This window comes from Acidobacterium sp. S8 (assembly GCF_009765985.1).
Classification (GTDB): Bacteria; Acidobacteriota; Terriglobia; order Terriglobales; family Acidobacteriaceae; genus Alloacidobacterium.
The window spans coordinates 56,388-163,664 of sequence record NZ_LMUM01000021.1 but is presented as its reverse complement, the minus strand read 5'-3'; the positions used below and the strand labels follow the sequence as shown (position 1 = coordinate 163,664).

Annotated in this window: 94 protein-coding genes and 1 tRNA gene (1 of these 95 cut by a window edge); 55 read left to right on the top strand and 40 right to left on the bottom strand. The window is 56.3% G+C overall.

The features are described 5' to 3' along the window. Nucleotides 1–786: LOG family protein (locus GSQ86_RS07800; RefSeq protein ID WP_158749395.1), on the bottom strand; the 786-nt coding region annotated here is incomplete at its 3' end. Nucleotides 787–788: 2 nt separating this feature from the next. After that, a complete protein-coding gene (locus tag GSQ86_RS07795) occupies nt 789–1,148 on the bottom strand; it encodes a hypothetical protein (protein WP_158749394.1) in 360 nt (119 codons plus the stop codon). A gap of 268 nt (nt 1,149–1,416) precedes the next feature. On the opposite strand from GSQ86_RS07795, the gene GSQ86_RS07790 reads away from it, so the two are divergent. After that, nucleotides 1,417–2,238 carry an alpha/beta fold hydrolase gene (locus GSQ86_RS07790; protein ID WP_158749393.1) on the top strand — a complete coding sequence of 274 codons (822 nt, stop codon included), beginning with the start codon at nt 1,417–1,419 and terminating at the stop codon, nt 2,236–2,238. Further along, entirely contained in the window at nt 2,184–2,438 is a 255-nt protein-coding gene (locus tag GSQ86_RS22950) for an alpha/beta fold hydrolase (RefSeq protein ID WP_216841048.1), read from the top strand. Before GSQ86_RS07790 ends, GSQ86_RS22950 begins: the two co-directional genes overlap by 55 nt. Nucleotides 2,439–2,528: 90 nt before the next feature. On the opposite strand, the gene typA is transcribed toward GSQ86_RS22950, so the two are convergent. The 4 genes from typA to GSQ86_RS07765 all read right to left on the bottom strand — a co-directional run bounded on the left by typA (nt 2,529) and on the right by GSQ86_RS07765 (nt 6,491). Then, nucleotides 2,529–4,346 (bottom strand): translational GTPase TypA, encoded by a 1,818-nt coding sequence (typA, locus tag GSQ86_RS07780; RefSeq protein ID WP_158749391.1) that lies wholly within the window; start codon nt 4,344–4,346, stop codon nt 2,529–2,531. 126 nt (nt 4,347–4,472) lie between these two features. Continuing rightward, nucleotides 4,473–5,747, bottom strand: coding sequence for an ABC transporter permease (locus tag GSQ86_RS07775; protein WP_158749390.1), 1,275 nt, complete (start codon nt 5,745–5,747; stop codon nt 4,473–4,475). Between the two features lie 79 nt (nt 5,748–5,826). Beyond that, nucleotides 5,827–6,168 carry a DUF2127 domain-containing protein gene (locus GSQ86_RS07770; protein WP_158749389.1) on the bottom strand — a complete coding sequence of 114 codons (342 nt, stop codon included), beginning with the start codon at nt 6,166–6,168 and terminating at the stop codon, nt 5,827–5,829. Then, on the bottom strand, nt 6,165–6,491 hold the full coding sequence (locus GSQ86_RS07765) for a cytochrome c (RefSeq protein ID WP_158749388.1): 327 nt from the start codon (nt 6,489–6,491) through the stop codon (nt 6,165–6,167). Before GSQ86_RS07765 ends, GSQ86_RS07770 begins: the two co-directional genes overlap by 4 nt. 86 nt (nt 6,492–6,577) lie before the next feature. Between GSQ86_RS07765 and GSQ86_RS07760 the strand changes: the two genes are divergently transcribed. The 3 genes from GSQ86_RS07760 (at nt 6,578) to GSQ86_RS07750 (ending at nt 7,846) form a co-directional block, all read left to right on the top strand. Next, nucleotides 6,578–6,784 (top strand): hypothetical protein, encoded by a 207-nt coding sequence (locus GSQ86_RS07760; RefSeq protein ID WP_158749387.1) that lies wholly within the window; start codon nt 6,578–6,580, stop codon nt 6,782–6,784. 225 nt (nt 6,785–7,009) lie between these two features. Further along, complete coding sequence (locus GSQ86_RS07755; protein WP_158749386.1) at nt 7,010–7,276, top strand: hypothetical protein; 267 nt, start codon at nt 7,010–7,012, stop codon at nt 7,274–7,276. 57 nt (nt 7,277–7,333) lie between these two features. Then, nucleotides 7,334–7,846 (top strand): Clp protease N-terminal domain-containing protein, encoded by a 513-nt coding sequence (locus GSQ86_RS07750; protein WP_158749385.1) that lies wholly within the window; start codon nt 7,334–7,336, stop codon nt 7,844–7,846. 50 nt (nt 7,847–7,896) lie between these two features. Here GSQ86_RS07750 and GSQ86_RS07745 read toward each other — a convergent pair whose 3' ends face one another. Beyond that, a complete protein-coding gene (locus GSQ86_RS07745; protein ID WP_158749384.1) occupies nt 7,897–9,795 on the bottom strand; it encodes a 30S ribosomal protein S1 in 1,899 nt (632 codons plus the stop codon). A gap of 471 nt (nt 9,796–10,266) precedes the next feature. Here GSQ86_RS07745 and GSQ86_RS07740 point away from each other — a divergent pair, with 471 nt between their 5' ends. After that, on the top strand, nt 10,267–11,616 hold the full coding sequence (locus GSQ86_RS07740) for an esterase family protein (protein WP_158749383.1): 1,350 nt from the start codon (nt 10,267–10,269) through the stop codon (nt 11,614–11,616). Nucleotides 11,617–11,688: 72 nt separating this feature from the next. On the opposite strand, the gene GSQ86_RS07735 is transcribed toward GSQ86_RS07740, so the two are convergent. Then, the gene (locus GSQ86_RS07735) at nt 11,689–13,728 is read right to left on the bottom strand and encodes an ATP-dependent DNA helicase RecQ (RefSeq protein ID WP_158749382.1); all 2,040 of its coding nucleotides are present in this window, start codon (nt 13,726–13,728) and stop codon (nt 11,689–11,691) included. Nucleotides 13,729–13,753: 25 nt separating this feature from the next. Here GSQ86_RS07735 and GSQ86_RS07730 point away from each other — a divergent pair, with 25 nt between their 5' ends. Then, nucleotides 13,754–14,323 (top strand): HIT domain-containing protein, encoded by a 570-nt coding sequence (locus GSQ86_RS07730; RefSeq protein WP_158749381.1) that lies wholly within the window; start codon nt 13,754–13,756, stop codon nt 14,321–14,323. Between the two features lie 83 nt (nt 14,324–14,406). Beyond that, a complete protein-coding gene (locus GSQ86_RS07725) occupies nt 14,407–14,661 on the top strand; it encodes a hypothetical protein (protein WP_158749380.1) in 255 nt (84 codons plus the stop codon). Between the two features lies 1 nt (nt 14,662). Here GSQ86_RS07725 and rmuC read toward each other — a convergent pair whose 3' ends face one another. After that, on the bottom strand, nt 14,663–16,045 hold the full coding sequence (gene rmuC, locus GSQ86_RS07720) for a DNA recombination protein RmuC (RefSeq protein ID WP_158749379.1): 1,383 nt from the start codon (nt 16,043–16,045) through the stop codon (nt 14,663–14,665). A gap of 194 nt (nt 16,046–16,239) precedes the next feature. On the opposite strand from rmuC, the gene GSQ86_RS07715 reads away from it, so the two are divergent. The 3 genes from GSQ86_RS07715 (at nt 16,240) to GSQ86_RS07705 (ending at nt 19,062) form a co-directional block, all read left to right on the top strand. Beyond that, nucleotides 16,240–16,485: an acyl carrier protein gene (locus GSQ86_RS07715; protein WP_158749378.1), complete on the top strand. Its 246-nt coding sequence runs from the start codon at nt 16,240–16,242 to the stop codon at nt 16,483–16,485. 2 nt (nt 16,486–16,487) lie between these two features. Continuing rightward, complete coding sequence (gene fabF / locus GSQ86_RS07710; protein WP_158749377.1) at nt 16,488–17,735, top strand: beta-ketoacyl-ACP synthase II; 1,248 nt, start codon at nt 16,488–16,490, stop codon at nt 17,733–17,735. A 259-nt stretch (nt 17,736–17,994) separates the two neighbouring features. After that, nucleotides 17,995–19,062: a YncE family protein gene (locus GSQ86_RS07705; RefSeq protein ID WP_158749376.1), complete on the top strand. Its 1,068-nt coding sequence runs from the start codon at nt 17,995–17,997 to the stop codon at nt 19,060–19,062. A 19-nt stretch (nt 19,063–19,081) separates the two neighbouring features. Here the strand turns inward: GSQ86_RS07705 and GSQ86_RS07700 are convergent, their stop codons facing one another. The 5 genes from GSQ86_RS07700 to GSQ86_RS07680 all read right to left on the bottom strand — a co-directional run bounded on the left by GSQ86_RS07700 (nt 19,082) and on the right by GSQ86_RS07680 (nt 23,370). Next, nucleotides 19,082–20,467 (bottom strand): Dyp-type peroxidase, encoded by a 1,386-nt coding sequence (locus tag GSQ86_RS07700; protein ID WP_158749375.1) that lies wholly within the window; start codon nt 20,465–20,467, stop codon nt 19,082–19,084. Continuing rightward, complete coding sequence (locus tag GSQ86_RS07695; RefSeq protein WP_158749374.1) at nt 20,460–21,092, bottom strand: hypothetical protein; 633 nt, start codon at nt 21,090–21,092, stop codon at nt 20,460–20,462. The genes GSQ86_RS07700 and GSQ86_RS07695 overlap by 8 nt, the downstream gene beginning before the upstream one ends. Nucleotides 21,093–21,103: 11 nt before the next feature. Next, nucleotides 21,104–21,670 (bottom strand): hypothetical protein, encoded by a 567-nt coding sequence (locus GSQ86_RS07690; protein WP_254062223.1) that lies wholly within the window; start codon nt 21,668–21,670, stop codon nt 21,104–21,106. Nucleotides 21,671–22,214: 544 nt separating this feature from the next. Beyond that, the gene (locus GSQ86_RS07685; RefSeq protein ID WP_158749372.1) at nt 22,215–22,418 is read right to left on the bottom strand and encodes a cold-shock protein; all 204 of its coding nucleotides are present in this window, start codon (nt 22,416–22,418) and stop codon (nt 22,215–22,217) included. A gap of 205 nt (nt 22,419–22,623) precedes the next feature. Then, nucleotides 22,624–23,370: a YIP1 family protein gene (locus GSQ86_RS07680; RefSeq protein WP_158749371.1), complete on the bottom strand. Its 747-nt coding sequence runs from the start codon at nt 23,368–23,370 to the stop codon at nt 22,624–22,626. A gap of 166 nt (nt 23,371–23,536) precedes the next feature. On the opposite strand from GSQ86_RS07680, the gene GSQ86_RS07675 reads away from it, so the two are divergent. Together GSQ86_RS07675 and GSQ86_RS07670 are read left to right on the top strand one after the other, a co-directional pair. After that, entirely contained in the window at nt 23,537–24,361 is an 825-nt protein-coding gene (locus GSQ86_RS07675; RefSeq protein WP_158749370.1) for a DUF5715 family protein, read from the top strand. A 36-nt stretch (nt 24,362–24,397) separates the two neighbouring features. Then, the gene (locus GSQ86_RS07670; RefSeq protein WP_158749407.1) at nt 24,398–25,276 is read left to right on the top strand and encodes a CPBP family intramembrane glutamic endopeptidase; all 879 of its coding nucleotides are present in this window, start codon (nt 24,398–24,400) and stop codon (nt 25,274–25,276) included. Here GSQ86_RS07670 and GSQ86_RS07665 read toward each other — a convergent pair. From GSQ86_RS07665 to GSQ86_RS07645, 5 genes are all read right to left on the bottom strand, one after another. Next, nucleotides 25,183–25,935 (bottom strand): CPBP family intramembrane glutamic endopeptidase, encoded by a 753-nt coding sequence (locus tag GSQ86_RS07665; protein ID WP_158749369.1) that lies wholly within the window; start codon nt 25,933–25,935, stop codon nt 25,183–25,185. The genes GSQ86_RS07670 and GSQ86_RS07665 overlap by 94 nt on opposite strands. Nucleotides 25,936–26,034: 99 nt before the next feature. Beyond that, on the bottom strand, nt 26,035–28,410 hold the full coding sequence (locus GSQ86_RS07660) for an N-acetylmuramoyl-L-alanine amidase (protein ID WP_158749368.1): 2,376 nt from the start codon (nt 28,408–28,410) through the stop codon (nt 26,035–26,037). A gap of 287 nt (nt 28,411–28,697) precedes the next feature. Then, nucleotides 28,698–31,376, bottom strand: a complete 2,679-nt coding sequence (gene alaS, locus GSQ86_RS07655; protein WP_158749367.1) for an alanine--tRNA ligase — start codon at nt 31,374–31,376, stop codon at nt 28,698–28,700. A 153-nt stretch (nt 31,377–31,529) separates the two neighbouring features. Next, nucleotides 31,530–32,090 (bottom strand): regulatory protein RecX, encoded by a 561-nt coding sequence (locus GSQ86_RS07650; protein WP_158749366.1) that lies wholly within the window; start codon nt 32,088–32,090, stop codon nt 31,530–31,532. Beyond that, on the bottom strand, nt 32,090–34,114 hold the full coding sequence (locus tag GSQ86_RS07645) for a HAMP domain-containing sensor histidine kinase (RefSeq protein ID WP_158749365.1): 2,025 nt from the start codon (nt 34,112–34,114) through the stop codon (nt 32,090–32,092). Before GSQ86_RS07645 ends, GSQ86_RS07650 begins: the two co-directional genes overlap by 1 nt. Nucleotides 34,115–34,239: 125 nt before the next feature. On the opposite strand from GSQ86_RS07645, the gene GSQ86_RS07640 reads away from it, so the two are divergent. From GSQ86_RS07640 to GSQ86_RS07630, 3 genes are all read left to right on the top strand, one after another. After that, complete coding sequence (locus GSQ86_RS07640) at nt 34,240–35,145, top strand: hypothetical protein (protein ID WP_254062222.1); 906 nt, start codon at nt 34,240–34,242, stop codon at nt 35,143–35,145. A 156-nt stretch (nt 35,146–35,301) separates the two neighbouring features. Further along, nucleotides 35,302–35,589 (top strand): putative quinol monooxygenase, encoded by a 288-nt coding sequence (locus tag GSQ86_RS07635; protein ID WP_158749364.1) that lies wholly within the window; start codon nt 35,302–35,304, stop codon nt 35,587–35,589. Nucleotides 35,590–35,762: 173 nt separating this feature from the next. Continuing rightward, nucleotides 35,763–36,281: a nuclear transport factor 2 family protein gene (locus tag GSQ86_RS07630; RefSeq protein WP_158749363.1), complete on the top strand. Its 519-nt coding sequence runs from the start codon at nt 35,763–35,765 to the stop codon at nt 36,279–36,281. Nucleotides 36,282–36,290: 9 nt separating this feature from the next. Here the strand turns inward: GSQ86_RS07630 and folP are convergent, their stop codons facing one another. Next, nucleotides 36,291–37,127, bottom strand: coding sequence for a dihydropteroate synthase (gene folP / locus GSQ86_RS07625; RefSeq protein ID WP_371720401.1), 837 nt, complete (start codon nt 37,125–37,127; stop codon nt 36,291–36,293). 92 nt (nt 37,128–37,219) lie between these two features. Between folP and dacB the strand changes: the two genes are divergently transcribed. From dacB to GSQ86_RS07610, 3 genes are read left to right on the top strand one after another with little or no spacing between them, the layout of a single operon-like run. Next, entirely contained in the window at nt 37,220–38,830 is a 1,611-nt protein-coding gene (gene dacB / locus GSQ86_RS07620; RefSeq protein ID WP_158749361.1) for a D-alanyl-D-alanine carboxypeptidase/D-alanyl-D-alanine-endopeptidase, read from the top strand. A gap of 39 nt (nt 38,831–38,869) precedes the next feature. After that, nucleotides 38,870–39,787, top strand: coding sequence for a lipoyl synthase (gene lipA, locus GSQ86_RS07615; protein WP_158749360.1), 918 nt, complete (start codon nt 38,870–38,872; stop codon nt 39,785–39,787). Nucleotides 39,788–39,830: 43 nt separating this feature from the next. Further along, nucleotides 39,831–41,729, top strand: coding sequence for a DUF885 family protein (locus GSQ86_RS07610; RefSeq protein ID WP_254062221.1), 1,899 nt, complete (start codon nt 39,831–39,833; stop codon nt 41,727–41,729). A 67-nt stretch (nt 41,730–41,796) separates the two neighbouring features. Here the strand turns inward: GSQ86_RS07610 and GSQ86_RS07605 are convergent, their stop codons facing one another. The 3 genes from GSQ86_RS07605 to GSQ86_RS07595 are packed head-to-tail and all read right to left on the bottom strand — an operon-like array spanning nt 41,797 to nt 43,812. Continuing rightward, nucleotides 41,797–42,564, bottom strand: a complete 768-nt coding sequence (locus tag GSQ86_RS07605; RefSeq protein ID WP_158749359.1) for a hypothetical protein — start codon at nt 42,562–42,564, stop codon at nt 41,797–41,799. Next, nucleotides 42,539–43,441 carry an ABC transporter ATP-binding protein gene (locus GSQ86_RS07600; RefSeq protein ID WP_158749358.1) on the bottom strand — a complete coding sequence of 301 codons (903 nt, stop codon included), beginning with the start codon at nt 43,439–43,441 and terminating at the stop codon, nt 42,539–42,541. Before GSQ86_RS07600 ends, GSQ86_RS07605 begins: the two co-directional genes overlap by 26 nt. Next, nucleotides 43,438–43,812: a GntR family transcriptional regulator gene (locus GSQ86_RS07595; RefSeq protein WP_254062220.1), complete on the bottom strand. Its 375-nt coding sequence runs from the start codon at nt 43,810–43,812 to the stop codon at nt 43,438–43,440. Before GSQ86_RS07595 ends, GSQ86_RS07600 begins: the two co-directional genes overlap by 4 nt. A 628-nt stretch (nt 43,813–44,440) precedes the next feature. Between GSQ86_RS07595 and GSQ86_RS07590 the strand changes: the two genes are divergently transcribed. The 5 genes from GSQ86_RS07590 (at nt 44,441) to GSQ86_RS07570 (ending at nt 48,785) form a co-directional block, all read left to right on the top strand. Beyond that, complete coding sequence (locus tag GSQ86_RS07590) at nt 44,441–44,662, top strand: DNA-directed RNA polymerase subunit omega (RefSeq protein WP_158749404.1); 222 nt, start codon at nt 44,441–44,443, stop codon at nt 44,660–44,662. Nucleotides 44,663–44,774: 112 nt separating this feature from the next. Beyond that, entirely contained in the window at nt 44,775–46,025 is a 1,251-nt protein-coding gene (gene rho / locus GSQ86_RS07585) for a transcription termination factor Rho (protein WP_158749356.1), read from the top strand. 336 nt (nt 46,026–46,361) lie between these two features. Next, on the top strand, nt 46,362–47,492 hold the full coding sequence (locus GSQ86_RS07580; RefSeq protein WP_254062219.1) for a beta-propeller fold lactonase family protein: 1,131 nt from the start codon (nt 46,362–46,364) through the stop codon (nt 47,490–47,492). A 105-nt stretch (nt 47,493–47,597) separates the two neighbouring features. Next, nucleotides 47,598–47,903: a putative quinol monooxygenase gene (locus GSQ86_RS07575; RefSeq protein ID WP_158749355.1), complete on the top strand. Its 306-nt coding sequence runs from the start codon at nt 47,598–47,600 to the stop codon at nt 47,901–47,903. Between the two features lie 153 nt (nt 47,904–48,056). Then, the gene (locus GSQ86_RS07570; protein WP_158749354.1) at nt 48,057–48,785 is read left to right on the top strand and encodes a M15 family metallopeptidase; all 729 of its coding nucleotides are present in this window, start codon (nt 48,057–48,059) and stop codon (nt 48,783–48,785) included. A 30-nt stretch (nt 48,786–48,815) separates the two neighbouring features. Here the strand turns inward: GSQ86_RS07570 and GSQ86_RS07565 are convergent, their stop codons facing one another. The 3 genes from GSQ86_RS07565 to GSQ86_RS07555 all read right to left on the bottom strand — a co-directional run bounded on the left by GSQ86_RS07565 (nt 48,816) and on the right by GSQ86_RS07555 (nt 50,603). Beyond that, nucleotides 48,816–49,163 (bottom strand): YciI family protein, encoded by a 348-nt coding sequence (locus GSQ86_RS07565; protein ID WP_158749353.1) that lies wholly within the window; start codon nt 49,161–49,163, stop codon nt 48,816–48,818. 45 nt (nt 49,164–49,208) lie between these two features. Continuing rightward, nucleotides 49,209–49,982, bottom strand: coding sequence for a hypothetical protein (locus tag GSQ86_RS07560; protein ID WP_158749352.1), 774 nt, complete (start codon nt 49,980–49,982; stop codon nt 49,209–49,211). 69 nt (nt 49,983–50,051) lie between these two features. Beyond that, the gene (locus tag GSQ86_RS07555) at nt 50,052–50,603 is read right to left on the bottom strand and encodes a hypothetical protein (protein ID WP_158749351.1); all 552 of its coding nucleotides are present in this window, start codon (nt 50,601–50,603) and stop codon (nt 50,052–50,054) included. Nucleotides 50,604–50,979: 376 nt separating this feature from the next. On the opposite strand from GSQ86_RS07555, the gene GSQ86_RS07550 reads away from it, so the two are divergent. Both GSQ86_RS07550 and GSQ86_RS07545 read left to right on the top strand, forming a co-directional pair. Continuing rightward, the gene (locus GSQ86_RS07550) at nt 50,980–52,227 is read left to right on the top strand and encodes a DHHA1 domain-containing protein (RefSeq protein WP_254062218.1); all 1,248 of its coding nucleotides are present in this window, start codon (nt 50,980–50,982) and stop codon (nt 52,225–52,227) included. A gap of 67 nt (nt 52,228–52,294) precedes the next feature. Then, nucleotides 52,295–52,370, top strand: a tRNA-Ala gene (locus tag GSQ86_RS07545). Nucleotides 52,371–52,540: 170 nt separating this feature from the next. Here the strand turns inward: GSQ86_RS07545 and GSQ86_RS07540 are convergent. After that, nucleotides 52,541–53,440, bottom strand: a complete 900-nt coding sequence (locus tag GSQ86_RS07540) for an Fpg/Nei family DNA glycosylase (protein WP_158749349.1) — start codon at nt 53,438–53,440, stop codon at nt 52,541–52,543. Nucleotides 53,441–53,560: 120 nt separating this feature from the next. On the opposite strand from GSQ86_RS07540, the gene GSQ86_RS07535 reads away from it, so the two are divergent. Beyond that, the gene (locus GSQ86_RS07535) at nt 53,561–54,103 is read left to right on the top strand and encodes a superoxide dismutase family protein (RefSeq protein ID WP_158749348.1); all 543 of its coding nucleotides are present in this window, start codon (nt 53,561–53,563) and stop codon (nt 54,101–54,103) included. A 59-nt stretch (nt 54,104–54,162) separates the two neighbouring features. Here GSQ86_RS07535 and GSQ86_RS07530 read toward each other — a convergent pair whose 3' ends face one another. Further along, nucleotides 54,163–54,639, bottom strand: a complete 477-nt coding sequence (locus tag GSQ86_RS07530; protein ID WP_158749347.1) for a GNAT family N-acetyltransferase — start codon at nt 54,637–54,639, stop codon at nt 54,163–54,165. A 44-nt stretch (nt 54,640–54,683) separates the two neighbouring features. Next, nucleotides 54,684–56,225, bottom strand: a complete 1,542-nt coding sequence (locus GSQ86_RS07525; RefSeq protein ID WP_254062217.1) for an acetylxylan esterase — start codon at nt 56,223–56,225, stop codon at nt 54,684–54,686. Between the two features lie 122 nt (nt 56,226–56,347). Between GSQ86_RS07525 and GSQ86_RS07520 the strand changes: the two genes are divergently transcribed. Both GSQ86_RS07520 and GSQ86_RS07515 read left to right on the top strand, forming a co-directional pair. Further along, nucleotides 56,348–57,553, top strand: a complete 1,206-nt coding sequence (locus GSQ86_RS07520; RefSeq protein ID WP_216841047.1) for an SGNH/GDSL hydrolase family protein — start codon at nt 56,348–56,350, stop codon at nt 57,551–57,553. A 157-nt stretch (nt 57,554–57,710) separates the two neighbouring features. Further along, nucleotides 57,711–60,116 carry an ABC transporter permease gene (locus GSQ86_RS07515; protein ID WP_158749345.1) on the top strand — a complete coding sequence of 802 codons (2,406 nt, stop codon included), beginning with the start codon at nt 57,711–57,713 and terminating at the stop codon, nt 60,114–60,116. A 108-nt stretch (nt 60,117–60,224) separates the two neighbouring features. Here GSQ86_RS07515 and GSQ86_RS07510 read toward each other — a convergent pair whose 3' ends face one another. From GSQ86_RS07510 to GSQ86_RS07500, 3 genes are all read right to left on the bottom strand, one after another. Further along, on the bottom strand, nt 60,225–61,484 hold the full coding sequence (locus GSQ86_RS07510) for a tetratricopeptide repeat protein (protein WP_158749344.1): 1,260 nt from the start codon (nt 61,482–61,484) through the stop codon (nt 60,225–60,227). A gap of 507 nt (nt 61,485–61,991) precedes the next feature. Continuing rightward, nucleotides 61,992–65,534 carry a carboxypeptidase-like regulatory domain-containing protein gene (locus tag GSQ86_RS07505; protein ID WP_158749343.1) on the bottom strand — a complete coding sequence of 1,181 codons (3,543 nt, stop codon included), beginning with the start codon at nt 65,532–65,534 and terminating at the stop codon, nt 61,992–61,994. Nucleotides 65,535–66,112: 578 nt separating this feature from the next. Then, nucleotides 66,113–67,906, bottom strand: coding sequence for a CRTAC1 family protein (locus GSQ86_RS07500; RefSeq protein WP_254062216.1), 1,794 nt, complete (start codon nt 67,904–67,906; stop codon nt 66,113–66,115). A gap of 323 nt (nt 67,907–68,229) precedes the next feature. Between GSQ86_RS07500 and GSQ86_RS07495 the strand changes: the two genes are divergently transcribed. The 14 genes from GSQ86_RS07495 to GSQ86_RS07430 all read left to right on the top strand — a co-directional run bounded on the left by GSQ86_RS07495 (nt 68,230) and on the right by GSQ86_RS07430 (nt 87,286). Further along, nucleotides 68,230–72,003 (top strand): carboxypeptidase-like regulatory domain-containing protein, encoded by a 3,774-nt coding sequence (locus GSQ86_RS07495; protein WP_158749342.1) that lies wholly within the window; start codon nt 68,230–68,232, stop codon nt 72,001–72,003. Nucleotides 72,004–72,131: 128 nt separating this feature from the next. Further along, nucleotides 72,132–74,456: a glycoside hydrolase family 2 TIM barrel-domain containing protein gene (locus GSQ86_RS07490; protein ID WP_158749341.1), complete on the top strand. Its 2,325-nt coding sequence runs from the start codon at nt 72,132–72,134 to the stop codon at nt 74,454–74,456. Nucleotides 74,457–74,571: 115 nt separating this feature from the next. Next, nucleotides 74,572–75,642 (top strand): LacI family DNA-binding transcriptional regulator, encoded by a 1,071-nt coding sequence (locus GSQ86_RS07485; protein WP_158749340.1) that lies wholly within the window; start codon nt 74,572–74,574, stop codon nt 75,640–75,642. Nucleotides 75,643–75,806: 164 nt separating this feature from the next. Continuing rightward, complete coding sequence (locus GSQ86_RS07480; RefSeq protein WP_158749339.1) at nt 75,807–76,211, top strand: carboxypeptidase-like regulatory domain-containing protein; 405 nt, start codon at nt 75,807–75,809, stop codon at nt 76,209–76,211. Beyond that, nucleotides 76,138–77,640 (top strand): Plug domain-containing protein, encoded by a 1,503-nt coding sequence (locus GSQ86_RS07475; RefSeq protein WP_158749338.1) that lies wholly within the window; start codon nt 76,138–76,140, stop codon nt 77,638–77,640. Before GSQ86_RS07480 ends, GSQ86_RS07475 begins: the two co-directional genes overlap by 74 nt. Nucleotides 77,641–77,937: 297 nt before the next feature. After that, the gene (locus tag GSQ86_RS07470; protein WP_371720391.1) at nt 77,938–78,240 is read left to right on the top strand and encodes a hypothetical protein; all 303 of its coding nucleotides are present in this window, start codon (nt 77,938–77,940) and stop codon (nt 78,238–78,240) included. Further along, entirely contained in the window at nt 78,227–78,937 is a 711-nt protein-coding gene (locus GSQ86_RS07465; protein WP_158749337.1) for a hypothetical protein, read from the top strand. Before GSQ86_RS07470 ends, GSQ86_RS07465 begins: the two co-directional genes overlap by 14 nt. Then, nucleotides 78,909–79,340 (top strand): hypothetical protein, encoded by a 432-nt coding sequence (locus GSQ86_RS07460; protein WP_158749336.1) that lies wholly within the window; start codon nt 78,909–78,911, stop codon nt 79,338–79,340. The genes GSQ86_RS07465 and GSQ86_RS07460 overlap by 29 nt, the downstream gene beginning before the upstream one ends. Nucleotides 79,341–79,368: 28 nt before the next feature. After that, entirely contained in the window at nt 79,369–82,038 is a 2,670-nt protein-coding gene (locus tag GSQ86_RS07455) for a sugar-binding domain-containing protein (protein ID WP_158749335.1), read from the top strand. Nucleotides 82,039–82,064: 26 nt separating this feature from the next. Then, entirely contained in the window at nt 82,065–83,405 is a 1,341-nt protein-coding gene (locus GSQ86_RS07450) for an APC family permease (protein WP_158749334.1), read from the top strand. Continuing rightward, nucleotides 83,402–83,647 (top strand): hypothetical protein, encoded by a 246-nt coding sequence (locus GSQ86_RS07445; protein WP_158749333.1) that lies wholly within the window; start codon nt 83,402–83,404, stop codon nt 83,645–83,647. The genes GSQ86_RS07450 and GSQ86_RS07445 overlap by 4 nt, the downstream gene beginning before the upstream one ends. A gap of 9 nt (nt 83,648–83,656) precedes the next feature. After that, a complete protein-coding gene (gene thpR, locus GSQ86_RS07440) occupies nt 83,657–84,205 on the top strand; it encodes an RNA 2',3'-cyclic phosphodiesterase (protein WP_158749332.1) in 549 nt (182 codons plus the stop codon). A 98-nt stretch (nt 84,206–84,303) separates the two neighbouring features. Continuing rightward, a complete protein-coding gene (locus GSQ86_RS07435) occupies nt 84,304–85,824 on the top strand; it encodes an NAD(P)/FAD-dependent oxidoreductase (protein WP_254062215.1) in 1,521 nt (506 codons plus the stop codon). 46 nt (nt 85,825–85,870) lie between these two features. Further along, nucleotides 85,871–87,286: an APC family permease gene (locus GSQ86_RS07430; protein ID WP_158749330.1), complete on the top strand. Its 1,416-nt coding sequence runs from the start codon at nt 85,871–85,873 to the stop codon at nt 87,284–87,286. Here the strand turns inward: GSQ86_RS07430 and GSQ86_RS07425 are convergent. Both GSQ86_RS07425 and GSQ86_RS07420 read right to left on the bottom strand, forming a co-directional pair. Continuing rightward, the gene (locus tag GSQ86_RS07425) at nt 87,280–89,148 is read right to left on the bottom strand and encodes an APC family permease (protein WP_158749329.1); all 1,869 of its coding nucleotides are present in this window, start codon (nt 89,146–89,148) and stop codon (nt 87,280–87,282) included. The genes GSQ86_RS07430 and GSQ86_RS07425 overlap by 7 nt on opposite strands. Nucleotides 89,149–89,238: 90 nt before the next feature. After that, nucleotides 89,239–90,276: an LssY C-terminal domain-containing protein gene (locus GSQ86_RS07420; RefSeq protein ID WP_158749328.1), complete on the bottom strand. Its 1,038-nt coding sequence runs from the start codon at nt 90,274–90,276 to the stop codon at nt 89,239–89,241. A 329-nt stretch (nt 90,277–90,605) separates the two neighbouring features. Between GSQ86_RS07420 and GSQ86_RS07415 the strand changes: the two genes are divergently transcribed. After that, the gene (locus GSQ86_RS07415; RefSeq protein ID WP_254062214.1) at nt 90,606–90,860 is read left to right on the top strand and encodes a helix-turn-helix transcriptional regulator; all 255 of its coding nucleotides are present in this window, start codon (nt 90,606–90,608) and stop codon (nt 90,858–90,860) included. A gap of 92 nt (nt 90,861–90,952) precedes the next feature. Next, entirely contained in the window at nt 90,953–91,702 is a 750-nt protein-coding gene (locus GSQ86_RS07410; RefSeq protein WP_158749326.1) for an SDR family NAD(P)-dependent oxidoreductase, read from the top strand. A 51-nt stretch (nt 91,703–91,753) separates the two neighbouring features. Here GSQ86_RS07410 and ada read toward each other — a convergent pair whose 3' ends face one another. The 3 genes from ada to GSQ86_RS07395 all read right to left on the bottom strand — a co-directional run bounded on the left by ada (nt 91,754) and on the right by GSQ86_RS07395 (nt 94,860). Further along, on the bottom strand, nt 91,754–92,809 hold the full coding sequence (ada, locus tag GSQ86_RS07405) for a bifunctional DNA-binding transcriptional regulator/O6-methylguanine-DNA methyltransferase Ada (RefSeq protein ID WP_158749325.1): 1,056 nt from the start codon (nt 92,807–92,809) through the stop codon (nt 91,754–91,756). 187 nt (nt 92,810–92,996) lie between these two features. Then, a complete protein-coding gene (gene metK, locus GSQ86_RS07400; RefSeq protein ID WP_158749324.1) occupies nt 92,997–94,169 on the bottom strand; it encodes a methionine adenosyltransferase in 1,173 nt (390 codons plus the stop codon). A 166-nt stretch (nt 94,170–94,335) separates the two neighbouring features. Then, nucleotides 94,336–94,860 (bottom strand): RodZ family helix-turn-helix domain-containing protein, encoded by a 525-nt coding sequence (locus GSQ86_RS07395; RefSeq protein WP_158749323.1) that lies wholly within the window; start codon nt 94,858–94,860, stop codon nt 94,336–94,338. 333 nt (nt 94,861–95,193) lie between these two features. Here GSQ86_RS07395 and GSQ86_RS07390 point away from each other — a divergent pair, with 333 nt between their 5' ends. After that, entirely contained in the window at nt 95,194–96,294 is a 1,101-nt protein-coding gene (locus GSQ86_RS07390; protein ID WP_158749322.1) for an ABC transporter permease, read from the top strand. 69 nt (nt 96,295–96,363) lie between these two features. On the opposite strand, the gene glgC is transcribed toward GSQ86_RS07390, so the two are convergent. Together glgC and GSQ86_RS07380 are read right to left on the bottom strand one after the other, a co-directional pair. Further along, nucleotides 96,364–97,617, bottom strand: coding sequence for a glucose-1-phosphate adenylyltransferase (gene glgC / locus GSQ86_RS07385; RefSeq protein ID WP_158749321.1), 1,254 nt, complete (start codon nt 97,615–97,617; stop codon nt 96,364–96,366). Between the two features lie 129 nt (nt 97,618–97,746). After that, nucleotides 97,747–98,058: a hypothetical protein gene (locus tag GSQ86_RS07380; protein ID WP_158749320.1), complete on the bottom strand. Its 312-nt coding sequence runs from the start codon at nt 98,056–98,058 to the stop codon at nt 97,747–97,749. Nucleotides 98,059–98,220: 162 nt separating this feature from the next. Here GSQ86_RS07380 and GSQ86_RS07375 point away from each other — a divergent pair, with 162 nt between their 5' ends. From GSQ86_RS07375 to GSQ86_RS07355, 5 genes are all read left to right on the top strand, one after another. Further along, entirely contained in the window at nt 98,221–98,613 is a 393-nt protein-coding gene (locus GSQ86_RS07375) for a hypothetical protein (RefSeq protein ID WP_158749319.1), read from the top strand. A 40-nt stretch (nt 98,614–98,653) separates the two neighbouring features. Next, nucleotides 98,654–99,169: a GNAT family N-acetyltransferase gene (locus tag GSQ86_RS07370; RefSeq protein WP_254062213.1), complete on the top strand. Its 516-nt coding sequence runs from the start codon at nt 98,654–98,656 to the stop codon at nt 99,167–99,169. Nucleotides 99,170–99,225: 56 nt separating this feature from the next. Further along, complete coding sequence (locus GSQ86_RS07365) at nt 99,226–100,800, top strand: methylmalonyl-CoA mutase (protein ID WP_158749318.1); 1,575 nt, start codon at nt 99,226–99,228, stop codon at nt 100,798–100,800. A 200-nt stretch (nt 100,801–101,000) separates the two neighbouring features. Further along, nucleotides 101,001–102,224 carry a TIGR03118 family protein gene (locus tag GSQ86_RS07360; protein ID WP_158749317.1) on the top strand — a complete coding sequence of 408 codons (1,224 nt, stop codon included), beginning with the start codon at nt 101,001–101,003 and terminating at the stop codon, nt 102,222–102,224. 126 nt (nt 102,225–102,350) lie between these two features. Next, entirely contained in the window at nt 102,351–103,145 is a 795-nt protein-coding gene (locus GSQ86_RS07355; RefSeq protein WP_158749316.1) for an NIPSNAP family protein, read from the top strand. 53 nt (nt 103,146–103,198) lie between these two features. On the opposite strand, the gene GSQ86_RS07350 is transcribed toward GSQ86_RS07355, so the two are convergent. After that, nucleotides 103,199–104,152, bottom strand: a complete 954-nt coding sequence (locus GSQ86_RS07350) for an aldo/keto reductase (RefSeq protein ID WP_158749315.1) — start codon at nt 104,150–104,152, stop codon at nt 103,199–103,201. Between the two features lie 161 nt (nt 104,153–104,313). On the opposite strand from GSQ86_RS07350, the gene GSQ86_RS07345 reads away from it, so the two are divergent. The 4 genes from GSQ86_RS07345 to gcvT form a co-directional block, all read left to right on the top strand. Next, nucleotides 104,314–105,459, top strand: coding sequence for a VWA domain-containing protein (locus GSQ86_RS07345; RefSeq protein WP_158749314.1), 1,146 nt, complete (start codon nt 104,314–104,316; stop codon nt 105,457–105,459). Nucleotides 105,460–105,493: 34 nt separating this feature from the next. Then, nucleotides 105,494–105,775 (top strand): type II toxin-antitoxin system VapB family antitoxin, encoded by a 282-nt coding sequence (locus tag GSQ86_RS07340; protein WP_254062212.1) that lies wholly within the window; start codon nt 105,494–105,496, stop codon nt 105,773–105,775. Further along, nucleotides 105,775–106,170 (top strand): type II toxin-antitoxin system VapC family toxin, encoded by a 396-nt coding sequence (locus tag GSQ86_RS07335; protein WP_158749397.1) that lies wholly within the window; start codon nt 105,775–105,777, stop codon nt 106,168–106,170. Before GSQ86_RS07340 ends, GSQ86_RS07335 begins: the two co-directional genes overlap by 1 nt. Nucleotides 106,171–106,232: 62 nt before the next feature. Then, nucleotides 106,233–107,277: the 5' portion of a glycine cleavage system aminomethyltransferase GcvT gene (gcvT, locus tag GSQ86_RS07330; RefSeq protein WP_158749313.1), read on the top strand. Its footprint extends 95 nt past the window's final position; 1,045 of the gene's 1,140 nt are visible here — the first part of the coding sequence; it begins with the start codon at nt 106,233–106,235; its stop codon lies off the right edge, out of view.

Genomic DNA, 107,277 nt, shown 5'->3' with positions numbered 1-107,277 from the left:
TCGCGGTGAGATGGCGCCCTTCTCGACAAGCACATCGAGATTGATCACGTGTTGCCAGTAATCAGAGCCATAGATCACCACCGTGATCTGCTTCGCCAGTTTTTTCGTCTGGGCCAGCGTCAGCAGCTCAAACATTTCGTCGAGCGTGCCGAAGCCTCCGGGAAAGACGACGAGCGCTTTGGCCAGGTATGCGAACCAATACTTGCGCATGAAGAAGTAGTGAAACTCGAAGTTGAGCGCAGGCGTGATGTAGCGGTTCGGCATCTGCTCAAAGGGCAGCTTGATGTTGAGGCCAATGGTTTTGCCGCCTGCTTCGTAAGCGCCTCGATTGGCGGCTTCCATAATGCCAGGGCCACCGCCGGAAGTGACGACGAAACGGTTGCGCTGTGATTCTAATGACATGCTCCACTCGGTAAGCATGTGGGCGAGGCGACGAGCATCTTCGTAATAGCTGGCCATCTCCACTGCCGCTTTGGCGCGGCTCAGTTGCAAAGCGCTGGCATCGCCTTCAGGCTCGCGGGCCGGCTGTTCTTCTTGGGGAGCGGATTGTCGCGAGCCGGTGTTTTCCAGCAGCTCAAGATCGTGAGTGGCTTCGTCGCGCGCGCGAAAGCGCGCCGAACCAAAGAAAACAACCGTGTCCTGGATGCGCTCACGTCGGAAGCGCGCCAGCGGCTCAGAGAATTCAGAAATGATGCGAATGATCCGGCCGTCGTGGCTGTTTAGAAAATCCGAATTTTCGTAAGCAAGCGGGGCACTTTCAAGCGGCAAAGGATCGTTATCAGGCATGGTCACGGTTCACGGTATTCGATTGCATCGCTGACGGCAATCCAGATATTGAGCAGCCCAAGTCCGGAGATGATGCCGCGGACTACGCCATTTGCCGCGAGCCACGCAACCTGAGGGAAGAGCTGAAAGAGATGATTTTCGTCCCAGAGATGCGTCCATGGCAGCGCGACGACCAGCAGGCCGAGATAAAGGCGCACAATGACGCGCACGAACAAATCAATGCGGCGTAACCACACCGGCGTTCGATGCGGATGAGTAACGAGACGAGGCGCAGGTTTAGAAGCGGGTTCGGCCGAGCCGTTTGGTGCGTTGGACGAAAACAGGTTCGGCTGATAAGACATGAAATCGATGCGAGTAAACAATGCGTCCTAAACGCAAAGCCGCTCTTTTCAAAACAGTAACACAGCGGCCGAATGGTTTCAGCGCAGAAGATCGAAAGGAGCGGCTGGATGACTGCCTGGCGCGGGGAATGCCGATCGCTCTTTTCAAGTATCGGAATGGAAACCGGTTCAACGCAAAATGCGAAGCCAAACTTTCTAATGATGGTTACCAATGAATACACAGGGCGTCTACATCCCTACATCCCTGCCGAGTAGACATGTTGTGGAACACAAATCTAAAGGAGAGACTGTGAAAAAGATTGGATTATTGATTCTGGCTGCAGCGCTGGCAACAAATATAAATGCACAGGTATACAAGAGGGCTTCCGATGGCCATGTATCGGCCCAGGATGACAGTTCCCAAAGCCGCGAAAAACTGAAAGCAATCCAGCCCAATCTGACAGCTTTGCATTATGGATGGCAATCTGTTGACGGTATCAATCTCTTTTATCGTGAGGGCGGTCCAGTCGAAGCGCCCACTCTTGTGTTCCTGCATGGCAGTCCGACTTCTTCCATCATGTATCAGTCCGTAATGGAGCAGCTGGCGGCGACGGGTCTATTGCACGTCATTGCAATGGACTATCCATCGTATGGATACTCCGATGCTCCGAACCATGAAGAGTATCCATATACGTTTGATCATGTTGCTGAGACCGTGGCGCATTTCCTCGCAGCCAGAAACATCAAGCGATACGCGCTTTACATGCAGGATTATGGAGCACCCATAGGCTTTCGGCTCATGCAGGCTGCGCCCGATCAGGTTTCCGCAATCATCGTTCAAAACGGCGTGATCCATCTCGATGGATTTCCTTTCGCCCAGGACCCGAATGGCAAGCTCCGAAGCTATTGGCGCAATCGCGACTTAACGAGCGATAAGCAATTCGCGGACGAAGCGGCACATACGCCCTTCCCAGGTGCGTCCAATTGGACCCTGGGACCGGATGTAAACCCGGACAATGAATTGCTGACGACCATCTCGCAACAGCGTCCCGGTGTCGTCGATGCGCATCTCGACTTGTGGTTCGATTCGGTTCAAACCTGCCGCGCTATCCCGAGTGGCAGGCACTGCTGAAATCGCTTCATATACCCGTTGAAGTGATATGGGGGAGCCGCGACAACTTTTTTACCGTGCCGGGCGCTGTCGCCTATCTGCATGAGGCTCCCAGGGCGGAGATACACATTCTCGACGCAGGACACTTTGCAACGCTTGAAGTTCCCGATTCGATTGCAGCCCTGGTTGCAGATTTCGCGCGCCGGAATGATCTGCGCTGAGAAGTGCGATGCGCAACGATGGAATTCTCTCGATGAGAGCAAAAAATATGAGGCCCGGAATACGGGCCTCATATTTATATAAGACAGAATTTACGCCGTAGGCACGGCGTGACGCTTGGGACGGCGGTTCGCCTGCAGTATCTTCTTGCGCAGGCGCAGTGATTTCGGCGTGACTTCGACCAGCTCGTCGTCGGCGATGAATTCGATCGACTGCTCGAGATTCAACAGGCGCGGCGGCGCGAGACGGATAGCATCGTCGGCGCTCGAAGCACGCATGTTGGTCAGTTTCTTTTCACGCACCGCGTTGACGTCGAGGTCGTTGTCGCGCGAGTGCTCGCCCACGATCATGCCTTCATAAGCTTCGACGCCGGGCTGCACGAAGAGCGTGCCGCGGTCCTGCAGACTGTCGAGCGCGTAGGCGGTGATGTTTCCGGAGCGGTCGGAGATGAGTGCTCCGGTGAGTCTTTGCGGAATTTCGCCCTGATATGGGATGTATCCGTCGAAGAGCGCATTCATCACGATAGTGCCGCGCGTCTCGGTCAGCATTTCCGAGCGCAGGCCGATGATGCCGCGGCTGGGTACGCGGAACTCAAGGCGCACGCGGCCTGAACCGTGGTTGTGCATCTTGACCATTTCGCCTTTGCGAGGCCCAAGGCGCTCGATCACGGTGCCGACAAAGTTTTCCGGAATGTCGATCGTGAGGTGCTCGACCGGCTCCATGACTTTACCGTCGATGGTGCGGGTGACGATCTCAGGGCGGCCTACCTGCAGCTCGTAGCCTTCACGGCGCATCATTTCGATCAGGATAGCGAGCTGCAATTCGCCGCGGCCCAGGACCTTGAAGCTGTCCGGGCTGCCCGTGTCTTCGACGCGGATCGAAACGTTGGTGAGCAGCTCTTTTTCCAGGCGCTCACGCAGGTTGCGCGACGTTACGAACTGACCTTCGCGTCCGGCGAAGGGCGAATTGTTCACCGAGAACTGGATGGCGATGGTCGGCTCGTCGATGACGATGGCGGGAAGCGGCGCGGGGTTCTCGATACCGGTGATGGTTTCGCCGATGGTGATGCCTTCCACTCCGGCGACGGCCACGATGTCGCCGATCTCGGTGGCTTCGATGTCAACTCGCTTCAATCCGGCGAAGCTGAAGAGCTTGGTGATGCGCGTCTTGTGCAGTGAGCCGTCGCGTCGGGAGATGTTGACTTCGTCGCCGGTGCGCAGCGTGCCGTTGAAGACACGGGCGATAGCAAGGCGTCCCAGATAATCTGAATAGTCGAGATTGGTGACGAGGATCTGCAGCGCGCCGTCCGCGTCACCGCTGGCTGGCGGTATGGTGCTGACGATGGTTTCAAAGAGCGGCTGCAGGTCGGTTCCGGGCGTGGCGATATCGGTGGTGGCGAGGCCGAGCTTGCCGTTGGTGTAGAGCACGGGGAAGTCAAGCTGGTCTTCGGTCGCGTCGAGATCGATAAAAAGATCGTAGACCTCGTTCAGAACTTCCTGCGGACGCGCGTCAGGACGGTCGATCTTGTTGATGACAAGAATGGGCTGGAGGCGGGCTTCCAGAGCCTTCGAGAGCACGTAGCGGGTCTGCGGCAGCGGACCTTCGGAGGCATCGACCAGCAGAATGACGCCATCGACCATTTTCAGGGCGCGCTCGACTTCGCCGCCAAAGTCGGCGTGGCCGGGGGTATCAACGATATTGATCTTCGAGTCGTGATAGAAGATGGCCGTGTTCTTGGCGAGAATGGTGATGCCGCGCTCGCGTTCGAGGTCGTTTGAGTCCATCACGCGATCGGTAAGGGCTTCATTGGCGCGGAAGGTGCCGGCCTGGCGCAGCATGGCGTCCACGAGCGTGGTTTTGCCATGGTCGACGTGGGCGATGATGGCTACATTGCGAATCGTGGTGCTCATGGGCGCAGATTTCCTCTTCTCTTCTTAATACAGTCTAAAAGTTTCGCGGGGTGCTGCTTGGCTGGACATGCAGGCAGGGCAGCGGGAACTGAATTCCTGTATATAGTTTACCAGCAGTTGCGGGATTTACTCGTATTTGAGCGACTCAACGGGGTCGAGCTGCGCAGCGCGGTTGGCCGGCAGGGTGCCGAAGATGACCCCCACTACGGTCGAAGTCGCCAGCGCGATGATCACGGAGAGGCCCGAGATCGGGATGCGGTAGTCGGTAAAAATCCGCACAGATATAGGAAGCGCGAGACCGATAATCGTGCCGACAAAGCCGCCGCTGAGCGAGATGAAGATGGCTTCGATCAGGAATTGGAGCTTGATCTCGCGCGCGGTCGCGCCCAGCGCTTTGCGTATGCCGATTTCTCGGATGCGTGAGCGAACCGTGGCCAGCATGATGTTCATAATGCCGACTCCGCCTACGGCAAGCGTGACCGTGGTCACAAGCAAAAGGACGATCGTGAGGGCATTAGCAATGGACGCAGCGGTGGTTAGAAGCTCTGTTAGCGTCGTCGTCCTGTAAACGGAATTCTTGAGATGCCGCGCGCTGACGACGTCCCTGATCTGCTGGGCTGCGGCTTCCACATCGTTCTTATCGCGGATGGTGAAGAAAATCTGCTTTACGCTGTCGGTGCCCGTGAAGTAGCGGCCTACGGAATACGGAATGAGAATCGTCTGGTCGGCGATTTCCGACTGCCCGAAGGTATCAACGCTCTCTCTGAAAGTCCCGACGATGGTGAAGGGAATGCCGCTGATCTGGAAACTCTGGTTGATCGCGGCGTCCTGGCTGCCGAACATCTCCTGCGCAAAAACCTGAGTGACGACGGCCACAGGCGTGTGCGTCAACTCATCCTGATCATCGAAAAATCGGCCGGCGAGCACTTTCAGGTTGCGCACCTGTTGATATTGCGGACTTACACCTAATACAAGTAGTTGTTTTTCTGTCCCATTAATGCTGATGCGGTCATGCATCTCCAGCATTGGCGATGAGTACATGACGGATGGCACTTGTTCATCGGCGGCGCGCTCATCTTCGCGCGTCAGATAATCGCTCTGGAAGTTGTTGACCGAGCCGGTGCCGCCGCCGGAGTACTCGATATACACCATATTGGTGCCGATACTCTGCAGCAGGTTAAGAATGTAGTCTTTGCCAGTGAGGCCGATCGTGCTCACCAGAATCAATGATGCCGAACCAATGACCATACCGAGCGCGGTAAGCGCGAAGCGCACCTTGCTCGCACGAAAGCTGTCGATGGCCAGAAGCACGATCTCGCTGAGTAACATCGTGCGCTTGGCGCTGGCCAGCGTCTTCTCAAACGATGCTCTCGGCGATAACCGTGTTGTAACTGGATTCATCGGTCTTAACGTCCCATTCCGCAGCCTCTATGGTACGCGCAGATACGGGGCTAACTCAAAGACCTGGGTGGGGAGCACTTCAGCGCAGGCGCTCGATGACCACAGGGCGCACAAGGTAAAGAAAGAAGATCAGGTTCACCAGGATCATTACAATCAGCGGAGCCTGATGAAAACGCAGCATCATATAAATGCCGTAGCACATGGAAAGAAAAGCCGCAGCCAGTGACAGGGCCCATCCCCAGCGGCGCTGCTGCAGCAGTCCGCTGGCGGCAGCGGCAAAAAAGGCGCAAAGCAGTACGACAGCAATTGGCAGATGATGCGTAATCACGCCATAAAGCCCGACGCCACAGAGCAGCAGCATCCATAGTGCGACGGCAGCCATACCCGGCAGCGGCCCGGAAATTTGTTTCTGATTCGTCATAATGTGTGCAGATAGGCAAGCAGCGCCTGAAGCTGCTCGTCGTCCATCGAGTCTCCCAGTGAGGGCATCATGCCGCGCCCATGCAGAATGATATCGGTTACGCGGTCGTCGTTGGCCGGGGCACCGTTGCGCAGGTATTTTCGGCGGTAGATCCCGAAGAGACCCGGTCCATGCAGGGCGGAGTCGCTATTGGCGTAATGACATCGGGCGCAGCGGCTGACAAATACCTGCCTGCCTTCTGACTCCTGTGGCGTCAATTGGCTTAAAGGCTTTGAAGGCGGCAGGGACGGACCGCAACCGGTCAGGAAAAGGCACGCTGCCATGCCCCAAAAGAATTTCTGCTTGCTCGACAAGTTACTGCCATCATAGCAGCGCGTTCCGATGAAACTTTTTGTGTACGGTGGATAGCATGAACTTCTTCAGCGGCGGCATTATCGGCTTTTTCTTTGGCTTCGGCTTCGGTGTTGGCTGCGCCCTGGCGGTAATGTATTCGATCTACACGGGGGGATACCGCAGGGCCATTGAAGATTCTCTGCGTGAAGAAAAATCAGACCGTTACCGTCATTGGTTACCCAAGATTCAGGCAAAGCTCGAAAAAGAACGCTTTGGTGCTTGATTCACGGCGAAATCCATGGGATTATCCTGCACGCCTTGTTCCCCAGCGGCATAAAAATTCTCAATACTGTAGTGACAAAAGTCCTTATAAGCATATAAATTTCAAGGTTCGCTGCATCAAAAGTAAGCAGAGATGAGCGGCGTGGAAAATACCATCGGAGTTGGTGAATGGCTTCCCCACTCATTCCCGTTTCTCTCACTTCGGTTGAATTGAAGGAGATTATTTATGCAGGTTTTCTGTCTGGCAACACCCGAATCGGCTGATTTGCAATGCAAAGTCTGTGGTCAGCACTACGCGTTGTACTTTGACAAGTCTCACGAGCAACTGGAACATGCAATGCAGCTAGTCCAGGAAGCTTTGGAGCAACACCACAACAGCAGCGCAGAGGCCACGGTCCATCCGGAGAAGGCATTCAACGTGCCCGCATGGCATGGCCCGGCGCACATGTCCGGCGCGGCCATCCTCGGCGGTGCTCCGCCCTGGGTCGCGTAGGCAGGTTCTCGTTGTTTTACACAGCCCGAAGAATATTCTCGTGCTTCGGGAGCGATCATGTTCGAACGTTATTCGAAAACATGCCTGCAGGTGATCATGATTGCCCGGCTGGAAGCCGGGCTACTTGGTTCAAAGTCTATTGATACAGAACATCTGCTCATAGGCATTGTGCGTGCCGAAACGGCGTTGCTCGAACAACTCTCCGTATCTCTTTCCGCAGCGGGCGTGCGAGAAGCAGCTGCCCGCTGGCAACAACCCGAAGACCGAATCCCCAACTCAGTTGATATGCCTCTGACAGAGGATGTCCAAAAAGTCCTGCACGAGACAGAAGTCGTCGCAGATGCTGGCGGTTGTCAGACTTTTCGCACAGAACACGTGTTGCAATCGCTCCTGATCGTCCCTGACACGCACGCCTCTACGCTTCTGCAAGAGGCTGGCTTCTCGGCTGAAAAACTGGCGGCTTACATGTCCACTTTGAATTGCAATGAGCCGCAGGAGCGTGACGCCATAGAGAAAGACGAGCTTTTAGTGCGTCTTGAGAGAAACCATCTTCGAAAAATTGATCGCTAATCAAAAACGCCATCCCAAAGGATGGCGTTTTTGTTACCGAGAGCGATGGATTACTGTTCGCGCTTCCAGTTGACCAGGTCGCCGAGCGTCGTGGTCGAGCTTGAAACCGGCTGCTTGTAAGATTCGACTTCCGCACGGCTGGCTTCTTCGCCAACTGCGCGCAGGCTGAGTCCGACCTTCTTCTCATCAGCGTTCATCTTGATGATCTTGAATTCGTGCTCCTGACCTGCGTCGAGCTTCACCGGCGTGCCGTGATTGTCCGTTGCCTCAGAAACGTGGCACAGACCCTCAACACCCTCGGCGATCTCAACAAACGAGCCGAACTGCGCCGACCGCAGAACCTTGCCGTGGACAACATCGCCCACGCGATGCTGGGCAAAGAATGTCTCCCAGACATCAGGCTGCAGCTGCTTGATACCGAGCGAGAGGCGGCGGTTTTCCGGCTCTACGCCCAGAACGACAGCCTTGACCTTTTCGCCCTTCTTCAGCACTTCGGAAGGATGCTTGACGCGCTTGGTCCAGCTCAGGTTCGATACGTGAACCAGGCCGTCAATGCCGTCTTCAATCTCGATAAACGCGCCGAAGTCGGTCAGGTTGCGAACGCGGCCTTCGACGTTGGTGCCTGCCGGGTAGCGCTCGACCAGGTGCTCCCATGGGTTTTCGAGGAGCTGCTTCATGCCAAGCGAGATGCGGCGGTCGTTCGGGTTGACGGCAAGGATCACCGTCTCGACTTCGTCGCCGGGCTTGACCAACTTCGACGGATGCTTCATCCGCTTCGACCAGGTCATTTCCGAAACGTGTACGAGACCTTCGATGCCCTGCTCCAGCTCAACGAATGCGCCGTAGTCAGTCACGCTGAGGACGCGGCCACGGACATGGGCGCCAATGGGATAGCGCTCAGTCGCGTCGAGCCACGGATCAGGCGTCAGCTGCTTGAAGCCAAGCGAAACACGCTGCTTATCTTTGTCAAACTTTAGGACCTTGACCTGGATCTCGTCGGCAACATTGACCAGATCGCGCGGGTGCGTCAGACGACCCCACGACATATCGGTAATGTGCAGCAGTCCGTCGATGCCGCCGAGGTCGACAAATGCGCCGTAGTCGGTCAGGTTCTTGACGGTCCCGGTGAGAATGCTGCCCTCTTCCAAGTGCTCCAGTGTCTGCGAACGCTTGTGGGTCTGCTCTTCTTCCAGAATTTCCTTGCGGGAGACGACCACGTTGCCACGCTTCTTGTTCAGCTTGATGACGCGGACTTCGATCTGCTGGCCGATATAAGCGTCCAGGTTACGGACAGGGCGAATTTCCAGCTGTGAGCCGGGCAAGAACGCCTTGATGCCGACATCGACGGTCAGACCGCCCTTCACGCGTCCGAGAACCGTGCCGGTGACAAGGGTCTTCTCGTTGGCAGCCTTCTCGATCGTGTCCCATACGCGGTGCCGCAGAGCTTTTTCATAGCTCAGCAGGTAGCCACCTTCGGCCTCTTCGCGCTCGATCACGACCTCGACCGTCTCGCCGGCTTGCAGCTTGGGCTGGCCGGTGTGGTCGAGAACCTGCTCGATCGGAATCAGACCTTCCGACTTCATACCGACATCGACGACCACGTGCTTATCGGTCAGCTTGATCACTGTGCCGGACACAACATGGGTATCGTCGAACGCCTGCGCAGCGGCTTCGGCAGCCTGCTCACGGTCAAATGACTCGAGCACGGCGGCAAAGTCTTCCATGCTGTTCAAATCCGGCTCTTCTTCAGAGAGCTCAGACGCAACAGCTACGGAGTGCGTGGGTTCTAATGATGCGGGGGAAGTGGATTCCGAGGAAACGGCTTCCGGGTTATGGGTGGGTTCGATGGACGGCTCAACGTGATCCGTCGCTGCTTCCAGCGTTGGGGTTTCAAGTTCGGTGTTCAGAGGATTGCTCTCGGTTTGTTCAGAATTTAGGACGTCTGCCATAACAGCCAGCTCAGTAGGATTCAGGGTCGGCGGCCCCGTGGTCGCCCTGCAGGCTCAGCGCTGCAGATTTCCTTCGCTCACACCTTTTGATTCAATCCAGCCGGCGAAGATTCGGGAATCATCACACCCGGATGTTGGGCGCTACGGAAGGTTCTCAGCAGGGAGACAGTGGAGTATGCGAACAACTCAGTCTCCGGTTTGGGAGCATTCCGCCAGGCAGGAACATGCAGGAGCGGTGATTACAGGGCTACGTTAGAATCCCGCGCACATAAGCCCTGTTGAGATTAAGGATAGAACTGCATGCTAACAGTGTCAATTTATTCGGCTTAGATTCACGTATTTGCAAAGAAATTAACCTGTAATTTTCCGCCAAGTCACAATCAATCTATAATTTGCACCAAATTTAGTGCAAATTGTGGCAAGGGTAGAAAAAAGTCCGAAACCGGTCTTCCTCACTTTAGAATGCGCGCCATGAGGAAACTCGCCTATTTGCCGCTTTTTCTGGCTGTCTGCGCCTTTGCCGCCGACAAACTCTCCGCGCCGCAACTGATCGACCTGGCAAAATCCAACAATCCGGCGCTGCGGCAGGCGATTGAGTCCAGTTTTACAGCGAAAGATCTGCAGGAGGGAACGGCCTGGGCAGGTCACGGACCGGATTTCTTCTTTGCCGTGCAATCGACCGCTGAGCCGTCCCTCTCTATCGATACCAGCCCGGACAATACCTCAGGCGGCATGCCCATGAAGCATCTGCCTGGCTCCGACCTCTGGTACGCGACTGAATTTATTGAGCCGCTGGGCAGACTGCATTCCTTCCATTACATCGTCAACGGAAAGTCCTTCGGAGGACGCCTCGATCTGCCCGCCTTCGGACCGCTTTCCTATCTGCAGCCCGATATTCCATCCGGCACGTTATCGCCAAAGCTCATCCACACCAGCAAAATTTATGACGGCATGAAGAGCGAATATTGGACCTACGTGCCCGCGCAGTACGATCCCAAGGTTCCGGCGGCGCTCATGGTCTTTCAGGATGGCGAGGGCTACGGGAAACGAGACGGCGATCATCCGGTGCTGGACGTCATCGACAATCTGATTGCGCTCAAGAAAATTCCGGTTATGATTTGCGTCTTCATCAATCCCGGCGACATCAGCGATTCGCCCGGCACGCCGACCTATAACTTCGTAAAAGGGTATTCCGACAAATGGCACCGCACTCTTAAAGACTCCATGCGGAGCACCCTCTACGACACAGTTAGCGACCGGTATGCACGCTTTTTGCGCGACGAAATCCTCGCCGATGTAGAAGCCAAATACAACATCCGCAAAGATGCTTACAGCCGCGCCATCACGGGGCTTTCCTCAGGCGGAATCTGCTCCTTTAACGCCGCGTGGCAGATGCCTGACCAGTTCAGCCGCGTGCTCACCTGGATTGGCAGCTTCACCAGCATCCAGTGGCAGGAGCGGCCGGACATCCACGATGGCGGACAGGACTATCCGGAAAAAGTTTTGCGTGAGCCGAAACGCAATATCCGCGTCTGGCTGCAGGACGGTGCCAACGACATGGAAAATGACCGCTACGGAAGCTGGCCGCTGGCGAACATCCGCATGGCCAACGCCCTCAAGCTGAAGGACTACGATTTCCATTTCAGCTTCGGCAAAGGCACGCATAACGCCGGCCAGGGCGCCGCAGAGTTTCCCGAAGAGATGATGTGGCTCTGGCGCGACTACGACCCAGCCAAGACTTCACAAACCTACGAGATGGAGCCATCAGAAAAGAGCAGACCACTGTTTCGCGTGTCGATCGCGAATCGCACTGCTGAATAGGAAACTTCGATGAAAAGAAAGGGTGCCCAATGTCTCGCAGAGACATTGGATCTTTCAAAACTCGAATAAGAACTATTCCGCGCAGATTTCACAAACAGCGGAGCCAAATTTCGTCACTTTAGCTGGGCCAATACCATCGACGGCAAGCAGGTCTTCTTCTGTGCGCGGACGCTCGGCTGCAATCGCCCGCAGGGTTTTGTCAGTGAATATCAAAAATGCAGGCTGGCCCAGCTTGCTGGCTTCTTCGCGCCGCCATGCGCGCAGACGTTCTTCTAATGCAGCTGCCTCGGCAGAGAGCGGAACGTCAACCTTTGCCGCTTTCTGCTTGCGATCACGTTTCGCCGGCTTGGCGGTGAGGCTGGTGTTTTCACTGCTGTCGCGCATCAGCACCGTGGCGGCATCGTCGCTATCCATCTCTTCGCCATCGCGCGTCAGGCTGGCTTTGCGATACGAGATACTGCGACCGTCTTTCTCGAAGCTGGCATCTTCGAGCGCAAGAAATCCAGCACCACTCATCGCACCAAGCAGATCCTCAAAATGATCGCGGCTCATATGGTTGCGGGCACACAGCTCCTGGTGCAGCTTGCCTGTCGATTTGCCGCCGCCTGACCTCAGCACCTTTACAACAGCGAACATTACCTCACGCTCGCCCTCATCGAGCGTCCGAAAGCGCTGCCCCACAGCGCGCTCCGGTGAGCAGACATCGCACAGGCCGCACGCGCGCCTGCCGTCTTCGTCATCTCCGAAATGTCGCACCAGCTGCGCCATCCGGCACTGGCTCGACTCGGCATACCGCATCACGCGATCAAGCTGCGCCATGCGCTGGTTCGACTGCGACATGTAGGGCTGCCGCCAGCCTGCATCGCCGCGTACAACATTGCCGTCGTAATCGATATGTGCGCCGCCGTGCGTCATCAGCTTATCGAGCGCGGTCAGGAAGATTTCGCCGTCGAGCTTCGATTTCAGCAGCTCGGCTAATTCCTCTCTGTGGCGCGGCTGCGCCTGCAGCTTGCGGAAGATGAGATCCAGCTCTTCGACCGGAGGGTAATCGCGCTCGTAGAAAAAATCATGCGTGCGGCGGTCGGCGTAGGAGTGCATCAGGATCGTGCGGCTCGGCTTGCCATCGCGACCGGCGCGGCCAATCTCCTGATAGTAGGCTTCCAGGCTCGCCGGAAGCGCGGTGTGGATCACCGTGCGCACATCCGGCTTGTCGATGCCCATGCCGAAGGCAATCGTCGCCACCACTGCTTCCAGCCGTCCCGCGAGAAATTCACGCTGCACTCGCTCGCGGTGATCCGGCTCAAGCCCCGCATGGTACGCAGCTGTCGAAAAGCTCTGCGAAAGCTCTTGTGCTAATGACTCAGCCTCTTTGCGCGTCGGCGCATAGACAATTGCCGGACGCCGTTCAGCGGGCGATAGCAACGTCAGGGCAAGTTGCGTGCGTTTGGGCTTGGATACTTCCACAATCTCTATCGCAAGATTGTTGCGCCGAAAGCCGTGGATGAAGCGCGCAGGCTTATCGAGCCTGAGCTGCGCAATGATGTCATCCTGCACGATGGGCGTGGCTGTGGCCGTCAGAGCCACCACCGGCGCAGGCCGCAGCGCAGGCAGGTAGCTGCCAAGTAAGCGGTAATCGGGCCGAAAATCATGCCCCCACTGCGAGATGCAATGCGCTTCATCAATCGCAATCAACGCGGGCTTTCGTTTGGCCAGCATCTCGGGAAACCCTGGAACCCGCAGCCGTTCCGGCGCGATAAAGAGAAAATCGAGAGCGCCGGAAAGATAGTCGCGGCAGACCTGACGCGAGCGTTCGCGGTCGAGCCCGGAATGAATACGCTCCGCCTTCAATCCCAGCTCGCTCAGCTTCGACGATTGATCGTCCATCAGCGCAATCAGCGGACTGATCACCAGCGCCGTTCCGCCCCTCGCGATAGCAGGCAACTGGTAGCAGAGCGACTTGCCCGCGCCTGTCGGCATCACCAGCAGCACATCGCTCCCATCCACAGCCGCGCGGCACACCGCTTCCTGGTTCGCGCGAAACGATGCGAACCCGAAAGTGCGTTCGAGCAGGCTGGTCAAAGATGCTGGAGGCATAGCTATCAGTATAGGCATCGGAGACTCGCTATACTGGTCGCCTATGGACCATCTTTGGACACCCTGGCGTTACACCTATGTGACAACCGGAGATCATGCCAAACGCCAGGGCGTGCCCGAAGCGCTGTCCGCGTGGCCCGGAGACCGCGGCTGCGTCTTCTGTAATCTCATCGCCTCGGTTGAATACGCTGAGGCCAACGGCATGCCGATCGAGATGGCGGAGAAGGCCGCGCTCATCGTCCATCGCGACAAAAGCACATTTACCATCCTCAATCGCTATCCCTACACTTCCGGACACGTCATGGTGCTGCCCTATGCGCATGAAAGCTCGCTCGCCGCGCTGCCTGCCACCGTCGCGCATGAGCTGATGGATTCCGCCCAGCATCTCGAAACCGTTCTTGGCCACACTTACCATCCGGACGGCATCAATATGGGGCTTAATCTGGGCAAATCTGCCGGAGCGGGAGTTCAAGGCCACCTGCACCTGCATATTCTTCCCCGCTGGACAGGCGACACCAACTTCATGACCGTCGTCGGCGAAACGCGCGTCCTGCCGGAGGACCTGGCAACGACCTGGGAGCGCGTGCGGGAGAATTTCCTGAAAGGAGCTTGAGGGCGAGTGGCGCAGGCAGCTTCTTCGGCATCCAAATGAAGCGGGCTGAAATCCAGCCTAATTTTCTCGCGAGGGGCCGAAAAATGTCGTCAAAAGATCAATCCAGCAGCCAGAAAGCTGAAGAACACGCTTCCGCCAGGCAAGCTGCGCCAACCAGCGTACAGCCGGGTTCCGCTCCAGCAGAAGAAGACGGCAGTTTAACCGGAGCAGGCAAGGACGAGCAGCACCGTCTGCTCAAGGACAATGTGGAAAAAGGGAAGGCCGAGCGACACCCTGACTTACCCGCCGGACAGCACGCGACCGGCTCCTTCACTGGCGAAAACGAAAACAAAAAGTAAGCTACTCAAACTTGGGGAAGAGTGTGTCATCAGGCTCCTCTTCCGCAGGCTCCGGCTTCCAATCCTCTGACTTCAGCTCGCGCGTGACCGATTCGAGCATTCCAATCTCAGGCAATTCATCCTGTCCAATTTGCAGCTCATGCAGCGTGCGCGCATAGGTAAACACGCTGCCACGCCCTTCTACGCAGCCAATCAGGCTGTTGTAGTGCTTCACGGTATTGCTGAGCGCATTTCCCATTTGAGCGAAATACTTCTGGGCCGATGCCAGCTTGTCATACAGCTTTTCTCCAACCTTCTGAATCGCCAGTGCATTCTTCGTCACTTCCATCTGTTGCCATCCATAGGCAACTGCTTTCAGCAGCGCGATCAGCGTCGTCGGCGTGGCGAGAATCACATTGGAGGCACTGCCGAATTCGATCAACCCAGGATCCTGCTCCAGCGCGGCACTGAAAAACACCTCGCTTGAAAGAAAGCAGACCACGAAGTCCGGGCTGTCTTTGAACTGCTTCCAGTAAGACTTGGCCGAGAGAGCCACAAGATGCTCACGCACGCGCGTCGCATGCGCCGCCAGCTTCAAAGTGCGGGTTGCTTCGTCAGGAGCGCTCATCGCATCGAGAAAGGCGTCAAATGGCGTCTTCACGTCGATGACGATGGTGCGGTCATTCGGCAGATGGATGACGCAATCGGGCCGAATGGAATTTTCTTCGCCGCGTACAAAAACTTCCAGATCGAAAGAGGCATGCTGCACCATACCCGCGAATTCGATGCAGCGTTTTAGCTGCAGCTCGCCCCAGTTGCCGCGCGTCTTCGGCGCCCGTAGCGCAGAGATCAACTGCGACGTCTCCCGGCGCAGATCGACATGGGAGGTCTGCATCCCTTCTACGAGCTGCTTCAGCGAGTGGTAAGCGCCCTCGCGTTTGACCTCCAGTTCCTGCGTGCCCTGCTGCAATTTATCTAACGTTTCACGGATGGGCTTCAACAGGGTTTCAATGGCTTTTTCCTTTTGACCGAGCTGATTTTCCGATGTCTGCTGTTGTTTGCTCAGCTCCTGGCGCGCCAATTGGAGGAACGCGTGGCTATTCTCGTTCAAAACCCGCGCTGCCGCGCTGCGAAAAGCGTCCTCCAGAGACACCCGGGCCTGTTTCAGGGCTTCCTGCTCCGCCGCCAGGCGTTCGCTCAGGCGCGCATTTTCTGCATGTAGACCTGTAAATTCACGGCGCGCCTGATCCAGCGACCTCTCACGTTCCGCCAGCTGAGCCGCCAGATTTTCATTGTTCTGCTTCTGTGCAAAAGCCTCACCGCGCACGCTCTGGCTTCGCATCCAATATCCGATGGCCATTCCCAGAAGAACGGCGATTACAGCGATCACTGCTACGAGGGGCATAGCGACTATACTGCCACCGAAACGCAAACAAAGCACGGCATGCACTGAAATCTGGTCACCCGCGCTTTACACCTTCATGGGGCCTCAGTAGACTTGAAATTTCGGAGCTTGGTATTCGTGTGCCCTATGGCAGCGGCTGCCTCCGGAGAGTTTTGATTAAAATTTGTGCCGTTTTCGATGGACAGGAGAAACACATGGCAGCAGTGGAAGAAAAAGTAAAACAGATCATCGTCGAGCAGCTTCAGGTAGACGAAGCCGAAGTGACGCCCAGCGCGTCGTTCCAGGAAGATTTGGGCGCCGACTCGCTCGACGTCGTCGAGCTGGTCATGCAGTTCGAGGAAGCCTTCGACCTTGAGATTCCCGACGAAGACGCCGAGAAGATCAAGACCGTCAAGGACGCGACCGACTACATCGAGAAGAACGCGAAAGGCGGCAAGTAACCTTGCAACGGCGCGTCGTAGTCACGGGTATCGGCCTGCTGTGCGGGGTCGGCAACAACACGCCCGAGGTCTGGAAGAATCTGCTGGCGGGTAAGAGCGGAATGGCTCCCATCACTGGTTTCGATACGACAGGTTTCTCTGTCACCTTCGCAGCCGAAGTGAAGAACTTCGATCCACTCAATTTCGTGGATAAGAAGGAATCACGCAAGATGGGACGCTTCATCCATCTCGCTCTTGCCGCTACGTATGAGGCCATGGAGATGTCCGGCCTCAAAATTACTCCGGAAAATGACACGCGCGTCGGTGTGCATATCGGCTCGGGAATCGGTGGATTCGACGTCATCGAGCGCGAGCACAGCGCCATGTTGCAGGGCGGCCCGCGCAAGATTTCGCCCTTCTTCATTCCCGCAGCCATCATCAATCTCGCGGCGGGGCAGGTCAGCATCCGCTACGGCGCCCGGGGGCCCAACGAGGCGACGGCGACGGCCTGCACCACCAGCGCGCACTCCATTGGCGACGCCTACCGCATCATTCAGCGCGGCGATGCCGACGCCATGATCGCTGGCGGCGCTGAAGCAGCAATCACCCCGATGGGCGTAGGTGGCTTCGCTGCCATGCGCGCTCTATCCACCCGCAATGACGATCCGGCGCACGCCTGCCGTCCCTTCGATAAAGACCGCGATGGTTTTGTCGTTGGCGAAGGCGCAGGCATCCTGATCCTCGAAGATCTTGAGTTTGCCAAAGCCCGCGGCGCAAAGATTCTGGCCGAGATCATCGGCTATGGCATGAGCGCCGACGCTTACCACATCACCAGCATGGCCCCCGAAGGCGAAGGCTGCCATCGCGCCATGCAGAACGCGGTAAAAAGCGCAGGCATTCAGCCTGACCAGATTCAGTATGTGAATGCGCACGCAACCTCGACGCCAGTTGGCGACGTGCTGGAAAGCGCTGCCATGGAAAAGCTCTTTGGCGAAGATGCCACCAGCGGCAAGCTGCTCATCAGCTCGACCAAGTCGATGACCGGGCATCTACTCGGCGGCGCAGGCGGACTCGAAGCAGGCATTACCATCATGGCGCTGCTCGAACAGAAGGTTCCGCCGACCATGAACCTCGAAAACCAGGACCCCGAATGCCGGCTGAACTACGTTCCCAATAAGCCGAGAGATGCGAAGATCGACATCGCACTGTCGAACTCCTTCGGTTTCGGCGGCACGAACGGTTCGCTGATCTTCAAGCGCTGGAGCGAATAACCAGCGGCTGAACACGCCATCGGGTTAGGACCGCTTTCTTTCTTGCCGGAGCATTTTCCCGAGAACGATCGACCATCGTCATTCTGGCGACCGCAGGGAGGAAGAATCTCAAGCCAAGCTGGCCGGAGATTATCCCGTTCATTCCTCAGGTCAGGATGGCGCTTGCTCTCTTGGGTTTCATCGTAAGAGAAATGTTTGGCTTTTTTGAGCCACGAAGATTCTTTTCCGCTGGCTGAGTTTTTGGAGATACTCTCAGCGTATGAAAATTTTCATCCGCGGCGCTGCATTCATCCTTTGTCTTTGCCTTCCCGCCATCCTCTCCGGACAGAGCACGCCGTCGGCATCTCTTCTCGTCCTCTCCAAGCAGGATCACACGCTGAGCATCGTCGATGCTTCCAACTTGCAGGTCGTCGCGAAAGTTCCAGTCGGCAACGATCCTCATGAAGTCATTGCATCGACGGACGGCACGACGGCATACGTATCGAACTATGGTTTCGGAGCCTTTCACACTCTAGCCGTCGTCGATCTCGTCGCGCATCAAGCTCTTCCCGAGATTGACCTCGGCCCACTGCACGGTCCTCACGGACTCACATTTGCCGGAGACAAAATCTGGTTTACCGCCGAAGCCGCGAAAGCCATTGGCCGCTACGATCCCGTAACGCATAAAGTGGACTGGATTCTGGGCACCGGGCAAAATCGCACGCACATGATTTATGTCTCCGCCGACCTGCAACACATCGTTACCACCAACGTCAGCTCCGGGACCGTCAGCATCATCGATCAGGAACCTATCCACATGCCCGGTCCACCACCCGGAATGCATCCGCCTTCAGGCGGAGGAACCCCACCGCCGGGACCGCCTCCCGGCTCCATGCCTCGCACCGATTGGAATGAGACCGTCGTCCGCGTCGGCAATGGTTCGGAGGGCTTCGATGTCTCTCCCGACGGCAATGAGATATGGGTCGCCAATGCGCAGGACGGCACCATCTCCGTTATCGATTTCCACGAGAAAAAAGTGATCCAGACCATCGCCGCCAATGCTCAGGGCGCCAACCGTCTCAAGTTCACCCCGGATGGAAAGCGCGTATTAGTCTCCAGCGGTCCGGAGCTCGTCGTCTTCGACGCAAGCGCACGCAAAGAGGTGAAGCGGATGAACATCGGTCACGGCTCCGGAGGCGTCCTCATCCAGCCCGATGGCCGCCGTGCCTTCGTCGCCTGCGGTCCTGACAATTATGTCGCCGTCATCGATCTGGAATCGCTTGAAATCACCGGCCACATTCAGGCAGGACGCGAACCCGATGGCTTGGCGTGGGCCGTCCGCCACTGATTCTTGTGGGAGCCAGTTTCTAGCGCGGATCGACGAGGTTCATGGCAATCATGCCGAGCGCGGTAATGCTTGGCAGGAAAAAGTAATCTCCGCCGCGCAGCTCCACAAAGTTCGGCAGTTTGCTGCAGATCAGCGGAGGGTTCGCCCGGCTCGCGTCTCCCTGCACGACGAACTTGCCGCGGCCGCCGTGATTGCCCATGAGAATATCTTTGTCGTTACCCTGATGCGCATCGTTTCCGTACTCAATCCATTGCTGCTGCACAAATTCAAACTGGCGCGAAATGCTTGCGTTGAGCGCCATGAATATCACGCCGCGCTCCTCCGAATCCGACGCCGGACCGCCCTCGGCGACAAATGGCCCATAAGGAAGACCGCGCCGCGTAATGCGCCTCCGATTGATCAGCCTGCCACTGAAGCCAAAGGCATCCCGCGGATGCACGCGCCGTATGTGCGCCCCAACCGGACAACGTGTGCCCTCGGCATCTGCGCCATAAGTGAAATTCGTGCTGCGGTTCGGGTCTTGCGCGATCGATGAATCCGGATTGTCGGGAGAAAGATCCAGCGGCGTTCCGTCTCTCCAGCGCCCGATAAACTTGGCTGCCAGTTTTTCCTTGCCGCCGCCGTAAAGTGCCGCGTACTCATCGAGATAAGAGCGGAACGTAGCGACGTTCTGGTGCAGCTTGCGATACACCATGAAAGTCCCATTGCTGGCGAGTATGTGGGGCACTGGTGCAACCGGCAGCTCGCCTGCTTCATCGGCATAACCCAGCAGCAACTCGCCTGTCGCGAGCGGAGCCCAGCTGCCATTCGGCATCCGCTTGCCCTGGCCAGGTTGCGAACTCCGGTCCACGCCCAGGTAATCAGGATTTCCAAAGCCATCGGTAAAACCGAAGTGCTCGCGCGTCGTCGACTTGCCGTCAATCACCACAGCTGCCGCGTCCTGTGACGCGAGCACGGTCGCACCACCCGTCTCTCGCATGAGTTCCAGCATTTCCGCGTAGCGGCTATCGAGAATCGCAGCCGATTGCGCATTGATGCCAAGCCACGCATGCACTAGGTCTCCACGCCAAAGCTCATCCCAGCGTTCCGGAGAATTCAAGCCGGAATCCCCCAGTATCCCGGCTCGCTTCTTCATGCCTTGTTGAAACTCGACTGGAAAGCTGAGCAGCGTAGCGTCCGGCAGATTCAAAGCGGCCAGGCCACGTTGCGTGAACGCGATGTTCACCGTGCTCTGGGGCTTTCCGCCATCCCAACGCTGGCCGGTAGTGACGTGATGAAGCAGCCGACCGATCAAGCTGCGAGCGCGCTCCGCGTCCTCAAAATGTAGAAAAAGATACCGCGCGACCGGCAGGTTATAGCCGCGCAGCACAAACCCCTGGATATCTGTCTCGTTCAGCCTACTCATTTCGGCCGCCAGTCTTGATGTAGCGCGGTTCTCCCATCGAACCTGGCCTGGGAACGGGTGCCAATTTCAGTTCGGCTACGAACTGCATGAATTCTGCCTGTAGTCGTGCGGGCTCCATGCCCTGGTGATCTGCGATGAATTCGGAGACAGCATGTTGCGTTTGAAGTGCGCGCAGCGTTTCGGGTACAGACTTGTCGTTGACCGCGGCAAAGTAGAAGGTCGTCTCCAGCTGGCATGCCTTCATATAGTCGATAAACGCCTGCCGGTTGGCCGCACCCGGATATCCCACACAGTGGCTCCAGATCGCATCCAGCTGCTCGGGAACGCTGGCGGCAAGTCCGGCAAGATAATCGTCCAATTCGCCGTCGCAGTTTGATTCGAATACCAGGTACTTCGATTTGAGGTGCTCTTCACATGCCGGCATGCCTACATAGATCACGTCATCCATCACGACCAGGCGAGCCAAATGCGTTGCCGGTGCGAGCGCGAAAGGGCTCAGCTCCCCGGTCGGCAATGTGGCGAGATATTTGCGAATCTGCAGATCGTGCGACGGCGTAACTTTCTCATCGTCGATGATCGGCGAAAGAATCGTGAGTCCGTAAACACTGCCGTTTTTGTTTGGCATCGCCGCTTTCTCTAAAACACAATCGGAGCTTCCCCGGTTTCGCCGAGGTGGGTCTGTACTTCAAGAACAAAGCGCAGATACGCATCCTCAAACTGTTCTGGAGTGTAGTTCTGCGCGCTCGCAGCAAGCTTATCGAACGATGCCTGCACAACGTGGGCCGATTTCAGATCGTTGGCCGCGGCATGCGGATAGGCGGTGTAGTAGTAGTCGGTGTCGAACTGAACCCGCGCTATATATTCCTTGAACGAAGTCACCGGAACCGACCCCGGAAACTTCTCACTCCACCGCCACACCAGGTTCAGTCCTTTGCTGAGCACCGCTGAAAACGCGTCGATGTATTGATTCCATGTCCCGTTAAAGTTGCTGAAGAACAGGAGATAGTCGTACTGCAACTCTTCTTCCGCCTGGCCATTTCCCAGGAAAGGGAATTGCCTGCGCGGCAGAACGACCCATCGCGCGAATTCGATGAAGGAAAGGTTGATCAGATCCTGTTGCAGCGGCTTGATATGTCCGAGCAGGAAGAAAAATCCACGCAATATCCACGTCTTCCATGGCTTCATGGGCGTGATCGCGTTCATTGCGTAGACTTTTCCGTTGATATTGCTCATGAGAGGTCCGATGACTGCCTGGCCCAACAGCCTGGAATACCATTGAGAGTTCGCTGAAACAGAAGCGCCCTACGGCATGTCAACCGGGGGAGTGAACGTAGGCTCTCGGCGAGAAAGCTCCCCATTATTACCTGAAATTCACAAAACACATACAGGCAATTTATTCGGCCGCGGATGGTGCTCCGTCAAGCTGTGAGCAATATTTACAGTGCGGCCTTCGATTTCAAGTTGAGATTGGAATAAGAAGGTTAATATTTGTTGCAACGATAAATGAGGGGACGGGATATTTGCTGAAGGGCCAAACCTCAGATTCTTTTTCGACGTGAGCGTAAACCATGAATAGTCAATATCTAGCGAAGTCTAACCCTTCGTCCTTTAAGATCAGCGATATAAATTCGTTTAGTAATCTTAACTCTTTCCGTTCTAATAATTTATAAAGAAAAAGGGTTCCGAAAAGCTCATCGAAAATAAAAAGCCCGGCTCGAAAGCCGGGCTTTTATTCGCTTAGCCTAACTTATGCAGGCTGCACGTTCTCGGCCTGGAAGCCCTTGGCGCCACGCACGACGTTGAACTGTACGCGCTGACCTTCCTGAAGGCTGCGGAAGCCGTTCGCGTTGATCGCGGAGAAATGTACGAAAATGTCTTCGTTGTTGCTCTCGCGCGTAATGAATCCGAAGCCCTTGGCATCGTTAAACCACTTGACTGTACCCTGTTCCATTTTGGGGTATTCCTTTGGTATTGATATCGCTGAAAACGGGAAGGTGTAGAGCAGGCAGTGCTTTGGAGGGCATTACGTGCGTAACAAAAACCCACTCGGAATCGAGCGTGACTTCAGTATACCCCGATTTGACAAAATATTGCAGAACGATAGGGTTAACCTGCCCCTTTCTACACCAAAGCCGGCAAGGAGCAGGTAACCTGCCTTAACTCTGTGCAAGCGCCGCGCCTGTCAGAGCCAGAACCGTCAGCAGCCACCACCCTATAACCGCAACAGCAGCGGTGCCGCGCTTCACCTTCGCCACAATGGCGACGCCGATCACGCTTAGAATCAACGACCATATCTCAAAAATGTCGAGGTGGGTGCAAAAGGTCATCAACCACTTGGGCGCATCGCTGCTCAGGTAGAAGCCGATATTCGTCCCCACCGGGTTCGAGATCAGAAAGGAGTCGGCGGCCAGCCCGGCAAAGAGGGCAATCGTAGCCAGAATGAACTTGATGTTCATCACCAGGCTGGCATACATGGATACGGCATAAATCTGGCCATATTTCGCCGTTCCGCCAAAGCCGAAATTCACCGTAGCCCATACCAGCAGCGAGGAAACGGCCGTGAAAATCAGCACAATGACCCAGTATCCGTAGGTAAATCCGGCTGTGACTTTGGCGGAAATTGCCTTGGTGGTTGCCAGCTGATCCGGCGGCATCTGAGCAAACTTTTCTTCCTGCTTCGGGCTCTGATGGATGTTGTTCTCGAAGACCTTCACCCATCCCACCTTCGTCTGCACGGCAAACGAAAAGACAATGCCCATCACGATGAGGATAACCAGCGGTCCCCACCAGGACGATTTCCTCAGAATGTCGGTGAAAGTTTTCGACGGAGCGACAAAGGTATCGACGATACGCTGCCCTTCGCTCAGGGGCACAGCAGTGGATTGCGGCACAGCATCAGTCATGGGGCCTCACTCAATGCTTTGTTGAACTGGCGCGATTTTACCCTGCCGGAAAGATCCTTGCGATCAAAAAGCGATGCGTCGCTTTTTGAACCAAGTTCAATACTTCCCGCACTTGCCGCCCTTCGATAGTCTGAAAAAGCTCTAGAAACTCTCCGCGGTCCTGCTCATGCGCTGTCTTCCCATTCTCCTTGCCGTCCTGCTGGCTGCCGGCACGGACGCTTCTGCCTTTGCCGCCAAACGCAAGACGCATCATCGCGTCTCCGCCCCTGTCTCCACGCATGCGAAAGCATCCTGCAGGCATCGCGCCCGCTCGCGTCGCGCCGCTTTAGAAGCAAAAGACGAGTCACCCGCAACTACGATTCCTGAAGTGCCGTTAAGACACGCAAAGCTGATCATGCTGCCTCCGCTCAAAGGCTCGCGTGAGTCTCTGGTGCGCCAGAACCAGCGCAGCGAAGCCGAAGGGCTTGACCGCATCGAAGACGACGATCAGTTAAACGAGCTTCGCACCCAGCGGGCACTGGTGGCTGTGCCGGTCAGTATGTCACTGCGTGTCAACACCGAATTGCCGGTCAACCGCCGGTACTGCCGTCCGTGGACCGCCCGTTTCCTAAGCGATCTGGCGCGGGTGCATTACGATCGCTTTCATCGTTCGATCCAGGTGAACTCTGCCGTGCGCACCGTTGCCTATCAGCGACGCCTGATAGAAGTGAATGGCAATGCTGCTCCCGCTGAGGGCGACATCGCTTCACCGCATCTCACCGGTGCAACCATCGACATTGGAAAGAAAGGTTTGTCGATGTCCGAGATTGCCTGGATGCGCGCGTACCTGCTGCCCTTACAGACAGCCGGAAAGATCGATGTTGAGGAAGAGTTCTATCAGTCGTGCTTTCATATCACGGTCTATAAGTCCTATGCGCCGTCTCTGACGCCGAAGATAGTTCCGAATAAACAGGGCAGCAGCGCTGCGCTGATAGCGGCTGGGGTGGAGTAAACGCGCATGTCAGGCGCCGCGCCAGAATAAGTCGTGATGCACATTACGATATGGATTGTTCTGGCCGCGGCGACTGCGCTGACTCCATTGGTTTTGTTTGCTTTCATGGGCAACCGCTGTGTCACCATGCAGCGATCACTGCCCGTGAGCCGGCAACTGCTGCTGCCTGCAAGTTTTGCAATTCCTTACCTGCTTGTCTGTGGACCGCTTCATCAGCTTCGCCTGAGCTGGCTCTTGGTGTATGTCGTTTTGCCAATTGCTGTCGCGGCATTACTGGCGCTTGCGGCGAAATGCGATCCGCAGCAGCGAGGGCATCTGCTCGATTTTCTTGTGCTCGTTCCTCTGGGTCTGGCAGTCGATCTGAGGTGGCTCGAGCCGGCATGGCCTCATGGGCTCGTTGCTTTGAATAAGCTGATACTGCTCAATGCCGGCATCTATGGCTTCCACGTAATGCGCCAACTAAGTGGAGTGGGATTCGACCTTCATCTGCGACGTGCTGACTGGCAGGTCGGGCTGCGTGAACTCCTTTTCTATATGCCGATTGCCATCAGCTTAGGCCTGGCGATTGGTTTTCTTCACTGGCATGGACACGTAAGCCATCCGTGGCAACTACCGTTTTTATGGATTTTCACCCTTTTCCTGATTGCACTGCCTGAAGAGATCTTCTTTCGCGGCTGGATGCAGAATCTGCTGGAGAGGCGCCTTGGACGCATTCCTGCGCTGGCGGTGACGGCAATTCTCTTCGGACTCTCCCACTTCAACAAGCGAGCGGTGCACTTTAACTGGCGCTATGTGCTTCTGGCATCCATTGCAGGTATTTTCTACGGGCGAGCCTGGCGATCTGAAAGAAGAATTGCAGCATCGTCAATCACGCATGCCTGTGTGGACACCATTTGGGGAGCTCTGCTGCGATGATCGAGGTGGCGTCGCGGATGATAATGCAGGTAGCCGAGTCCGACTCTCATGTGATGATGCAGCGCATCGGGTACAGTGATGGCGACGCAGATGCCGAGAATTCCGTGCGCCAGCCCCAGCGCATACAGGTTGCGATATCGGAGAAACCATGTGCACGCAATGAACGCCCATACCAGCGTAAGCCCGACTAACACTGGGTTTGGGAGATGTGCCACAGCGAATAACAGGGCAGCCAGGACAATCGCCATCCAGCGTCGGGGCAGTAATCGCAGCATGCGCGTAAGCATGTAGACCTGCAGCACGAATTCCTGAAGGAACGACCAGACAATATAGCCGCCAACGCGGTTTTTCAGCGAGAGATGACGGAAGACGGGAAGATGATGCAGCGTGCCGATGCGCCAGCCGATGAAAACGGCGATGGCGGCAAGCGCGATGGCGACGGCAACAATCCAGAAGGAATAAAGGGTCTGGTCTGGTGCCAATCCAAGTGCGCGCGGTTTTTCCCAGCGCAGCAGTGTAAGGCCAACGACGCAGAGGACGGCAAGACAGTAGAGATATCGCTGCCAGGGCATGGGCGTCCAGATGACGGAGAGAATCAATCCATACGCAACAATCAGTTCCAGCAGATCTCGTAACCGGGGACGCGCGCGCAGATACATATGCCGTATGTCCTTTTCTTGTCCGGGGACGGGGCAAGAGTGCAGCACACAGTGTAGAACGAAGATCGTGAGCGGAACAGTGAGGGATGGAGGGCGAAGTTAATTGCCGGTCGCGTGTCCGCTGCTCTGCGCGATACGCACGCCGCTCAGGCTGCTGACATAGCGGGAAACGCCGCGGTAAAGCGACTCAGCAATGCGCTCGCGATATTCAGGGTCACGAAGCTCATGCGCATCGTCCTGATTGGTGAGGAAGGATATTTCCGCCAGAATGGACGGCATGTTAGCCCCGATTAGCACAACGAAAGGCGCTTTTTTCACACCGCGATCTTTGAGTCCCGGATTGCCGTCTTCGAGGCCGGAGTAGAGGCTCTGCTGAACATCGGAAGCGAACTCGCGTGATTCGCTGATCTTGTCCTGCAGCGTGATTTTTTTCACCAGATCAGAGAGCTGATGAATCGACTGGTCGGAGACCGCGTTTTCGCGAGCCGCCACCTCAAGAGCATCGGCGGAGGTCGTAAAGTTCAGGTAATAAGTTTCTACACCGCGCGCCGAAGCATCCGAGCTTGAATTGGCGTGTACGGAGATGAAGAGATCGGCCTGCGCTTTGTTCGCGATGGCCGTCCGCGTCTCTAATGGGATGAAGGTGTCGTCATCGCGCGTATAGATCACGTCGGCGCCCAGCCGCTGCTTCAACAGCTTGCCGAGTCGCAGCGCCACGTCGAGCACGATGTCCTTCTCTTCGATGCCTCCCGGACCTAATGTGCCGGAGTCGTGTCCGCCATGTCCGGCATCGACAACGATGCGGCCAATCTTCAACCCAAGGGCGCGCACCATGGAGCGTTCCCCGGTAGCGGTTGGCGTGGCCTCGTGAATGGTTGGCTCTGGCGAATCTGCAGGCGCAGTGTTTTTGCGGCTGCTCTTTTTCGCTGGCGGCACGGTGGATGGAGCCTCAGGCTGCGGCGCATTGACTGCTTCCAATTCATTTGGCTGCTGCTCGGGCGATGTTCCGCGAACCGATTGCACCACGGGTGCCGTTGTTGGATGCTTTGTCGCCTTCACCCGGTTTGGCTGACGATCGAGAGAGGCAATGTCCTTGAGGGAGGAGTTGGTGTTGGGCGCATCAGATTGCGGTACAGATGCAGTTGCTGGAATTGGGTGATTCGCTGCCATCTGCACAGGCTGCGATTTTGACGAAGTAGTTTTCGCTTGGGCCGCCGGCAACGCAGAGGTGTTTGTCTCGTGCGTGGGTGCAGCAGGCGATTGGGGCTGCTGCGCGATCAGTGACGGCGCAGGCATTGTCCCCGGTTTTTTACCGTGTACATCGACAATGAGCCGCCACGGGTTCGGTAATAGAAATGCCGAGTATTCGCTCACGTCGCTTACATCGAGCACGACGCGCGTTACGTCATTCGAGAACTGCGCAACGCGAATACGCTTAAGGAATCCGTCATCGGTAACTTCAACCGATTTGCCCACAAGCTCAGGCGAGAGTTTGACGCCGTGCAGATCGAAGAAGATGCGATCCGGATTCGGCACGCGCGTGGCCTCAAACTGCACTTCATCCTGCAGGTCGATGGCGACGCGTGTGTAAATGGGCGTCGACCAATGCCGCAGTCCAGTCACGAGCGGCAGTTTGCCCCTGCGCGGCGGCGGCGGCGCGTTCATCGCCGCATCGCTGAGCTTGCCATCACCCGAGACCGGCTCATTTCCAGATGACGAAGAGGGAGAAGGTTGCGGCGGAGGTGGTTGGATTTGCGCCTGCTGCTTCGGCGGCTGCGCGGCAGCCGGTGGAAATACCGGAGTGGTGGTTACCGTTTTATGGCGCGACGATGCAATGGCCGGAGGCGGAACCTGGGTAGACGGAGTCGGGACAGGATTTATCTGCGCTTCGACCACAGGCGCAGGCGTCCGCGATCCTGGCCGCTTTCCGTGCTTTTCCGCAACTTCCTCGGTATGAATATTCTTCAATTCCTGCCGCGCCTGATCGGATAGCGGATTCTGCGGATAGAGCTTTAGAAATTGCTGAAATGAGGTCTTCGCCTCGCTGCGGTCATCCAGATCATGGCGGTAGATTTCCCCTTCTGTCAGCAGCGCGCTGTAGCGATACCGGCTGGCCGGATACTGCCTGCGCAGAAACTCATACTGCCCAATAGCATCATGCAGCGACTTTTCATCCTGAAAGATGCGACCCTGTTCGGCCAGTAGATCGGCTACGGCCGAGATGCTGGCATCGGCCTTGGGCGAGGCCGGATCGCCATGATAGACGGCGCGATAGGCAGCGAGCACGCGCTCGTAATCGCGGCGAGTACGCTGCTGCTCTGAACGGCCTTCAAGGGCCTCGCGCAGACGCTGTGCTTTATCAAAGGGAGAAAGCGCCTGATGCTGCGCTGCAACGGCGGGTAAAGAAAGGAGGAAAGCGCAGATAGTCAGGCGCAAAAACAGCGTGCGTCCTCCGAAGCGGTAGGAAAGGGGCATAGACAGATTCACAGCGGCACGCCAGCGCCTGCTTCATTATAGGTGGCGCGGGGAATGGGGGCAACGCAGGAAAAACGAAATTAACAGTAGGAAACCGGTATGGAAACCGGAAAAGTGAGTGTTATCCAACTGCCTCGTTCCCATAACTATGTCATTCTGAGGAGCAAAGCGACGAAGAATCCAGCAGACATTCGAGAGCCGTGGTTTCCCAACTTTTTTCGAGAAACCTTATACAACTATATCCGCTGAAGCCTCTGGATTCTTCGCTGCGCTCAGAATGACATCTGTTACTCGCCGGCGAGTTCTCCCACCACCTGCGGAGCGCTCTTCAGCGCCGCATCCAGCTGACCAGCATCCTTGCCGCCAGCCTCGGCCATATCCGGCCGTCCTCCGCCGGAGCCGCCGACAAGCTTCGCAATCTGGCCGACGATTTTCCCCGCCTGCACTTTGCCGGTGAGGTCTTTGGTCACGCCGACGATGAGCGCGACCTTGCCTTCTTCCTGCGCGGAGCCGAGAATGACGACGCCGGAGCCAAGTTTGTTGCGCAGATTATCGACCAGTGTGCGCAATTGCCCACGGTCGAGCGAATCGACGCGCTGTGTGAGGACTTTGATTCCCTTCACCTCAACCGCCTGATCCGCAGCGCCTGAAACTGCCGAGGCAGCGGACTTCATGCGAATCTGCTCCAGCTCGCGGCGCAATTTCTTCAGCTCTTCGTCCTGCGCGGTCAGTTTGTGTTTCAACGCATCCGCGGGCGACGAGTCCGCGCTCGGAGCAAAGTGCGAAGCAAGCTGCGCCACTTCAAAGCCACGGCGGAATTCATTCAATGCCCCAAGGCCAGTCACAGCTTCCACGCGCCGCACACCTGAAGACACGCTGCCTTCGCCGAGCAGCTTGACGACGCCGATCTCGCCGGTTGCGCCCGTATGTGTACCGCCGCAAAGCTCGGTCGAGAAGTCGCCGATCTTCACCACGCGAACCTTCTCGCCATACTTTTCGCCGAAGAGCGCCATCGCGTGGTACTCGTTGATGGCCACATCAATCGGCACATCTTCAATCGTCACCACAGCCGTATTCCCCAGCACTTCCTTGTTGATGATGTCTTCGATCTCCTGCAACTCTTCATCGGCAATCGCGGTGAAGTGTGAGAAGTCGAAACGCAAACGGTTCGGCTCGACCAGCGATCCGGCCTGTTTGACGTGCATGCCAAGCACTTCGCGAAGCGCTGCGTGCAGCAGGTGCGTTCCGGTATGATTCCGCCGTGTCGCATTGCGGAAGCCGCCGTCAACAACCGTATCGACTTTGTCGCCGATCTTCAGCGGCTGCCGCAGAATCGTCTTGTGCGCAAAGACACCCTGCACCGGCTTGGTACATCCGCTCACATCGGCGACGACGGAATTGTGATCATCGGAGTAGAGCCAACCGGTGTCGCCGATCTGTCCGCCCGAGTCGGCATAGAAGCTGGTGTGATCGAGCACAACTTCGACCGCATCGCCGGGACCTGCCGTCTGCACACCTTGTCCATCCTTGACGATAGCCAGCACTTCCGCTCCATCCGTACGCAGATAGCGATAGCCTTCGAAAGCAGTCTTTGGCAGCTCACGAAATACCGGACTCGCCGATTGTTTCGCGCCGCCCTTCCATGAAGCGCGGGCGCGCGCCTGCTCTTCAGCGCGAGCTTTTTCAAAACCATCAAGATCAAAATGAATGCCCTGATCGCGTGCAGCGTCCATCATGAAGTCCAGGGGCAGACCGAATGTTTCGTAAAGGTGGAAGGCTTGATCGCCGGAAAGCGAGCCATTCTGCATGGCAGCCTGCAGTTGTCGTGAACCCAGTTCAAGAACTCTTGCAAACTGTCGCTCCTCAGCCTCAACAACCTTGGCAACACGGTCCGCGCTCTCCTTCAATTCCGGATACGCATTCTGCATCTCATCGCGAACGGCATACACCATCTCGCGCATGAAAGGTTGTTCCTGTCCGAGCAATCGCCCGTGACGGATCCCGCGGCGCAGAATCTTGCGCAGCACATAGCCGCGCCCTTCATTCGCAGGATTCACGCCGTCTGAAATGAGAAACGTAGCCGCGCGTGCATGGTCGGCGATGATGCGCAACGAAGCATCCGTAGGCGCATTGCCATCCTGATATGTCGTCGAAGTCAGCTCACCAGCCTTCTGAATCAACGGCATGAACAAATCGGTTTCGAAATTCGAAATCTTCCCCTGTAGCACAGCAGCAGTGCGCTCCAGCCCCATACCCGTATCAATCGAAGGCTTGGGTAACAGGTTCAACTCGCCCTGCTGGTTGCGGTCGAACTGCATAAAGACAAGATTCCAGATTTCAACGTAACGGGCCTCATCTTCTCCGAACGGCTTGTCCTCACCCGTCTCGGAAGCCTCAATCCCCATGTCATAAAAAATCTCCGAGCATGGACCGCACGGCCCGGTATCGCCCATCTGCCAGAAGTTGTCCTTGCTGCCATATTCGTGAATGCGGTTCGCCGGCACTCCCTGATCCAGCCACAGGTTATAGGCCTCTTCATCGCGCGGCACACCGTTCTCGCCTTTGAAGATGGTGACGTAGAGGCGGTCTTTGGAGATGCCGAACCATTCTGGCGACGTCACCAACTCCCACGCATAAGCAATGGCGTCCTTCTTGAAGTAATCGCCAAAGCTGAAGTTGCCCAGCATCTCGAAGAACGTGTGGTGACGACGCGTGAAGCCGACGTTTTCAAGATCGTTATGCTTGCCGCCCGCGCGCACGCATTTCTGTGATGTGGTGGCGCGGTTATAGTCGCGGTGTTCGAGGCCGAGAAACACGTCTTTGAACTGGTTCATGCCAGCGTTCGTAAAGAGCAGCGTTGGGTCGTTGGCAGGAACAAGAGAGGACGAGTGCACGCGACGGTGCCCCTTCGTCTCAAAAAACTTCAAAAACATCTCACGTATTTCAGAGCCGGAACGAAATTGCATATCTTTAGAGTTTATAGGACTGCGCGTCCAGCGACACGCGGCTTCGCCGCCTCCATTGAGCTGTCACTCACCAGGTCCCGACGCAGGCACATTGTCAAATCAAAGGGGTTGTCATCCTGAGCGCAGCCGATGGACCGCAACACCACGCTTCACCTACTCCGACGCCGCACCCTCATCCCCATCCAGGCTCTCAAGCTGTGCCAATGCGTCCTCATTCACATCCCAGCTCTTGAGAATCTTGAAGATCACGCCGGTAGAAAATCCGGCACGCACCAGCAGCCGCATCACGCGCGCTGTTTCTTTCTCGTTCGCCGGTTTCCGCACTCGCTTCCGAACCAGATGCTGCCGCGCCAGTTCCTCTTCGTTCACATTCTCGTATGCGGCATTAAGGGTGCGCGCAATCACGTTCGAGTGCACGCCCTTCTGGATCAGGTCCTGCTGTACGCGACGCCTGCCAAACCGGTTGTTCTCCTGTCGCAGACGCGTGTAATCAGCGGCAAAATTCGTGTCGTTGAGATAGCGTTGTTCTTTCAGGCGCGTGATGACTGCGTCTATTTTCGCCTCACCCGGATCACCCTCTTCCACACGCGAACGCATCAGCCGTTTCAACTCGGCAACGGTCCGCATGCGACGGCCCAACGCCCCAATGGCATACTCATAGAGCGCCGCTTCATTTAAGGGTTGTTTCTGTTTTTTGGCGCGACCGAAGCTCATCACTGTTTCCAGCCATTTTGAACAAAACCTGAGCGCTTTTGTGAAAAGGGCAATTCCACTACCAGCACCGATCCGTGCGGTTCGATGTTATGTGCGGAAATCTCACCGCCATGATCGCGCACGATGGCATAGCAAAGGCTCAAGCCTGCGCCGGTAGCATCGCGTTTCCACTTTGAGGCGAAGAATGGATCGAAGGCGTGTTCGGGATTAGCAAAGCCGGGACCGTCGTCAGAGATCAGAACCTTTACGCTGTCTGCATGCTGGCTCACATCCACGCGAACAGAATGCTTGCGTCCCTGTATGGAGGAGTCGAAGGCTTCCAGCGAATTTTTCAACAGGTGGAGAAACATCTGCTGCAGGTGGCTCCTATTGCCTTCGATGGGGGGAATGCCATCGGGCAGGCGAAGCTCGAGATCCACCTGCCGTCGCGTGAATTCAGGCCGCTGCAAACGGCTCAGGTCACGCAGTATTTCAGGAATGGAAACAGCTTCACAGGCTGTTGGGGAGGCTTTCCAGAATCGAAGCGTACTCTCGAGAACCTGGTGCATGCGCTGCGCGGAGCCTCGAAGCCGGGTGGCCATCTCGTGCGCGCCATGACCCTCCAGCGCCTCTTCCATCAGTTGCGAATATCCAAGCACAACGGTAAGCGGATTATTAAGCTCATGCGCCACACCGGCAGCCAGCTGGCCCAGTCCGGCAAGTCTCTCCGACCGCGCCACACGCTGCAACAGCGCATCATGTTCGCGTATAGCGGCGAGCCGCGCCGCAAGCAGTTGCAGGGGTAGAAGATCGTCTGCCTGCAAAGGCTTTCCCGGCCGTTTCAGCCCGCTTAACAGGATTACTCCTTCAATTTCTCCATTCCGCCTGACGAGAGGCATTGCGTGGGCCTTGTAATATTGCTGATTCTCGAGCAGGTCATCGGGCATAAAGAGCGGACGCAGATCGAGGAGCACCGTATCTCCCATTTCTACGGTCGTATTTTCGCTTCGGCCAAAAATCTTTGCCTGCTCGATCGTCATGCGTTTGCCGAGGGCTTCCAGGCCGGCAACCATCTGGTTATTCATCCCGGCATGTGCTGCAACCCCGAAATATCCTTCGACATTAATCAGAAACAGTACTACTTCGCTGAAGCGGCTCACTTCAGCGATCACTTCGGATGCCCGCTGATATGCGGCTTCCATATGTATGCCGGATAGCAGTGAAAGATCGATCTCGGAGTAGCTCTCCATCTCAACCCGAGCGCGATGATCGCGCTCCTTTGCGACCTTATTTTGCGCGAGCTCATCTTCCAGCACGATCAGGATCATGCCGAACGCCGTCATCACTTTAATGAGATTTGTGCCGCGTCCGACCAGCAGCATCGGGAGGCCAGGCCCGGTCACCAGAAAATCAAGGAAGACGGGCGTGCTCCATAAGAAGAATCCGGCAGCGGTCAAGATGATTCCGGGGCTATAGCGGCGATAGGCGGCGAGAAAGAGCAACGCTGTAATGAAGTTGCTGCTGCTCTGAGCCAGGTACATAACGAAAAGGTATTCATTTTGATAGGTCAGCCAGAGGCAAGTGACACCCACGCCGATCGAAAAGAGCAGAGTAAACCCCTTGGGAAGTAGGTGGTCGCGTGAGCTCCACAAAATCGCGCTGTAGACGGCCGCCAATGTGCATAACCCGAGCACGATCCGCCCTGGCGTGGACGGCGAACCAAGAGAAGCAAGAATGGTGAACAGCAGCAAAGGTGCCGAAAACGCATAAACATAAAGGATTTTCGGCCACCGTTTGAACCCAAGCGGCGACATCGAACCCAGAAACATCAGCGCGCCTAATACGAGGCTGGCATTGGCAATTGCAAAACCGACACCGACCCGGTGAATGCGTACAACCTCGGTGACGAGGTGTACGACAACCATGCTCCAACCCACGAGCCACAGAAGCCGCCGTATTGTTCGCGCCTGTAAATAAAGCAGGACGAAGGCAACAAGCAGCATTCCGAGGAGCACCAGTGCCGGGACTCGATAAAACTCATTCATTCAAGGAGATTGAGGCAAGTGTACCCTTAGCGGACCAATTTTAGATTACGTTTTGTCGACAGGCTTCAAATTGGCCGTCCATTCCTCGGGCAGACGCGTCTATTCTGTTGAGGGAGAAGTTTCCAGTGATTGCCCTGTCTCACTACACCCGATGCCTGTATGCCTGCGTAGTTCTTGCGGTTGGATTCACAGCTGCCGTACCGCTCTTGGCTCAGGTATCGTATACGGCCATGCCGCTGGACCAGGGCTTTGGTCAGCTCGATACCTCGGCTTCGTCGGTACCATCGCAGCAGATTATCGATAACTTCACCGCCAAGGAGTCAGAGTTTCGCACGGCGATGGGGAACTATACCTATGAGCGCAGTGTAAAGATCGAGACCATTGACGACGATGGAAAGGTCGACGGCCAATACTATCAAGTGACCGATATCACCTTCGACCCCACCGGGCATCGCTATGAGAAAGTCGTTTTCGCGCCGCAAAATTCTCTGCAGCGCATTTCCATGAGCCCTGCCGATTTTCAGGATATCGAGCAGCGCCTGCCCTTTGTGCTCACCAAGGAAGACGTGGGCCAGTATGTTCTTACTTATGTCGGCAGGCAGAAGGTCGATGAGCTCGATACCTATGTTTTCGACGTGAAGCCGAAGGTGATGGAAAAAAACAAGCGCTACTTCCAGGGCCGCATCTGGGTTGATCAGAAGGATTTACAAATCGTCGTCACGAATGGCAAAAATGTGCCAGACGATACTCGCAAGGGACACGAAGACCTGTCGCCGCCCTTCACTACCTACCGCCAGCAGATTGACGGTAAGTACTGGTTTCCCGTGTATACCCGGGGCGAAGGTGTACTGCATTTCTCTGGAGGCAATGGGTATCTAAGCCAGGACGTGCATATCCGCGAGACATTGAAGTACGCCAACTACAAGCGCTTCGGTACTTCCGTCAAGATTACTTTCGATGGCCAGGAAATCGACAATGACAAGGGGAATCAGCAAGCGCCTCAGCAACCGCCCGCTAAACCTCAGCAGTGAATCCATCCTCCATTGAGGCAGGCGCATCGATGGAGCACGGCATATTTCATGACTGTTGATCCAGATCAGGCTCGCAAGCGATAACGCATGCCTACAACATTTTTCCTGCTTCCCTAGTCACAAGTTTTATCGTACTTTCTAGCTGGGCATTCCATTATGGTTAGTTTCACCGTTCGCATGCGCTTCGCCGATCAGGACCGTCAGCAGATCTCCGAAATTTTGGAGAAACTTGCCGCAGCAACCAGGCAGGAGCCTGGCTGCCTCTCTTATATTCCGCATTGGGTTGAAGACGATCCGTCGACAGTCCTTATTTACGAGCAGTACCGGGATGGCAAGTCTCTTGATGCGCACCGTGCTTCTTCGCATTTCAAGGAATTTGCGGTCGGCGGCCTCTACCAGCTCATGCGTGATCGAACTGTCGAAAACCTGACGGCTGTCGTCTAATCCTGTTGAAACCACGGCTCACAACACCCGATGGCTCTGACTGCATCGCAGACTACAGAATGACAGGCGATATCCATTCAGATCAGAGAAGGCAGCCTTCAGGGTCCAAAATTGCCCGTCTGGGCATTCCTTTTGACTCGTACTTTCAAAGCGGACTAACATCCAATACGCACATGCGCAGCTATTTCCGCGTCCGCACCCGAATTTCGGCGATCCATGGGGCGTGCCTTTTGCTGCTTTGCCTCGGGCTGGGCGGGTTTGCGTCCTCTGCCGAAGCTGCGCTGCCACACCACCCCAGCCACGAGATACATAAGGAAATAGAAGCACTGGAAATGCAGTGGCGTCAGGCGCAGCTAAGCAACGATGTGGGCGCCATGGACCGCCTTCTGGCCGACGACTACGTTGGCATCAGTGCCAACGGTACTATCGAAACCAAGCCGGAAGCGCTGGCCCTCAGACGTGCCGGAACCCTGCACATTACGACGCTCGATCTTAACGATCTCAAAGTGCGGATTTACGGTGACACCGCAGTCGTGACCTCTCGCGCTGACCTCGCAGGCACGAACGGCTCCAGCGACATTGGCGGCAGGTATCGCTATACCCGCGTCTATAACAAGCGCTTCGGTCAGTGGAAGATCGTCAGCTTTGAAGCCAGCCGCATCCCGGATTCAACCGATCACGATAAGCATTAAGCGGTTCCGTCAGGCATAAGCCAGGATCGCATCGGCGATCCGCGCAGCTTCCGCTGCCGGACGGACATCATGCACCCGAACGATATCCGTCCCACCAAGGATGGCTGCAACCGTAGCTGCAACCGTGGCGTTTTGTCGTTGATCCATCGGGACATCCGTACCGCCATAAAGCGGCCTCAACTTGAGCGCCAGAAACGATTTGCGCGAGACTCCTGCCAGGAGCGGCTGTCCCAATGCTCGCAATTCGGCCTGGCGCGCCAGCAGCGGATAATTCTCTTCCAGCCGCTTGCCGAAGCCATATCCCGGATCGAGCACAATGCGACTGCGGACAATACCGGCGCGCAATGCCGTGTGCAATCGTTCGTCCAGGTCGTGCTTTACCAGCGGTAAGATCTCATCGGCTGCGAGCCCCGGCTGCGACTTCCACTCGTCCGGACGCCCTCGGGTATGCATCAGCACCACGCCGCACTGCAACGCGGCGCAGGTGTTGGCCATCTCACCGTCCCATAAGAATCCGCTGACATCGTTCACGATCTCCGCGCCAGCCTCAATCGCTGCCCTTGCGGTCGAGGATTTGTAGGTATCGATAGAAAGGATTGCGTCCGGGCGCGCGCTCAGAATGGCTGAGATGACAGGCAGCACTCGCTCCTGTTCTTCAGCGGCAGAAAGCGGCTCTTTCTGGCCGGGGCGCGTCGATTCGCCGCCGATGTCGAGAATGTCTGCGCCCTCATCGAGCATGCGCAACCCGTGTTCCGCAGCTTCATTTGCGCTGGAATACATGCCGCCATCAGAAAACGAATCCGGGGTGACATTGATCACCCCCATGACCAGCGTTTTCGTTCCCAAAGCCAACGATCGCCGATGCAGATGCCACTGAAATTCACTCCGTCGCGTGAAGGACATACGAGCACAATGCTACACTTCGCGGCAAGGACCTCATGCTGACTACCCTCTGCCTCCCCATGCGTACTCGCTCGTTTTTTCTCTGCCTGGTTATCGTTTTTTCAGTGTCTCTAAGCTTCGGAGAGGCGCGTCATAAGCACGCTACAAATAGATCAGCCTCATTATCGAAAAACATCGCGGCAATCCTCGACGATCCGACAGTAGCGAGTGCCCACTGGGGCATATCGGTCGTCGGTCTCGATGGCACGCCCATCTATGCACTCAATGACTCGCAATATTTTCAGCCGGCTTCGAACGCCAAGCTATTCACCACGGCAACAGCGCTGGCACTGCTTGGCCCGGACTTCACGGCGAAGACCTATGTCGTAGCCGAAGGCCCGATTTCGAATGGTCATCTGAGCGGTTCATTACGCCTGATCGGAGGCGGCGACCCGACCTTATCCGGGCGCGCCTATCCTTATAACGGTCATACCGAGCGCCCGAACCCACCCTTCTACGCGCTCGATGATCTGGCGGCGCAAGTAGCTGCGAGCGGCATCCGCTCCTTCGATGGCACTGTGGTCGCCGATGACACCCTTTTCGCCTATGAGCGTTACGGTGCAGGTTGGGGGCAGGACGATCTGATGTGGGACTACGGTGCGCCCGTTTCCGCGCTGACTGTCAATGACAATGTCCATTACCTAACCCTGGTCCCGGCAGCGACCGCAACGGATGCTGCGATTGCAACCTGGAATCCAAGCCTGCCTGAAGATGCAGCGGGACTGAAAAATGAAGCCGTAACCTCACCCGCCGGTTCGGAGCAGCATCTCGGGCTCGACCGCCAGCCCGACCAGAACTTCCTGCGAGCTTATGGGACAATTCCGGCAGGTAGCAAGCCGGCAAACTTCGCCATCGCCGTACAGGATTCGGCAAAATTTGCCGGTGACGGCTTTGCGCAGGCGCTGGCAACACATGGCATCGCCGCAAACCCGGCGGTGCAGGTCAGCCATCGACTTTCAGGCGACACGCAGGTCTTCGAGACCGAATCAAGGCTGTCGCTCGCCCTTCATCCGTTTGCGCCCGGTCAGCAGCTGCCTTTCGCCCTGCCAGCAAATGCGCGTGTCGTCGCGCAGCACACCTCGCCGCCACTGAGTCAGATCGTCACAGTGGTGAATAAGGTCAGTCAGAACCTCCACGCGGAGATGCTGCTGCGTATTCTGGGCAAAGCTCAGGGAGACGATGGATCGATTGCGCAGGGAGCGCGCGTCGTGCGGCAGTTCGTGGTCTCGGCAGGCGTGCAGCCACAGGATTTCTTCTTCTACGATGGCTCGGGACTCTCGCCGCAGGATGTCATCACGCCTCGCGCGGCTACTATGCTGCTCGCCTATGCTGCCCGTCAGCCCTGGGGAGCTGTGTACCGCGCTTCGCTGCCCATCGGCGGGGTCGACGGCACATTGGATAACCGTTTCACGCAGCCCCCACTCAAAGGGAAAGTCTTTGCCAAAACTGGCACGCTGAACGAAGTGCACGCCCTTAGCGGTTACGTTACGGCGGCCAGCGGACGCACCCTCATCTTCTCCATCTTGTGCAATGACCATTCTCCGGTGATGGACAAGACAGGGGCAGCCATCGACAAGATCGTGGCGGCCATCGCCGCGGCAAACTAAGGCAGAATTCGAAGGCAGACGATACAATAAAAGGTTGCCATGGCTACTTCAGCAGACCTCATACAGATTGACCTCGCCCCGCGTAAGCCCGCTCCCAAGCCGGAATGGCTGAAAGCGCGCGCTCCCGTTGGCGACAACTACCATGACCTGAAGAAGCTGGCGCGCAGCCTCAATCTGCACACGGTCTGCGAATCGGCACATTGCCCCAACATCGGCGAGTGCTGGAATCATCACACCGCCACCTTCATGATGCTGGGCAATACCTGCACCCGGCGCTGCGGCTTTTGCGCCGTGCCTAAGGGCCGTCCTGACGCGATCGATTTCGACGAGCCACGCCGCGTCGCGGAAGCAGTAGCGACACTCGGCTTGAAGTTCGCGGTCATCACCAGCGTCAATCGCGACGACGATATCCTTGGCGGCGCACGCGCCTTCGCCATGGTCATCGACGAGATTCGCAAGCAGGCTCCCGGCTGCCAAGTGGAAGTGTTGGTCCCCGATTTTCAAGGCAATGAAGATGCGATTCGAACGGTCGTAGAAGCACGTCCCGAGATTCTGAATCACAACACCGAATCGGTTCCGCGGCTCTATCGCGCCGTGCGTTCCGGTGCTCGCTATGAGCGCACGCTCCGCTTGCTCGAATACGCCAAGGCTCTAAATCCCAGCGTTACCACTAAATCCGGCGTCATGGTTGGCCTTGGCGAAGAGATGGATGAGTTGCTGCAGGTCTACCGTGATCTCGCAGCTGTCGGAACAAATGTGCTGACCATCGGCCAGTACCTGCGCCCCTCAAAAGATCATCTGCCGATGGCCCGTTACTACACACCCGACGAGTTCGCCTTCATGAAGCAGGAAGCGCTGAAGATGGGCTTCCGTCATGTCGAGTCCGGTCCGCTAGTACGCTCGTCCTATCATGCGCACGAGCAGGCCAATTCCTCAGGCGTTACGATGCTCATGTAAGCGGCGATACAATGACCCCACCGTACTAATTCTTGTTGGGGTCATGATGACGACTCGCCGCTCGTTTCTCTTTCGCAGTGTGCCCGCTGCCGCTGCCTTTAGTGTTTCAACGCCCAGGCTGGCCTTCACGGAAGCAGCGCAGCAAAAACAACAGGCTCCGGGCATTGAAATAGATACATCTTCCAGCGAGCTGCGGCCATACATCGAGCGCTTTTCCGCTGACCATAGTCTCCTCCATCGCTACTACAGCATCGCCTTCGCGCCCCAGGCACGCGACCGCATGCGAAAGCTCTATACCGAGTGGCAGGAAACCCTGAACAAGATTGACTTCGAAAAACTCGGCGAAGACGCGCGCATCGACCACATCCTCTTCCGCAATTACCTTGGCCGCCGTCTCAGCTATCTCACCGAAGAAACGCAGTTTGACAACGAAGCCGCTACCTATCTGCCTTTCGCCGATGCGATCATCTCCCTCTTCATAGCGCAGCGCGAGATCGAGCCCATCGATGGCAAGCAATCCGCAGCAACCCTTTCGCAGATTGAAAAAATCTGCACCGACATGCAGAAAAAGATCGAGGCCGAACTTGCTGCAAATAAGCAGGACCCGAAGAGCATCGATGCCCAGCGCAAGCGCGAAGCGGCAAACCACGCCATCGAGAACTTGAACGAGCTGCGTCGCGTGCTGCACGAATGGTTTGTTTTCTACGACGCCTACGATCCGATGTTCACCTGGTGGGCAGCCGAGCCTTACAAGACCGCCGCTGCTGCCCTGGATGCTTACGGCAAGTTTCTGTCGGAAAAAGTAATAGGCCTGCACCCGCCCGCCGAAGCGAAGAAAGCCGACAGTAGCGGCAGTGAAGATTCCTTCGAGCAATCGGTCCAGTCAGCCCATCCGGGCGACAACAGCGACATCATCGGGCATGCGATTGGCCGCGATGCGCTCATCAAAGAGCTGCAATTTGCCATGATTCCCTACACACCGGAAGAGTTGATCGCCATTGCGGAAAAGGAGTTCGCGTGGAACGACCGCGAGATGATACGCGCTTCGCAGGAAATGGGCTTCGGTGATGACTGGAAGAAGGCGCTCGATAAGGTAAAGAACACTTACGTTGAGCCTGGAAAACAAACCGAGCTTGCCCATAAATACCTGCTCCAGGCCATCGCATTCATCGATGAGCATGACCTTGTCACCGTACCTCCGCTCGCGCGCGAGACATGGCGGATGCGCATGATGTCACCGCAGCAACAGCTGGTTTCGCCATTCTTTCTTGGCGGCGAGGTGCTGGAGGTTGCCTACCCAACCGATTCCATGTCCTATGAGCAGCGAATCACCAGCATGCGCGCCAACAATATGGCCATGGCGCATGCCACCGTCTTCCATGAGATGATTCCCGGCCATGAGCTGCAAGGATTTATGGAAGAGCGTTATCGCTCCTATCGCCAGGCCTTCGGCGGCACTCCCTTTCTTATCGAAGGGTGGGCTCTCTACTGGGAAATGCTCTTCTGGGACATGGGTTTCGATCGCACGCCGGAAGAGCGCGTAGGCGGGCTTGCCTGGCGCCGTCACCGTTGCGGACGCATCATCTTCTCGCTTAACTTTCATCTTGGAAAATGGACACCGCAGCAATGCATCGACCTTCTGGTGAGCCAGGTTGGCTTTGAGCCGCAGGCTGCGGCGGGTGAGGTGCGGCGCTCTTTCAGCGGAGCCTACGAGCCGCTGTACCAGGCAGCTTATCTGCTGGGCGGCATGCAGATCTATGCGTTGCACCGCGAACTCGTCCAGGCAGGCAAAATGACAAATCGCCAGTTCCACGATGCCCTGCTTAAGGAGAACAGCATCCCGATCGAGATGATTCGGGCCAGTCTTATGCATCAAAGCATGACGAAGGATTTCCATACTCAATGGAAATTCTATGGTGATGTCACCGTGTCCGCGCAGTAGCGAATCGCTCTCCGCGGCAAGTTATTGCCTGCGGAACGTTCATAACGTCAGCAGCCGAAGGCGGCGATCAAATATCTGCACGCTCCAGGACGAACTGCGCCGCAATAGGAAAGAGCAGCACGAGGACCGCGCGAATTGCCATGGCTATACCGAGATGACCGACGGTGCCGTCACCCAGCTGATGGGTATTCGTAAATGGCTGCAGGAGCAGGCTGGGGAGTTCCACAGATGGCCAATAATGTTTCACAACCATGCTGAGGACCATATAGCCAAGAAAGACACCAGCACTGATGAAAAGTCCCCGGGCGTTCTTGATCAGGATGGTTGAAAAATAGGTGAGGCTGAAAACGAGTGCTGCCAGTAGAAATGCGGCAAGAGTGGCAATGAGCGTGCACATTTTGATGGAAGCATAGCCGTTCTGAGAGAGGACGAAGTCGCGAGTGGAGTCGCTCATGAAGGCCAGAACACGGTGTATCTGCAGCCAGCCTGCCAGGTTGAGGCAGATCACGATGACGAGCAACTGCAACAGGCCGAAACCCCAGTCTCTCCAGATAAACCAGGCGCGGTTCTGAGGACGGCTGAAGATAAACGAGCCGCTGTGTTCGCCGAGGTCACGGCCGACGCCGAAGCTGCCGAAGATCCATGCGATGAAGCAGAGTGGGATAATCTGGATGCCGAGGAAGACTGCCCAGACTCCGGAGAACTGAACATTCCCATCCGGATGCCCGCCCATTACCAGACGCTCACGCAGGATGGCGATGGTTAAGACGGCGATAGCCAGTAGGCTTATACCGAAGAGGATGCGGCTCTCACGCCAATATTTCCACAGGTACATGCTTTTCCCCCTTTCCAACAACTTCGAGAAAGACTTCTGAAAGATTCATCGGAGCCACATCGAGAATGGCGGCGCCTTGGCTGCGCAGCTCCGCGATGAAGGCTTCAGCATTGGCGCGAAGAATATATTCGGTGGCGCCCTCGCCTTTTTTTGTCCTGAAAATTTCGCCGCGCGATAAAGACAGGTCTTCGCCGATGACGCGGATGCGGCGGAAGCCGGAGCGGACATCGTCGAGAGGCGCTTCGAGCAACAGCTTGCCTTGATCGATGATGCCGATCCAGTCGGCAACGCGCTCGACTTCGGAAAGATGATGCGACGAGAGAAATAATGTGCGGCCCTCGTTGGCGAAGTCGTCGACAAGCACGCGCAGCAGCTGGTCGGTGACAACCGGATCGAGTCCTGCAGTCGGCTCGTCGAGAATCAGCAACTCCGCACCCTGCGCAAGAGCAAGAAGAAGACAGAGCTTGGTCTGGCTGCCGGTCGAAAGCTTGCGGAACTTCTGCTTCATCGGAATTTCGAGCACGTCGGCATATTTTGTGGCCAGGGCGTCACTCCAGCGCGGAAAAAACCCGCGATTGAAGCGGACGAGGTCGTCTCCGGTCATCGAAGGCAGAAGCATTTTGTCGACGACAAAGCCGGTACGATCGAGGAGCTGTGTGCGGTCGGTCCGTGGGTCGAGGCCGAGGATCTTTATATCTCCTGATGTTTGGTGCGTCAGCCCGGCGAGCATGCGGATGGTAGTGGTCTTACCGGCGCCGTTACGACCCATGAATCCATAAATGGAGCCGCGGGGGACGCTCATATCGAGGCCGTCGACCGCATGGAGTGAGCGGTAATGCTTGTACAGGGACCGCGTTTCAATTGCGAGATCGCTCATTGCGTCTCTCCCAGTTCGTCATATGAGTTTTCGAGCAGTTGCATCAGGTCTTCGCGCCCGAGGCGGAGTTGTTTAGCTTCGACAGAGAGCTGCGTCGCCATCGGCTTGAGACGGCGAAGTTTTTCCGATTTGAGCAGCCCGGGGCTCTGTCCATTCACGTAACAGCCACCGCCGGGAACGGTGCGCAGAATGCCATCACGTTCGAGATTCTGATAGGCGCGGGCCACGGTATTTGGGTTGATCCGTAGTTCGGCGGCGAGCTTACGTACCGGCGGCAGGGTGTCGTCCTGCTGGAGCGCGCCGGCTGCAATGGCGTGCTTTACCTGGGATTCGATTTGCAGGTAAATCGGCGTGCCCAGACCGGGTTGCACTCGGATAATCATTTGTACTAATACAATAGTACAATTTGCATCTTGTCAAGAGGGCTTTATAGGGCATTTTTGGATATGAAAATTGGTAGCTCTATGGTTTTTAAGAGAAAAACTGCTGATCGGAAGCCCTAAACCAGGAAAAGCACGGACAACGCGAGCTTCCATTTAATGGAGGAAATCAAATTTATCTATGAAAAAAGTATTGACCTGCTATTCCATCGGATTTAAATTCAAGAGTGCCGATGCGATTTGAAGGCTTCGGGAAAGACTTGTTTGTTTCTCTCGTACTGCCGCAGTTATTTTCACTCCAGATCCAAACGGATGTTTTTGTTGTGACCTGAGCGAATTATCACGCTTAGGTAACGACATGCCCAAATTCACCATCAGTCGAAAATGACGCGGATGTAATAACAAGATAACTGCGCGTAAAAGATTCGAAAAGTGGCGAAATTGAGCAAAAAAGTTGATCTTAGACGCGAGTTCATGCGTCTAAAAAAAATGAAGTTTTCTTAAGGGAAAGCGAAACTGATAGTTTGAACCCTGCGTTCTGTGTTTCAATCCCCGACGATCCAATGCCGGTTTTAGTGCGAACGGATCGTGAAACTTGTTGATATGAAGGAGAAATATGATGCGTTCTGATTTGATTTTTGGGGCTCTGGCCCACGTTTCCAATCGTTACCAGCTGTGCCAGCTGGCTTCGAAAGCGACCCGTAAGCTGCATAAGCCCAATACGCGTGTGCAGGATACGACGAACGAGGTTATGGTTCGTTTCCGTTACTCGAATCCCGTAGCGGCGACCCCTGTTATAGAAGAGAAGAGCAAGGTCCAGCAGCAGCGGCGCGCGGCATAAGCCGCGGCCTGCTGCGCAGGCCTTCCATTTTAAGTGCAATATCTGCAATACAAGAAGAACCTTCCTCCCATCCAGAAAACCTCCCAAAACAACCTACCCACCGCAGGTGACAATGACCATCTCCGAACTGAAAGAAAAAAATATTACCGAGCTGAGCCGCATCGCGCGATCGCTCGAAATCCCCGGCGCCAGCGGACTCCGCAAACAGGACCTTATCTTCAAGATTCTGCAGGCCCAAAGCGAAAAAGAGGGCCATATTTTTGCAGAAGGCGTCCTCGAAATTCTGCCCGATGGCTACGGCTTTTTGCGCTCGCCGGATTACAACTATCTGCCTGGTCCCGACGATATTTATGTTTCACCCTCCCAGATCCGCAAATTCGATCTGAAAACGGGCGACACGATTAGCGGAAACGTGAGACCGCCGCATGAGGGCGAAAAATATTTTGCCCTGGTGAAGATTGAGGCGATCAATTTCGAGTCTCCGGAAGAGACGCGCAACAAGATTCTCTTCGACAACCTCACGCCACTTTATCCGCAGGAGCGGATCAAGATGGAGACGGTCCGCGAAAACATCAGCGGGCGTGTCATGGATCTCCTTACTCCTATCGGCAAGGGCCAGCGTGGTTTGATCGTCGCTCCGCCGCGCACCGGCAAGACGATGCTGTTGCAAGCCATCGCCAACTCTGTCACCTCGAATCATCCTGAAGTTGTTTTGATCGTTCTGCTCATCGACGAGCGTCCGGAAGAAGTGACGGATATGCAGCGCTCGGTGAAGGGCGAAGTCATCAGCTCCACCTTCGACGAGCCGGCAGCCCGCCACGTACAGGTTGCGGAAATGGTGATCGAAAAGGCGAAGCGCCTGGTTGAGCACAAGCGCGATGTGGTGATTCTGCTCGATTCGATTACGCGACTGGCGCGCGCTTACAACACGATCGTTCCGCCGTCGGGCAAAGTCCTCTCGGGCGGTGTTGATTCCAATGCGCTGCAGCGTCCGAAGCGTTTCTTTGGCGCAGCCCGCAATATTGAAGAAGGCGGCTCGCTGACGATCATTGCTACAGCCCTGGTGGATACCGGCTCGCGCATGGACGAAGTGATCTTCGAAGAGTTCAAGGGCACGGGCAACATGGAAGTGATCCTCGACCGCAAGCTGGTCGACAAGCGTGTCTTCCCGGCGATTGATATTCAGCGCTCGGGCACGCGTAAGGAAGAGCTGCTGATTCCGAAGGAAGATCTGCAGAGGATATGGGTGCTGCGCAAGGTACTCAATCCGCTGTCCCCGGTTGAAGCGATGGAACTGCTGGTCGATAAGCTCGGCAAGACGCGCAACAATGCCGAATTTCTCCAGAACATGAATTCACTGTAAGACCAGCATCAAATATTTTCTATTAAACGCCCGCAGCTTGCGGGCGTTTCTTTTTGATAGAAGAGGCGTCCATTGTCGAAGTTATCGTTGTAACTTATTGGTTTCTTTACTTCAGATATTTGAGCCTGTCTATCTCTAGATAGGACGCACTTATACATATTCGGTTACACCGAATATGTTCTTTGCAGCCGATCAAAGCCATCAGCGATGAAACTCGAACACAGTGCAGTACATATGTAACCTTTCTGGCCACTCCTGTTCTAACGGATGCGCGCCGTGGCTCATCTATGGGTTGCGGCGATGCAGCAAGTTACTCGTTTCAACAAAGGAGCAGCCATGTTCAATGTTATTCGCGCCCTGATGGTGATCGTGATCGGGGCAGGTATCGCTACGCCAATGATAAGTGCAGCTGAACCAGCAAGCGGTCCACAAACCGTCTTTGTCATGACCAATGACGCAGCAAAAAACGAAGTGATTGCATACAGGCAGACAGGCTATGGAGAATTTATCGAGAACCATCGATATGCCACTCACGGAAGAGGAAGCGGCGGGACCAATGATCCTCTTGGATCGCAAGGTTCATTAACGTTGAGTGAAGATCATTCATGGCTCTTTGCTGCAAATGCAGGCAGCGGCACAGTTTCAGTCTTTCGTGTGGTTCGCGGATTTCTTTTACTTGCGGATACTGCTCCCACAGGTGGAAGCGAGCCGGTGGCTGTTGCTCAACACCAGAACCTGGTCTATGTGTTGAACGCAGCCGGCAGCGGAAGCATCGTGGCCTTCTATCTTGGTTATGACGGACGCCTGCAGCCGATTGAAGATTCAACTGTTTATCTCAGTGCAGCCGGTGCCGGCGGAGCGTCGATCACGATCAGCCCGGATGGCGAGTTTCTGGCTGTTACAGAGCGAGTGGCGAACAACATTGATATTTTTCGCATTCAACCAAACGGAAAGCTATCGGCAATTGTGGTGAACCCCAGTCCCGGTCCCGGAACATTCGCGGCAAGCTTCGCTCCTGATGGAAAGCTGATCGTTTCTGAAACGGGTCCTGCAGGCGCTACAAATGCATCGGCGATCTCCTCGTACGCGGTATTATCTGGCGGCACGATTGCTGCAATCAGCCAGAGCGTTCCGACATTCGGCATGGCCAACTGCTGGAATGCGATCACTCCAGATGGAAAGCGCGTGTATGTTTCGAATGCAGCGTCCGCCACTATTTCAGGCTTTACGATCGGCAAAAGTGGAGCGCTTGTCCCCATCGGATCGACTGTCGTGGGCAGCAATCCTCCAGGTAGTGGTAATCTCGACATCGCCGTGAGCGGCGACGGAAAATATGTCTACACACTGAACTCGGCAGCAGGTGCCGTGGGTGTCTTTACGATTCAATCGGATGGCACACTCAGCAATGTCGGGGAAGTTGGCGGTCTTCCAAAGTCGGCTGGATTTAACGGAATCGCAGCTCTTTAGACGGTGAAACTGCGGGTTGTGAATAGCTTTTACTGTTTTCTCAACGCAACCCGCAGCTGAAAGTCATCTTATGGAGTGAAGGTATGCAACGAAAAGGGGGACACGATGGATCGATTTGCTTTGCTTGCATTGCTGAATGCGAAGCCAGGGAAAGAGAAAGAGGTTGAGGAATTCCTGAAGTCTGCCCAGCCATTGGCTGTGCAGGAGACGGGGACGACAACGTGGTACGCGGTGAAATTAGGCCCGGCGAAATTCGGCATTTTCGACACCTTTGCCGATGAAGCGGGCAGAAACGCTCATCTCAGTGGCGAAATTGCGAAAGCACTCTTTGACAAGGCAGAAGAATTATTTGCAACGCCGCCGCAGGTTGAAAAGCTGGAAATTTTGGCATCAAAAGCACCTTCTGCCTGAGTCGTAACCCACGAACTTTGCTGTGAGGCGTCCACTCTGAGTGGGCGCTTTACTTTTCGGAGAGATTCAGAGCTATATCACTAAACGTGTTTTCAGACTGGGCGGCCGAGCGCCATCAGCATTCCAGACAGACATGTAGTAAACAATTTATCTATGACATCTTCACTGCGTCTCTGCATTGGCCTCGGCAGTTCTCTTCTTTTTTCTCAACTCGGCTTCGCGCAGGAAGTCAGCTTTCACATCACCCCATTGCGCCCTGTGCAGGAGCTGCGAGCCGATGCTCTCAAAGCACAGCCGCCGCATGAGCAGGGAAACTTTCGCAAGCCTGACCTGGTGGAACTGGTCAAACTCGACCCGACTATTAAGCTCGACATTCGTTATGCCACGACGAATGACTTTCTTGGCACACCCGTATATACGCAAGCGCGGGCTTTCCTCCAGCGGCCAGCGGCAGAGGCGTTGTTGCGGACTCAGCAGGAGCTGAAGCCTCGCGGTTATGGGCTGATCATTCACGACGGCTACCGCCCGTGGTATGTCACGAAAATCTTCTGGGACGCTACACCTGACGATAAAAAAATCTTCGTAGCAAATCCGGCTGACGGTTCAAAACATAATCGTGGATGCGCGGTAGATCTCTCGTTGTATGACTTGAAGACCGGTAAAGAAGTGAAGATGCCGAGCGGATATGACGAGATGACCGACCGTGCCTATGCCGATTATCCCGGCGGTACACCTGACGAGCGCGAGCGCCGTGCTCTTCTGCGGCAGGTGATGGAAGCGCAGGGCTTCACCGTGAATCCCACGGAATGGTGGCACTTCGATTACAAGGACTGGAAAGACTATCCCATCCTGAATATTCGATTTGAAGATCTCGGACAGTAAGGCATGCGCTTCGAGGAAGTATGAATGCGCTTAGTACTGAACTTGAACTGTATCCAGCCCAGGCAGGAAGCAGGGATGCACCTCTGCCAGAAAATGTCCCGTCTCCACGCCGGGATTGGCATCGACGATAGCCGTTGCCTGCTCCAGGTCGGCGGCTTCAAGGATAGCGGTGCCGATGATCTCGCCGTCATCGGTAACCGGGCCTGCAAAGAGGATGCGACGCGCCTCAGTTTCGCGGCGGAGCCATGCCAGGTATCTGGGCATCAGGTCTTCGTTGCCGTCAGTGATGTTCCAGCGCAGGCCTTTTTTCAGCAGGCATAAGAAATACGGCTTGAGGTTGCGAGGCACATCGGGACGGCGAGAGCTGGATGAAGACATAATTTCATTATGGCGCAGAACGATAGCGGCATCGCTTTGCAGACGTTACACATGTGAATGGATACTATGGCGTGGCCAGCAGAGAATGATGGTCAAAGGAAAGAGCACGTAGATTGAAAAGGCCGAAATCCAGTGTGAGATTTCTCCATAGTGGCGGATGCCAGCGCTACCGAAGAAACCAAAGACGATAAAGGAGCTTAAAATAACCAGAAAAATTTGTCCGAGTCTTGTGTCCGGGAAGAAAAAGCGTACTGCTCCGGGCAGCAGTCTTGCGAAGAAGTGTCCCACTGCTACGCAAAAAGGGATGCCCATCACAAGCGCAATCCACCATGGAGAGATGTTCAAACCTTGCTGTACGGTGGCCATGTCGGCATGGTTCGTGAACGTTCTTGCCGGCACATAAGAGATGAAGTTGCCCACATTCATCATGCAGAAGAAGAACATGAAGAGAGCCAGCATTTGCCTGCCCTGCGCTCTAGCGAGGGCGTAGATGCGTCTAGTCAGAAGATAGAAAATACCGTTGCCAAATAGAACTCCGGCAACAGCGATCAAGGATGCGAGCGGTCCGCGACCGGCTGCAAAGATAGGAGCGTAGTCGACATTTTCATCGATATCGCTCAGGTATAAAAGATTGGCCAGATTCAGATGCCCATAATCGAGTGCCAGCGGATTTGCTTTATATCGAAGCGCCCATGCGACAAACGAATGAGCATATTCATGCACAAGATAGCCAAGGGCGTGAGCCAGCCATAGCTGAAAAAGAAAGAACAGGCCAAAACCTGGTGTTTCTAAAAAAGAGCTTCTTCGATCTGACGACATGCAGTCAGTATGAAGGGCCGGAGCGCATTGCCAAAGAAATTCAGATGGCTGCGATTGTGAATTCCGGCCTTATGGGTTCTGCTCGGTCAGGTGGTCGCCGGAAAAACGTGGAATACCGAAGTGCCCGCGAAGATGGAGCAGGTCGAGCGGGCTGAGAGTTCCATTGATCGCGATGAGGTTGATGTTCGTCGGGCTGGCGAGCATGATCACCGCGCCTTCGACATTGGCGTGTTCGAAGCGGATAAAGACGTCGGTGCGGCCCTGGTTGTAGGGGTCGCGTGCTGACTGCGAGGTGACGAGGTGTTTCCATCCTCGATCATGGTATTGCTGGCGGACAGCTTCGAGGCTGGCAGGGTTGTAAAGTCCGGGCCCGGCAAATTTATAGACATGCACCGAGATGCCGTTCAGGTTGGCCACGACCCGTCGCGTGTCTTCGTCTTCGATGAAATTGTTGGCAAGGGCCAGCATGGTGCGATCGAAGGTGAAGTCTGTTCGAAACGAGGCATGTTGACTGACGGCGTCCATATTGCGCGGAATCCACGAGTCGTCCTGTGCGTGGAGATAGACGGGAAGAAGCAAAGCTGTGATCCCTAGAACTGTAATGGATAAAATGCGGCGCATGGCTGCTCGTACAAACGCGATTCTTGGGAAATAGTTGGCAAGAATTTTTATCTCTCGGCATTTGAGTCGCAGTCTTAGGAAAGAGTGTCTGCATGCCTGTTCTTAAGATGCGGTACGTGGGAGGACTTCGAGGGCTATGTTGCTGATATGAATGGGATGATGGGCTGCTGTGACCGCGAGGGCGGCGGTATCTCCTAAAATTCTGCATAAGCGCCCTAACCTGACGTTTCTCCGGGTTGCGGCGGAAGCGCAAGCGGCGTGGCCTTGACGCTTCATTCCAATGGAAATGCCGCAGTCTAGCTGAAACAGGAAATCGAGTTGGTTAAAATAGGTCCACCGGGTGGTTGTTTTCAGCATGGTGGATCGTCTTTATTATTTGGATTCATATCTTCAGAGCTTTTCCGCGCGCGTAACTGACATTCGCGAGCTTTCACGTGTCGATGGGCAGGCTGTGTGGCAGGTGGCTCTTGATCGGTCAGCCTTTTATCCGACGAGTGGTGGCCAGCCTCACGATGTCGGCATTCTGCGGGCGACCTCGCGGAGCGGCGCGGTGCTGGAAGTACCAGTCATTAGCGTTGATGAAGACGAGCATGGAGAGGTGTGGCATCAGACGCTGAAGCCGTTACTGGCAGGAACAGAAGTTACAGGCGAAATCGAGTGGCCGCGAAGGCTGGATCATATACAGCAGCATTCGGGCCAGCATCTGCTTTCTGCTGTGTTTGCGCGAGAACTTCAGGCACAGACGGTCTCGTTCCATCTCGGGGAGGCGTCGTCGACCATCGATCTTGCGGTGGATGCTGTTGCCCACCACAGTCTGGAACGAGTAGAACGCATCGCAAATGAGCTGATTGCCGAAGACCGGACGGTGATCGCGCGGGTAGTGGAGCGCGAAGAAGCTGAGGCAATGTTAGCGGCTGGAACTCTGCGCAAGTTGCCAGAGCGCGAAGGAACGATTCGGCTGATTGAGATTGTCGATTGCGATCTGAACGCATGTGGTGGCACGCATGTGCGCTCGACGGGACAGATTGGCGGCCTGCTGATTCGTGGTATAGAGCGGGTGCGGCACGGTGTGCGGGTGGAGTTCGTCTGCGGACTGCGGGCAGTGGCTGCGGCGCGACAGGATTTCACCATGCTCTCAAAGAGCGCTGCGCTGCTTTCGGCTTCGCGTTCGGACGTTTCCTTAAATATCGAACGGCTGCTGGCTGAGACGAAGGCGAAAGCAAAGGAACAGCAGCGGCTGCGGGAGGATTTAGCCACGTACCATGCTTCCCGGCTGGCTGTTGAGGAGATGATTGTCGATCATCTGCGGATAGTCCGGCGGATATTTGCGGATCGCGATGCGGAGTACGTAAAGCTGCTGGCCTCACGACTGGTAGCGTCGGTTCCACAGACGGTGGCGATGCTTGTTTCCACACAGAAGGAGCCGGCAATGGTCGTGCTGGGTCGTAGTGGCGATCTGGATTTCCACGCAGGAAATGTCATGAAGAACGCGCTCGCTTCGATAGGATTGCGCGGCGGCGGATCGGCCGACCTGGCGCAGGGACAGGTCAGCCACGCGCAATTGAAGGAGCTCCTGGATTCGCTGGTAGCCGCTGTACGGGAAAGCTGCTCTGCTCGCGCATGAGTGCGTGGGCGGCTTTGCGAATCGGCGAGGCACTGTTAAAATTAGAGAAGTGGTTCCCGCCTGAAAAGGGGCTATAGCTCAGCTGGGAGAGCGCCTCGTTCGCAACGAGGAGGTCGACGGTTCGATCCCGTCTAGCTCCACCAAACAATCAATCTTCTTTTTTTGTATCTCTCAATGGAAATCATGAGAGCGCACATCTATTTCCGCGCTCGACAATTCCCGCAGGCGGGGATGCTGTCACATGGCTTCTGCACTCTTCCAAGTGCAGAAGCCGGGATCGTATTGAAAGTAAACTCCTAGTATTTTTTGCTCGTCAGCGTTTTTTCAAAGCCTCGAGTTCATCCAGGGTGCGCGGCCAATCCGAGCCTAGAAGCCGGGATAGGCTGCGATCGGCGAGTACCTTTCCGCCGGTCTGACAATGAGGGCAGTAGTTCGTTTCATTGTCGGCGTAGCGGATGCGCTGTATTTTCTCGCGGCAGCGTGGGCAGGGCTGCTCATATCGCCCATGTACGGCCATATCCTTGCGGAATGCCGTAACTTTTTCCAGGAAACCGTTCTTCGCTTCCGATTGCAGCCGATCGATCCAGAGTTGAAGGGTCTCGCGCGTGGCGGTGAAGAGTCTTTTCCATTCCTGTGGCTGCAGCTTATGCGTAAGCGCGATGGGTGATAATTGCGCCGCGTGCAGGATCTCATCCGAGTAAGCATTGCCGATGCCGCTCACAATACGTGGATCGGTAAGGGCTCGTTTGAGCGTACGGTTCTCAGCCGTAAGTGCTGCCCGGAAAGAATCAAGGCTGGCTGAAAAAACATCGATGCCCCCGGGATCGATCGCACTGAGGTCTTGTTCGCTGCCAAAGACATGCAGCGAGGCACGGTGTTTTGTGCCGGCTTCTGTGAGTACGAGGGAGCCATCGGAAAAATCGAATGCAGCGAGTTGACTGCGGCCTGCAAGCTTCGCTCCTGGTGGTTTCCAGTGCAGTCGTCCGGCAATCATCAGATGAAGAACGAGCCAGAGGCCGTTGTCGAATCCGATCGCGATGCGTTTGCCAATACGCCGCAGCTCGGAAACATCATGGTCTTCTACGGCACTGACCGGCGGCTTCGCGGTGCGCAGCAGAAAAGGACTTGCGATGCGCACATGTTGCAGGGGGCGGCCCTGGATGCGGGTTTCAAGTGCGCCGATGTAGGCGGCAATGTCGGGCAGTTCGGGCATCGCTGTATCACTATATCTCGCCGCGCGTTCTATCCTGATTCACTGTTGCATCTCATTCGCAGGGATAGAGTATTCTTGCAAGCGTGCGGGTACTTACTGCCCGTTGACGAGGAGCGAGGGATGAAACATCTGTCGAGTTTGGTTTTGTTGACGGCGGCTGCTGCATGGAGCATTACGCCGGTGATGGCGCAGAAACCCGCGAAGCAAGTAAAAGTGGAACTGAAGACCGCTGACGGAAAAGATGCGGGCACGGCCTTGCTGTCGCAGAAGAAGTCGGGTGTCGAGATCAAGGTGGCATTGGTAAATCTGCCTGCCGGAGAACACGCTATCCATATTCACCAGAATGCCAAGTGCGATCCGCCAGACTTTAAATCGGCGGGCGGGCATTTCAATCCTGCGGGGAAGAAGCACGGCATCAAGAATCCGGATGGACATCATAATGGCGATCTTCCCCTGAACCTGACGGCGGGTGCGGATGGCATGGTGAAGAAGAGCTTCTTTGCTCCGGATATCACGCTCGATCCGAGTGCGCCTAATTCGGTTTTTGCCAACGGCGGTACTTCGATTGTGGTGCACGAAAAGGCGGATGACATGATGAGCGATCCAGCCGGGAATGCCGGGGCACGTATTGCCTGCGGCGTGATTACGCCGCCTTCGATGTAATTTGCGTGCATTTTTCAGCGTTTAAGCGCACTTAAACGCGCTTTGTGTTGCTCTTCTAATTAGCGGTGGCCAAGTTCTTTGGACATGGTAATGAAGTGGGCGGGCCGGGTGAAGTGTTGGCTCATAGCTACGCTCAGATCTTCTGTGCCGCTGATTTCGTAGCCAAATTTTTTGTAAATGACGGGGAGTTCTTCGCGCAGGTTCACGACGCGAAGGTCCATGAATCGGCAGCCGGATTCGCGGGCGAATTCCTCGGCGGCTACGGTCAGACGCGTGCCAATGCCGGAGCGCTGGCGGTTGGGATTGGTTGAGAGCAGGCCGAGGTAGGCGCGCTCTCCCTTCAGCTCGATATAGACGCTGCCCTGAATTTCGCCATTCTGTTCGAGGACCATAAAGTGGCCTTTTTCAAAGAGATCCTGCACTTCCTCGGAAGTGATGCGGTCTCCGGCTTTGAAAAAAAGCTCGACGGTAAATGCCTGATTGATCAGATTCTTGATAGTGGGCAGGTCGGCTGCCTCAGCGAAACGTAGTTCCATGTTTTTCAGTATCTCAAACCCTGGAGGGCAGAGAACCCCAACTCCTATTGAGGCGGGGTATGACCGATGAAATTGTCGGCCCACTGGATGAAATACTTCATATTCGGCGCGTCAGTATGCCCGCCGTCGTGCTGACGCCAGGCGAGTTGGCCAGCCAGCAAGCCTTCATTGACGGGAGGCATCTTCGCTGTGCGGTAGTCGCTTTCGACATTGAGTCCCTTCGCCCCCAGCAGGGTAAATACCCGGCTCGCATCCATGGTTGCCATAAAGCTTCCCTCCTGATCGAGCCAGTGGGCATCTCCCTTTTCGGGAATTCCGTAGCTGATAAAGGTCAGCCGGGGAGCGCAGAGCGCGATGAGCTCGTTGGAATCGACGGGGATATCCCCCGGCGTCTTGCTGCCAAATGTGGCTTCGGAGGCGCCGTATTTCAGGAAGTTTCCGGCCATCCAGTAATATTCGCCGCCGGTGAGGCTTTCGACTGCTTCTCCATAATTGCGGCGTAAGAGCGTGGCGCCGCCTTTGCCTGAGGAACCGACAAGAACCATGGCGAAGCGCTGATCGAAAGCCATGGTGACCAAAGCGGCTTTGCCGTAGCGCGAGACGCCTTCGATACCGACATGTTTTGCATCCACGGCGGGATCGGTCGTGAGGTAATCCAAAGCGCGTCCTGCGCCCCAGCTCCAAGCCCGCAATGCACCCCAGTCTTCCGGCTTGCGCGGCTGGCCTTTGTTGACCAGGCCGATGATGCCGCGCGTGATTCCGGCTCCGTCGTCAGCCTGCACGCTGGCCGGATCAAGAAGGGCGAAGCCCCAACCTGCCGCGATCAATTGCCATGTGTTGGGCAGATCGCCATCGGCGTTCAACTGCGGAGGCTGGAAGGGCGTGGGCGTGACCAGTTGCCATGCCGGATGATTGGCAAAGACATCTTTCAGGGACGGGTCCTGTTGCATGAGGAGCGCCTTCCAAGCGGCGTTTACGCGATCCATCTCTTCAGCGGAAGGCTCATTGGGAGCGGGAAAACCGGCATGGCTAAACATGACGAGGATGGGAACCGGGCCGGTAGCATTCGCCGGCGTCACCAGGGTCATGTGTATATTGACGCTGATTGCGGGATACGCAGAGTTGTCGACCTGCCCGATGAGATCCTTGGCGATGACGCGATGGAATCCGATCATCTCGTGGTCGACTGCGGCGACGCTCCAGGTCACCCTCGGCACATCTTTGGGAATGCGGCCATAGACATACTTCTCGTACATCTCGACGATTTCAGGGCGGCGCTTATCCCGCCACATCTGCGGTGTGGTGACCTTTTGTCCGTTGTTCAAAATGAGCGGGTCGGGAAGATCAGGATAGGGACTGGCCTTCGACTCGTCGTAGTTTGCGTGGTTGGGAGCCTTTTCATTGCCGCTTGGTCCCGGACGCAACGCCTTGATGCCGAGCTGGTCCATCATGTTCTGGTGATCCTGGTCAGCGGTGAAGGTGACCGGTGGCGGCGCAGAAGGAGTGGTATTTGAGCTTTGGCCGATTGCGGCAGCCGCGCCAAGACATGAGAGTGAAAGAGCAAAAGACTTCAGGAACAGACGCACGCAAATCTCCACGGATGGTATTCTTACTGCGCTTTATAAAATCGATTTACTTCGGTGATGATGGTAACTCCCGCCAGATGGTACGCGCACTGAAAATCCGCATAATTTTTGCAACACTGGCGATGCTGGTTTCTGTGGGAGCGCACACCGGCGCCCAGACCAGTCCGCAGGTATGGGTTGCAAGCTGGGGCGCATCGCAGCAGATTCCTGAACCGCAGAATGCGATGTCGGCAGACGAATTGCACGACGCGACGGTACGGCAGATTTTTCATCTTTCGGTGGGTGGTCCGGCGCTGCGCGTTCACGTATCGAACGCATTTGGAACGGAGGCGCTGCATTTTACTTCCGTACATGTTGCGCGACCGGTTGCGGCTTCCTCGTCGGCGATTGATCCGGCAACGGACAAAGCCTTGGCATTTGCGGGAAGCGGCGATGTGATGGTGCCGCCGGGAGCGGAGTTTGTATCGGATGCGCTGGATTGTCCCGTAGCCGCACTCTCCGATCTTTCGGTGACCTTCCATCTCGATGCGCCACCGGCTACGCAGACAGGACATCCGGGCTCGCGCGCTACTTCTTATTTTGTTCACGGCGATTTTGTGTCCGCGCCAAATCTGCTGGAGGCGAAGCATGTGGATCACTGGTACCAGGTAGCGGAGATCGATGTGCTGGCATCGGTTGGCGCGGCGACGATTGTGGCGCTGGGCGACTCGATCACGGATGGGCATGGGGCGACGACCAATGGAAACGATCGCTGGACCGATGTGCTGGCGCAACGGCTGCAGGCATCGCCGAACACGCGAAGCATTGGTGTTTCAAATCAGGGCATTGGCGGGAACCATCTGCTGACCGATGGACTGGGGCCAAATGCATTGGCGCGTTTCGATCGCGACGTGCTTGCGCCTGCGGGCGTTCGATGGGTGATTGTGTTCGAAGGCGTGAACGATCTGGGTGGCCTGGCGCGCAATGGAGAGGTATCGCCGCAAGAGCATCAGGCGATGGTGAAGCGGGTGCTTTCGGCCTATGAGCAGATTGTTCTGCGTGCGCATGCGCATGGGCTGCGCGTGTTTGGAACGACCATTACGCCGTATACGGGATCGGATTACTATCATCCGGGTGCGCTGAGTGAGGCGGATCGACAGGCGGTGAACGCCTGGATTCGTGCGGCCGGGCATTTCGATGCGGTGATCGATTTCGACAATGTTGTCCGCGATCCGCAGCATCCCGATCACCTGCTTCCTGCGTTCGACTGCGGCGACCATCTGCATCCGTCTCCTGCCGGATATCGAGCGATGGGCGAAGCTATTCCGCTCAGCCTGTTTGCGCAGTGAGGGCCTGTGCCTCTTCAGTTCAGATAAATCATCCAGCAACTCGGAAGCTAGCTCAGGGGCCGCGCACCCGGGAATTCCGGTGGCGAAGGGAACGTGATCGCGGTACAAATGCGTAACGACGGTTACGCAGTCCAGGTGCGTAGTTTCGAGGATGACGATGGAGACCTTTTTTCAGGATTTGCGCTACGCGGCGCGACAGCTGTGGAAGCATCCGGCATTTGCGGTGACGGCGATTTTGACGCTGGCGCTGGGCATTGGTGCGAACACAGCGATTTTTACCGTGGTGCAGTCGATTCTGCTGGCTCCGCTACCGTATGCCGATGCCAGCCGGATCATGGCCCTCGAGACGCATTGGACAGATAGCGGGCGTACCCGTCCGCGGGTGACGGGGCCGGATGCGGCGGATGTGCGCACGCAGACACGCAGCTTAGAGATGGTCAGCATGTATGACGGCGGAGAGGAAGGCGTGCAGCTGCGCGATCACGCCGTCTTTACCGTGGTGACCGGGGTGGAATTGAATTTTCCCCGTGTTTTTGGGATCACTCCGATTGCCGGGCGTGCGCTCACGGATGGAGATACGCACCGTGAAACGATGGTGAGCGAGCAGTTCGCGCGGGACAATTTTGGAAGCGCGCAAGCGGCACTTGGACAGACGATGACGGTCGAGGCCCAGCCTTCGCAGATTGTCGGCGTATTGCCTTCGTCCTTTGATTTTCCGGAGAAGACGCAGGTGTGGCTCGCGTATCCGATGCTGCAGGGCGCGGCGCTGGGGAATCGCACAGCATTCAACTACAGGGCTGTGGCAAAGTTGCGCTCCGGAGTAACGCTGGAGGCTGCGCGCGCTGAGCTGGGAGCGGTTTCGACGCGGTTGAAAAGCGCGTATCCGAGTGAGAACAAGGATAAGCAGATGACGGTCGTGCCGCTGCAGGAAGAGATGACAGGCAAAACGCGTCCGCTGTTGCTGCTGTTGCTGGCTGCGGTGGCCATTATTCTGCTGATTGCCTGCGTAAATGTAACTCACCTGGAGATGGCGCGCTCGATTGAACGCCAGAGGGAGCTTGCTGTGCGGACGGCGCTTGGCTCGTCGCGCTGGCAGCTGGGACGGGTGGTGATTTCGGAGAGCCTGCTGATTTCGGTGATCGGCGGTGTACTGGGCGTATTGCTGGCTGGACCGGTGGTGCATGTGCTGGTGGCGATGGCTCCGGAGGGATTGCCGCGCGCCGCGGAGATTCATCTGAATGGCTGGGTGCTGGCGTTTACGCTGGGACTTTCGCTGCTGACTACGATTGCATCGTCGCTAGTTCCTGCGCGGCGAGCGTCGAGGGTCGATCCGGCTGAGGCGCTGAAGCAGGACAGCTCGCGCGGCATGGCGGGGCAGAGCGCTTCCACTTTGCGGAATGGCCTGGTAGTGGCGGAGGTTGCGGCTACCTTTGTGCTGGCTGTGGGAGCGGGACTGTTGCTGCGGACGCTGGTGACGCTGAGTGCACGCGATCTGGGGTTCCAGACTGTGCGGATGCTGGTGGTGGATGCGGATGCTCCGGCACACACGACGGATGAGGCTCTGAAGGCGATTCAACAATATGACGGGCTGTTTACGAGGCTGGCGGCGCTGCCGGGTGTGGAGCATGTGGGCGGCGTAATGGGATTGCCCACGGGCGCACACGGCTCGAATGGGTATTACAACGTAAGGGGTGGGCTGCCGGTCGATCCTCAACATATGCCTTATGCGGATTTCAGCGTGGCGAGCGCGGGATATTTTCAGACGATGGGGATTCCGATGAAGGAGGGTCGCGACTTCAATACGCAGGACAAATACGATGGCCAGTTTGTTGCGATCATTAGCGAATCGCTGGCGAAGCAGAGTTTTGGCGATGCGAACCCGATTGGAAAGACGATTCAGTGTGGGCTCGATTCCGATAAGTGGATGACGGTTGTGGGCGTGGTGGGCGATGTACGCCAGGATTCACCCGCAGCCAAGCCGGGCGCGACGCTTTACATGCCGATGGCACAGCATCCATTCTTCGCGACCGAGATACACATAGTTCTGAGGACGAAGGTAGCTCCGCTGACGCTGATGAACGCGGTGCAGGCGCAGATCAAACAAACGAATTCGCAGATTGCGACGAAGTTCACCACCATGGATACGATGGTGGGCGCGTCAATTGCGACGGAACGCTTCCGCTCGGCGCTGATCTCTTCATTCGCGGGCGTGGCGCTGCTGCTGGCGATGCTGGGCGTGTACGGGACGATGGCGTATTCAGTGGCGCAGCGGACCTTTGAGATTGGCGTTCGCATGGCTTTTGGCGCGGAGCGGCAGGCGATTGTGCGGATGATTCTGTGGCATGCGGCGAAGCTCGCCTGTTACGGGATTGCGCTGGGACTGGCGCTGAGTCTTGCGTTGACGCGGCTGATTTCGAGCATGCTGGTTGGAGTGAGTGCTTTCGATCCGGTGAGTTTGTCGATTGCTGTTGCATTGTTGATGGTGACGGCGGCGGTGGCGGCGCTGGCTCCGGCGTGGCGGGCGGCGCGGGTGGATCCCATGGTGGCGCTTCGGGCGGAATAAGTTGTTCGTTTCCCACCCTTTCGCAAAGTGCGCGAAAGGATGGGGCACCCGGCTTTATTGCGCTCCGTTCATGATGACGGCGCAATTTACGTTGTCTGGTATGCCGGCTTATGGCGCGCTGTTGTCGTGGGCGGGGCTGGCGTTGCGGTGTTCTGTCTTGATCTGTTTGTAGATTGCCAGCTCGCGGTTGGCGTCGTCGTTGCGCCCGGCGCGTCGGTAGGCGGCCTGCAGCTGGTAGTGAACGTAGTCGAGTGACGGTTCGAGTTTCGCGGCAATTTCCAAATGCTGGATGGCTTCGTCGGTCTTGCCGTCTTCGAGCATGACTTTGCCTAACTGATATTGGGCCTGCGCGTGGTCTGGTTTTTCTGCGATGACGTCTCGCAGCAGGCCGAGGGCTTCTTCCTTCTGCGAGGTTTCGAGCAGGGCGAAGGCGAGGTAATACTGCGCGTCGATGTCTGAGGGGTCGAGCTTGAGTTCGGCTCGCAGCTCGGGGATGGCATCGGCGGGGCGGTCGAGGTGCACGAGGGTCGCTCCGGTCTCATAGTGAACGTGGAGCATGGTTGGGTCTTCGGTCTCGAGCTTGCGGAAGCACGGGACGGCGTGCTCGTAGTTTTCCATGGTGGTGTAGAGTTGGCAGACCAGCAGGTGCACGTCGGGCGCGAGGTTGCGGGCGGCGAGATCGTTGGCGATGGTGTTGGCTTTCTGCTCCTGACTCGTGCGAGCGAGCGAGAAGGCCCAGGCGTAGGCGGAGCGCGGGTCCTGCATGACGAGATCGCTGATCTGAGCGAAGTTGCCGGCGGCATCAGCGAATTTTTCGATAGTGAAGAGGGACATGGCCAGCATCAGGCGCAAACGCTGGTCATCAGGAGTTTGCGCGACTGCGGTGGCAAGGGCGCGGGCGCTCTCAGGATAATCTTCGAGCATAAAGGCAGCGGTGCCGAGATTGCGCATCACGCCGGGTGTGCTTACGTCCCATTTTTCCGCCTGCTGGAAGTGGGCGAGTGCTGGTTGAAATTGCCTCTGCCGCGCCTCGGCTGTGCCCCAGTCGTTGAATCCGTTGGCAAGAATCTGATGAAGCTGCTGTTCGCGCGTTTTGAGCTGGCGGGCTTTGGCGGGTGGTAGGCTGAGTTGCTGCAAGGCTGTTTCGGTAGCCGTCATTTGCTTGGCGGCGAGGGCGGTGAGCTGTTCTGAGGTAGTGGCGACCTGGGCGGGATCGCCGGAGGCTTTGGCTGCCTGCTGGGCGTCGAGGAGCTGCTGGAGCTGGTGGGTTGAAGTGTCGGATACCGATTGCGCCGAGAGTATAAGAGAGAAGATCAGGAGGCATGCGGCGGCCCCCTCTCGAATTGCTAAATTCCTGAAAACATTCATGATAGCCAAACAGCCGAGTCGTAGATTGTTGATCCCAGGGGATTTACCGTTAAATTACCTGGAATCAGCGACATGCAGGAAGAAGGTTTTGGCGAAGTGATTCCCGTCCCGCTGAAATCAGCCCTATTTCTATTTTATAGAAACAGGGCATAATTCCCTGCCAATTGTTGGGGGGAATTTTTCCTTATATTTGAGTGACTTAGAAGATTTTTTCGGTGATGGGGGCTTGACAGACTTTGGTTGGAGATTCTTCGTCGCTTCGCTCCTCAGAATGACGGCGGTATTTTAGCAGCGAGTAAATTTTTGCGGAATCCCACCCTTTCGCAAAGGGCGCAAAAGGATGGGGCACCCAAGTTGGGGGGCCTTGCTTCGCAAGGCTTCGCACGAACTTTGTTCGCGGGTCCTTCGACTTCGCTCAGGATGACGGCCTTTTTAGGCTTTTGTAGCTTGTCGAAAAGGAAAGGGCAGGCCGAAGCCTGCCCTTTGTTATTGCCCGTAGGGGCGGTTTTAGAAGTCGAAACGCAGTCCGTACTGGAGCTGGCGTGACGGAGCGCTGCCAATGAGTCCGCTGGAGGTGCCGAAGCCGCTCTGCAGGTTCTGATGGCTGACGACGTTGTTGGTGGTGCTGCAAGGATTGTAGGTTGCCGATCCATCAGCAGCGGTTCCAACCTGCGATCCGCAGTTCACGTTCTGAACCGGCGAGCCGAAGGAGAGCGAGGAGGGGTTGAAGTTCGGATGGTTGAAGAGGTTGAAGAAGTCCATCTGGAACTTGATGTTGACCTTCTCGTGGAAGACGGGCCAGTTCTTGCGCACCGAAAAGTCGGTGTTGTTGAAGTTGGGACCGCCGCAGGCGCCTCTCGTTTCCATGCTGGGCTCGATGGTGCCGAGATGGTAGCCGAGAAGGGTGAATGCACCGGGGTTGATGATCTGATTGTCGTGGCGGCCGGTCACGCAGCTCTGGCCTGTGGAGAGAGGACGGAGCGGGTTGGTGAAGCCGGTCATGACCAGGGCTCCGCTCTGATTGAGCAGGCTGCTGGCTGTGGGATCGGCGAAAGCACTGGTGTTTTCGCTGGCTCCCTGATAGATGGTGAAGTTGTTGCCGTTTTCCGCGGTAATGATGCCGGTGGCTTCCCAGCCGCCGATTGCGTCGCGCTCAATGGCGTTGGCACCCTGCAACTTGGGGGTGAACCAAGTCACGTTGGCTACGAACATGTTCGGACGGTTGACATCCGAAACGCCGTAGTCGAGACGAGGATCGGCATAGTAGGTGCGAGACTGCGAGCCCATACCGCCGCCGGAGTCATCGGTGACGATATCGGCCATGGCACGTGACCAAGTGTAGGCTGCGCCGAGTGTCAGAGAGTTGTTGATGCGGCTCTTGAGCACGGCCTGCAGTCCGTTGTAGTTGGAGTTGCCGGTGTGCGCCCAATAGGTGAGCGTGGAGTAGTTGGAGAACGGACGGAAGTTGTTGACCGAGCCGCTGGGAGCGAAGGTCGCGTCGAGCAGGTTGCCCGGCGTGACGCTGTTGACGTCGTAGCTGCTGGTGAGGTGGATGCCGCGGTTGCCTACGTAGCCGACCTGAAAGGTGGTGTCGGAGCCGATGGCCTGTTCGAGGGTAAGGTTCCACTGCCAGGAGTTAGGCAGCAGGGCAGCCGGGTCGGCACCGCCGGCGGGGCTGGCCGTTCCGGTAACGCTGGGGGGCGTGGCGCCGTCGAGGGTACGAGCATAGTTGCTGGCGTTCAAGGCAAAGGGAGCGTTGGCAACCAGGGTGTAACGCGAAACGCGCTCACGCTGATAGAACTGGCCTGTGCCTGCGCGGAGGACAGTCTTGCTGGTACCGAATGGATCCCAGATGATGCCGAGGCGGGGAGCGAAGTTGTGATAGCCGTTCTTGACGAGCGAGCGGTTTGGACCGTCGACGCCGTGGCTGAAGTTGGTTCCGAACTGCGCGTTTGCCGCACCGCAGGGATCTTTGCCGGGAGCTACCCAGAGACCGTTGCAGGCGTCTGAGGCAGGCTTGCTGGCGTCGTAAAGCTGCGGCTGGAAGCTGGTGATCTGGTCATTGGGCTGGAAAGGCGCAAAGAGCAGGGAGTAGCGCACGCCGTAGTCGAGCGTAAGGTGCGGAGATGCCTTCCAGGTGTCACCCGCGTAGAACTCGTAGTCTCTCCAGCGGAGCTGGGCGCGGATGTTGGTGGAGGTTTCACCGATGTTGAAGACGTTTCCGGTGAGTTCCAGGTTCGCCAGGGTGTCGCCGGTATCGGCGCCGCCGTTGGCGATGGCTACGCTGCCGATGGTCGGACGCTCGCCGGTTGAGCTGTTGACGTCTTCATTCTTTCCGTTGAAGCCGAGGAAGCCGCCGAACTTAAGGCTGTGCTGTCCCTTGATCCAGGAAAGATCGTCTCGGAAGGAGTAGATGTCGAGCTGGTTCTGCCACGGAGCCTGGAGAGAAGTGGTGCCGCCGTAGTTGCCAAAGTTGACGGAAGGCACGCCCAACGGGCTGTGCTTGAGTGATTCAGAGTAGAGGGTAGGAATGGCCGCGGTGACCTGGGGCAAAAGGCCCGGGTTGGTGCCGCCGGCGGTGATATCAATCCGGTTGTTGGAGTAGTTGAAGGCAGCATCGTTGACCAACGTGGATTTGATGGTCGAGGTCCAGTGAGCGGTGAGCGACTTGGACGGCTGTGCCCAGTTGCTGTTCAAAGCGGGGTAGATGGTGTCGCCCCAGTAGCCGGCATTGAAGGCCGGGTTCGACCATGTGTCCTGCGTGTAACGGCCCATGATGTGGTTGGAGTGGTTGAGATCATAATCTCCACGCACGTTTTCCTGGCGCCAGAAGAGGCCGGTAGGCAGCGAAGTGGACCAGTTCTGGTTGTTGCCGTTGGTCGATTGGTTAGGCGACGGCAGCAGCTGCAGCATGGTCGCCGTTGCCGGATCGACATTATTGATCTTGTAGGTGCCGGGGGTTACATTGGCCGCGACAATCGGGTTGCTCTGGTTGAAGGTGGGAAGCACGCTGTTGCCGCAACCCAGTGTGGAGAAGTCGCCGGCGCGCTCCGCGTCAGTAGGAACGCAGGCGCTGACCTGGCGGCCCTTGATTTCGTGGTTCCACTCTTCGCTCCAGAAGAAGAAGAGCTTGTCCTTAATGACGGGACCGCCGATGGAGTAGCCCCAGTCATTGCGGCGCTCCTTGTCCTTGCCGTCGAGAGGAAGGCCCTTGCCGGCATTGGGAGCCGAGAAATAGGTGTAGGAATCGAGAACGTCGTTACGGCCGCTGTAAAAGCCGCTGCCGTGGAAGGCGTTGCTGCCGCTGCGGGTGACGATGCTGATGATACCGCCGGAAGCCTGTCCGTATTCCGGACCGTAGCTGTTGAGCAGCATCTTGAACTCGGCGATGGATTCATTCGACGGGTAGATGAGGATGGTGCGGTTGGATCCCACGTCGTTGTTGTTAACGCCGTCCACCAGAAAGAGGTTGTTGGTGGTGGGGTTGCCGTTGACGGACATATCGACGCCGCCATTGAGGCCCTTGCCGGTGTTGACGAAGCCGTTGGCTGCCGAAACGCCGGGCTGAAGCTGGGTGAGCTGGACGAAGTTGCGACCGTTCAGCGGGAGTTCTTTTACCTGGGTGCCATCGACGACCTGGCCGAGCGCGGCGCTGTCGGTTTGTACCTGAATGGCGTTGGCCTGGACGGTCACCGATTCGCTGACGCTGCCGAGCTGAAGCTGGGCGTCAACGGTGGTGGTGGTGGCGACGTGAACGACTGCGCCCTTGGTGACGAATTCTTTAAAGTTCGCGGCCTTGACCCCGACCTGGTAGGTCGATTCAGGCAGATCAGCGAAGGTGTAGCCGCCCTGGGAATCGGTGGTGGCGGTGTAGATCTTATTGGTTGCAGTGTTGGTGACGGTTACGGTCGCGCTGGGAACGGCTGCACCACTGGTATCGGTGACCGTGCCTGCGATCGAGCCCGTAATTTTTTGGGCGAAAGCCGGATGCCACAGTAGAAAAACCGTAGCAAGGGCGATCAGCGCCAGATAAATACGTTGGCGTCTCATGCTCTTTATTGCCTCCTGATGAAATACACCGGCGATTTCGAGCCGATGTGAATGTTCGTTTAAGTTGTTAACCTGTATAGACTTATAGTTTGGTTTATCTTCGCCTGAATTTGCCCGTCTGCGAACAGCAGAAAAGTCATCCATAAAAAATTTGAAAAGTCGCAGAATACCTTTGAGTAAACGGTTTGAGCAAATTAGTCGTGCGGACAGATTCTCCCGCGTTGAATATTAAGCTTGTTGGAGTTTTCGATTGTCAAGCAAAGAAAGTGTTCTGGACCCTGATGAGACACGGCGATGTGTGTTTTTCAAGGGTAAATATGCGCTTAATACCTTAATAAATCGATTAAGTATGGCATTGCAGATATTTTTTACAAAATATTTAGTTCATGAACATGCAACCGTTTTCAGAGCGACGCTGAAAATGCGGTTGTGGCCATGATTGGCAGACTCTTCTAAAATAGGCACCGGCAAAGTATACGAATTTGTATCGTTTAGGCACACTTCTCATATGTATTTAATTCCGAGATCGGGAGGGATTGCCGTGCCGAAAATGAGCGGCGATTTTCGCCGGCGAAAATTTATGGCTTCGCGGGTTGGGTTTTCGCCCGATCTACTACCCCGGAGCCTTCGAGTATGGAATAAAAGTGGTCGGCTGGCAAATTTGTGAGCTTGTCGACGGCGCCGGAGGGCCAGCGGATTTCTACTGAGTCGATTTTGGCGGCGGAGGCGAGGCCGAAGTGCAGCCGCAGGTCGCTTTGCGAGAGGTAGCTGCCGCCGCTGCGTACTTCATCGGTTTGCGTCATGCCTGCGGCGGTGAGAGTGACGCGGGCACCGAGTGCGAGGCGGTTGCTCTTTGTGCCGGCCAGCTCGAAGCTGACCCAGTGATTGCCGGGAACTCCGCTGTTGTGCAGAAGCATGGGGGAACCGTCGATATCGGAGATGACGACGTCCACATTGCCGTCGTTATCGAAGTCGGCGACGGCGAGGCCGCGGCTGACACGCGGTTCGATAAGCGCGGGACCTGCCTGCTGGGCTGCATCGCAGAAATTGCCGTTGCGCTCATTCATGAAGAGATTTTTCGGCTGGCGGTAGCGCGCACCTGACGGCAGCGAATCGACCTGAGGGTAGACCTGGCCATTGACGGCGATGAGGTCTTCCCAGCCGTCGTTGTCGAGATCGACGAAGGCATCGCCCCATTTCACGTAGGGGAGGGTCGGCAGGCCTACGCCTGCGTCGTAGGAGACTTCGCTGAAGTTGTAATCGCCCTGATTTTGGTAGAGGGCGTTGTTTTCATCGACAAAATTGGTGACATACAGGGAAAAGCGGCCGGTGTGGTTGTAGTCGCCGATGGCGACGCCCATGGAGCCCTGTTCGGAGCCGTCGTTGCTGACGGCGGTGCCGGATTCGAGGCCGATTTCGGTGAATTTGCCTTTTCCATCGTTCTTGTAGAGGAAGTTCGGGGTGGAGTCGTCGGCGACGTAGATGTCGGGGCGGCCGGTGTTGTTGAAGTCGGACCAGATGACGCCGAGGCCGTAATAGCCGTTAGGGTCGTCGACACCTGCCGCTTTGGATACATCGGTGAAGGTGCCGTCGCCGTTGTTGTGAAAGAGCGCATCGCCGGCGCCTTTGAGTCCGCGCGGACCGCATTGCACATCGATTCCACGATATTTGCAGGTGGGCTTGCTGCCGAAGGCGGGCAGGTCGGAGAGTTTGAAATCGACGTAATTCGTCACCATCAGGTCGACGAATCCGTCGCCGTCGTAGTCGCCAAAGGCGGCTCCGGCAGACCAGCGGCCATCGGCAACTCCGGCTTGTTTTGTCACATCGGTGAAGGTGCCGTTGCCGTTGTTCTTATAGAGGACGTTGCCGCCGAGGCAGGTGACGTAGAGATCAGGCCAGCCGTCGTTGTTGTAGTCGCCGACGGCTCCCCCCATGGCGAAGCAGGGCGTGGCGATGCCGGCTTTGTCGGTTACGTCGGTAAAGGTGCCGTCGTGGTTATTGTGATAGAGGGCACCGTGGGCTTTCTCGCCTTTGAGGGCCATGTCGACGGTTGGGGCGTTGGTGAAGTAGATGTCAGGCCAGCCGTCGCGGTCATAATCGATGACGATGACGCCGCCGCTCATGGATTCGACAATGTATTTCTTTTCGGGCGCGGAGAGATGACGGAAGGTGATGCCGGATTTCTTCGTGACGTCGACGAGTTGAGGAACCACGCGGTCTTTGCAGACGCGCTCTTTTACTCCTGCCGGGGGCGTCGATGCCGCGCTGTGGGCCTGCGGGAAGGCGTTGAGGGTAAACAGGCAGAGAAGAGCGCTGGCTGAGGTTCTGCGTATTAAAGACAAAAAAGAGAACTGGCGTTGCTGAGTGGGCACCTGAGAGATTCCTGCTGTCCGAAGAGGCGATTTTATTGTAGCGCGACGGCTGGGCACCGGTTCTGAGAGGTGCTCAGGTCGAGCATGTCTGCAGGATTCGTCGCCTTGATTTCGTTGCTTCTGAGCCTTCGGAGAAAGCCTAGTTTTGTGATCCACAGAAAAGTTCTTTGGGCATCGCTGATTCTGGTGTAAAAGTAGTTATTTTCTGATTCGTTTGAGATTGTATTCTTGTCAAGGATTCGATCGATGGAAACGATCCCACCAGCTAATCACTTTTAGGCAGAGGTGGGACTTCAATTTTTGCAGCATTTTTAGGAGACCAGATGCGATTTGCGCGAGTAGTAGGCGTTTTTTTGATGTCTTTGTGTTGCTCCCTTTTTGTCTTTGGCCAGGCGACGACTTCGCTGCGTGGTCATGTAACCGATGCCAGTGGTGCGGTTGTGCCGGGCGCGCAACTAACGCTGACTCTGACGGGAACCGGGGCTGCCCGCGAGGGGCGCACCGATAGCAGTGGCGAATATCAATTTCTACAGCTGGCGCCGGGCAATTACACCCTGAAAGTCAGCGCCGAAGGGTTTTCGCCAGTCGAGAAGCAGGGCATGAATCTGCTGGTCGGGCAGCCGGCGACCGAAGATGTGGCACTTGCCGTAGGGACCGTGACGCAGCAGGTGACGGTCGACACGAATGTGCAGCCGGTGCTGAACACGACCGATGCGACGCTGGGTAATGCGTTTGCCGAGAAGCAGGTGCAGTCGCTGCCGATTGAAGGAAGAAATGTTCCGGATCTGCTTTCGCTGCAGCCTGGTGTGACCTACCTGGGGCGCACAGACGACAACAATGGAACGAATGCTGTGGGCAACAACGGTCAGGACTCACGCAGCGGCACAGTGAATGGCGGACGCAGCGATCAATCGAACATCACGCTCGATGGCGTGGACGTGAATGACCTGAATAATGGCTATGCTTTTACCAGCGTGTTGCGGGTGACGCAGGATTCGGTTGGCGAATTTCGCGTAACGACGAGCAATCCCGACGCGGCCGAAGGGCGCTCTTCAGGTGCGCAGGTTGGACTGATAACGCGCGGCGGCACGAATCAATTTCACGGGGCGGTGTATGAGTACAACCGCAGCAACCTGTTTGAAGCGAATGATTTTTTCAATAAGCAGCAACAACTGGCCACGGGTGAGCCGAACACTCCGCCGAAGCTCATCCGCAACGTGTTTGGAGCAGCGGTGGGCGGACCGATCCTGCGCGACAAACTTTTCGCCTTCCTGAACTATGAAGGCCGCCGCGATACCGAAGGGCAGAGTGTGAATGCCGGGATCGTGCCGCTGCAGAGCTTCCGCAACGGCAATATCCAGTATCAGACGAATAGCGGTTCGATCTTTAACCTGGCGCCATCGCAGATTCAAGGGATGGATCCGCAGGGCATTGGAGATAACCCGAACATCCTGCAGCTTTATTCTCAGTATCCACAGGCGAATGACCCGACCCAGGGCGATACCTATAACACCGGCGGTTTCCGGTTCCCTTACACCCTGCATCGCAGCTACGACACCTACATTGCGCGCATGGACTGGAACATCACGAAAAACGGCAACCACACGATCTTCTGGCGCGGAAACCTGCAGGGTGACAATGAGCCGACGCCGCCTGCTTTTCCGGGACAGCCGCCATCGACTTCCACGCTCACGAACAGCAGGGGGCTTGCGGTCGGCTATACGGCGGTGCTGACTCCGAACCTGGTGAACACGGCGCGCTATGGATTTACACGCCAGGGCGTGGACAACGCGGGTATTTCCAAAGAACCGCAGATTTATCTGGCCGCGGTGGCGCAGCCGGAGTCGTTTTCCCGCAGCACGTCATACATCATTCCGGTGCAGAACGTGGTGGACGACCTTTCGTGGACGAAGCATGACCACAGCTTCCAGTTTGGCGTGAATATTCGCTTCATCGACGACCAAAGAGCGAGCGATGCCAACTCGTATCCAGATGGACAGATGAATCAGGGCTGGCTCTCGAATGGATCTACCGTCGCAGGTAACGGCGGACCATTTGATCCGGCGGCATATGGCTATCCAGCGGTGAACCAGGTTTTTGTAAATCAGTACAACGATGCGCTGCTGGGGCTAGTGGGTATCATCACCGAGGGCGATGCCATTTACAACTACACCAAACAGGGCACGGCGCTGCCGCTGGGCACGGTGATTAAACGAGACTATCGCTGGAACGAGTATGAGTTTTACGCGCAGGACTCATGGAAGGCGCTCAAAAACCTGACGCTGACGTATGGTCTGCGGTGGTCGCTGCTGCAAAGCCCGGCGGAGACAACCGGCACACAGGTGGGCACGTGCAAGGTTAACGCTGGTGTGTGTCAGCCATTTGCGCTTACGGATTATTACCAGCAGAGTGCGCAGCAGGGGATAAGCGGCGGGGCTGCCAGCGCGATCGGCGATGTGTCATTCGATCTGAATGGGCGTTACAACGGGAAACCGGATTTCTGGAATATGGAGAAGAACAATATTGGGCCACGCCTGGCACTGGCTTATTCTCCAACGCCGGAGGGGGGCTTCCTGAACAAGATTTTCGGCAACAACAAGAGCAGCATCCGTGCGGGCTATTCGCTGGTGTATGACCATTTTGGCGCGGCTACGGTGAATACATTCGACACCACGGGTTCATACGGGCTATCGAGCAACATTTCCAATCCGGTTGGGACGGTGAACATTGCGACCGCTCCGCGCTTCACAGATATCAATACGATTCCGGCGAGCGTGTTGCCCGCTGCGCCTGCGGGGGGCTTTCCGGCCACGCCCGATCCGGCGCAGTTTGCCATCAGCTGGGGGCTGGACTCGAAGATCAAGACTCCTTATTCGCATCTGATCGATTTCTCGATTGCGCGCGAATTGAAGAACGGATCTTCGATCGAGATTTCATATGTCGGGCGCCTGGCGCATCGGCTGCTGGCGCAGGAAGACGTGGCCATGCCGATCAATCTGACGGCCGCAGGGACTCCTTACTTCGGGCCGGCAGCAGCGATGGCGAAGCTGGCGCGCGCGCAGGTACCGGTGAACAGCGTGCAAAAAGTGGCTTACTGGGAATCGCTGTTCCCGCAGTTGGATGGTGCTGACATTGGTTGGGGTCCGCTGTCGGCAACGCAGAATGTTTACGAGTTGTTCCAGCAGAACAAGTACAACGAGACTTATGCGCTGTTTGAGTTAGACGCTCCGGATGCGCTTAGCGGCGCAGGCGTCAATCCCAACGGCTCGTATCCGTCGTTCCGCTTCTATCACGATCAGTATTCAGCCCTGTATGCGTGGCGCTCGATTGGCTACTCGAACTATCACGCGCTGGAGGTTGTGTATCGCCAGCAGTTTGGATCGGGGCTGCAGGCTGACTTCAACTACACCTTCTCAAAGTCCATGGATATTACCTCGCAGGCGGAGCGGCTAAACAGCTCCGGTTCGACGAACTATGCACAGATCATGAACACCTGGAATCCGAACCAGCTTTATGGTGTTTCCGATTATGATGCGCGGCACCAGATCAATGCGAACTACATCTGGGATTTGCCCATTGGGCGCGGGAAGCAGTTTCTCTCGAATGCGAACCGGCTGACCAATGCGGTGATTGGTGGATGGCAGACGACTGGGATCGTCCGCTGGACCAGCGGATTTCCTTTCCTTGTAAACAACGGCGCGTATTATCCAACGAACTGGGACATCCAGGGATATGCGACGCAGGTGGCGCCGATTCCATCGCGCGCAGCGAAACGCGGCAAGCTCACGCAGCGCTTTGCCGATCCGCAGGCTGTGTTTAACTCGTTCGACTTCACGCTCCCGGGTGGTTCGGGAACGCGCAACCCGCTCCGTGGCGACGGATATTTTAGCTGGGATACAGGCCTGAACAAGGCTTTTGCCATAACGGAGCGGGCAAAAGTACAGTTGCGCTGGGAGATGTTTAACGTAACGAATAGCGTGCGTTTCGATGCGCAGTCGATCAACTCCACGCTCGACAATGGCCCTAACTTCGGACAGGCTAGAACGTTGTTGACCAACAAGCGACTTGCGCAGTTCGCGGCACGCGTCGAGTTCTGAACCTAGCATGTAAGAAGCGGCGCGGAATGAAGTATTCCGCGCCGCTTTTCTTTTTGCTGCGTGCTTTGCGCGGATGATTTATTGTTTTATCTCGGCATTGAAAACGGTTGCATTCCGTGGGAGGAAAGATGGACAGGCGCGATTTTATGAAGACCAGCAGCGCACTGCTGGCTGGAGCGGCAGTGGGCGGCAAAGTGTTTGCGCAGGAGCAGCACGAAGGTAGCGAGGGCCGCATGGTTCTCGCGATGAATCGCGGCTGGCGGTATAGCCCGAAGTTTGTTGAGGGTGGCCATGAGGCTACGTTCGATGACTCCGGATTCGATCGCGTGGTGGTCCCGCACACCAATATCAAGCTTCCGTGGCACGGATTCGATGACAAGGAGTATGAGTTTGTTTCGCTTTACCGGCGCAAATTTCGCGTGCCTGCGGAAGCGCGCGGCAAGCGAGTCTTTGTAGATTTTGAGGGCGTGATGACGGCTTCGACTGTCTGGCTCAATGGGCAGAGGCTGGGCGAATACAAAGGCGGCTATACGCCGTTCTCATTTGAGCTGACGCCACATTTGAATTTCGATGGCGACAATGTGCTGGCTGTGGATGTGGATTCGACGGAGCGCCCGGATATCCCTCCATTCGGATATCAGATCGATTACCTGACCTTTGGGGGCATCTATCGCGAAGTGTCGTTGCGCGTGGTTCCTGCGACCTTCATCGAAAATATTTTTGCTCAGCCCAAGGATTCATTGAGCGGTTCGCCCTCACTCGATGTTGAGTGCTTCGTGCAGCATCTGGAAGCTTTGCGCGAGACGTTGACGCTGGAGGCTACGCTGCTCGATGGCGAGAAGACAGTGGCGAAAGCTACCCAGAAAGTTGCCCCGTCAGGTGCGGCTGCGGAACCGGCGAGCCATGTAATTGCGTTTGGAAAGCTGACCGGGATTCAACTTTGGGATCTGAAGAGTCCGAAGCTCTATACGGTGAAGGTGCAGCTGCTGCGCGGCTCCAATGTGGTGGATGAAGACACGCGGCGCATCGGTTTTCGCGAAGCGCAATTTACAGACCATGGATTTGAGCTGAACGGCAAGATCATCAAGCTGCGCGGGCTCGATCGGCACCAGACATTTCCATTTGTCGGGCAGGCGATGCCGGGACGGGCGCAGAAGCGAGACGCTTATATTCTGCGAAAGCAGTTTCACTGCAACATCGTGCGCACGTCGCACTATCCGCAGTCGCGGCATTTTCTGGATGCCTGCGATGAGTATGGGCTACTGGTATTGGAAGAGATTCCGGGCTGGCAGCACATTGGCGATAAGCCGTGGCAGGATATTTCCGTCGACAACGTGAGCCGCATGATCCGGCGCGACTGGAATCACCCGTCCATTGTGCTGTGGGGCGTGCGCATCAACGAATCGCGCGACAACCACGACTTCTACACGCGCACGAATGCGATGGCGCACAAGCTCGATCCCACGCGGCAGACGGGCGGTATTCGCTACTTCCAGGAATCGGAGTTTCTGGAAGATGTGTTTACCATGAACGATTTCGGCTGGCCGCTCAAGGAGCCTAACCATCCGCGTTATCTGAACACGGAGTTTGTGGGGCATACGTTCCCGACAAAGACGATCGATGACGATGCGCATCAGCGTGAGCACACGATTCGGCATGCTCGGGTCCATAACCAGCTGGCCTCGAACCCGCAGTACGCGGGCGGCATCGCGTGGTGCGCCTTCGACTACAACACGCACAGTGATTTCGGCGCGGGGGACCGCATCTGCTACCACGGTGTTTTCGATATCTTCCGCGAACCGAAGCCAGCTGCGGGTTTTTACAAGTCGCAGTGCGATCCGGACGAAGAGATTGTGCTGGAGCCAGCGTTCCACTGGGCATCGAGCGATGAGGCTACGCACTTTACCGTGGCGATGATCTGTTCGAACTGCGATCATCTCAAACTCTTTGTAAAAAATAACGGTGACTGGAAGCCGTTAGCTGAGGTTGATCCGGACAAGGAACAGTTTGGTCATTTGAAATATGCGCCTTTTAGCGTGGACCTGACGAAGTCGGAGTGGAAATGGGGCGACCTGCGCATCGACGGGTATTTGAATGGCAAGCAGGTGATTTCAAAGACGCTCTCCGGATTGGGAGCAGATCAGAAGTTCGCGATTCTTGCCGACGATCATGAGCTGATGGGCGATGGCGCGGATACGACGCGCGTGGTTCTGCGAGTGACCGATGAGTTTGATGCGATCCGGCCTTTTGCGAACGATCCAATCGTGCTGACACTCGAAGGTCCGGCGGAGTTGATTGGAGATAATCCGTTCGGCTTGATCGGCGGTACGGGCGCGGTGTGGGTGCGCGCGAAAGAAGAGGCCGGGACGGTTCGGCTGACGGCGAAGCACCCAAGGCTGGGAAGCCAGACGGTAGAGATTGCGATTCGACAGGCTAAGGCGGAGACTGTGTAGCTCCGCTGACGATTCATCCGCAGGAAGGAAGACAATCTCGCGTTTTTCAATAGAAGCCAGCGCGGGTGCTATGCTTTGTGCTTCATGTGCAGACTCTTCCTGAAGGCGGATAGTTTTGGTCGGTCGCAAGAAAACAAGTAACCGCGTAACCATCCTGGATGTGGCACACAAGAGCGGATTTTCTGCTTCGACGGTTTCGATCGTTCTGAATGAAGCGCCACTCTCGCGCTATGTTGCGGCGCGCACGAAAGAGCACATTCGCAGGACGGCTGCCACGCTCGGATACAGGCCGAATGCCTTCGCACAATCGCTGCGCAGCCGCCGAAGCCGAACGATCGGCGTGATGATCTTCGACATCTCCGATCCATTCTGCACGCTGATTTTGCGGGGCATTGAGAAGGCGCTGCATCCGACGGGATACCTGCCGATCATCATGGATGCGAATAACGAGCGCAAGCAGTTTGAGGGCTATCTGGGAATGCTTCTCGACCGGCGGGTGGAGGGATTGATCGTTGTTGCGAACTGGTTGTTCGCGGAGACCGATCTGCTTGCCGACATGGAGAAGCATAAAATTCCCACGGTAGTGATCGGGCGCGATCTGACAGAGAGCCGCATCAGCTCGGTACTGGTGGACAACGCCGCGGGTGCGTATAAAGCTCTCGATCATCTCTACGCACTTGGACACAGGAAGATTGCGTTCATACGCGGACCCGAGAGTTTGCATGACAGCGTGAATCGCTGGCGTGGCATCGAGCAATTTGCTGCAGAGCGGAAGCTGACGATTGACCCGAAGCTGGTGCGTCAGTTGCCCGCGATGCTCGATGCGAATTCGGGTTTTGATGGTGGAGTGGAGCTGACGAGGGAGCTGGTTCGGTCGCGACGCAAGTTTACGGCGCTGATGGCGTTTGATGATTTGACGGCGCTTGGCGCATTGCGCGGACTATGTGAGACCGGCGTGCGAGTTCCGGAAGACTGCTCCGTGATTGGCTTTGATGGTGTTCCACCGGCAGCCTTCAGCACTCCGGCGATTACGACGGTCTGCCAGCCGATGGAAGAGATGGGCATGATCGGCACGGAATGGATCTTGAAGTCTCTTGAACGAGAAGAGGAGAGCGACGCAAACGAGCCTGTACTAAAGCTCCTGCCTCCTTCGATCGTGATCCGCAATTCTACGCGGCCCAAATAAACGATCTTTATCGCATTCATTTTCTTCTTGACAACCGCCCGTTGTGACCTCTATTTCCAATATTCAAACGTTTCAATATTCCGACGTTCTTAGATCGGAATTTCTCAGGGGAAAGCCCAAAGATGAGGACCGGAGCAATTCCCCGCAATTTTGGAGGTCTCATCATGCTGTCCGAAATTCATGCAGGCTATCTCTGTCACCGCGGGCGAGTGGCGGCTGTGCTGGCAATGTTCATCGTCATGGCGCTGGGTGGTGCGATCGTAGCGCAGGAAGTGACGGGAACGATTCTGGGTACAGTGACCGACAACTCGGGCGCTGTAGTTCCAGGAGCGAAAGTCACGATTACCAATACGGATCGCGGCGCGGTGTTGCGCGTTGTGACGACGAATAAAGGTGGCGACTATTCTGCGCCGCAGCTGCCGATTGGCAAGTACATGGTGACAGTGGAAGCGGCAGGCTTCAAGAAAGTGTCCGAAGTAGGGGATCACGCTGAATGTGAACGACAAGCTCACGTTCAACGAAGTGCTGCCGATTGGCGCGGCTACAGAAACCGTCTCGGTGCAGGCTAATCCCTTGCAGGTGGATACGCAACCGGCTGCCGCTACTGGTCTGATTACGGGCACGCAGGTGCGTGAGCTGGCGCTGCAGAGCCGCAACTACGAAGAGCTGGTGGCACTGATGCCGGGCGTGACTTCAGACCTGGGTGGAGATTTTCTCTATGCGGGCGTGAGCGCGCCGGGTGGCGCGACGAACGAGACGGCCTTCTCGCTGAACGGCAGCTTCGGCACCGGCAACAACTGGACAGTGGATGGCGCAGACAACGTAGATCGCGGCGGAAACTTTACGCTTCTGAATTATCCGAGCGTGGATGCGATTGACGAGTTCAAGGTGCTGCGCGGCAACTACAACGCGGAGTATGGGCGCAGCTCAGGCGGCCAGATCAACGTCATCACGCGGTCGGGTAAATCAAGTTTTCACGGCGGCGTATATGAGTTCTTCCGCAATGATGTGCTCGATGCGAATACCTGGGAGAATAAGCACTTTCAATCGCCTGCGCTTGACCGCACGCCGCTGCGCTACAACGATTTTGGCGGAACGATTGGCGGGCCCATCTTCATTCCAGGCCACTACAACGTAGATAAGAGCAAAACGTTTTTCTTCTTCTCAGAGGAGGTGCGCCGCGTGGTGGAATCGAGCCCCTCAACAGGTATCGCGCCCAACGCGGATGAGCGCGGTGCGAAGGGCGCTTATAACTTTGCCTTTCCAGTGTGCACTGCGCCATTGGCGACGGATGCCAGTGGCAATACGTACTGCCCGGCAGGAGCGTCGACGACCAGCATTCCGGCGAACATGGTGAATCCGGCAGCGCTGGCTTACCTGAAAGATGTGTACTCGCATGTGAATCTGCCGCAGGATCCGATTGGCGACACGCTGACGTCGAACTCGAGCAATATTTTTAATTACCGGCAGGAGATCGGACGCGTCGACCACACGTTCAACAGCAAGTGGTCCGGCTGGATCCGCATCATGAACGATACGATTCCGACGGTGGAAGGCGGCGGTCTGTTCAATAGCAATCCGATTCCGAATGTCGCGGCAACAAGCACCCAATCACCCGGCAAGAACATTGCGGCGAGCTTGAATACCGTCTTCAAGCCAACACTACTGAACCAGCTGGAATATGCGTGGTCATATGGTGCGGTGTTGAGCACGAACGTTGGTCAGTTTGCGGCAGCCAATTCTCCGGATGTGGTGGGTGCGATCACACTGGCATACCCGGAGACACTGAATCGCATACCCAGCTTGTCGTTCGGCACTTCGCTCGCGAGCATCTCAGGATTTGGTGATTACAAGGATTACAATAAGAATCACAACATCTTCGACAACCTGACGTGGATACTCGGACGGCACACGCTGAAGTTTGGCGGCACCTACTACCACTATCAGAAGTCAGAAAATGCAGGTGGCAACAACGCTGGAACCTTCGGTACCAGGTAACACCGGCTGCTTATTTCGGCGACCCCGATACCACGAACGATGATCCCGCAGCAGAATGGCGGCAGGAGTATGCCTACTCCTGTTGAGACAGTCGACTTATTTTCAGCAGTCGCAGGTGGATAACAGGGCGATTATCGATCAGAATGAATTCGAGGCTATGCGCAGGATGAATTTCGTCTGCGTCCTGACCTGACGCTGAGCTACGGCGTTCGCTATTCGCTATTCCGCCAGCCCACAGATGCAAAGGGGCATGCGACCAGCTTCGATCCTGCAACCTACGATCCGAGCCACGCGCCGGTGCTGGATAACTCCGGATATATCTGCACACCGGATACGATGCCGTGCGATGGCACGAGCAACACTAATCCGAATTACGACTCGTTGAACGGAATCATTATCGGCGGCAAAAATTCGCCTTATGGCACGGCTGTTTCTAACCAGGTGAATCTGGGTTTCGCGCCGCGCATTGGCTTCGCATGGGATCCGATGGGACAAGGCAAGATGTCAGTGCGCGGCGGCTACGGCATGTTCATCGAATCGCCGGGTGTGGGATTTGTAGAGAATAGTGTCTTCAGCAATCCACCTTTTGACGATCTATAATGCGCCGATGGATAATCCGGGATCGGCACATGCTGCGCCGAACAACACGCCGCTGCCGTTGAGTGCAACAGCGCCAAAGTTCAAACAGCCCTACACGCAGAACTGGGATCTCGATATCCAGAAGGAACTGCCTTATAACATCATTGCGGATCTCGGCTACTACGGCAGCAAAGGCACGCACCTGCTGGCGGTAGCGGACATCAATCAACCGGTGGCCGGAGCGTATGCGAGTTATAGCGGCGCTGCCAATTATCCTGATGTGTATACGCCGGGTGGCATCAATTCAGGGAACGAGAATTATGCGAATCCGCTGCGCCCTTACATCGGCTATTCGGGAATTGATATGTACCTGCCGATCTTCATTTCCAATTACAATTCGCTGCAGGCGAGCCTGCAGAAGCGTTTTACCGCTGATTCGCTGCTGACGATCAACTACACGTGGTCAAAGAATTTGAGCAATGTGCCTTGCGACCCGAATTACACGGTGCCGCAATACACCTATGACCTGAAGAGCGAGTACAGCTACGCGCGTTTCGATCAGCGGCAGGTGTTCAACGCTGACTTTGTTTATCAATTGCCGTTCTTCAAAGAGCAGCACGGACTTGCAGGGCCATCCGCTGGGCGGATGGCAGTTTTCGGGGATTATTGCAGTGAACTCAGGGCATTGGATGGATCCGTCGGAGTCAGATGGCTCTGATCCCGGCGGCATTGGATTGAACACCGGAGTGTTGGGAAATACGGTACGTCCGAACCAGGTAGGCAATCCGAATTCCGGCGCGCCGCATAGCGGAGACGTGAATTCGACATGGTTCAACACCTCGGTATTTGCAGGGCCGCCGAGCGATCAAATCACGCCCGGAAATGCGAAGAAGAATTCCATTCTTGGGCCGGGACAGCAGAACTGGGATATTTCGCTGATGAAAAATATCAAGGTGTATGAGCAGAGCTCATTTCAGTTCCGGCTGGAGAGTTTTAATACCTTCAACCACACAAGCTATGCTGGAGTCGACACGACGGTGAACGATGGCGCGACTTATGGAACGGTACTGAGCGCCCATCAGCCACGTATCGTACAGCTTGGCCTGAAGTTCAACTTTTAAGCAGGAAATATTGGAGGAAAGTATCTGCATGCTGCGCCGTTGTGTCACTTCCGTTGCACTCGTTTTGATTATGTTTGTTTCGTTTGCGGCTCATGCAGATGCTTCTTCCGCCTTGGCGCTTCACGAAGGCTGGAGCGTGCAATCGGCCTGCAAGTTGCAGACTGAAGGCGCAACGATTTCGACCACAAGCTTTCATCCTGAAGGCTGGTATACGACTGCAGTGCCAGCGACAGTGCTGGCTGTGCAGGTGGCGGCTGGCACGTATAAAGATCTTTACTTCGGAACGAATCTGCGCGACATTCCCGGAACCACTTATCCGGTTGGGCATAACTTTGCCAACCTGCCGATGCCGGATGACAGTCCTTACCGCTGCGCGTGGTGGTATCGCAAGGAATTTACCGTCCCCACAGCCCAGAAGGGACGGACGCTATGGCTACGCTTCGGCGGGATCAACTATCGCGCGAATATCTGGGTGAATGGGAAGCGTATTGCTGATTCCACACAGGTAGCGGGCGCGTATAGAACGTATGAGTTTGATGTGACGGATGCCGCGGTGGCGGGCAAGGCGAATGTAGTCGCGGTCGAAACGTTTGCTCCGACAGAGAAAGACCTGGGAATCAACTGGGTCGACTGGAACCCGTGTCCGCCGGATAAGAACACGGGCTTGTGGGGGCCGGTCGATCTGGTGTCGAGTGGACCAGTCGCGTTGCGCTCGCCCATGGCAGTGGCGCATTTTACAGATGCTTCGCTGAAGCAGGCTGATCTGACGGTGTATGCGGAGCTGCATAATGCGACCGACAAGGCTGTAAGTGGAAATGTAACCGGCACAGTGGCAGGTATTCACATCGAGCAGAATGTGGAGTTGCAGCCGCATGAAGACAAGACAGTCGTCTTCGATCCGGAGACGTATAAGCAGTTACAGGTAAAGAATCCGAATGTCTGGTGGCCTTACCAGATGGGAACACCGCATCTGGAAACTCTCACTCTCAAATTTACTCAAGGCGGCAAAGTGTCCGATGAAAAGTCGGTGCGCTTTGGGATTCGCGAGATGACGTCAGAGATGACGGACAAGGGATATCGCCTCTTCCGCGTGAATGGCAAGCCGATTCTGATTCGCGGCGCGGGATGGTCACAGGACATGCTGCTGCGCGAAGAGCCGAATCGGCTGCGCGATCAATTCGCACTGGTCCGCGACATGCATCTGAACATAATTCGGCTGGAAGGCAAACTGGAGACAGAAGATTTCTTCCAGCTTGCGGATGAGCAGGGAATCCTGGTGATGCTGGGCTGGTGCTGTTGCGACCAGTGGGAGCACTGGGATAAGTGGACGCCGGAAAATTATCAGGTAGCGAAGGCTTCACTGGAATCGCAGATGCTCCGCATTCGTCAGCACGCGAGCTTGTTGGTGTGGCTGAATGGCAGCGATAATCCGCCACCTGCGGATGTAGAGAAAATGTATCTCGATGTGGAATCACAAACACACTGGCCGAATCCCACTTTGTCTTCCGCCTCTGCAACGCCGACCACTGTGAGCGGGAAGAGCGGCGTGAAGATGAGCGGGCCTTACGACTACGTGGCGCCATCATACTGGTATGTGGACACGGATAAGCATGGCGGCGGATACGGCTTCAATACGGAGACGAGCCCTGGACCTGCGATTCCCAATATCAGCAGCCTGCGCCGATTCCTGCCGGAGGACGCCACATGGCCTACAACAAGCCCGGCGTGGTCGCTGCACAACGGTGGTGGAGGCTTTAAGACGCTCACTGTTTTTGACGATGCGATGAAGGCGACCTACGGCACGCCGGAGAACCTCAGCGACTATGTACGCGTTGCGCAGGCGATGACTTATAACGGCGAGCGCGCAATGTTCGAGGCTTACTCGCGGAATAAGTACACGTCCACGGGCGTCATCCAGTGGATGCTGAACAATGCGTGGCCTTCGACGATCTGGCATCTGTATGACTATTATCTCGATGCTGGCGGCGGGTACTACGGCACTAAGAAAGCCTGTGAGCCGGTGCATGTGCAGTATTCTTACGACGATCACAGCGTCGTCGTGGTGAACAGTACGTATCAAAGCTCGCCAACACTTCAAGTTGCGGCGAAGGTCTATGATCTGCAGCAGAAGGAAGTATTCAGCAAGGAATCGAAGCTGACGCTGGACGCAGATACCTCGCAGCGTGCGATCGCGATTCCCGATACGGCTTTCTCTTCCGATTCGAAGGTCTATTTCGTGGATCTGACGCTTAAGAAAGCATCGGGGGAAGTAGTCAGCCGTAACTTTTACTGGGTGCCTTCGACTCTGACGACCTTCGATTGGGCAAAGACAAACTACACCCATACGCCGGCGATTCAGCATGAGAACATGACGGAGCTCATGTCTTTGCCAAAGACCAAGGTGACTGCGCATGTAATGGCATCCGCAGAGGGAAGAACCGTACAGGTGCGGTTGCAGAATGAATCGAAGTCGCTGGCCTTCCAGGTATCGGTAGCAGCGCGTGACGCTCACGGTGAAGATATTGCGCCCGTCATGTGGTCTGATAACTATGTCTCGCTTATGCCGGGAGAATCGCGCGTGCTGACGGCGACTCTGCCGCCACATACTCCGCAGAATGCCGTTGTCGTCGTGTCGGGCTGGAACATTCCTGAGCAGACCCTGCACCTCTCTTCAGAGAAAGCGATCGCAAGTCGGTAACAATACAAATATGAGAGCAAAGATTCATGTCCAATCAGGCCGCAGCCGTGAGTGAAGGGCAGGTAACGCTGCGACGCAGCCTGCGCTTTCGGGATCTGGTGCTGTATGGCATCGTCCTTATTCAGCCGACTGCTCCCATGCCGAGTTTCGGCGTTATCTATCAGGAAGCGCGAGGCCATGTCGTTACTGCCATTCTGTGCGCAATGGTGGCGATGCTCTTTACCTCATTCAGTTATGGACGCATGGCGCGGGTGTATCCGCAGGGCGGCTCGGCGTTTATGTATGTGAGTAAAGAGCTGCATCCGAGCCTCGGCTATCTGACCGGATGGTGCATGGCGATGGATTACATTCTCAATCCATTGATCTGCACGATATGGTGCAGCAAGGCGGCACAGAATATTATTCCCGAGATTCCGTATTTCGTCCTGGTGATATTTTTCGCCGGGCTGTTTACGGTATTGAATCTGAACGGCGTAGAAACCTCAGCGCGCATCAATGCCGGCATGGCTGCTGCACTTGGAATCGTCATAGTTCTGGTGGTCGTCGCTGCGATACGCTACCTGTTACATCTGCCGCATCAGCCCGCGTCTTTCTATACGCAGCCTTTCTACGATCCCAGTACATTCTCGCGCAGCGGATTACTTCGAGGCACATCGATTGCTGTGCTCACGTACATCGGCTTCGACGGTATTTCCACACTTACGGATGAGGCGAAAGACCCCGCGCGCAGCATTCCGCGTGCGATTGTGCTCACCTGCTTTGTTACCGGCGTGCTGGCGGCGATTGAGGTTTATCTGGGACAGCTGGTATGGCCGCATGGTCAGGCTTTTCCTGATATCGACACCGCGTATGTGCACATCTCAGGACGCGCGGGCGGCCCGATTCTTTTCATGATCGTGAATGCTGCGTTGCTGCTCGCAAACATGGGATCGGGCATGGCGTCGCAGCTAGGCGCGGCCCGCCTGCTGCTGGCAATGGGACAGGATGGCGCGATTCCGAAGTCGTTCTTTGGCGCGATTCATCCGAAGAACCGGATTCCGCGCAACAATGTTCTACTGATTGGCGGCATCTGCATTGCGGGCGGCTTGTTCTTCAGCTACCAGCTTGGAACAGAGTTGTTGAATTATGGAGCGCTGCTCGCGTTCATGGGGGTGAATGTCGCCTCGGTTGTGCTGGGCTGGCGTACTGGCAAATCTGCGCAGTGGTTGCCGATCACCATCTCGGCCGCTGGCTTTCTAACGTGCCTGTTTATCTGGACGAACCTGGGTCCCATAGCGCGCATCGCGGGAACTGCGTGGGCGGTGATGGGCATCGCCTTGTGGATTCTGCGCCGCAGAAAAATTCATCTGCCGGATGCGACCGCATGACCCACGGTCCCGAGCGATTCGATGTCACTTTGGCCGGCGAATTTAATCTGGACCTGATGCTTTATGGATTGCCGGAGACGCTGCCGGCAGAGAGGGAATTGCTTGCCAAGCGCGCGGAGACGATGTTGGGCGGATCGCCAGCAATTACCGCTCATAATTCAACAACAGCGACAGGCGGCGTAACGGCGTTTCAAAGCCGGACGCCATGCAGCAATTTCTGGCAGAACATGTGCTGCAGGTAGAGTAGTGCTGTGCGGCTGTTTACGGGCATTGCGATTCCGGATGAGACGCGTCCCCTTGTGGAGGCGTGCGTGCACCCGCTGCAGGAAGAGTTTCCGCACCTGCGATGGTCCCTATCGGAGCAATGGCACGTAACGCTGCAATTCCTCGGTGAGACGGATGAGGCTCATTACACCTGTATTGTGGAGCAGATGCGCAGAGTATCCGCGACTGCTGCCGAGATCGAATTGTTAGATCCCGGATTTTTCGCCCGCGCTGGAGCGTTTTTCATCGCAGTGCGGCTGACGTCGTCGCTGCTTACTCTGCATGATCGAACGGCTGAAGGGTTGAAAATTTGCGGCTTTGAACCGGAAGCCCGCGCCTACAATCCACATATCACGTTAGCGCGACGAAAGGGACGCAGCGAATCGCCTGACTTTGTGAAACTGCAGAAGCGCATGCGAGGTCAGCTCGCGTTCGAATCGCTTACTTTTGCTGCAAAGGAATTCCTTCTCTATCAGAGCACCACTGGTCCGGCAGGTGCGAGATATGAGGTGCGCGAGCGCTTTCCGCTGATGTAAGCTGCATATATTTCATGACCAGCCAACCGTTTTCATCTGCAGTAGATTCACTTGGAAAAATTGGGCTACCAGCACCGGTAAAGGAGCTGGCTAAGACAATGTGGGACGCCATTATTGTCGGCGCAGGCCATAACGGGCTTGCGTGTGCCGCTTATCTGGCGCGTGCCGGAAAACGCGTTCTCGTACTCGAGAGCCGCGAACGTATTGGCGGCGCATGCACCATTGAAGAGCCGTTTCCAGGCGTGCGCATGTCGCCGTGCGCATACCTGGCGGGGTTACTGCATCCGCTGGTAGTTAAGGAACTGCAGCTGCCGCAACGCGGTTTTACCTGGACACCAGCAGTCAATGGTCTCTTCGTTCCTTTTCTCGATGGAAGCAGCATCCAGCTCTGGGATGATGACGATAAGTGCGAAGCGGAGATTCGCCGGTTCAGCAGCGGTGATCTTGAGGGCTGGCGCGCGATGAATGACATCATCCGGCGGCTGCGCGATGCGCTGCGCCCCGCTGATGAAAACGACACCTGGATCGGCGATGCGCCTACGCGCGAAGAGATCGAGGATCGCCTCGGAAGTGATGAAGAGGCACGAAAACTTTTATTCGACTGGTCGATGGCAGAATTTGTCGAGCGCTATCTGCGCGACGAGCGGCTGCATGTTGCGTATCTTGGGCAGGGCGTGATCGGCACAAATGCGAGTCCTTTCGACGCAGGCACAGCTTCGATCCGATTTCATCACGCGTCGGGTCGTCTGGGCGGAATACCAGGCATGTGGGGATATGTGAAGGGCGGCATGGGCATCGTGTCGTTCTATTTTTGCGATGCAGCACGCGAAGCAGGCGCCGTCGTCGCTGCGGGCGTGCCGGTGGCCGCTATTCTTCCCAGCGAGGGCGTGCTGCTCGAAGGCGGCGAACGCATTGCCGCGCCAGTGGTGATTTCGAATGCCGATCCGCGCCGGACCCTGCAAATGCTGGGAGGCTCGGCGGAAAGCGTCTGGAAGGCGAAGATTGAAACTGTGCCGATCGAAGGCTGCACCGTGAAGCTCAATGTCCTGCTCGATGAGCTGCCGAATTTTACCGCGCGTCCCGGTGTGAGCGAGGCGCATCATTTCGGCCAGATCAATGCACCGCTTACCAAGAGCGAGTGGAAGGATGGCTTTGCCGCGGCGCGCAGTGGAAAGTTGCCGGGTCATCTGTGGTGCGAGCTGTACTTCCAGAGCGTGCATGACGCGAGCGTTGTTCCTGAAGGGCAGCATACGATGAGCGTCTTCGCGCAATATGTGCCTTATCGCTTTGCTGAAGGGACATGGGATGGACGCCGTGATGAGGTCCGGAAGCTGGCCCTCGATTCGATCGGACGTTTCTGCAGCAACATGAAGACCGCTGTCATCGACGCGCAGGTGCTTGGGCCGCCGGACATTGAAGAGAAGGTCGGGCTCACCGGAGGGCATATCTTCCAGGGTGAATGCCTGCCTCCGTACATGTGGTCGAATCGGCTGAGCGCGCGCACTCCGATGGAAGGCGTTTACCTCTGCGGAGCTTGTACGCATCCGGGCGGAAGCGTGATCGGAATGAATGGGCGCAACGCCGCCATGGCAGTGCTCAAAGACATGCAGCAGAAATAGTTCTGGTTTTCGCATGACAGTGCAGGTATGCTGCGCGAAAGCCCGCATGTCGCAGAAGACACCTACGCCAGCGCTCCCACGCGAACTCGGCATCTTCGATCTCGTCCTCTTCTATATGGCCGGGGGGCTGAGCCTGCGCTGGATTGCGACCGCCGCCGCTGCCGGTCCAAGCACGATCTCGATCTGGATATTTGCCTGCCTCTTTTTCTTCGTCCCGCTGGCGGCTTGCGTTTTGGAATTGTCGTCGCGCTATCCGCAGGAAGGCGGTCTGTACGTATGGACGCAGCGCGCCTTTGGAGACTTCTCAGGATTTATCGCGGCGTGGTCTTACTGGATGAGCAATCTGCCTTACTTTCCAGCCGTGCTTTATTTTGGCGCGGGCAGTGCGCTCTTTGTACTGGGCCGTCGCGGCGAGCATCTGGCGAATAATGCGACGTACTTCATGCTCTTTGCCCTGGTATGGCTTGGGGTCATCACGCTGATGAACATCGTCGGATTGAAGCAGGGCAAGTGGCTGAACAATCTCTGTTCGCTGGGTGTGTGGATTCCGATAGCCGCGTTACTGGGGCTGGCTGCAGCGGTCGCCGCGCGCTTTGGCTCGGCGACAAGCTTCGCTCCTTCGCAGCTGATTCCTCATACCGATTTGAAGAACGCCATCTTCTGGTCGACGATCTTCTTTGCATTCGGTGGGTGTGAAACTGGCTCCTTCATGGGAGAGGAAATCAAGAATGCCCGGCGCACGATTCCGCGTGCTTTGATTCTGGCTGGGACATTGCTCGCCACGTTCTATATTGCGGGCACGATTGCCATGCTGGTTGCGCTCCCCAGCTTTTCGATCAACGGAGTGAGCGGGTTTATCAGCGCCATTCAGTTGATGTGCGAGAGGCTGAATGCCAGTTGGCTCATTGCTCCGATAGCGTTATTCGTAGTGTTGAACAGCATCGGCGGGGCGGCGGCATTTCTTTCTTCCACTTCGAGGCTGCCATTTGTTGCCGGTATTGACCGTTATCTGCCGCCGGTTTTTGGCCGTGTGCATACGCGCTGGCGTACGCCGTGGGTTGCGATTGGCGCCTATGGATGTGCCGGAATGCTGTGCGCCTTGATGGGGCAGGCGGGCACGACTGTTCGCAGCGCGTACGACGTGCTGGTCAGTATGTCGATCATCAATTACTTCATTCCGTTTGCATTTCTCTTTGCGTCGATGATCCGGCTGCAGCGGGAGCCAGTGTTGGAAGGTACGATTCGCATTCCCGGTGGACGGCCGGTTGCGGTGTTCCTCGCAAGCATGGGCTTTTTGACTACGCTGATGACGATCGTGCTCTCGGTGATTCCGCCGGACGAGGAGCCGAACAAGCCGCTTGCCATTGTGAAAGTCATCGGCTCCACGTTGTTTCTGATAGGCGCAGGAGTTGTAGTGTATTACGTCTCAGAACGAAAGCAGCGTCGCGCGTTGCTTCATTGATGAAGGTACCAGGGTATGTTGACCACGATGACCCTCTCGTTTCCCTTGACCAGCAGAATAAGTTTCAACAGGTTCGCGCGCTGGTTATGGAGGAGGTTTTCATACCAGTGCTTCACGACGAGTTCCGGCACTAAGACCGCGATCTGTCGGTCGCCTATCTTCTTCTGTTCGGCAAGAATATGCTCTACCAGTGGCTGCGCGAACGATCGATAAGGTGAGCGAATCATCACAAGCCTGGGCTCCGTAAGTCCGGCGGCACGAATCGGTTTCAGAATAAGGTTTTCCCATATCTGGCCGATGCTTCCCTCCTTCTCTTCATCGCCAAAGTCAACGTGGACGACCTGCACATCAGGCGACATAGTCAGTGCAAAGCGCAGGCCTTTTTCGCTGATGCGGTTCCACTTGTCTACCGGCAGAATGACATGTGGCGGATGGAGGTCCTCAATGCACAGCGGTTCCGGGCTGTCTGTTTCGCGCGCTGTCTGCTCGTAATGTTTGCGGACGAAAGTCATCACGAGGATGAGCGCTGGAACGAGAATGGCTGTGACCCATGCGCCATCGAGAAACTTTGCTACCAGCACAACCAGCAGGGTCACGCCGGTAGCGATCGCGCCGATTCCGTTGACAAGCATGCGGCCGGTCGCATTGCCCTGCTTATGCCAGTGCACCACCATACCGGCTTGCGACAGAGTAAATGCCAGAAAAGCGCCAATGGCGTAGAGCGGGATAAGCCTGTCCGTCACGCCGCCAAAGAGGATCAGCAATGCCGCTGTAAAAATCACCAGGGCGACGATACCGTGGGAGAAAAGCAATCTGCGTCCGCGCAGGATGAAGACGTGCGGCAGGTAATCGTGCAACGCAATGGCGCGGGCGAGGCGGGGGAAATCGGCAAAAGCAGTATTGGCAGAAAGAGAAAGCACCAGCAGGATAGAGCCGATGGTGGTGTAGTAGAAGATACCTTTACCCGCGACAGCGGCAGTCAATTGCGACAGCACGCTTTGATAGCCGGGCGATGCGGGATCAGTCGCGCCGATGCCATAGGCGCGGCAGAGCAGCGCGATGCCTGCCAGCAGCACAATGAGGAAAGCAATGATGATGGTGAGGGTGATTTTGGCATTCTTCGCTGTGGGGGGACGAAATGCCATAACACCGTTGCTGACTGCTTCAACGCCGGTCATCGCTGTGCATCCGCTGGAGAATACTTTCAGCAGCAGCCACCACGTGAGGGCTGTGGTTGCCCGCGGAAGCGCGGGCGACGCTACCACCGGAACGGGGTGGCCTCCATCCGCAAACGAGTGATAAATACCGAGCACGATGACGATGAGCAGTGTTCCCAGGAAGAGATAAGTGGGAACGAGAAAGGCGACGCCCGTATCACGCACGCCTCTCAGGTTGATGATCGTGAGCAGGGCAAGAATGCCGAGGCAGAGAAGCAGCGTGTGCCGGTGCAGGCTGGGAACGGCAGAAATCAGCGCTCCAACGCCTGCCGAGATGCCGACGGCCGCAGTGAGAATGTAGTCGATCATCAGCGCCGCAGCGGCCAGCAATCCCGGCCCGGCGCCAAGATTTTCCGTTGCTACGGTATAAGAACCGCCGCCCTGCGGATAGGCCTCGATGGTTTGGCGGTAAGAGAAGTAAACGATAATCAGCAAGCCGATGATGGCAAAGCTGACAGGCACGATGTAGTGCACGCCGACGAGCCCGAGCGGAATCAGCAGGGTGAGAGCTGCTTCAGGGCCGTATGCCGCTGAGCTGAGAGCGTCGAGTCCAAAGATGGGAATGCCTGCCGGAGGCCCGATTTGTTCTGCGCGTTCTTCGGATGTGGCCAGAGGACGGCCAAACAACAGGTCGAGTGTTCGCATGCTAGCCCTTTAAAGTAATCATGAAAAATGGCACGGCTGCGCCATCATCCTATCCTGTTTTGATGCGGACAGCGTAAAGAAACGAAAGCATCAACGCAGGGCCATCACTACGATGCGCCCATCAGAGTGAAAGCTGCCCCCGGTGGCAGTGAACGCGGTCTTCAAAGGATCGGCAGGCGTGACATACGCTGCGCCTGTGATGACTCCAGCGGCGGCGAAACTCTGCTCGATGAAGTCTCGCTCTTCATCGACGTTGGGATCGATGTGGTGCGTCACGTTTCCGTTACGCTGATCTTTCTCGAAGCCGTTGTCATGCGTAGCCGAGCCAACCCACAAGGGCTTACCATCTACCGTTTCTGTCGACTTCCATAGGCGAAGATGATGGCGGACCGCAGCGACTGCCAGCGGATCTGCCCGCGCAAAGGAAAAATCCTGAGGACGCCCGAAGAGGTACAGGATGCTCATCGGCATCTCGGTATAGGCCTCGTGAGAAAGAGTCGCCAGCAGGCCGTGAACGATGGCGTCCTGCGTCGTCTTATCGACTGCTGTCCAACCGGACGCCGAGAAGGCCTTTTGTACCTGATCCTGCGTGCCGATAATCGCGAAGTTCACCATATCGCCGGGATTGTTCTGCTGATCCTGCACGCGGCGTGGAATGTTGGCGAACAGCGCCGGCGAAAGTGCGCTGGCAAGATCGATGGTCGAGGCAGTCGTGGATGCCGACTGCGATTTCGACAGCTTCATCTTCACCGAATAGTTTCCCGTCCCGGTGAGATCGCTGCTGATGTTTACGCTGAGATACAGCGTCCCGCTCATGGTTACGTCGAGCTGCTGGCTCACGCCTATCAGAAAAGGCACGGTGGCGTCGCCATTGCTGATACGCCCAATGAGTGCGCCGCTATTCGCGCTGTTGAGAGGGAACTGGCGGATCAGGTCTTTCCATCCGCGCGCATTTCCATCGGGAGTGGCAGCGTGGCCATCGGAAATTGTAACTGTACCGGTTGCAGTAAAGTCGAGGCGATCGCCGAACGTTACGGGAACACCGGTGTTCGTCCAGTCTCCTGCCGGAACGTTAAACGTATAGGAAGATTTTCGAGAAGTGAGACTCGCCGAATCGGGCGTCTTCATTTGGATGACTTGTACTGCCGATGAGACGGCTGCCCGGGTTCGCATAGGCGGTTGTTGGCTGCAGGCTATGCCGACAAGTAGCAAACAAGTGCCTGCGAGAAAAAAAGCCTTTCGTGTGAACGTATCGCAATCCATAGGGCCGAAGATATGGAACCTATCCATCATCCAGCTTTTGATGGCTTTTCGACAAGGGAGTGGGAAAAAGGTGGATGCCGATGCCTGCTGCTCGCCGCCTGAGACGTCGCGACATCGTTTCGCGAAAGGAATTCGTGCTCATGTAACATTTCAGTATGGCCACAGGGAAAAATGTCCGTCTTACAGCGCGACAAATGACGCTGATTTCACGCGCCCTGGCCGACCCGCGACGCTTCCAGATTCTCAAAGAGATCGGCGAAAGCAGCGCGTTTACTCCCTGCTGCTCCTTGCGCGAAAGGCAGCCGATCTCCGCCGCCACGCTCTCCCACCATATAAAGGAATTGGAAACGGCAGGGCTGATTACGATCGAGCGCGAGGGCAAGTTCGCAAATCTTTCGCTTTGCCGCGATGTCTGGCAGGCCTATATCAACCAGTTATCCACAATTTGAAAGACAGATTTGCATCCATTTTCAGTGTCCCTCATCAATTAGACAGTTATCGAAATGTCAAAACAAGCGGCATTTCCGAAAGAGGACATGAAATGGGCAAGCTTCAAGGTAAAGTCGCAGTCGTGACCGGCGCATCGAAGGGTATTGGCGCGGCCATTGCAAAGAGCCTGGCCGCGGAAGGCGCCGCAGTGGTGGTGAATTACGCATCGAGCAAAGAAGGCGCGAATCGCGTCGTAAGTGAAATTACCGGCAAGGGCGGTAAGGCAATTGCGGTAAAGGGCAGCGTCGCCAACTCGAAAGATGTAGAGCAGATTTTCGCCGAGACGAAGAAGGCCTATGGCAAGCTCGACATCCTGGTGAATAACGCCGGGGTCTATGAATTCTCACCGATTGAAGGCATTACGGAAGAGCAGTTCCACCGGCATTTCGACACCAACGTGCTCGGTCTGCTTCTGGCGACGAAAGAGGCGGTGAAAAACTTCAACGGCGACGGTGGCAGCATCATCAACATCGGCTCCGTAGTAAGCCAGATCGCGCCTCCCGAGTCGTCGATCTATACGGCCACCAAGGGCGCTGTGGATGCGATCACACACGTTCTGGCCAAGGAGCTTGGGCCGAAGAAGATTCGCGTGAACTCCATCAATCCAGGAATGGTAGAGACGGAAGGCACACATACCGCTGGCATCATCGGCAGTGATTTCCAGAAGCAGCACGAAGCGCAGGTTCCGCTTGGCCGCATCGGCCAGCCGGAAGACATCGCATCGGTTGCTGTCTTCCTTGCCTCCGCAGATTCCGGATGGCTGACAGGCGAGCTGCTGTTGTCCTCCGGCGGTTTGCGGTAAGTCATTTCCGGGACAGCCCCGTCCTTTCATGCGGAGGGCGGGGCTTTTCTTTTACGCGTGTTCCAGCTCCAGCAGCTTCTTCTTGCGCTCCACACCCCAACGATATCCAGTTAAGGTGCCGTCGCTGCCGATCACGCGATGGCATGGCACTACGACAGCAACGGGATTCGTGGCGCACGCACGTGCCACAGCCCGCACCGCCGTGGGCCGGCCGATCTCCTGAGCGATCTGTGAGTAAGTTCGCGTTTGCCCACGAGGAATCTGTTGCAGCGCCTCCCATACGCGCCGCTGAAAGGCCGTAGCCCGCACATCCAGCGGAAGCTCGAGAGCGACGGGATGCTCCGTCATCTGCGCCAGAATCTGTTTTACGGCCGAGCCAAGGCCGTCTTCGTCGCGGCTGCTCGTCGAAGCGGGAAAACGCGAAGCCAGCTCGTCTTCCAGCTCGCTTTCGAGTGAGCCGAAGGCGACAAGGCAAATTCCCAGAGCGGTTGCAGCGACCAGCATCTTCCCCAGGGGAGAATCGGTGATCGTATAGCGAATCGCGACATTCTTTCCCCCGGCACGGTATTCGGTCGGCGTCATCCCCAGGTGCTCGTTCGCAGACTCATAGAGCCGACTGCTCGATGCAAATCCCGATTCGTACATAGCAGTGGTCACGCTGTCGTTTGTGAGCAGATTTTTCCGGAAGCTCTCCATGCGCCGCGCCTGTTGATATTGCCGCGGAGAGATGCCGAGGTAGCGGCGGAAGAGTCTCTGCGTATGAAACGCGCTCAGTCCAACGATCTTACCCAGCCTGTCCAGCTTGATGGTGCTGTCGATGTTCCGCTCAATATAGTCGCAGGCATGGGTCAGCATGTGGCCTTGCGGATGCGCCTGTCCGGGAGCGCAGCGCTTGCAGGCCCGGTATCCGGCGCGCTCGGCCAGCTCGCTGGTGGCGAAGAATTCAACGGACGCCCGCAGAGGGCGGCGGCTCGGGCACGAAGGGCGGCAATAGATGCCCGTCGTCCGCACTGCATAGACGAACAACATATCCGCGGCTGGCTTGCGGTCTTCCACCATCTGCCACGCACGATCCCAAACCTGGTGTGAAATCTGAACAGCACTCATATCAACCTCCTGATGCTGTTCTGATCTTCGCGCCTTTGCAGTTGTGGCCGCACTCCGCTTCTTGCCGTCTAATTTTGCAGTTTTAGGCACGTTGGTTTCGATTCCCAAGAAATGTTCTTCGATTCAGAGACGAAAAGCAAAGGGCAGGCTCAACGAGCCTGCCCTTTTTGAACTACCTGATTGGTGATTACTTCGCAGCAGCAACCGTGGCGCCAGCCTGCTCACGCAGAGCAGCGGCCTTGTCGGTTGCCTCCCACGTGAACTCCTTGTCGGAGCGGCCAAAGTGGCCGTAGGCTGCGGTCTTCTTGTAGATCGGACGGCGCAGGTTCAGGCTCTCGATGATGCCTTTGGGCGTCAGCTGGAAGTTGGCGCGAACCAGTTCCTGCAGCTTGGCGGAATCGATCTTGCCGGTGCCGAAGGTATCCACCAGCACGCTTACCGGCTCGGCTACGCCAATGGCGTATGCGAGCTGCACTTCGCAGCGGTCGGCAAGGCCGGAGGCCACGATGTTCTTAGCGATATAACGCGCCATGTAGGCAGCAGAACGGTCAACCTTTGTCGGATCCTTGCCGCTGAAAGCGCCGCCGCCGTGACGGCCCATGCCGCCGTAGGTATCGACGATAATCTTGCGGCCCGTCAGGCCGGAATCGCCCATCGGTCCGCCAATCACGAAGCGTCCGGTCGGGTTGATGTGGTATTTGGTATTTTCGTCGAGAAGCTCGGCGGGAAGAACAGCCTGGATGACGTGCTTGAGAATGTCGGCGCGAAGGGTTTCGTTCGAGACGTTTTCCGCGTGCTGGGTGGAGATGACGACCGCGTCGATGCGGACCGGCTTGCCGTCTGCGCTGTATTCAACTGTGACCTGGCTTTTGCCGTCAGGGCGGAGATACGGCATTTTGCCGCTCTTGCGAACTTCGCTTAGCCTCTTGGTCAGCTTGTGAGCCAGCGAGATGGGGGCCGGCATCAGCTCTTCCGTCTCGTTGGTGGCATAGCCGAACATCATGCCCTGATCGCCGGCGCCGCCGGTATCCACACCCATGGCGATATCGCCCGACTGCTTGTTGATCGACGAAATGACGGCGCAGGTATTCGAATCGAAGCCGTAGAGCGCATTGTCGTATCCAATGGCTGCGACCACGCCGCGAACGAGCGTCTGGAAGTCGACATACGCCTGGGTGGTGATTTCACCCGCGATGACGACCAGGCCGGTGGCGGTCAGCGTTTCGCAGGCCACGCGGCTGTATTGATCCTGTTCGAGGCAGGCGTCGAGAATGGCGTCTGAAATCTGGTCTGCAATCTTGTCGGGATGCCCTTCAGTCACCGACTCGGATGTGAATAGAAACTTATCGCGTACGGACAAAATAGTCCTCCTATATCCAATCAAAGACTTGCGGATGACCTGTCACAAAAGTGCGGGGCGAGGATCAAGTCGGTCCGGCTCGACCGCGCACAGGCATCTAGTTTCGATGGTACTAGAGCCGGATGGCGAGGGCAAAGCAGTTCAGCCAAAAGGGATGAGAAGTATTTCAGCGGGGAAATAAGTCAGTGAATGGCAGGCCTGTCTGAAGCTGTGCAACAGGCCGGAGGTTCAGAACAGCTGTCGCAACCGGGGCATGCACCCCCGTCTCCTCCGCTGAAATGCGATTGCTGACATAATGCCAGACGAACCAGCCCAGCGCCGATAGAAGAGCCAGCAGGACGGCAACGCCGGCCCAGCGCAGACGCATATCGGGGCGCGGGACATCGTCGACACGCCCATTATTTATATTTTCCGCGAACTGGATCCAGCTGACGTCGTCGTCTTTTACCTGGCCGCTTGCCTGGTAGGCGGACATGAAGCGGCCAACCCAGGCTTCTTCGTCCAAGCCGACAACGCGCGCGTAGCCGCGCACGATTCCCTTGTTGAAAACGCCGCCGGGGAGGGCATCGAAATGCTCGTCTTCCAGCGCAAGCAGGTGGCGGCCGCTGATCTTGGTCACATCCGTGATCGTTTCAATCGCGATACCGCGGTCTTCCCGCTCTTTCCGCAATTCCTGGCCGAACTGACTCATGCTCCTGTTCCTGCGCAGATACGCTTTGGGGATAGCTGAATCCTGCAAAAAGATGTTGTGCGCCCTGACAGGCTTTTGCACAACCTCTTGGGCAAACCATAAAGCTATGGGCAAAACAAGTCAAAGGAAAATGCTTATTTTTTGGCTTCTTTTCACGTCTCCAAACTAAGTTTTTGCCCTTTTTGTGCTGATTTTGAGGATCTGATCGGTCCCGATCAGGCTCAGCTACGCATCTTTATCCATTATCCGCCGGTGGAATGGCTTTGTTACACTCAGGTTTCGAGAGATTTTCGCTTTTTCCCATATCGGGAGTAGTTCTTCCGGGAATTCAGAATGAACAAACTTGTCTTCGGCAACCTGCTTCATCGCCCTCTGCGTTCGATTATCGGCATCTTTGCTGTCGCCGTAGAGGTCATCATGATCCTCTCGATTGTCGGCATTTTTATCGGGCAAGTGGCGCATACCCGTGATCAGACCAGCGGCATCGGCGCTGATCTTATCGTGCGGCCGCCGAATGCAAGCTTTATCAGCGGTGTCGGCGGTGCCCCGGTTCCGGCAAAAATCGCCCAGGTTCTCGCCAAATTGCCGCATGTCGCCGTCGCTGCTGCCGTCATCCAGGACTTCAGCATCGCCGGTTCCCCGGAGATCATTTGGGGCATCGATTACGACAGCTTTAATGCGCTGAAACCCTTCGTTTTTCTCTCCGGAACGCCCTTTCAGGGGCCAAATGACGTGATTGTGGACGACGTTTTCGCGAATGCTAACAAATTTCACGTAGGCGACACGGCCCAGGTCAAGAACCATCCCTTCCGCATCTCCGGCATCGTCGAGCACGGACGCGGCGGACGTAAGTTCCTGCCTATCCATAGTTTAGGGACACTGGTCGGCAATCCCGACAATGCTTCCCTTTTCTATATCCGAAGCGACGAGGTGGCAAACCAGAATCTGATCCGTCAGGAAATACTGGCCACACCCGGCCTCAGCCAGTACCAGGTGCAGACGCTCGAGGAGTGGATGTCATTGATGACGCCGGAGCACCTACCCGGCTTCAATGCCGCCCTGCGCAGCGTAATCGGCATTGCGGTTATGGTCGGATTTATCGTTGTCTTCCAGACCATGTATACCGCCGTGATGGAGCGGACGCGGGAGATCGGCATTCTCAAATCGCTCGGCGCCTCGCGCTCGTACATTGCCAATGTGGTGCTACGTGAAGCGGCCCTGATTTCCATTGTCGGGATTGCACTGGGGATTGGACTTACTTACGTGCTCAAGTTCGGGCTTGCCTATAAGTTTCCTACCTTGCCGTTCCCGGTCAGCCTGGACTGGCGGATCCGAGCAGCCATGATTGCCTTTTTAGGATCGATCTTCGGGGCGCTGTATCCGGCCCTGAAGGCCGCTTCCAAGGACCCGATCGACGCTCTGGCTTACGAATAGTCGATGTGAATCCGCAAGACAAAGGGCGCAGAGAATCTCTGCGCCCTTTGTCCTTGAAGGCTTTATTGCCTAAACCGGCTGGAGGAAATCCGCTGCTACCGGATTTTCATACAATGAATAATCGCGCGTGACGACCGTTAATCCGGACGGCGTGACGAAATAATGCCGCCGGTCTTCATTCTGGTCGTAGCCGATGACGGTGCCTTCCGGCAGGTGCACATCGCGATCGATGATCGCCTTCTTAATACGGCAATGCCGCCCGATATTGACGTGTGAGAAGACGATGCTGGAATCGAGTTCCGAGTAGGAATTCACGCGCACGTCCTGCGAGAGCACGCTGTTGCGAACGACCGCGCCCGAAACGATGCAGCCTGCGGAGACGATGGAATTGACGGCCATGCCTGTACGTCCCGGCTCGCCAAAGACGAATTTTGCCGGAGGGTACTGGCGGACGCGAGTGCGCATCGGCCAGTTGCTGTCATAGAGGTTGAAGATCGGCGAAATCGACGCGATGTCCATGTTGGCGTCGTAGTAGGCGTCGAGCGTTCCCACATCGCGCCAGTAGAGCGCGTCGTTGCTGTTTTCATCGACAAAGTTGTAGGCATTCATCCGGTACTTGCCCAGCAAGGAGGGAAGAATGTTGTGCCCGAAATCGTGTTTTGACGTCGGATCTTCTGCATCCTTCATCAACGCGGGAAGCAGCACATCTGTATTGAAGAGATAAATGCCCATCGAGGCATCGACCATGCTCGGATTGAATGGCGAACGGATGCTGGTGGATTTGGGCTTCTCATCGAAGCCGATCACCTCGCCGGTGCGCGATACCTCAACGACGCCAAAGCGTGATACTTCGCTAGGATCGATCGGCAGGGTGGCCAAGGTTGCGTCGGCGCCCGATTCGTTGTGCTGCTCGAGCATCTTGCCGTAATTCATCTTGTAAATATGGTCGCCCGAGAGGATGAGAACATGCTTCGGCTGCTCTGAGCCGATGGAGTAGATGTTCTGATAAACAGCGTCCGCCGTGCCCATGTACCAGTTGGCGCTGACGCGCTGCATGGGCGGCAGGATCTCGATAAACTCGCCCAGTTCCTGAGCTACGACGCTGGTCCAGCCTTCGCGGATATGTCGGTTGAGCGAAAGAGCCTTGTACTGGGTAAGGATGTAGACGTGACGAAGATCGGAGTTGATGCAGTTTGAGAGGGTGATGTCGATGATGCGGTAGTTGCCGCCGAAGGGAACTGCGGGTTTTGCACGATCACGGGTCAGGGGGAAAAGGCGCTCGCCCGCGCCGCCTGCCAAAAGTACTCCAAGTGTGTCTTTCATGCCTTACAACGCCCCTTATCGCTATCTCATTCTGTTGCCGCCAAATTCACATCCGGTAAATTCACTGAACGCCGGAAGTGGCGATACTAGCATATAGAACAGCAATAAGGAGTCAACAACACAACTGCTTCAGGCGCTGGTGCTCTTCTCATCGTCCTGTAGGGCGATACGGAGCGAGCGCAGGAAGCGAAGATCCTGAGAAGAAAAAGGCTTGCCGTTCTGACCTTCCTCTTGCTGGCCTGCTGTATTCGATGATTCGAGAAGGGCCTCTGGTTGCTGCTCGAGCTCATTGAGGCCAATGGTCGCCTCGAGCATCAGCAGAACATCAAAGCCTTGCTTGCGTATATCCTGCACGACGCCGGCAATGTGCTCTGACTCCGAGACCGTTTCCTGGATAGCTTCCCCCAACTGCTGGACGAGTTTTCGCAGTTTCGCGTTCAAGGTGTGTGTCTCCGTTTCCTCCTGCCATCGACCGGCCTGGAGCGCGCTGGATTGTTCTTTACCTTACTTCTGATGTCCGAGGAGGGCAATCGGAATCAGACAGGCTGCTAAACTTTTGTTTATATGGAGCCGAATACGCTCGGCCGCAGACTCGGAGTTGGTATGCGTGTCGCCTCGAAGATGATTTTTGAGCGCGCCACCCAAAGCAGCCCTGCGCCTGCAGGCAAATCGCAACAAGTCCCCCAGCCACAAGTTTACGCCGCCAAAGGAAAAGCTGTCGTCAAGGGGACGCGCAAATTCGGCGAATCGGTCTGGAAACCCTTTGCCCATGCGAGCAGTGTGTTGTGGCTTGAAGTAACCGGACTGTTCTTCGGAATCTTCACGCTCTTCTTCGCCAGCAACACTTACAAGCTGCGAACGGAATGGACCGTCGGTCCCGATCATCAACGTTTCCTTGTATATAGCCTGGTTACTCTGGTCTTTGCTTACTTCACCTGCAGTTCGTTTTACCGCGCGAACAGGAAAGAAAAGCTTAAACGTCAAGGGAAACGTTAGAGAATGCACCCAGTTTGCCGGATGTGCCTTACCATGCCGCATGATGCTGCTGCGAAAAGCTGAGCCTGACGACGCCATGGCCGTGGCGCGTGTGCATGTGCGCTCATGGCAGGCTGCGTATCGCAAACTGATGCCGGATGAATATCTCGATCAACTTCGCCCCGAAGATCGAGCCGAAAAATACACTTTTGACAGTGTCGATCCTTCTAAGCCGCGAACGATCGTAGCGGTCGATGCCGGGAGCATCTGCGGCTTTGCCACAACCGCACCTGCACGCGATCCGGGATTGTCCGGTTTTGGAGAGATGTATGCGCTCTATGTGGATCCTGCTCACTGGAATCGGGGTATCGGAGTGGCGCTGGTATCGGCAGCTCGTGGCCATCTTTTCGAACAGGGATTTCAGCACGCCATGCTGTGGGTACTGGCTGGCAACGTTCGTGCGGAGCGTTTTTACGGAAAGGATGGTTGGCAGCCTGACGGCCAGCGCCGAACCGATATGGTGTGGAATGTAAAGGTCGATGAAATTCGCTATCAGCGTCGTCTTGAGATTCCCTGACGGCTCTCCCCGCTGGCGCAAGTGCGATAAAACCCGCTATTCTTCTCCGTTCACACATGTCTCAAGGACAGAAATCCAAGCCCGTTTATACCCGCAGCGATCTCGAAGCCATCGGCTTTGATCCGCTCAAAGACCTCGGCTTTCCCGGCGAATTTCCCTTCACCCGCGGCATTCAGCCGACGATGTATCGAGGGCGCCTGTGGACGATGCGCCAGTACGCGGGCATGGGCGACGCCGAGGAGAGCAACCGCCGCTATAAATTTCTGCTCGAACATGGAACCGCGGGATTATCGGTCGCCTTTGATCTGCCGACGCAGATCGGCTACGACTCCGACGACCCCATGTCCATAGGCGAAGTAGGAAAAGTCGGCGTCGCTATCGATTCCCTCGAAGATATGGAGCGACTCTTCGACGGCATCCCGCTCGACAAAATTTCGACCTCGATGACCATCAACGCTACGGCAAGCATCCTGCTCGCGCTTTATGTTGCGGTGGCCAAGCGAACCGGGGCTGAGGTGAAGAAGCTTTCCGGCACCGTGCAGAATGACATTCTCAAGGAGTACATCGCGCGCGGCACATATATTTATCCCATCCGCCGCGCCATGCGCATTATCACGGACATGTTTGCGTGGGCGAACGATGAAGTGCCGGAGTGGAATACGATCTCCATCTCCGGCTACCACATGCGCGAAGCGGGCTCGACCGTTGCGCAGGAGGTCGCCTTCACGCTGGCCAATGGCATGACGTATGTACAGGCGGCCATCGATGCCGGACTCGATATCGATACATTTGCGCCGCGCCTTTCCTTCTTTTTTAACGCACACAACAATTTTCTCGAAGAGGTGGCGAAGTTCCGCTGCGCGCGCCGTGTGTGGGCGCACGTCATGCGCGATCACTTCGGCGCCAGGAATCCGCGCTCGTGGATGCTGCGCTTCCACACGCAGACGGCGGGCTCGACGCTGACCGCGCAGCAGCCGGAGAACAACATCGTTCGCACGGCGATCCAGGCGCTCTCGGCGGTGCTGGGAGGTACGCAGTCGCTGCATACCAACGGCTACGATGAGGCCCTGGCGCTTCCGACGGAAGAAGCCGCCCGCATCGCATTGCGTACGCAACAAATTATTGCTTCCGAGTCGGGAGTCGCCCAGACCATCGATCCCTTTGCCGGGTCTTACTATGTCGAATCGCTGACGCATGAGATTGAGCAGCAGGTGAAAACTTATATGGATCGCATCGAGGCGCTCGGCGGCATGTTGCGGGCTATCGAGCAGGGCTGGGTGCAGCAGGAGATTCAGACTGCCGCCTATGAGTATCAGCGTGCGGTTGATTCCGGTGAAGCCACCGTTGTTGGCGTGAACCGCTTCACCCGCGAAGACGAGCCTGGGATTCCCATTCAGCATATCGATGAAGCGCTGGAGCGCAGGCAGGTGGAGCGGGTACAGGCACTGCGTTTACGGCGCGACAAAATTCGCTGGCAAACCGCAATCGATCGCGTGAAAGATCATGCGCGTTCGGGCGAGAATCTGATGCCTGCAATTTTTGAAGCAGTAGAAAGCTATGCCACGGTAGGCGAAATCGCTGGAGCCATGCGCGATGTCTTCGGTGAATATCAGGAATCGGTCGTGATCTGAAAAGCTTCATGCATTGGTGACAAAGATTCAACACACCAATGACAAACCCATGACAACTTCAGGGATGCCGCCTCTTAGTCTGCTCTAGGAATGTGAGGCGCGGCTCTCCCCGCCCGCTCTCGCATGAGCCTTCGATTGACGATGCGTTAAAGCGAGGCAATCCGGCAAGCGGGGCTAGAGAACCGTCAGGAGTCTCTTCCATGAAAAAGCTATTCCGCTCTGCTGCTATTGCGGTTATCGCATCGGGCACAGGATTTGCCGCCTACGCGCAGCACTATACGCAGATCAATCTCGTCGCCAACACTGCTGGAATCGCTCCCGTTACCGATCCAAGTCTCATCAATCCGTGGGGGCTTTCGCGTGGATCAGGCAGTCCGTGGTGGGTCTCGGACAATGTCACGGGCCTGAGCACGCTTTACAACGGTCCCGGCGCGAAACAAGGACTCGTCGTCACCATTCCTCCTGCTGACCCAACCAACCCTAAGACGCCTACAGGCAGCCCGACGGGAACGATCTTCAACGGCAGCACTACAGACTTTCTGCTCGCAGCCGGGGCGCCGGCGACTTTTCTTTTTTCTACGATTGACGGAACGATCGTCGGCTGGAACCCAACCGTGGGAATAGCGCAGGGTGCGGCTCCGCCATCCACGCACGGCATTACCGTTGTAAAAACCAAAGACGGCTCCAGTTATACCGGTCTGACGAGCGGCTTCATTCAGGGCAAGCGATATCTTTACACGGCCAACTTTACCAAGGGACGCGTGGATGTCTATGACAACGCATTTCACCGTGTAAAGCTTGGTCGGAATGACCATGACAAGGGCGGTTATGACGATTTCGGATTCGACGATGACCGGCATCACCATGACAACGAGCCTTTCGAGGACGAGCGTCTGCCGCGCAACTATGTTCCTTTCAATGTGCAGTCCATCGGCAACGATATTGTCGTAACCTATGCGCTCCACCAGGAAGGATCGCCATTTGAAACCGACGGTCCCGGTCTCGGCTATGTCGATATTTACAGCTCGACGGGTCAGCTACTGCGTCGTCTCGAGCACGGATCGTGGCTCAATGCTCCCTGGGGAGTCGCGCTGGCGCCGCTCGATTTCGGCCGCTTCAGTCACGACTTGCTGATCGGGCAGTTTGCCGGCGGCGGCACGACCGAATCGAGCGGCTACATTGCCGCTTATGACCTGGCGACGGGCGCGTTCGACGGATTGTTAGAGGACGCTACAGGAAAGCCAGTCGCCATCAATGGAATCTGGGGCATCAGCCCCGGAAACGTGAGTCCGGCCAATAATGATCCGGCAGCCGCGCCTGCAACCGAACTGTACTTTGCCGCCGGACCGAACCACGGGTCAGGTGGACTGTTCGGCTATCTCAAACCGGTCTCGACGGAACTAGTGAAAGGCAACGACCAATAACCACAGTTTGCCGGATGCCTGCAGGTTCCTCCTGCGGGCATCCGGCGATTTTTGGGCGAACACCCAGCGCCGTCGCGTTGCAAGCTCCTCCTCTTCGATACAATCCAAACTCACAGGAGGATTCACTTGGAAAGACGCCGGTTTCTCACTTCGTCGCTGGCCGCATCAGCGCTTGCATTCGCGGGTTCGTCTTATGCGCAGACATCAGCGGGTTCCGCGCGCGAATATTATCAGTTGCGCAAATATCACCTGCAGAGCGGCCCGCAGACGAAACTGACGGACAGTTATCTTTCTGGTGCCTTTATTCCCGCGCTCAACCGTCTCGGCATGTCGCCGATTGGAGTTTTCAATCTCACCATCGGTTCTGAGACGCCGATTCTCTACGTTCTGATCCCGAGCACATCTCTGGAAACGCTGGTGGGGTTGGAGCTAAAGCTGGCCCAGGACAAGGCGTTCATGGACGCTGCTGCGCCTTTCTGGAATACTCCGGCAACCGCACCGGCTTACGGGCGTGTTGAAAGCTCGCTGCTGATTGCTTTTGAAGGCTGGCCGAAGCTCACGCCGCTACCTGCAGCAGCACAGCGTGCGAAGCGCGTCTTCCAGCTGCGAACCTATGAGAGCGCGACGGATCAGGATCACGTCCGCAAGGTGCAGATGTTCCATCACGGCGAGTTTGCCATTTTTCAGAAGGCGGGATTCAACCAGATTTTCTACGGTGACTCACTCATTGGGCCGCGCCTCCCGAATCTGACCTACATGCTCAGCTTCAGTGAGCTCGCTGAACTCGACGATAAGTGGAAGGCATTCGGCAGCGATCCGGATTGGAAGAAGCTCTCTGGGTCGCAGGAGTACGCCTTCGAGCAGATCGTGAGCAACATCTCAAACCTGATTCTTACTCCGACGACGTATTCGCAGATCTAAGCAATTTTCGGGTGCCCCGGGTTCGCGTAGCTAACCCGGGGTATTTTGCGAACTTAAACGTCATTTCCTAAATGAAAGATCGGTTCTACCCCTGTAGCACTGGCAATTAACGCCTGTTGCTCGTGCGGCTCAAGCGGCTTGTAATTCTGGGCCACGTCCATCGCCAGCCTAAAATACTTTTCATCGCCCGGCGGCAGCGCTGCCGTAATGGGATGGCCGAGCGTCCAGCGCAGCCCGAGTGTTGCCTCGTCTGGAAAAGCTGCTGGCTGATACCAGCACTTCGGCTCCGGATGATTCTGTTTCTGATCTGCCGACCATACCGTCTTCGCCATCGCCTTCAGCGCAAGGATGCCCATGCCTTTTTCCTGCGCGCGCTTTAGAATCTGCGGGCCGAAGTTAGCCTGCGAGAAGAGCACAAAATTTACCGGAAAGAGCACCGTATCGAAGTTATAGCGATTCATCGCAGCTACAGCCGTTTCCGCGGAGTGCACCGAAAAGCCGATGTAGCGAATCTTGCCTTCCTTCTTCGCCGCTTCCATGGTCTCCATGGCGCCGCCTGGCCCAAGGACGGTATCAAGATCGGTCATCTTGGTCAGCGCATGAAATTGGTATAGATCGACGTGGTCGGTCTTCAGCAGGCGCAGCGATTCTTCCAGCTGCTTGCGCGAGTCGTCTTTCTTTCGACCCTCGGTTTTGCAGGCCAGGAAGCAGTTCTTGCGATAGGGCGCGAGCGCGGGACCGAGACGTTCCTGCGCGTTGCCATAGCTGGGAGCCACGTCAAAATAGTTCACGCCGCGATCCACGGCTTCGGCAACAATGTTGCTCGCCGCACCGGTCTCTTCGTTCATGACGACGATGCCGCCGAACCCGATCATCGACAGATGCTCGCCGGTTTTGCCCAATGGCCGGCGTGCAATCGGATTCGCTGGCGTGGCAGCGGAGAGTTTGGTGGTGGCGGCAGCGGCGGCGGCAAGGGCGCTCTGCTTGAGAAAGTCACGGCGTTCCATGGAAAACCTCGTTTAGGGAGATACAGGCGGAGCCGGCTTGCTAAAGCCATTTTCCCAGATATCCGGTATGGAAAGCATTTCAGCCGGGAAATATTCCGCCAACGGGAGCGGTAAGAATGTGTCAACTGTTCGACAATCTGTTCCGTCTAACAGGCGATACCATGTCACGCCAGAAGTCTGAATTTCGTCTCTTCGCATTTTTTGTCTGTTTTTTTAGCGGGCTATTTTTGGCCCAGGCACAAACGGCTGCCCCATCCGAAGGCCAGCAGCCCGCCAAACCAACCACGACCCTGTCAGTGGATGTGAAGGTAGTTACGCTGCCGGTCACGGTTCGCGACAAGAAAGGCCAGATCGTCACCAACCTCACCAAGGACGACTTCACGTTACTCGAAGACAATCGTCCGCAAACGATCAAGTATTTCAATCTTGATACCAACCTGCCGCTCACGCTCGGCCTGCTGGTGGATACCAGCACGAGCATGCGCAATGCCTTCGACCAGGAAAAGTCAGCGAGCAAAACCTTCCTGAACCAGATGCTGACCAAGCCTGAGGATAAGGCGTTTCTCATCCATTTCGACCGCGAAGTAGAGCTGTTGCAGGACCTGACTGCGTCGAAAGACAAGCTCTCCTCGGCGCTTGAGGAATTAGGTCCGACGCAGGAAGTTTCATCCCCTGACTCGGGCGATTCCGGTTCCGGCCAGCGTGCCCACCGCGGCGGCGGAACGCAGCTCTATGACGCCATATTTCTTGCTGCCGACGAGCTGATGAAGAAGCAGCAGGGGCGCAAAGCTCTGGTTTTGTTGAGCGACGGTGAAGACCGAGGCAGCCGCGAGACGCTGAACTCGGCCATTGAAGCCGCCCAGCGCGCTAATACGGTGGTTTATACGATCTATTTCAAAGGCGAAGAGCAACACAGCGACTATGGCAATCACGGTGGCGGCATGGGCCGTCCCCACGGCGGCATGGGCGGCGGTTATCCGGGTGGCGGGGGTTATCCTGGCGGTGGGGGTGGTGGATACCCAGGCGGCCGCGGCGGACAGCGCCCATCCGAAGAATCGCATGTGGACGGCAAAAAAATCATGATCCAGATCGCCGAGCAGACCGGCGGCCGCATGTACGAAGCGAAGAAGAAGGAGAACTTCGACCAGGTGTACACAAGCATTGCCGAAGAGCTGCGCTCGCAGTACATGCTTGGCTACACACCGGATAAGTCCAGCAGCGACGAAAGCTATCACAAGATCACGCTGACGGCGAAGAAGAAAGACCTTTTCGTGCAGACGCGCGAGGGATATTACGCGGATAAATAACTATTTCAGTCGTAAGCGCCTTGGATATACTGAAATGCAAGGGATATCCATGGCGCTTTACATTAAAAATCCGAATGTCGAAAAGTTGGCTCGCAGGCTTGCGCGACTTACCGGAGAATCCCTGACCGAAGCCGCCGAGCGCGCCATTGAGGAAAGACTGGCGCGGCTGCGCCCGGATCATCGCTCGGGACAAGGCGCCACGCAATTAGAAAAAGATTTATTGCGCATCGCAAAACAGTGCTCCGCTTTGCCGGATCTGGATGTGCGATCTGCCGATGAGATTCTTGGGTATGATGCCGAAGGGCTTCCCGCTTGATGGTGATCGATACGTCAGCCATTCTTGCCATTCTTCTGGAGGAACAAGAAGCCGGCTTATTCGTCCACAAGATCAGCCAGGACCGCATTCGACTTTGTTCTGCTGTGAATTTCGTGGAAGCTTCGATCGTTCTGCGCACTCGGAAAGGGGAGCGCGGCAGGCAGAAGTTGGATCAGTTTTTGAAGCGCGCCCAGGTGGATGTTGCTTCGGTCGATGTTCGTCACGCGGAAATCGCATGTCAGGCATATCAGGAATTTGGGAAAGGCAAACATCCGGCAGGTCTTAACCTGGGAGATTGCTTCTCCTATGCGCTGGCGAAAAGCGAAGAACAACCACTGCTTTATAAGGGAAATGATTTTGCACTGACTGATGTGCAGTCGGCTGCGATAGATTGACCCTCAGAAACCACGGTGCTAGCGTAAAAAGTTCCGCATCTTTTAAGTCCGAAGGATATTCCGTGTCTACATCGGCAACTGCGCCTGCTTTACGCAAGACTCCTCTCAATGCCGTTCACCGCCAGCTTGGCGCGAAGATGGTCGATTTCGGCGGCTGGGATATGCCTGTCGAATACTCCGGTCTCATCGCCGAACATATGGCCGTCCGCACGGGCGTAGGGCTCTTTGATGTCAGCCACATGGGCGATATCCAGCTGCGCGGCCCAGAGTCGCTCAACGCTATCCAGCACATCTGCATGAACGACGCCTCGAAGCTGCAGGTTGGCCAGGCGCAGTATTCCGCGATGCTCTACCCGCAGGGTACGTTCGTGGACGATGTGATCGTGCACAAGCTCTCCGACAACGACTACCTCATCGTCATCAACGCAGGCACGCGGGAAAAAGACTTCAGCTGGGTCAAAACAAACGCTCAGAAATTCCACTGCCATGTCAGCGACTACAGCGACTACTACACGCAACTCGCGATTCAGGGCCCCAGGGCCGAAGAGACGTTGCAAAAGCTGACCAACGTCGATCTCTCGACGATCAAATCGTACTGGTTCAAGTGGGGAACGGTTTGCGGCCTGCCCAACACGCTCATCGCCCGCACCGGATATACCGGTGAAGATGGCTTCGAAATCTATGTCCCTTCGGACGAGGCCACCAGCAAGCGCGTCTGGGAAGAAGTGCTTGAAGCGGGCAAGGAATTCGGCATCGTTCCCTGCGGATTAGGCGCACGCAACACCCTGCGACTCGAAGCGGCGCTTTCGCTCTACGGCCACGAAATCTCCGAAACCATCAACGTCTATGAAGCCGGACTTGACCGCTTCTGCAAGCCGGAAAAAGGCCCGTTCATCGGTTCGGAAGCCCTGCAGCAGGTCATCGCGTCCGGCGGCCCGGAGCGCAAACTGGTGGGCCTCGAAATGGTGGATCGCGGCATCGCCCGGGATGGCTACGGGGTATTCGATGAAAACGCACGACCCATTGGTACGGTCGTCAGTGGCTCACCGGCACCGTTTTTGAAGAAGAACATCGCCCTTGCTTTTATCCCCAAGGATTATTCGGCGG

Bases quoted from the DNA above. Each gene is read 5' to 3' on its own strand.
- GSQ86_RS07450 (WP_158749334.1), top strand. From the start codon at position 82,065: ATGTCCAATCAGGCCGCAGCCGTGAGTGAAGGGCAGGTAACGCTGCGA.
- GSQ86_RS07410 (WP_158749326.1), top strand. From the start codon at position 90,953: ATGGGCAAGCTTCAAGGTAAAGTCGCAGTCGTGACCGGCGCATCGAAG.
- GSQ86_RS07610 (WP_254062221.1), top strand. From the start codon at position 39,831: ATGATGACGACTCGCCGCTCGTTTCTCTTTCGCAGTGTGCCCGCTGCC.
- GSQ86_RS07765 (WP_158749388.1), bottom strand. From the start codon at position 6,491: ATGGCAGCGTGCCTTTTCCTGACCGGTTGCGGTCCGTCCCTGCCGCCT.
- GSQ86_RS07375 (WP_158749319.1), top strand. From the start codon at position 98,221: ATGCGTGTCGCCTCGAAGATGATTTTTGAGCGCGCCACCCAAAGCAGC.
- typA (WP_158749391.1), bottom strand. From the start codon at position 4,346: ATGAGCACCACGATTCGCAATGTAGCCATCATCGCCCACGTCGACCAT.
- GSQ86_RS07685 (WP_158749372.1), bottom strand. From the start codon at position 22,418: ATGGAACAGGGTACAGTCAAGTGGTTTAACGATGCCAAGGGCTTCGGA.
- GSQ86_RS07350 (WP_158749315.1), bottom strand. From the start codon at position 104,152: ATGGAACGCCGTGACTTTCTCAAGCAGAGCGCCCTTGCCGCCGCCGCT.
- GSQ86_RS07445 (WP_158749333.1), top strand. From the start codon at position 83,402: ATGACCCACGGTCCCGAGCGATTCGATGTCACTTTGGCCGGCGAATTT.
- lipA (WP_158749360.1), top strand. From the start codon at position 38,870: ATGGCTACTTCAGCAGACCTCATACAGATTGACCTCGCCCCGCGTAAG.
- GSQ86_RS07675 (WP_158749370.1), top strand. From the start codon at position 23,537: ATGCGCTGTCTTCCCATTCTCCTTGCCGTCCTGCTGGCTGCCGGCACG.
- GSQ86_RS07460 (WP_158749336.1), top strand. From the start codon at position 78,909: ATGGATCCGTCGGAGTCAGATGGCTCTGATCCCGGCGGCATTGGATTG.
- GSQ86_RS07420 (WP_158749328.1), bottom strand. From the start codon at position 90,276: ATGAAGACGCCCGATTCGGCGAGTCTCACTTCTCGAAAATCTTCCTAT.
- GSQ86_RS07680 (WP_158749371.1), bottom strand. From the start codon at position 23,370: ATGACTGATGCTGTGCCGCAATCCACTGCTGTGCCCCTGAGCGAAGGG.
- GSQ86_RS07340 (WP_254062212.1), top strand. From the start codon at position 105,494: ATGCAAGGGATATCCATGGCGCTTTACATTAAAAATCCGAATGTCGAA.
- GSQ86_RS07695 (WP_158749374.1), bottom strand. From the start codon at position 21,092: ATGCCAAACAAAAACGGCAGTGTTTACGGACTCACGATTCTTTCGCCG.
- alaS (WP_158749367.1), bottom strand. From the start codon at position 31,376: ATGCAATTTCGTTCCGGCTCTGAAATACGTGAGATGTTTTTGAAGTTT.
- GSQ86_RS07360 (WP_158749317.1), top strand. From the start codon at position 101,001: ATGAAAAAGCTATTCCGCTCTGCTGCTATTGCGGTTATCGCATCGGGC.
- GSQ86_RS07495 (WP_158749342.1), top strand. From the start codon at position 68,230: ATGCGATTTGCGCGAGTAGTAGGCGTTTTTTTGATGTCTTTGTGTTGC.
- GSQ86_RS07590 (WP_158749404.1), top strand. From the start codon at position 44,441: ATGCGTTCTGATTTGATTTTTGGGGCTCTGGCCCACGTTTCCAATCGT.
- GSQ86_RS07665 (WP_158749369.1), bottom strand. From the start codon at position 25,935: ATGTATCTGCGCGCGCGTCCCCGGTTACGAGATCTGCTGGAACTGATT.
- GSQ86_RS07335 (WP_158749397.1), top strand. From the start codon at position 105,775: ATGGTGATCGATACGTCAGCCATTCTTGCCATTCTTCTGGAGGAACAA.
- GSQ86_RS07600 (WP_158749358.1), bottom strand. From the start codon at position 43,441: ATGAGCGATCTCGCAATTGAAACGCGGTCCCTGTACAAGCATTACCGC.
- GSQ86_RS07670 (WP_158749407.1), top strand. From the start codon at position 24,398: ATGCACATTACGATATGGATTGTTCTGGCCGCGGCGACTGCGCTGACT.
- GSQ86_RS07505 (WP_158749343.1), bottom strand. From the start codon at position 65,534: ATGAGACGCCAACGTATTTATCTGGCGCTGATCGCCCTTGCTACGGTT.
- GSQ86_RS07575 (WP_158749355.1), top strand. From the start codon at position 47,598: ATGGATCGATTTGCTTTGCTTGCATTGCTGAATGCGAAGCCAGGGAAA.
- GSQ86_RS07565 (WP_158749353.1), bottom strand. From the start codon at position 49,163: ATGTCTTCATCCAGCTCTCGCCGTCCCGATGTGCCTCGCAACCTCAAG.
- GSQ86_RS07760 (WP_158749387.1), top strand. From the start codon at position 6,578: ATGAACTTCTTCAGCGGCGGCATTATCGGCTTTTTCTTTGGCTTCGGC.
- GSQ86_RS07435 (WP_254062215.1), top strand. From the start codon at position 84,304: ATGTGGGACGCCATTATTGTCGGCGCAGGCCATAACGGGCTTGCGTGT.
- GSQ86_RS07745 (WP_158749384.1), bottom strand. From the start codon at position 9,795: ATGGCAGACGTCCTAAATTCTGAACAAACCGAGAGCAATCCTCTGAAC.
- rho (WP_158749356.1), top strand. From the start codon at position 44,775: ATGACCATCTCCGAACTGAAAGAAAAAAATATTACCGAGCTGAGCCGC.
- GSQ86_RS07510 (WP_158749344.1), bottom strand. From the start codon at position 61,484: ATGAATGTTTTCAGGAATTTAGCAATTCGAGAGGGGGCCGCCGCATGC.
- GSQ86_RS07455 (WP_158749335.1), top strand. From the start codon at position 79,369: ATGCTGCGCCGTTGTGTCACTTCCGTTGCACTCGTTTTGATTATGTTT.
- GSQ86_RS07520 (WP_216841047.1), top strand. From the start codon at position 56,348: ATGCTGGTTTCTGTGGGAGCGCACACCGGCGCCCAGACCAGTCCGCAG.
- GSQ86_RS07570 (WP_158749354.1), top strand. From the start codon at position 48,057: ATGACATCTTCACTGCGTCTCTGCATTGGCCTCGGCAGTTCTCTTCTT.
- GSQ86_RS07540 (WP_158749349.1), bottom strand. From the start codon at position 53,440: ATGCCCGAACTGCCCGACATTGCCGCCTACATCGGCGCACTTGAAACC.
- GSQ86_RS07705 (WP_158749376.1), top strand. From the start codon at position 17,995: ATGAAAATTTTCATCCGCGGCGCTGCATTCATCCTTTGTCTTTGCCTT.
- GSQ86_RS07725 (WP_158749380.1), top strand. From the start codon at position 14,407: ATGTCGTCAAAAGATCAATCCAGCAGCCAGAAAGCTGAAGAACACGCT.
- dacB (WP_158749361.1), top strand. From the start codon at position 37,220: ATGCTGACTACCCTCTGCCTCCCCATGCGTACTCGCTCGTTTTTTCTC.
- GSQ86_RS07395 (WP_158749323.1), bottom strand. From the start codon at position 94,860: ATGAGTCAGTTCGGCCAGGAATTGCGGAAAGAGCGGGAAGACCGCGGT.
- GSQ86_RS07740 (WP_158749383.1), top strand. From the start codon at position 10,267: ATGAGGAAACTCGCCTATTTGCCGCTTTTTCTGGCTGTCTGCGCCTTT.
- GSQ86_RS07750 (WP_158749385.1), top strand. From the start codon at position 7,334: ATGTTCGAACGTTATTCGAAAACATGCCTGCAGGTGATCATGATTGCC.
- GSQ86_RS07605 (WP_158749359.1), bottom strand. From the start codon at position 42,564: ATGTACCTGTGGAAATATTGGCGTGAGAGCCGCATCCTCTTCGGTATA.
- GSQ86_RS07660 (WP_158749368.1), bottom strand. From the start codon at position 28,410: ATGCCCCTTTCCTACCGCTTCGGAGGACGCACGCTGTTTTTGCGCCTG.
- GSQ86_RS07580 (WP_254062219.1), top strand. From the start codon at position 46,362: ATGTTCAATGTTATTCGCGCCCTGATGGTGATCGTGATCGGGGCAGGT.
- GSQ86_RS07490 (WP_158749341.1), top strand. From the start codon at position 72,132: ATGGACAGGCGCGATTTTATGAAGACCAGCAGCGCACTGCTGGCTGGA.
- GSQ86_RS07630 (WP_158749363.1), top strand. From the start codon at position 35,763: ATGCGCAGCTATTTCCGCGTCCGCACCCGAATTTCGGCGATCCATGGG.
- GSQ86_RS07345 (WP_158749314.1), top strand. From the start codon at position 104,314: ATGTCACGCCAGAAGTCTGAATTTCGTCTCTTCGCATTTTTTGTCTGT.
- GSQ86_RS07535 (WP_158749348.1), top strand. From the start codon at position 53,561: ATGAAACATCTGTCGAGTTTGGTTTTGTTGACGGCGGCTGCTGCATGG.
- GSQ86_RS07390 (WP_158749322.1), top strand. From the start codon at position 95,194: ATGAACAAACTTGTCTTCGGCAACCTGCTTCATCGCCCTCTGCGTTCG.
- GSQ86_RS07700 (WP_158749375.1), bottom strand. From the start codon at position 20,467: ATGAGTAGGCTGAACGAGACAGATATCCAGGGGTTTGTGCTGCGCGGC.
- GSQ86_RS07735 (WP_158749382.1), bottom strand. From the start codon at position 13,728: ATGCCTATACTGATAGCTATGCCTCCAGCATCTTTGACCAGCCTGCTC.
- GSQ86_RS07430 (WP_158749330.1), top strand. From the start codon at position 85,871: ATGTCGCAGAAGACACCTACGCCAGCGCTCCCACGCGAACTCGGCATC.
- GSQ86_RS07730 (WP_158749381.1), top strand. From the start codon at position 13,754: ATGGACCATCTTTGGACACCCTGGCGTTACACCTATGTGACAACCGGA.
- GSQ86_RS07370 (WP_254062213.1), top strand. From the start codon at position 98,654: ATGATGCTGCTGCGAAAAGCTGAGCCTGACGACGCCATGGCCGTGGCG.
- GSQ86_RS07515 (WP_158749345.1), top strand. From the start codon at position 57,711: ATGGAGACCTTTTTTCAGGATTTGCGCTACGCGGCGCGACAGCTGTGG.
- GSQ86_RS07715 (WP_158749378.1), top strand. From the start codon at position 16,240: ATGGCAGCAGTGGAAGAAAAAGTAAAACAGATCATCGTCGAGCAGCTT.
- GSQ86_RS07365 (WP_158749318.1), top strand. From the start codon at position 99,226: ATGTCTCAAGGACAGAAATCCAAGCCCGTTTATACCCGCAGCGATCTC.
- glgC (WP_158749321.1), bottom strand. From the start codon at position 97,617: ATGAAAGACACACTTGGAGTACTTTTGGCAGGCGGCGCGGGCGAGCGC.
- GSQ86_RS07650 (WP_158749366.1), bottom strand. From the start codon at position 32,090: ATGAGCTTCGGTCGCGCCAAAAAACAGAAACAACCCTTAAATGAAGCG.
- GSQ86_RS07480 (WP_158749339.1), top strand. From the start codon at position 75,807: ATGCTGTCCGAAATTCATGCAGGCTATCTCTGTCACCGCGGGCGAGTG.
- GSQ86_RS07775 (WP_158749390.1), bottom strand. From the start codon at position 5,747: ATGAATCCAGTTACAACACGGTTATCGCCGAGAGCATCGTTTGAGAAG.
- GSQ86_RS07530 (WP_158749347.1), bottom strand. From the start codon at position 54,639: ATGGAACTACGTTTCGCTGAGGCAGCCGACCTGCCCACTATCAAGAAT.
- rmuC (WP_158749379.1), bottom strand. From the start codon at position 16,045: ATGCCCCTCGTAGCAGTGATCGCTGTAATCGCCGTTCTTCTGGGAATG.
- ada (WP_158749325.1), bottom strand. From the start codon at position 92,809: ATGAGTGCTGTTCAGATTTCACACCAGGTTTGGGATCGTGCGTGGCAG.
- GSQ86_RS07555 (WP_158749351.1), bottom strand. From the start codon at position 50,603: ATGCGCCGCATTTTATCCATTACAGTTCTAGGGATCACAGCTTTGCTT.
- GSQ86_RS07770 (WP_158749389.1), bottom strand. From the start codon at position 6,168: ATGACGAATCAGAAACAAATTTCCGGGCCGCTGCCGGGTATGGCTGCC.
- GSQ86_RS07755 (WP_158749386.1), top strand. From the start codon at position 7,010: ATGCAGGTTTTCTGTCTGGCAACACCCGAATCGGCTGATTTGCAATGC.
- GSQ86_RS07635 (WP_158749364.1), top strand. From the start codon at position 35,302: ATGGTTAGTTTCACCGTTCGCATGCGCTTCGCCGATCAGGACCGTCAG.
- GSQ86_RS07425 (WP_158749329.1), bottom strand. From the start codon at position 89,148: ATGCGAACACTCGACCTGTTGTTTGGCCGTCCTCTGGCCACATCCGAA.
- GSQ86_RS07645 (WP_158749365.1), bottom strand. From the start codon at position 34,114: ATGAATGAGTTTTATCGAGTCCCGGCACTGGTGCTCCTCGGAATGCTG.
- GSQ86_RS07690 (WP_254062223.1), bottom strand. From the start codon at position 21,670: ATGAACGCGATCACGCCCATGAAGCCATGGAAGACGTGGATATTGCGT.
- GSQ86_RS07560 (WP_158749352.1), bottom strand. From the start codon at position 49,982: ATGTCGTCAGATCGAAGAAGCTCTTTTTTAGAAACACCAGGTTTTGGC.
- GSQ86_RS07415 (WP_254062214.1), top strand. From the start codon at position 90,606: ATGACGCTGATTTCACGCGCCCTGGCCGACCCGCGACGCTTCCAGATT.